Genomic DNA, 112,757 nt, shown 5'->3' on the forward strand with positions numbered 1-112,757 from the left:
CATGCGTTCGACCACGCCGTCGAGGCCATAGCCGCGTCTGCGCGCGAATTGCTGGACAGCCTCGAGACGACACAGCATCCGCGCAATCGCGACGAGGTGGCGGCCAAGGCGAAAGCCAGGTCTGCACTCCGCTTCGCCTGAGGAAGACCGCATGAGCTTCTTTCCCGGAAACGACCCTCTGCCCGGTGACGCCTTCGCCAGCGACCAGATCGAACTGATGGTTATTCCGAACGCCAAGGACATTGGCGGCTTTCAGGTTCGCCGTGCCTTGCCGACCGCCAGGCGTCGGCTGGTCGGTCCGTTCATCTTCTTCGATCGCATGGGACCGGCGATTTTGCGGGCCGGCCAGGCGCTTGATGTCCGCCCGCATCCCCATATCGGCCTGTCGACGGTCACTTACCTGTTCGACGGCAAGATCAGGCATCGCGATTCGCTCGGCACCGAAATGGTCATCCAGCCCGGCGACGTGAATTTGATGACCGCCGGTCGCGGCATCGTCCATTCCGAGCGTACGCCGCAGGAGCTGCGCGGTGCGCCGATGTCGGTTTCCGGCCTGCAGACATGGCTGGCGCTGCCGGACGATAAAGAGGAGGTCGACCCGATCTTCGAGAATACCGCGGCCATGCGTCTGCCCGAAATCGACGCTGAAGGCGTCAGCGGGCGCGTTGTCATTGGCGCGTTTGCCGGGCTGCGGTCACCGGTCGTGACCGCTTCGGACACGCTCTATGCAGACCTCAGCCTGGCGCCCGGCGCCAGCGTGAAAATCCCTGCCGATGCCGAGGAGCGCGCCATCTACACGTTGAAAGGCGAGGTTTCGATCTCCGGTGACCGCTTCCCGGCAGAGCGGCTGCTGGTGTTCCGGCCCGGCGACGAGATCGTCGTGTCGTCGGAGGGTGGAGCGCATTTCATGCTATTCGGCGGCGCCTCGCTCGGCTCCAAGCGCTATATCTGGTGGAATTTCGTGTCATCGTCGAAGGAACGCATCGAACAGGCGAAAGAAGAGTGGAAGACAGGCCGTTTCGATATCGTTCCGGGGGATGAAGAAGAGTTCATTCCGCTGCCGGACAACTAGAGCGCCGCGCGTCCTTTTTGACGCGTAAACGAAACCCTAACAGTTTGAAGCTATGCCGCGTCACTCGCACGCATTTACATTCGCCGGCCAGCAGCCTATTTCGCAGATGAATAAAAAGCAGGCCACAGCACCAGTGAACGCAAAGCTCCATACGCCACTTCTCGACAAGGTCCGCATCCCGGCCGACCTCAGGACGCTTGACGAACGTCATCTGCCGCAATTGGCATCGGAGCTTCGCACCGAGTTGATCGATGCCGTGTCGCATACCGGCGGACATCTCGGTGCCGGGCTTGGCGTGGTCGAACTGACGGTGGCATTGCACTATGTCTTCAACACGCCAGACGACCGGCTGATCTGGGATGTCGGTCACCAGGCCTATCCGCACAAGATCCTGACCGGCCGCCGCGACCGTATCCGCACGCTGCGGCAAGAGGGCGGCCTGTCCGGTTTCACCCAGCGCGCCGAGAGCGAATACGATCCGTTCGGCGCCGCCCACTCCTCGACCTCGATTTCCGCCGGCCTCGGCATGGCAATGGCACGCGATCTCTCCGGGGGCCGCAACAATGTCATTGCCGTTATCGGCGACGGCGCCATGTCGGCCGGCATGGCCTATGAGGCGATGAACAATGCCGGCGCGCTCGATGCCCGGCTGATCGTCATCCTCAACGACAACGACATGTCGATCGCTCCGCCGACCGGGGCGATGAGCGCCTATCTGGCCCGCCTGGCGTCGGGCAAGGCCTATCTGGGCTTGCGCGATTTCGGAAAGAAGCTGACCTCCTATCTCGGCGAGCGCGCCGATCGCGCCATCAAGCGGGCGGTCGAGCATGCGCGCGGTTACGTCACCGGCGGCACGCTGTTCGAGGAAATGGGTTTTTATCACATCGGCCCGATCGACGGTCACAATCTCGAGCACCTGATCCCGGTGCTGAAGAACGTCCGCGACAATGCCGACGGTCCGGTGCTGATCCACGTCGTGACCCAGAAGGGCAAGGGCTATGGACCGGCCGAGGCGGCCGCCGACAAATATCATGGCGTCAACAAATTCGACGTCATCACCGGTGCGCAGGCCAAGGCGCCGGCCAACGCGCCGAGCTACACGAAAGTCTTTGCCGACAGCCTGATCCAGGAAGGCCGCGAAGATGATCGCATCGTCGCCATCACCGCCGCCATGCCGAACGGCACCGGCCTCGACCTCTTCGGCGAGGCGTTCCCGGCGAGGACTTTTGATGTCGGTATCGCCGAGCAACATGCGGTGACTTTTGCCGCCGGCCTTGCCACCGAAGGCTTCAAGCCTTTCGCGGCGATCTATTCGACCTTCCTGCAGCGTGCCTACGACCAGGTCGTCCACGACGTGGCGATCCAGAAACTGCCGGTGCGCTTCCCGATCGATCGCGCCGGCTTCGTCGGGGCCGACGGGGCGACCCATTGCGGCGCCTTCGACACGACTTTTTTGGCGACGCTGCCCGGTTTCGTCGTCATGGCCGCGGCAGATGAGGCGGAACTCAGACACATGGTGCGCACGGCGGCAAGCTACGATGACGGCCCCATCGCCTTCCGCTACCCGCGGGGCAACGGCGTCGGCGTCGACCTGCCGGAGCGTGGCTCGGTTCTCGAAATCGGCAAAGGCCGTATCGTCAGGGAGGGCACCAAGGTTGCGCTGCTTTCCTTCGGCACGCGGCTGCAGGATTGCCTGGCTGCGGCCGAGGAACTCGGCGCGGCAGGGCTTTCCACCACGGTCGCCGATGCTCGTTTCGCCAAGCCGCTCGACGAGGACCTGATCCGGCGGCTGGCGCGCTCGCACGAAGTGCTGGTAACAGTCGAAGAGGGCGCGGTCGGTGGCTTCGCCAGCCATGTGCTGCAATTCCTCGCCCATGAAGGGCTGCTGGAAAACGGCCTGAAGGTACGCCCGCTTGTGTTGCCCGACACTTTTGTCGATCACGCCAAGCCCGAAAAGATGTATGCCGACGCCGGGCTTGATGCCGCCGGTATCGTGCGCACCGTCTTCGCGGCGCTGGGACACACCGCCAGCGCGCAAAGCGCCTGAATCAAAGTCTCAACGGCTTGCATCAATTTGCCGACCGACGGTCGTAGACTGTTTGCGTTGTCATTTGGCATTCGCCTACGCAAGCGTTGGTGCGAGTTCAGGATCCGCCGGCGTGCCTTCGAGGAACGGCGTTCATGATGGCCTCCGCCAGTTCTTCGAGGACGGGAGTATCGCCTTTCGACGCGGCAAATAGCCTGAACTGCGCTTCGGGCAACTCTGGCAGGCCGTAGCTTTCGGGTACCCTGACCAGGCCGTTTCTCAGCTGACTGACTGTCATCGGCGCTACAGCGAAGCCTGAGATGGCAGCCGCCCTCAGGCTGGCGTTGCTGGTGCAGATCATCACCATGCGCTGGCTGATCCCGGCCTTGGCAAGCCGTTCAAGAGCAACTTCCCTGTAGGGGCAAGGTTCCGGCAACACGGCCAATGGCAGCGGGTCCAGAAGTTCCACGCCGGTATGATCCGCCCATGCCCAGACAAGAGGCTCGCGCCACAGGAGGCGCCCCATCTCCTCACCCTCACACTGGGATCCGAGCACCAGTTCGATATTGCCCTCCTTCATCTTCGAGAGCAGCGCACCCGGAATCCCGACTTGCACCTCGATCTGCAATCCGCGGCGATCGGCGCCGAATGCCTGCAAGGCGCGAAGGATGGGGACCTGTGCGAAGTCTTCCGAGAGGCCGACGCGAACTCTGCCGTGAAAGGGTGCCTGCGCCAGATCGGCCAAAGCATCCCGGTTAAGGGCGAGCATCGCCCGGGCATAGGCGAGCAGGCGCTCGCCATCTTGTGTCATCTCCAGCGAGCGCGTCGTCCTTTTGAGTAACGGCTTTCCGACCTGCTCTTCGAGACGACGCAGGTGCCCACTGACGGCCGACTGCGTAAGGTTCAGTCGCGCCGCTGCCCGACTGAAGCCGCCTTCGTCGAACACGGCGACGAACGTCCTGAGCAGGACCAATTCCAGCATATATTCTGATCCATGATGAATATTGTCGATAATCTCAATTTTTATATCGAATTAAAATATGACGCAATACGGTTCGTCACAATGAGCAAGGATGATCCATGACCAAGCTGCTGCATATCGTTTCCTCGCCCCGCAAAGAGCGTTCCGCCTCGCGTGAGGTCGCCGAGGCCTTTGTTCAAAGCTGTCGTGCTCGGCGACCCGACTTGGCGATTTCAACGCTCGACCTATGGGATGTCGACCTCCCCGAATTCGGTGAGGACGCGATGTTGGCCAAATATGCCGGGCTCAGCGGCACGCCGCTTACCCCTTCTCAACAGCAGGCATGGGCCACATTGCAAGAATTGGCGCAACAACTGCACTGGGCGGATATTGTCCTGCTGTCGACGCCCCTGTGGAATTTCAGCATTCCCTACAAACTCAAGCACTTCATCGACCTGGTATCGCAGAAGGAAATCCTTTTCTCGTTCGACCCTGAACACGGGTTCGCAGGACTGCTCCGGGATAAGACCGCCGTGGTCGTCCATGCGCGAGGTCTCGACTATGCGGCGCAATCCATCACGCCGGCGCAGCGCTTCGACTTTCAAAAACCCTATGTAGAAGCGTGGTTGCGCTTCATCGGTATCGAAGATGTCCGCAGTCTAATCGTCCAGAAAACCCTCTTTGGACCCGATATTGACCATGCGGCTCGCCAGGATGCACGGGAGGCCGCGTTACAGCTGGCGGAAGATCTGCTGTCGCAGACAACAGAGGCGATTGCATGATTACGAAGCGCCCGCTGCGGACAAGAAGGGCGGCTCTGGAGACTGGCCGGGAAGGTCGCCTTATGGTGCGACGGAGCACCCTCGGTTCAGGCCCGAGGGCATGTTTTTGCGCGACATGCATCAGAACCACATATCGCGCACGCAGCGACCATCGCGCGGCAGGTCCTCGAACGTGAGGAGGCCATCGAAATGGTCGATTGGCAGGTCGGCGACGGTGTCGGGCGGCGCGAGCCTCACATTGACGGCGATCCGAGTGCGACCGGCGGCGCTGGCGCGCAAACCACGCCAGGCCAGCACACAGGCGCATGTCGGACAGAACAGAATCTCGAGTGACGGGCCATCCTTTCCGGAGCGCCTATAAGCACTTGTCGGTCCCGCAAGACGGATGCGTTCGTCGACATAATCGTAAGCCCACAGCGCGCCATAGCGGCGGCAAAGCGTGCAGTTGCAGGCTGTGATCGAGCCGGGATCGCCCTTCAAAGTCCAGCGGGCCGCGCCACAATGGCAGGTTCCGGTCAGCATTCGTCCTCCTAACCTTTTGGCAGCAACACGAGCATTGTTCCCAACATTGTGCCGGACCCGGTGCGATATTCAACAAATTGTGGGCGTGGCCTGATGCGCTCGCCGCTTTCGCAAGATGTTCGTTGTCCCGAACATCCTTGCCTTCGTGACAGGCTTTCGCCATGAAGGCCGATGACTTTACCAGCCAGCACACGCCAGCGGCTCGACGAACTCCTCGTCGCGCGCGGCCTGTTCCCCAGCCGCTCTCGCTCCCGCGACGCGATCGAGCGCGGCACCGTGAAGGTTGACGGCGTCATCGCCCGCAAGCCCGGCCAGACCGTCCGGGCTGATTGCCTCATAGAAGTCGATGATCCGGCGCAGGGCTATGTGTCGCGTGCTGCGCTGAAGCTGATCGCCGGGCTCGACTATTTCGGCCTCGATCCAGCCGGCAGTGAAGCGCTCGACGTCGGCGCCTCGACCGGAGGCTTCACTCAGGTCTTACTCGGGCGCGGCGCGGCGCATGTCACGGCGATCGATGTCGGGCATGGCCAGATACATCCGGACATCGCTGGCGATCCGCGTGTGACGGTCATCGAGGGATTGAACGCGCGTGATCTTTCCACCGCCGATCTTGCCGATCGCATTCCGGATTTTATCGTCTCCGATGTCAGCTTCATCTCGCTGAAACTGGCGCTGCCGCCGGCGCTCGCGATTGCCAGTAGCGGCGCTAAAGCAATATTTCTGGTCAAGCCGCAGTTCGAGGCGGGCCGCGAGGCGATCGGCAAGGGCGGCTTGCTGAAAGACCCATACGATGCCGCGCGGATTGCCGGCCTGCTGCAGGATTGGCTGGACGGCGTCCCCGGCTGGCGTTCGCTCGGACTGCACCTGTCGCCGATCGAAGGCGGCGACGGCAACCGCGAGTTCCTGCTCGCCGGGATCAAGGACGCCGGTATCGAGAACAGGGGGATCGGAGGCCGATGACCGCTCGCTTCACGATCACACGGCTGGGCTCCCAGGGCGACGGCGTCGCCGAGACCGAAACCGGCGAGCTTTTCATTCCGTTCACGCTGCCCGGTGAAACCGTCGCCGCCGCGCGTGAAAGGGATCGCGCCACGCTGATATCGGTGCTGGAGGCTTCGCCGCTTCGCATCGACCCTGCCTGTCGGCATTTCACCGAATGCGGCGGCTGCGCCATCCAGCATCTTGAGGCCGAAGCCTATCATCGGTGGAAGCGCGACAAGGTTGCGCATGCGCTCAACAGCAAGGGCATCACTTGCGACATTGACGCGCTGGTGCCGTGCGCGCCGCAGACGCGTCGGCGCGTCGTGTTCACCGCCCAGCGCAGCGAGGCTGGCATGCTGCTCGGCTTCGTTCGGGCGCTGTCGTCCGAGATCATTTCCATCGAGGAATGCCCGATCTCGCTGCCCGAGATCGTCGCAAAGCTCGACGCTCTGAGAGCACTTGCCGAATTGGTTTGCGCAACGACGAAATCGTTCCGCATGACGGTCACGGTGACCGCTTCCGGCCTCGATGTCGCGGTTCACGAGTCCGGCAAGCTCGGCGAGAACCAGCGCCGCGTCGCCTCGAATTTCGTCATCGCTCAGGGGTTGGCCAGGCTTTCGATCGATGGCGAGATCATCATCGAGCCCAAAAAGCCGGTTGTCACGTTCGGCAGCGTCGCTGTCGCAGTGCCGCCGGGCGCCTTCCTGCAGGCTACCGCGGCCGCCGAGCAGGCGATGGCCGACATCGTCGGCCGGCACCTCGCGCGCGCCAAAAAAGTCGCCGATCTCTTCGCCGGCTGCGGCAGCTTTGCGCTGCGTCTCGCCGCCAAGTCGGAAGTCCATGCGGTGGAGGGGGATGCGGCGGCGCTTTCGGCGCTCGACCGGGCATTCCGTTTCGCCAGCGGTCTGAAGCGCGTTGCCAGCGAACGCCGCGACCTGTTTCGGCGGCCGCTCACATTCAAGGAGTTGAATGCCTTCGATGGCGTTGTGTTCGATCCGCCCCGCGCCGGCGCCGAAGACCAGTCGAAACAGATTGCCCGTTCCGACGTGCCGCTGGTCGCCGCGGTTTCCTGCAATCCGGTTACGCTGGCGCGCGACTTGCGCATCCTCGTTGACGGCGGCTACGCCCTGAAAAGCGTGACGCCGATCGACCAGTTCCTGTGGTCGCCGCATGTCGAGGCCGTCGCGCTTCTTGAGAAGCCGAAGCGACGGCGGTAACGGTCCGCATTTGTTGAGCTTGAATTTCGCGTAAAATGAGCATATTTTGAGCATGTTCTGTTCAAAATGTGCTAGGATTCTGTTATGAATACCGCAGCTCTCGATATCAGAGCATCGCGCTTTGGCGACGAGCGGACGCCATTTCTTTCGGCAAGACGGGTGGCTGAACTGCTGGGCGTCAATCTGACCGAACTGGCGGGCCTGATCGGCGTCGCGCGCAACACGCTTGCCGCCAAGACCGGCGCGCGCAAGGTCGACGCCGCATTGAGTCCGATTGTCCGTATCCTTGCGATGGCAGGCGAGATGGCCGGCGATGAACAGCGTGCGGCGATCTGGTTCAAGCATCAGCCGATCCCCGGCTGGGCGGGAAAGACCGCCTACGATCTCGTTCGAGAGGGCAAGACGGACAAGGTGCTTGCCTATCTGGAGGCAGTCCGCTCCGGCATCTATGCCTGAAAACAGACTGAGCCTATGGCGCGCCTTCGTGCCGCGTTGGGCGCATCTGCCGCTTTCCGGCGAAGGAGCAGCCCGCTTTGGCGGTCGCTGGAATCCAGTGGGCGCCACGACGATCTATGCCGCGGGCGAGTTGTCCACTGCTTGGGCGGAGTACAATCAGGGCTTTGTCCAGCATCCGGCGCTGATTGCGAAGCTCGAACTTTCAGGCGCGCGGCTGGCCGACCTGACGGACGCTGATGTGCTGATCAAGCTCGGCGTCACTGCAGACATTCACCGATGTGAATGGCGCGACATCATGGATCAAGGCCTGGTGCCTGAGACGCACACGCTGAGAGATCGCCTGCTTGCCGATGGGCAGCATGGCGTGATCTACCCCTCCTTCATGTCGCCCGGCGGCACATGCGTGGCGCTGTGGCAATGGAACGAGAGCAACGCACCCCGCCTGAAGGTCAGCGATCCCGACCATCGCTTGCCGAAAACGCCGGCTTCATGGCTTTAATGCATGTCGCGCAAAAGTGTGCAGCGGTTTTGCGGTAACGACATGCATAAAACAACAACCTAAAGCGCGTCGCATGAGGCCGGTCAGACGCGACGCGCTTTAGGGCAGTTCGAACCGGCCGCGCCGCCGCGCTTCGGCCAGCACGCCCACGTCCATTTCTTCCAACGTCTTCGGCCTGTCCCTACGGGGCAGGGATCCAAACACGTCTTCTGGCCGTGTCTCGGCGAAGACTGGTGCAGGCTTCAGGAGCACGCCCTCTGGAGTATCTTCGACCAGAAGACGTGTGCCGGCGTCCCATTCCCTCCGCTTGCGGATCGCGCTGGGCAGGGTGACCTGCCCCTTGGTCGAGACGGTGATTACGAGTCTTTTCGGGTTGGCCATCGCGGCGCATCCTCTGAATGTAAGACAAAAACCGCAGCTTCCATCAAACCCTTGTGCCGCCAACCGTCATCTGATTCATCCTGAGGTGCGGCTGGCCGACGCCGACCGGCACGCCCTGGCCGGCCTTGCCGCACATGCCGATGCCGGTGTCGAGCTTCATGTCGTTGCCGATCATCGCAACCCGATGCATGGCATCCGGCCCATTGCCGATCAGCATGGCGCCCTTGATCGGCTGCGTCACCTTGCCGTTCTCGATCATGTAGGCCTCGGTGCAGCCGAACACGAATTTTCCCGAGGTGATGTCGACTTGGCCGCCGCCGAAGGAGACGGCATAGATGCCGTTCTTGACCGAGGCGATGATTTCGTCCGGCTCCATGTCTCCTGAAGTCATATAGGTGTTGGTCATGCGCGGCATCGGCTGGTGCGCGTAGCCTTCGCGCCGTCCGTTGCCGGTGGCGTTCATGCCCATCAGCCGGGCGTTCTGGCGATCCTGCATATAGCCGACAAGCTTGCCGTCGTCGATCAGCACATTGCGGGCCGACGGCGTGCCTTCATCGTCGACGGTCAGCGAGCCGCGCCGCTCGGCCATGGTGCCGTCGTCGACGACGGTGACACCTTTTGCTGCCACCTGCTGGCCCATCAGCCCGGCGAAGGCCGATGTCTTCTTGCGGTTGAAGTCGCCTTCCAGCCCGTGGCCGACGGCCTCGTGCAGCATGACGCCCGGCCAGCCGCTGGACAGCACGATGTCAAAGGTGCCGGCGGGGGCCGGAATGGCCTCGAGGTTGACCAGCGCTTGCCGCAGCGCCTCCTTGGCGGCGTGTTTCCAGCTGTCCTCGACCAGGAATTCGCCAAACCCTTTGCGTCCGCCCATGCCGAAGGAGCCGCTCTCCTGGCGGTCGCCGTTGCCGACCACCACCGACACGTTGATCCTGACCAGCGGGCGGATGTCGCGCACCATCTGGCCGTCGGCACGCACGATCTCGACATGCTGCCAGGAGGCGGCGAGCGACGCCGTCACCTGCCGCACGCGCGGATCCTCGGCTCGCAGCCACGCATCGATTTCCTGAAGGAGCTTGGCCTTGGCCTCGAAGGAGGGCGAGGGGATCGGGTTGTCGTCGCCATAGAGATGGCGGTTGGTGCGGGCGGGAGCCGCAGCAAGCGTGCCGGAATAGCCGCTCTTGACGGTTGACACAGCGTCGGCCGCGCGCAGCAGCGATGCTTCCGAAAGATCGCTGGAATGCGCGTAGCCGCTCGCTTCGCCGGCGACCGCGCGCAGGCCAAAGCCTTGGTCTGTGTTGAAATTGGCGGTCTTCAGCCGGCCATTGTCAAACATCAGCGCTTCGCTCTCGCTGTATTCGAGGAACAGCTCGCCGTCGTCGGCGCCGTTGATGGTCTCGGCGACGATCTGCTTGATGCGATCGTCGGAAATGTCGAATTGGCCGATCAGGCTGTTCATGGCGCGGTCCGTCCGTGGAAAGAGATTGTCCTCACGATGTAGGCGCGAAGGTGCGCCCAGACAATCGGCAATGACCATTGTCTGTACATGACCCCGAAAATCGGAATCGATTTTCGGAAAGGATCATGCGCAAAATCGAAGCGCTACAGCGTTCTTTGCGCGTCCTTGGATGCGCGGCGCTGTAGCCAAAGGCGGTCACAATCCCATTTTCGTCAGCAGGGTTTTGGGCCTCTCGCGCCGTCTCAAGGCAGCGCGGCGAAACCGTCGGCGAAACCCTTGAGCTCGACCGGGATGCCAATGCCTTCCTCCGGCGTCTGGAAGACGATGAAGGTGGCTGACGTTCCGGTCTTCAGCGTATCGAGCAGTGGCTTTTCGAGAATGACCTCGGCATAGCAGCCGTCCTGGAAGCAGCGCACGAAATAGGCCCGGCCGATATCTTTGCCGTCGACATTGAGGCCGAGCCCGTTGGGCAGCAGCACGCCGAGCGGCGCCAGCACGCGCAGGATTTCGGCCTTGTTGTCGGCGGTGCGCAGCACGACGACGGAAAGCCCCATCTCGGGACGGTCTTCGGCGACGACGTTCTGCATCATCACGCATTGTTCCGATGTGGCGCCAGCCGGCGTGTCGCAGATGATCGACCATGCGCCATGCGTCGTCCGCACCTTGCCGCTTGGCTGCGCGGCATTGGCCTGGCTGAGGCCAAACGAGCCAACATAGGACAGGCCGATCCCAGCAAGGCCAACGCAAGACACGGCAGCGAGAAGGATGACGTTCGACAAGCTTCTCGAAAGCCCAAGTCTCGAAAGCCCAAGTCCCCAAAGCCAAGAGTTCATGACGGCTCCATTGCGAATCACGGCACTTTAAGCCGCGCCAAGGGCAAGTAAAGGATGAGACCACTGCCGGCCTGCCTCGACCAAGGCAATTGTGCGCTTTTCCGTGCCAAATTCGCCCGAATTGCGACGGCCCGTCGCATTTTGCCGGGACACTCCGCCGCTCGGGCGTTCGCGGGTCCGACACCGCCGCGGCCGCCGCCACAAGGCGCAGCCGCGCTTGCGCGCAAAAATGCCGCACGGTTTCCCCCGCTCCTTTCTTGCAGAGGCAAATAGAGTATGGTTTGAACCAGCCTCGGGACTATCCGGGATTCCCGTCCCGGCGTTGTTCGATATTCTTGCGGTCCGATCGCGAGGAACTGGGAGATGATGACGGCAATGAGAAAATTCCTAGCAGGCGCCAAACTCCTGGCAAGCGCTGCCGCCACACTGTTCACCGGTGCATCCGCCCATGCGGCCCAGCCTGCGCCGTGGGAGATGACCTTCCAGCCCGCAGCCACCGACATGATGCGGCAGATCGCCCGGTTCGAGCACTATACGCTGTGGTTCATCGTGCCGATCACCCTCTTCGTGCTCTTTCTCATCGCCTATTGCATCCTGAAGTTTCGCGCGAGCGTCAACCCGACCCCGTCGCGCACCAGCCACAACACGCTGATTGAGGTAATCTGGACGGTCGGGCCGGTCGTCGTCCTGCTCTTGCTCGCCATCCCCTCGTTCCAGCTCTTGACTGCGCAATACACGCCGCCGGAGGAAGCCAAGCTGACCGTCAAGGCGACGGGAAACCAGTGGAACTGGGATTACGAATACCAGACCGAAAACACGCTTTCCTTCAACTCGGCGATCCTGGCGGATTCTGACCGCGCCGCGGCCGGCAAGGAGGACCGCGGCGCTTATCCGCGCCTGCTCGCCGTCGACAACGAGATGGTGGTGCCGGTCAACACCATGACCCGGGTGCTGGTGACGGCGGCAGACGTGATCCACGCCTTTGCCATGCCGTCCTTCGGCATCAAGACCGACGCGGTTCCGGGTCGCATCAACGAGGTCTGGTTCAAGGCGGAAAAGGAAGGCCTCTATTACGGCCAGTGCTCGGAGCTCTGCGGTAAGGACCACGCCTTCATGCCGATCGCGATCCGCGTCGTCTCCGACGCCCAGTACAAGACCTGGCTGGCAGCAGCCGGCACCGACCTTCCCGGCGCCAACAAGGCGCTGATGGCCGAGGTCGACGGCAAAGACAAGGTAGCGGCCGCCGGCAACTGATGCCGCGACCAGAAAAGATCAGGGAACGGAGCCGAACATGGCAGACGCTGCAGCTCACGACCACGACCACAAGCCGTATCATGGCTGGGTGCGGTGGGTGTATTCGACCAACCACAAGGATATCGGCACACTCTACCTGATCTTCGCGATCATGGCGGGCTGCGTCGGCGGTGCCCTTTCGGTCGTCATGCGTATGGAACTGCAGGAGCCTGGGATCCAGATTTTCACCGGCCTGGCGCAGATGGTCTACGGCTTGAACGCCGACGCTGCGCTCGACGGCGGCAAGAACATGTACAATGCCTTCACCACCGCCCATGCGCTGATCATGATCTTCTTCATGGTCATGCCGGCGTTGATCGGCGGCTTCGCCAACTGGATGGTGCCGATCATGATCGGCGCGCCGGACATGGCATTCCCGCGCATGAATAACGTCTCGTTCTGGTTGCTGCCACCGGCTTTCATCCTTCTGATCATCTCGGCCTTCGTGCCGAGCGCGCCTGGCGCCTACGGCGTCGGCGGCGGCTGGACGATCTATCCGCCGCTATCGACCTCGGGCCAGCCCGGACCGGCGATGGATCTTGCGATCCTGTCGCTGCACATCGCCGGCGCCTCATCGATCCTCGGCGCCATCAATTTCATCACCACCATCTTCAACATGCGCGCGCCTGGCATGACGCTGCACAAGATGCCGCTGTTCGCCTGGTCGGTGCTGATCACCGCTTTCCTGCTGCTGCTGTCGCTTCCGGTTCTGGCCGGCGGCATCACCATGCTTTTGACCGATCGCAATTTTGGCACCACCTTCTTCGCGCCCGACGGCGGCGGCGACCCGATCCTGTTCCAGCACCTGTTCTGGTTTTTCGGGCACCCGGAAGTCTACATCCTGATCCTGCCGGGCTTCGGCATCGTCAGCCACATCGTCTCGACCTTCTCCAGGAAGCCTATCTTCGGCTATCTCGGCATGGCCTATGCCATGGTCGCGATCGGGGCGGTCGGCTTCATCGTCTGGGCGCACCACATGTACACGACCGGCCTGTCGCTCGACACGCAGCGCTATTTCGTCTTCGCCACGATGGTTATCGCGGTGCCGACGGGCGTGAAGATATTCTCGTGGATCGCCACCATGTGGGGCGGGTCGATTTCGCTCAAGACCCCGATGCTGTGGGCGATTGGCTTCATCTTCCTGTTCACCGTCGGCGGCGTTACCGGCGTCCAGCTTGCCAATGCCGGTCTCGACCGCCCGCTGCACGACACCTATTACGTGGTCGCGCATTTCCATTATGTGCTGTCGCTGGGCGCGGTCTTTGCCATCTTCGCCGGCTGGTACTACTGGTTCCCGAAGATGACCGGCTACATGTATTCGCCTGTCATCGCCAATACCCACTTCTGGGTTACCTTCGTCGGCGTCAACCTCGTCTTCTTCCCGCAGCATTTCCTCGGACTTTCAGGCATGCCGCGCCGCTACATCGACTATCCGGATGCGTTTGCCGGCTGGAACATGGTGTCGTCCTACGGCTCGTATATTTCGGCCGTCGGCGTGGTCATCTTCCTCTATGGCGTGTTCGAGGCCTTCCAGAAGAAGCGGGTGGCCGGCGCCAATCCATGGGGCGAGGGTGCGACGACGCTTGAATGGCAGCTGCCTTCGCCGCCGCCCTTCCACCAGTGGGAACAGCTGCCGAAGATCAAATAGGCTTCTGCCTGGGCGAATACTGAATCGCCGGTTCGCCCGGCGGTTTTGGCCAACGGAATGATGGACTTTAAGTACGCATGGCGCTTGTCGACGACACCTTGACTGACGAACCGGGCTTTCGCATGTCGGAAGCGACGGCGGGCGATTTCTTCGCACTGTTGAAGCCGCGCGTCATGTCGCTGGTGGTGTTCACCGCCTTTGTCGGCCTGGTCGCGGCACCTGTGGCCATCAATCCGCTTCTGGCGGTGATCGCGATCCTGGCTATTGCCATTGGTGCTGGCGCGTCCGGCGCGCTCAACATGTGGTATGACGCCGATATCGATGCGGTGATGACCAGGACCGCCAGCCGTCCGGTGCCGGCCGGCCGCATCCGGCCAGGCGAGGCGCTGAGTTTCGGCCTGGTGCTGGCGGTGCTGTCGGTGATGACGCTCGGCGTGCTGGTCAATTGGTTGTCGGCGACGCTCCTGGCCTTCACCATCTTCTTCTATGCCGTCGTCTACACGATGTGGCTGAAGCGCTGGACCCCGCAGAACATCGTCATCGGCGGTGCTGCCGGCGCCATTCCGCCGGTGATCGGCTGGGCCGCGGTGACCGGAACCGTCAGCCTGGAAAGCGTCGTCCTGTTCCTGATCATCTTCCTGTGGACGCCGCCGCATTTCTGGGCGCTCGCCCTCTTCAAGTCCGAGGACTATGCCAGGGCCGGCATCCCGATGATGCCGAATGTCGCCGGCCAGGCTTCGACCCGACGCCAGATCTTCGCCTATGCGCTGATCCTTGCGCCGGTTGGCGTGCTGCCATGGGCGCTCGGCTTCACCACACCCGTCTATGGCGTCCTTGCGGTGCTGCTTGGCGCCGGCTTCGTCTGGTATGCGTGGCAGGTGCTGCGGATGGCGGATGACGACCATGTGATGAAGCCAGCCAAGGCATTGTTCGGCTACTCGCTGCTCTACCTCTTCGCCATCTTCGCCATCTACCTTGCCGACTGCGTTGTCGGGCGCGCGCTGGCCACGGGCGGAGCATGACCATGGCCGACAAGAAGCTTGAACTCGTCACGCTGACGGAGCGCCAACAGAAGGCCCGGCGCAACCGCTCGGTAGCCATCGGCCTGGCGCTGGCGGTGCTTGTCGTCATCTTCTACATCGCGACCGTCGTGAAATTCGGTCACAACCTCACCGGAACGATGTGAGGCTCAAGATGAACCGCCAAACAGTGACCAATCCTCAAAAGAAGAACACCAACCGCGTCGTCGCCGGCGTCTGCATCGCCTTTTTCGGCGGCATGATCGGGATGGCCTATGCCGCGGTGCCGCTCTACGCGATGTTCTGCCAGGCGACCGGTTACGGCGGCACTGTGAAACGCGCAACGCAGCAATATGCCGACCGGGTGCTCGACCGCGATATCACCATCCGTTTCGACGCCAACACGGCCGGCGTGCCCTGGCAGTTCGAGCCGGTCGCCCGCTCCGTCACCATCAAGATAGGCGAGACGGCGCAGGCGCATTATAGCGCGACCAACAAGTTCGTCCGCGCCACGACGGCCCGCGCGACCTTTAATGTGCAGCCGGAATTTGCGGGGTCTTACTTCAACAAGGTTGAGTGTTTCTGCTTTACCGATACGACGCTGAAGCCTGGCGAGACGCTGGACATGCCGGTCGTGTTCTATGTAGATCCCGACATCGTCAATGCGCCGGAATTGAAGGACCTGAAGACGATTACCCTGTCCTACACGATGTTCCCGGTCGAGAAGAACGAGAAGACCAAGCCGGTGGCGTCGACAGTGCCGGCCGAAGGCACAAGCAACAAAGTTTCACATACCGAACGAAGCCTCGGGGGTTGATATGGCAGACGCGCACGCAAAACCACAACATGACTACCACCTCGTCGACCCGAGCCCGTGGCCATTCCTCGGCTCGGTCGGCGCGTTGGTCACCGCGATCGGCGGCGTCTGTTACATGCAGTATCTCAAGGGCGGCGATTTCCCGATCTTCGGCTTCAACATCGCCAATCCGTGGCTGTTCTTCATCGGCCTCTTGATCGTCATCTACACCATGTACGCCTGGTGGTCGGATACCATCAGGGAAGCGCATGAAGGCCACCACACGCGTGTTGTGTCGCTGCATCTGCGCTACGGCATGATGATGTTCATCGCTTCCGAGGTGATGTTCTTCGTCGCCTGGTTCTGGGCTTTCTTCGACGCCAGCCTGTTTCCCGGCGAGGCACAGCAATATGCCCGCGCCACCTTCACCGGCGGTGTCTGGCCGCCGAAGGGCGTTGAGGTCCTCGACCCCTTCCACCTGCCGCTCTACAACACCGTCATCCTGCTTCTGTCGGGCACTACGGTGACCTGGGCGCACCACGCGCTGCTTCATGGCGACCGCAAGGGGCTCATCAACGGCCTGGTGCTGACCGTCGGTCTCGGCATCCTGTTCACCATGGTGCAGGCTTACGAATACATGCACGCGCCGTTCGGCTTCAGGGATTCGATCTACGGCGCCACTTTCTTCATGGCGACCGGCTTCCACGGCTTCCACGTCATCATCGGCACCATCTTCCTGCTGGTCTGCCTGGTCCGCGCGATGAAGGGCGACTTCACGCCCAAGCACCATTTCGGCTTCGAGGCCGCCGCCTGGTACTGGCACTTCGTCGACGTAGTCTGGCTGTTCCTGTTCGCGTCGATCTATGTCTGGGCCTCGAGCGGCGCGGTCATCGAAGGCCACTGAAATCTTCCTGAGGAAATCGATGAGGCGGCTGCGGCGACGTGGCCGCCTTACCTTTTGGAGTGAAGGGCACTAAAGTATCGCAATGAGCGACGACAAGGCGATCTGGCCAGCAATCGATCCGATTTCGGCTGGCCTGCACGGCCGCTGCCCGCGCTGCGGCGAGGGCCGGCTGTTTTCCGGCTTCCTCACCGTCGGCGGACGCTGCGCCAATTGCGGCCTCGACTATTCCTACGCCGATGCCGGCGACGGTCCGGCGGTGTTCGTCATCCTGATCATCGGCTTCATCGTCGTCGGGCTGGCGCTGTGGATGGAGGTGACGCTCAGCCCGCCGCTCTGGCTGCATTTCCTGCTGTGGATACCGCTGACGCTGGTGCTTTGCCTGGGCGCGCTCAGGCTGATCAAGGGCGTGCTCCTGACGCTGCAATACCGCAACAAGGCGGCAGAGGGCAGGCTGGACCTCGGCGAATGAGCACGACATCCGCTTCGATTGCGGGCCGTTCGCGGCCGAAGACGGCATTGCTGCTTGGGCTTGGCCTCGTGCTGTTCTTCATCCTGCTGGCGCTCGGCACCTGGCAGCTCCAGCGCCTGTACTGGAAAGAGGGTCTTCTCCAGACCATCGACCAGCGCACGCACTCAGCGCCCGTGCCGTTGGCCGAGGTCGAAAAGCGGTTTGCCGCCAGCGGCGATGTGGATTACACGCCGGTGACGGCATCAGGCACCTTCCTGCATCAAGGCGAGCGACATTTCTTCGCGACCTGGGAAGGCCAGTCCGGTTTCGATGTCTTCACGCCCTTGCATCTGGAGGACGGGCGCTTCGTTCTGATCAATCGCGGCTTCGTGCCGTACGATCTCAAGGACGCAGCCAAGCGTCCGCAAAGCCAGGGTGCGGGCCAGGTGACGGTGACGGGGCTCGCCCGCAATCCGCTGCCGGCAAAGCCCTCGATGATGCTTCCCGACAATGATCCGCAGAAAAACATCTTCTACTGGAAGGATCGCGACGCCATGGCGGCCAGCGCCGGTCTGCCGGCAGGTGCGGGGCTGGTGCCATTCTTTATCGACGCGGACGCCACGCCGAACCCGGGCGGGCTGCCGGTCGGCGGCGTTACAATCATCGAGCTGCCGAACAGCCATCTGCAATACGCCGTAACCTGGTACGGCCTTGCCGCTGCCCTTGCCGGCGTCCTCATCTTCAGGCTTCGCCGCCCGGCGAAAGAATGATCAGCACTGGTGCCCTTGACAGGGCAGGGGTGCGCACCTCATTTCGCGCCTTGAGTTCAAGACTTCAGTTCACGCTACGACCAACCGGCCGGGAATCATGCTTCACACGACGACAAAGCCACCGCTGACGATAAGGCTCTGCCAGCCGCGCGGCTTCTGCGCCGGCGTCGACCGCGCCATCCAGATCGTCGTCCTGGCGCTGAAGAAATACGGCGCGCCGGTCTATGTTCGCCACGAGATCGTGCATAATCGCTACGTCGTCGAGGGGCTGCAAAGCCTCGGTGCGGTGTTCATCGAGGAGCTCTCCGAGATACCGGCTGAGCATCGCCAGAGCCCGGTCGTCTTTTCGGCGCATGGCGTGCCGAAGTCGGTGCCGGCGGACGCCCAGGCGCGCAACCTCTTCTATCTCGACGCCACCTGCCCGCTGGTGTCGAAGGTCCACAAGCAGGCAATGCGCCATCAGCGGCTCGGCCGTCACGTGCTTCTGATCGGCCATGCCGGCCACCCGGAAGTGATCGGCACGATGGGGCAGTTGCCGGACGGCGCCGTCACCTTGATCGAGACCGAAGCCGATGCCGCGAATTTGGTGCCCGCCGACCCGCAGGCGCTCGGGTTCGTCACCCAGACGACGCTGTCGGTCGAGGACACCGCCGGCATCATTCGGGTGCTTAAGGATCGTTTTCCCGATTTGCATGCGGCGGCAGCGGAATCGATTTGCTATGCCACCACCAATCGCCAGGAAGCGGTAAAGGAGACCGCCGCGGGTGCCGATCTCTTCCTGATCGTCGGTGCTCCCAACTCCTCAAATTCGCGGCGTCTCGTCGAAGTGGCCGAACGCGCTGGCGCCTCGATGTCGCTTTTGGTGCAGCGCGCCTCCGAGATTCCATGGACCGAGATTGCCGGCATCTCGACGCTCGGCCTGTCGGCAGGTGCATCGGCGCCGGAAATCATCGTCGACGAGATCATCGATGCGTTCCGGCAGCGCTTCGACGTAACCATCGAGCTGGCGGTGACGGCGACGGAAACCGAGGATTTTCCGGTGATGCGGGTGCTGCGCGACGTCGAGCTGACGGCCGCCGACATGGCTTTCGTCAACGGGGCCGCGTAAGGTTCATGGCGGTCTACACCGACGTCAACGAAGGCGAGCTCGGCGCGTTCCTGAAGGCCTATCCAGTCGGCGATCTCCTGTCCTACAAGGGCATAGCCGAAGGCACCGAGAACTCGAACTTCCTGCTGCACACGACCAGCGGCTCCTACATCCTGACGCTCTACGAAAAGCGCGTCGACAAGGCCGACCTGCCGTTCTTCCTCGGCCTCATGAGCCATCTCGCCAGGAAGGGCATTTCCTGCCCGCTTCCGGTGACCGCGCATGATGGCGACGTCATCGGAACGCTTGCCGGCCGGCCGGCGGTCATCATCACCTTCCTCGAAGGCGTTTCGCTGCGGCGGCCGACATCAGCGCACTGCGGCGAGGTCGGCAAGGCGCTGGCGGCGCTGCATCTGGCCGGCGCCGACTTTCCGATGACCCGTCCGAATGCCCTTGCCATCGATGGCTGGCGCAAGCTGTGGAGCGCCTCTCGCCCTCGCGCCGACGAGGTCGAGCCGGGACTGGCGGCCGAGGTCGATGCCGACTTCGCTGATTTCGAGAGGAACTGGCCGAACGGCCTGCCGGAAGGCATCATCCATGCCGATCTTTTCCCCGACAACGTCTTCTTCCTCGGCGAGAAACTGTCGGGGCTGATCGACTTCTATTTCGCCTGCAACGATCTCTACGCCTATGATGTCGCTACCTGCCTCAATGCCTGGTGCTTCGAGAAGGATTTTTCCTTCAACCTGACCAAGGGCACGGCGCTGCTTGCCGGCTACCAAAGCGTGCGGTCCTTGAGCGGCGAAGAGAAAACTGCGCTGCCGATGCTGGCGCGCGGCTCGGCACTGCGCTTCATGCTGACCCGGCTTTACGACTGGCTGATCATTGCCAACGGCGGGCTGGTCGTGAAACGCGATCCGACCGAATATATCAGGCGTATGCGTTTCCACCGGGCGATCAAATCTCCTTCCGAATACGGACTGACATGACCAAGCGTGTCGAAATCTTTACCGATGGTGCCTGTTCGGGCAATCCGGGGCCTGGCGGCTGGGGGGCTGTCCTGCGCTTCAAGGGCGTCACGAAGGAACTGTCGGGCGGCGAGGCTGCTACCACCAACAACCGCATGGAACTTTTGGCCGCCATCTCGGCGCTCAATGCGCTGAAAGAACCCTGTGCGGTCGATCTTTATACCGACAGCAACTATGTCAAGGACGGCATTTTCAGCTGGATCGACGGCTGGAAGCGCAACGGCTGGAAGACCGCTGCCAGGCAACCGGTGAAGAATGCCGAACTGTGGCAGGCGCTCGACGAGGCGCGCAACCGTCATCAGGTGATCTGGCATTGGGTCAAGGGCCATGCCGGCCATCCGGAGAACGAGCGTGCCGACGAATTGGCGCGGCTCGGCATGGCGCCGTTCAAGAACAAGACGGCCAGGCCCGCGCCCGTTTCGGCTGGGGAAAACACCCAAGCCAAACAGCCGGCAGCCAGGAAATTGCGCCGCTCGACCCAAAGCTACTGACCAGTCTGGGCTACTGACCAGTCTGGACTACTGACCAGTCTGGTCCGCCATATTCAGCGGATCAGCAGCGCTGTGCCGAAAAGTCCGAGCGCGAACACAGAATGCGATACGAGGTTGAGGGCGCGGATCTGCATCGGGTTGGGGCGCTTTGACGCGGCCCAGCCGGCGCCCATGCCGGGCGCCAGCAGGAACCAGCCGGCGCCTACGGTGACGATGCCGAGGATGAAGGCCGGCAGGAAGGTCGGCGCGGCCAGCCACGCCGCTCCCGCCAAAACGGCCAGAACGATGCCGTAGACGATGCCCACAAAATAGTGGAAGGCCCAGCCCAGCGCCGATTCATGTGCATAGGGTGCTGCCTCGCCGATATCGTCATGGAAGACCTTGCCGTCCCTCAGGTGCCAGACCCAGCGACCAACCAGTCCCCAGTTCGGCCGTGGCTGAGCAAACACCGTGTTCAGGAAAATCGCCCAGAGGTCCATGAGCGCCGTGGCGCCGATGCCGATCGCCACAGCGCGCCAGAAGTGGTCAAACATCATTGAGGTCCCCTAAAAGCAGGCAATTCCCGAACAGCGTTCTTTGCACGCCCAATTGGACGCGCGGCTGCCGAAACGAGCGCGATCGTCAGGCCAAGGACCGCGGCAACCTCGGCCTATGCTGTCGCCAAAACGGAAAGCTGTCCGAGAATGTGAGCAGCACCGGATTCATCAACGCCAGGCTTTGTCTCGACATTGAGCGCGGCGACCTTGCCGTCGTCGACGATCATCGAAAACCGCTTCGAGCGCAGCCCCATGCCACCGCCGGAAAGGTCGGCGTCGAGACCGATCGACTTGACGAAATCGCCATTGCCGTCGGCAAGATAGAGGATCTTGCCTTCACCGCCGCTGAAGCGGGCCCAGGCGCCCATTACGTGAACATCGTTGACGGCGACGACGGCGATGGTGTCGACGCCGCGCGCCAGGATGGCGTCGTAATTATCCAGAAAGCCGGGCAGATGGTTGTTGGAGCAGGTCGGCGTGAAAGCGCCGGGAACAGCGAACAGCACCACCTTCTTTCCCGAGAAAATCTCGGCCGTCGTGATCGCTTTTGCGCTGTCGGCAGTCATCGTCTTGAAGGTCGCTTGGGGCAGCTTGTCGCCAACGGCAATCATCATCGTGGTCCTCGTTTTGACAAATGGAAGGGAGTGTCCTTGCGATAGCGAATTCAGCCGTTTCCCGCAACTGTCGGGGTGGCCGGAGCAAGGGATGTTCGATCTGAACATCCCTTGCTGGGGATCAAGGGAACGGCAGCAGGCCTTCGACGGCGCCGGCCGCAGTTGTCAGCGTGTAGTAAAGTCCGCCATCCGTCGGCGTCGTCGTCGGTCTGTCGAGGATCGGCACGGTAAACACCAGCTTGCCGTCCTTTTCGCTGCGGGCCGGCACGCCGAACATGTAGTCCCGCTCGCCGGCGACGAAGAAATCCGCTGCTCTGGGATTGCCCGGAAAGCTCGCCTCGACAATCAGTGTCGCGCGGTCGCCCGGCAGGATATTGACGCCGAAATCGGGTCTTGCGGGAGCAGGCAGCGTTGCAAGCGCCGCCTTCACCAAAGCGGCGTCTTCGACATTGTCCGGATCGGAGCCCGGATCGATGGTCAGCTTTGTTTGCACCGGGATGCAGATCGTCTCACAAATTCCGAGAAAGATATCGGCAACGATGACGGCCGGCTCGTTCGGCGCCGACAGCGTGAACGTTACCGGCAGCGAAACCGGATGGTCGTAGCCGGCCCATTTGCCGGAGCCGTCGTCGTGGCGCTGGGGTGGTGGAAACGAAAACGTCGCGTTGGCAATGTTGGTGCTGGCCGAGATATCGATTTGCGGCGGCACGCCCGCGTCGCCCGGATCGCGCCAGTAGGTTTTCCAGCCAGGCTTGAGCGAAATATCGAGGACGCCATGGATGCGTCCGGCTGTGTCGGGCTTGCCGCTGGTCACAAGGCGTACTTTGCCGCCTTCGCTTTCATACCAGATCGACGAGGAGGCTGCGGCGGGAAGACCGGTTCCACATCCGACAGCGGCGCTGAGCAACAGGACCTTCAAGCTTTGCATGGCGGTGATTTGAGCGTCCGTTCATGGCTGCGCAATGACTTCATGGCGTCGCTGCTATCATATTTGCGTGACCTCGGGCACAGCTTTGCGTGCCTTGGATGCACATCTGCGACCAAATCGCGCGCGGCGCATCTTTTCGGCGCTCCAGAAACGCGTTACGCTCCCCTCATGGACTTGTTGCGCCACAAGAAGATGGCTGCGGGACGCGGCTTTCTCGACGACCAGTTCCTGATTGCCATGCCCGGCATGAAGGACGACCGCTTCACGCGCTCCGTCATCTATATTTGCGCGCACAGCGACGAAGGCGCGATGGGCCTGGTCATCAACCAGACACAGCAGATGCTGTTTCCGGATCTGCTCGTGCAACTCGGCATCATGAACGAACAGGAGGCGATCCGCTTGCCCGCGCAGGCCCGCGACTTCGTCGTCCGCAACGGCGGACCGGTGGACCGCAGCCGCGGCTTCGTCCTGCATTCGGGCGACTACCGGGTGGAATCGTCGCTGGCCGTCTCCGACGACATTTGCCTGACCGCGACCGTCGACATATTGCGCGCCATTTCGTCGGGCCGCGGGCCTCGGCACGCGCTGATGGCGCTCGGCTATTCGGGCTGGGGCGCCGGTCAGCTGGAAAGCGAAATCGCCGAGAACGGTTGGCTGACCTGCCCGGCAAATGCGGAGCTTCTGTTCGATACTGACATCGAGCGCAAATACGACCGGATACTCGCTTCGATCGGTATCGACCTCGCGCATCTCAGCCTGGCCGCCGGTCACGCCTAATGCATGTCGCGCAAAAGTGTGTAGCGGTTTTGCGATAGCGACATGCATAAAACGACAACCTAAAGCGCGTCGCGTGAGGCCGATCAACGCGACGCGCTTTAGAAGTGAAAACCCGATACCTGGCTGGTTACCGCCGCATTGCCATCGCCAGCCGTTTGCCCAGATCGTAGACGAGATTCTCGAAACCCGACGTCCAGGACAGGTCAGCCTGTTTCACGCGCGTTTCGACATCGCTGTATTTGCCGATGCGGGCTTCCAGGAAGGAGCGCAGGCGCTGGTGAAACTGGCCGACGGTGAGCTGTTTTCCCTCGGCCTTGAAGATCGCAATATTGAAGCGTGCCGCCTTGGGGAAGATTGTGCTGGCCGTGGCATTGGGCTTCTCATCGGCATTCGACAGGAGCGCTGCTGCCCCGTTGGTGCCAAGGAAATGGGGGAGGTAGAGATCCCTTTCATCCATGGCCTTCTCAAGACGAGCTTCGATGCGTTGCTTGGCCGCAAGAAGGTTCTTGGCCGCAAGTGCCGCCGACAGATAGGGATCGCGCCTGAATTCAAGGATGCGCTGTTCTTCGGCCTTGTCCTCGACGAAATGGTATTCGCGTTTGCCCTCGGGGCGGGTCCGTATCAGTTCCGCTTCGTCGCCCAGGCCGAATTCTGCACCGTGCTTCTTCACCGCCTCGAGCCATGTCTGGTCGAGGAATTGCATAAGACCAAGCGCCGACCCTTTAGACGGGCGATTGTTGATGTCGAAGGAGGATTCCTTTTCGGCGATCGCAAAAAGCGTATCGGCAGGAAATTGGGTGTCCTTGGCTGCACGAAGGATTTCGCTGGCGATGTGCTGCGACACCTTATACTCGCCGAACTCGTGGATCGACATGCCGATGACGATCTGTTCCGCGCCTTCGGAAAGGATGGAGACGGTGCCCTTCAATGCCTCGGCCAGCGTGCGTTCTCCCTCGCGTCCAGAGGTCGATATGGTGTCTGGATCGATGATGTCGAACTCGGGCGCGGCCGAGGGGAAACTCAGAGCCGAGAACGGAACAGCAGTGGCAACCGCGGCTTCGGTCACGCCGTTGACCAGGACTCCCGAATAGACCGGCCATGGCATGGCTGCCACGGTCGCCGCCAGGCCAAGCCCCGCCATCCTTTTCGAGAAAGGCCGTCCGCCCGAAAGGACGAAGGCTCCGCAAGCAAAGAATTCAAATCTTCTTTGGAGTGACGCCAGGTCCCCCTCCGTTCCTTGTCTAGCCGCCCAGATATTTTGGGGCAGGTCTATTTCCAACGTTGAGCCGTCAACGTCGAAAAAGACAAGAAGAACGGTCAGTGCTTCATTCAACTAGTCATGGATAATGGCGGCACAATGGCCACAGTGCGGCAAAATAATTCGAAATGTAAAACAAGCTGGTTTAATCGAGGGCTGCGTAGCCGATGCGTTGCTTGTGAAGCCCCTCGATTGGCGAGCAGAAATTTCCCTGAGGTGGTCTGCCCTCGACCGCAGCCGGGCAATCCTTTCGGTTCTCGAACGGCAGATTGTGAATGAGCAGCCATTCTCGTCACAATACTCGATCGAACCAGATCTCCGTTGGTGAGAGATCATTTAGCCTTTGGCTGTCGCCAGATTGGTGCTGAGCTCGAAGGCCAGTCCCGACCCGATGGTGTATGGTTGCAGCACGGGCGCACTCTCGCTCACGATCGCCTCCACGACGCGCTTGCGTTCCTGATCACCCAAATCCTTGGCTAAGGAACTCATCCCGACCAGCGCCATCGTATTCAAATGCAGGAAAGGCACGCCTTCCCCGAAATGGATGGTGCGCGAAACAATCCTCGATCGGACCTCGTGGAAGCCGGCGTCTCGCAGCAGTACCGTTGATCGGCGATGGCGCCCAGATGGCGCTCCGCGACGCGGCGCAGTTCGCGAAAGAACGGGATTTCGTCGTCCGGGCGCCACGTGGCGATCGCCAGCCTGCCGCCCTTCGTCAGCGCGCGACGCATCTGCGCCGCCGCCGCGGGTTTGTCAGGAAAGAACTGCAGTCCTTGCTGGCAGACGACCACGTCGAACGTCTCACCACTACGCAGAGGCAACTCGCCGGCATTGCCCTGGCGCCAGTCGATGGCTAGTTCTACAGCCCGCGCCACGGCAAGCATGTCCGCGCTGACGTCGATACCGACGATAAATCCGGCTCCACCGAGCCGCTCTCTTGCAACGCGCGCCACTATTCCCGTTCCACAAGCGATATCGAGTACGCGATCGCCCGAAGACAATTCCAACTCGTCAAGAGCCATCTCGGCCCATGGACGGAAGAGAGGGCCGACGAGCCACCGCTCGTACATCTCCGGGAAACTTACCTGGTTCATTGCGTAGCTGGGCAAGGTCATGATCGTCCTCCCTCAAATTTCCATCCGACCATTGTGACCCTTCACCCGCGCTAGATCCAACAGGACAACTACCCATCGCACGTGAACAATCTATGCGGCTTTCGGGCAGTCAGGCTCGCATAGGTGAAGCGGCCGGAGAATGAGAGTCCGCGCCTGGCGTTTCGAGGATCCGCAAGGCGCGATCAGGCTCGGCAACGTGGCCCTGACTTCAGGCGTTGCTTTCAGCCGTTTTCAACCGTCTGTAGCGAGCAGGGCGCATGACTGTGGCAGATCTACTTCACCGGCACCAGCAGGTGCCCGCAAGGCGCGTCGGGCCACATTTGGCGCCATAGAATGACGTTTTGCATCGACGAGAAGCGAAAACCTTCAGCGGGCTTTGGACCAGCAGCCAGAGCGCTCCGTCGGGATGGCAACACTCTTCGCATCACGCGGCTTCGCCGCGTGCAAGGGCCGCCGCCTGCTCCAGGCTCACGCCCTTGACCAGGGGGTCAGCGTGCCGATGCACCAAGCGCCATTCCGCCTCTTCGCGGCGATAGACCAAGGTAACCCGCAGCGGCCAATCCTGGGCTGGCAGACCGCCGACCTCGACATGCGGGCGTTCAATGATCGCGAGGACCACCATGTCGGCGGAACCATAGGCTTGAAGAAGTTCGTGCTCGAAGGTGCCGTTCTTGAAAAAGCGGCCCATCGCCTCGATCCGCTCCGCAGTCAGTTCAGCAGCCCGCGTGGGCTTTCCGCCGAATGGAGACATCAGCAGGAAGTCCCCGGTATGTGGGGTCACCTCGTAGTACTTCGTTATCTCCCCGCGCATCAGCGCCGAATTTGCTTCCGCAGACCGCTCGACGAGATCGGCAACCGTCTGGTCCATGGCAGGCTCCGCAAGAGCCTGTGCCGAGGCGTTCGTTAATCTTGCAGTTTGTGACAATGCCACGCCAGCGCTTGCTGCGGCGAGAAGGGAACGTCGTGATACTGGCATGCGGGTGCTCCTGCAGCTGTTTCCGATGCGAAGCGCGCCTTGCGCTGCTCCGCTTGCTCAGGAGATCGCACTTCGATGATGCTGAATCCAGTGATACGATTTCATCGACATGCTGAACAGAATTGATCTCAACCTCCTCGTTCTGTTTGAGATCGTGCCCGACGAGTGCCACGTGGGCCGAGCGGCCGAGAGGTTGAATCTGACGCATCTCAAATCAGCAAAGCTCACGCCTCAGCAATAATCACCTAGCCTGGCCAATCGAACGTCTGGGCAGCTCGGACCATTGCCGCCGTCGCCGGGCTATAGGGCCGGCCCGGAACGCTAGCCAGGGACACCGTGCGTGCCACCGCGGGTTCGATCAGCGGACGCTGCAAAAGTTCAGGCGATGTCACCGAATATTCAGGCATGAAGGCGAAGCCGATCCGCGCCAGCACCATTGATTGGATCCAATCCTCGCGTTCGGAACGAAAACGGGCATAAAGGCTGACGTTTCTTTCCCGGCACGCACCCATCACCAGGTCCCGCATTTCGCAGGACAGACGATCGACATACGGTTCTTGAGAGAGATCGACCAACTTGATTGCATTGAGGCTCGCAAGCCGGTGATCCGGCGCGAATACGACGACGTAACGCTCACTGTAGAGATCATGGACGCGGAACGCCGCTCCCAATCCCTCCAGCGGATTGAGAACGGCAAGATCGAGATCGCCTTGCTCAAGCCTGTTTTTCAGTTCCTGAACGCTCGCCTCGCTCACTTCAAGCTCGACGCCATGATAGTCGCGCTGGAACTTTGCGAGGAACCGGGCGAGTTTCACATGGCCGATGGTCGACATGACGCCGAGGCGGATCGGCACCTGGTTGAGCAGCCTGAAATTGTCGGCAAGCGTTCTGGTTGCGTGGGCCTCCTGCATGATCTGCTGAAGATGCGGCAGAATGGAGCGTCCGAACTCACTCAGGAGGACGCGCCTTCCTTCGCGGTGGAACAAGGGCGCGCCAAGCTCATCCTCGAGCGTCTTGACCGCTTTGGTGAGCGCCGGCTGAGACACGTTGCAATCAGTGGCGGCCTTGGTGAAGTTCAGCATCTTCGCGGCGGCAAGCACGTAGCGGACCTGAAACATCTCCATGGCGAGCCCTCCCGAGGCGGTTCCACGAAACGACATTGTAATCCTTTCATCGATAACTGTCGGCTATCGATCGATAGAAAAAATGTCGTTCTCTTTCGCCCGCCGCTGCATTCAACTCTTGGGGTCACTGTTCACAGGAGGAGAAGGAAATGACTGTCTACATGGTGGAACGCGATCTCAAGGGCATCAGCATGGAAGCGCTGGGAGATGCGCAGAAGGCGGCAATCAGCAAAGCCGCCGAGATGGCCTCCAACGGGACCGACATCAGCTACCTGCGCTCGACCTTCGCACCGGAGGACGGGCGCTGCATGTGCCTGTTTGACGCTGCCTCCGATGTCGACGTGAAGCGTCTAAACGACGAGGCGGGGCTGCCCTATCACAGAATCGTGCCGGCGCTCGATCTCACCCCATAGGGCCGGCGCGATCGGGCTCGTGATGACTGTCCGGGCGGTGTTCTTGCGGAGTTATGCAGCGCGCCAGTTTGAATCTTTGGAACGACGGAAGGGCCAAGTCGTTCGTGCTGCATCGCCAGCCACACGCGTTGCCAGGAGAGTCGGAGCATGTTTGGCAATTCGGGCACCCTTCCTCTGCCTCGCCTGCTTGAGCGTCGTGTGGACACCCTTGCGCAGTCGTTCATGCGCCAGCGGCTCGGATCGCAGATGGACTTCTCGACCCCGCAGGGCGAGCCGGCGCTGTTGCCGCCCAGCTCGGTGTCGTGGCGTATTTTCAAGAACCCGGTTGCGCTGTTCATCGGCGGGGTTACGGCGGTGCTGCTCGAATTGGCAGAGCCGCGGGTTCGCGACGCCATTTGGCAGCACAGCACATTCCGCTCCGACGCGCTCCGACGATTACGGCGCACCGGCCTCGCCGCCTTGGTCACGGTCTACGGTCCCCGGACCAAGGCCAAGGCCATGATTGAAGGTGTCGTCAGGAGGCATGGGCGCGTTTCAGGCCGAACCAGCGAAGGTGAGCCATACCACGCCACCGACCCGGAGTTGCTGGACTGGGTGCAAGCGACGGCCGGGTTTGGCTTCATGGAGGCCTATCACGTCTATGTGCATCGACTGCGTTTTTTCGAACGGGATGCGATGTTTGCCGAGGCTCGCCCCGTCGCGCTTCTCTATGGTGCGGTTGACGCGCCCACGTCGCAGGCCGAGCTTTACGCGCTGTTCGACGTGATGAGGCAAAGACTCGTCGCATCGCCGATCGTCCTGGAATTCCTGCAGATCATGGAAGACGTTCCCGTCTTGCCGGGGGTGGCTCAACCGCTTCAGCGGCCATTTCTGAAGGCGGCTGTCGAGATCCTGCCCCGCTGGGTCCGCAAGCGGTTGGCACTCGGCGACCACTGGACGTTGAATCCGTGGGAGCGTGCTTTTGTGAAGACGACGGCTGCAATCTGCGAGCGCATCGTGCTCCCTTCATCTCCGGCCGTCCAGTCGAGCCGTCGCCTCGGTCTTCCCGAGAACTATCTCTATCGCCGACAGAAGGCACCTAGACACGAGCAGCACGGTCGCGATCATGCGGGATTTGATGCCCGCATAAGGGAAAGCGACGGGTTAAAAGTGCGGCAAGGGCCGCCCTAAGGGCGCGTATCTCGTGTTGGGGAATGTCCAGCGAAGGGCCCGAAAGCGACGATCAGCGGAGCCGGAACTTCCTATCATTTCGACCTGGCAGGCTGTCGGACATGCTCCGCTGGTAGCCGCCCAGCAAGTTCCCTCGCGATCCTGTTCAGGGCGTCGCGAGGCCGGTCCCGCGACGGGCCGCATCGACGCTCCACGCGCCGCCTCCCGCGAAAAAGAAGTACAGGAAAATGAAGCAGTAGAGGATCGACGAGTCGCCCTCGTTGACAACCGGAAAGAAGTTTTGCGGCGCATGCGCCATGAAATAGGCGACCGCCATGTTGCCGGACAGAATGAACGCGACGGGCCGGCTGAAGAGTCCGAGGGCAAGCAGCGCGCCTCCGATCAGCTCGATCAATGCCTGGATCACAATAAGCCCCGACAGTTGCATCGGCTCGGGAGCGGGCGGAAAATTGAAGAGCTTTTGAGTTCCGTGCTCCAGAAACAGCAGCGCTGACATGATCCTCACGACGCTTAACCACACCGGAGCCCAGGCAGAAATCTTGTCGAAATTCATCAGTTGGGCCTCCATCATGACCCGGTGATTCCGGGCAGCAGGCTGAATTATCAGCGGGTCAGCTCTTCGCACCGATTTCGCGAAGTCGGTATGATGCACAGCGCGAGCCGTAAACCAATACTCCCAGTTCACAGTCGCGTGACCGCCGGTCGTACTTTTGATGGAGTGCCGAGCCGCGGGAGCTGAGACCTTGCCGATGCGCTCCAGCGGGTGCCAATCGCCAGGCTCATGCCGCCCAAAAAGGGCAGCGGTTTTGGGACAACGACATGAACAAGATCAAGCCCGGGTCAGCGGATACTGTTCCTTCAGCGTCCTCAGCACCTGATCGCCGGGCATCGGCGCGCCGAACATGAAGCTCTGCACATATTCGCAGCCCATCTGGCGCAGCTCGAGCGCATCGCTTTCGTCCGAAATGCCCTCGGCCACGACCGAAAGGCCGAGTTCATGCGCCATGTTGACCATCGATTTGAGCAGCACCGCGCGCTTCGGTGTGGTGTCGTCGACAAAGCTCTTGTCGATCTTGATCGTGTCGAAGGGAAAGCGCGTCAGATAGGCCAGCGATGAGTAGCCGGTGCCGAAATCGTCCAGCGACAGGCCGATGCCAAGCTTCTTCAGCTTGTTCAGCACATGGGCTGTCTGCTCGGGATTGTCCATCACCAGCGATTCGGTGAGCTCGAGCCGGAAACAGCGCGGCTTCAGATTGGCCCGCGCGATCACCGACCGGACGTCGCTGACCAGATCGCGGCGGATGAGCTGTCGGCTGGACAGGTTGACCGAAACCGACAGCGGCGCGTCGCCGATCTGCTTTTGCCATCCCGCCAGATCTTCGGCGGCCTGTTGCATGGCGAACAAGCCAAGCTGCACGATCAGGCCGCAGCTCTCGGCGACCGGGATGAAATCGCCTGGCGGGATCATGCCGCGACGCGGATGATCCCAGCGCAAAAGCGCCTCGAAGCCGGCAACACTGCCGTCTTCCAGCCGCACGATGGGCTGGTAGGCGAGTGTGAATTCGCGCCGTTCGATGGCGCGGCGCAGGTCGGACTCGAACTGCAGCCGGTCGGTGCCGACGGTCCGAAAGGCGGGTCGGAACGGTTCGATCCTGTCGCCGCCAAAACGCTTGGCCTGGTGCATGGCAAGCTCGGCGTCCTTGACCATGTCCTCGGCCGAACTCTGCGCCGAGGTCCAGGTGACCAGACCGATCGAGGCGGTCAGCACGATCTCGCGTTTGGCAAAGGTAATCGGATTGTTGATCGCATGCTTGATGGCATCGGCAACGGCTGCAATGCGGGCCGGGTCCTGCTCGGAAAGCAGCATCAGCGCGAACTGGTCGCCGGCAAAGCGCGACAGCGAATCCTTCGGCTTGAGCAGCCGGTGCAACCGGCGCGCAACAGTGAGCAGGATGGTATCGCCGGCCGAGATGCCGAGCCCGTCATTGACCTGCTTGAACCGGTCGATGTCGATGACGAAGACGGTGGGACGGACCTTCTCTTCGGTGCGCGCGATCGAGATGATCGCCTCCAGCCGGTTCATAAGCAATTCGCGGTTCGGCAGGCCGGTCAGATTGTCGTGCACGGCATCGTGCAACAGCCTCTCCTCGGACTTCTTCTGCTCCGTCACGTCGACCATGGTGCCGACGCAGCGGATGACCTCGCCGTCCGATCCGATCACCGGCCGGGCGCGCAGCGAAAACCAGTGATAGTGCCCGTCGGCGCCGCGCAGGCGGAAACTCTGCGACACCCGGCCGCGCCGGTGTTCGAGCACCACGTCGAGCGTCGTACGGAAGGTGTCGCGGTCGTCGGCATGGAGTACCGGCAGCCAGTTGCGGGCAGCGCCGCCCAGGCTGTCGGGCGCAAGGCCAAGCTGGATGCTGACATCCGGCCTGGTGACGACGCGGTCGCGCATCACGTCCCAGTCCCACACCGTGTCGCCCGATCCGGCCACGGCCAGCGCCTGCCGTTCGAGATCGGAGAACAGGCCCTGATGCAGCGCACCGCCGGCAAAGGCGTGCTGCATGACGGTGAAGCCAATAAGCAGGATGATGAGGATCAGCCCGCCGCCCAGTGCCGGCTGGGCGATGTCGTTGTCGAGCATGCCGGTGATCGCCATCCACGACCCGCATAGCCACAACAGGACCATGACCCAACTGGGCACCAGCATGATGGCACGGTCGTAGCCGCGTATGCCGAGGAAGATGATCAGGCCGAGGCCGGTCAGCGCGGTGGCGGCGAAGGACAGCCTGGCGATGCCGGCGGCGACCGCCGGGTCGACGATTGCGACGCCGGCGATCAGCAGCAGCCCCAGAATCCAGACCAGAGCGCCGTAGCTGAAATGGCCGTGCCATCGGTTAAGGTTGAGATAGGCGAACAGGAACACCACGAACGTCGCCGCAAGCGCCACCTCCGTTCCTGCCCGCCACATCTGCTCGTTGCCGGGAGATATTTCCAGGACCTTGTTGAGAAAGCCGAAATCGATGCAGATATAGGCGAGCACCGCCCAGGCGAGCGCTGCGGTTGCCGGGAACATCGAGGTCCCCTTGACGACGAAAAGGATGGTCAGGAACAGCGCCAGGAGGCCGGCGATGCCGATGACGATGCCGCGAAACAGCGTGTAGGAATTGACCGAATCCTTGTAGGATTCCGGCTCCCAAAGATAGACCTGCGGCAGTTTGGGCGACGCCAGTTCGGCAATGAAGGTGATCACCGTTCCGGGGTTCAGCGTCACCCGGAACACATCAGCGTCGGGGCTGCTCTGGCGGTCGAGCGCGAAGCCCTCGCTGGGCGTGATCGCGGCAATGCGGGTCGAGCCGAGATCCGGCCAGAAGATACCGGAATTCACCAGCCGGAAATGCGGTGCGACGATCAGCCTGTCGAGCTGCTGGTCGGTGGTGTTGGCAAGCGCGAACACCGCCCAGTCGCCGGTCGAGCGCGCATCATTGGCCTCGACCTCGATGCGCCGCACGATGCCGTCCGGTCCCGGAGCCGTCGACACCTGAAAATTCTCGCCCTGGTTGCGGTATATTTCGACGGCGCCCGAAAGGTCGAGCGCCACATCGTCGCGGGCAATCTTGATCGGTTCGACGGCGAAGGCCGAGGACGCCGCGCAGAGCACGACGATTGCCGTCAGCACAAAGGCGAACAACGACCCGATTCGCAGGAAATTCGTCAAAATCAGTCCTTCGTTTCCGCGCCCGGCGGATCGTCCTCGATCCGGGCGTAGAGGTAGTGGTCCTGCCAGATGCCGTTGATCCTGAGATAGGATCGGAGAAGTCCTTCGCGCCGGAATCCGGCTTTTTCAAGCACGCGGATCGACCGGGCGTTGTCGGGAATACAGGCAGCTTCGATCCGGTGCAACCTCAGCGTATCGAAGGCGAAGCGCGTCACCACCTTGACCGCGTCGGTCATCAGGCCACGGCCGCTGTAGCGCTCGCCGATCCAGTAGCCGATATGGCCGCTTTGCGCGACGCCGTGGCGGATATTGCCGAGGGTGATTCCACCGACAAGCTTGGCGTTGCTTTTGTCGAAGATGAAGAAGGCTATGGCCGTTCCCTGCGCATAGTCTTCGCGATAGCGGCTGAGGCGATGCCGCCAGGCCGTGCGGTCGAGCTCGTCGGGGTTCCAGCGCGGCTCCCACGGCTCCAGGAAGGCGCGGCTTTCCCCGCGCAGCACCGACCATTCACGATAGTCGTTGGTCAGCGGCACGCGCAGCGTGACCCGGTCACCCTTCAGTGCCGGCAGGTCACGGCGAAAGAAAGGGAGCGCGAACATGACGCTTTGATGGACTTAGCCGGCGAGCTTTCGGGCCGTGGTCTGCGTGCCCGAAAGCGACTCGAGGACCGCCTCATAGGGAGCGAGCGTGCCCACCGGTCCGACGGCAGTCAGCGTCGGCTTGGTCGAAAACAGCCGTGACGACAGGTCCGTCAACCGCTCGACCGTCAACGCCGACAGCCGTTCCATCAGCTCTTCCTTGGCGATCGGCCGGCCGAACAGAAGCATTTGCCGGGCGATCTGCGAGGCGCGGCTGGCTGGGCTTTCGGCAGACATGATCAGTCCTGCACGGTACTGGGCGCGTGCCCGGTCGAGTTCCTCCTGCAGGATGGTCTCGCCGACCTTCTGCAACTCGCCGATGACCACCGGCACCAATTCGGCGATATCGCTCTGCCCGGTCGCGGCATGGACGCCGAATATGCCGGTATCGGAAAAACCCCAGTGGAAGGCATAGACCGAATAGCACAGCCCGCGCTTTTCGCGGACCTCCTGGAAAAGACGCGACGACATCCCGCCGCCAAGGATCATCGACAGGACCTGCGAGGCGTAGAAGTCGCGTACATGATAGGCGCGGCCCTCGAACCCCAGCACGATCTGCGCGTCCATCAGGTCGCGGTCCTCGCGGAAATCGCCGCCGACATATTGCGCATATTGCGGCATGGTGTTGTCGGACTTGCTGCGGAAACCGCCGAGATGCTTCTCGACCTCGCGCACGAAGTTGTCGTGCTTGATGTCGCCGGCGGCAACGACCACCATGCGCTCGGCGCCATATTGCCGTTCGATGAATTTGTGCAATTGCTTCGAGGTGAAGGATTTGACGGTTTCCGGCGTGCCGAGGATGGAGCGGCCGATCGTCTGGTGGCGGAAGGCCGTCTCGGTGAAGTGGTCGAAGACGACGTCGTCGGGTGTATCGTGTGCGGCGCCGATCTCCTGCAGGATCACATGCTGCTCGCGCTCCAGCTCCTGGGGGTCGAACTCGGATTCCTGCAGGATGTCGGACAGGATATCGACGGCCAGGGGCACGTCGTCGCTCAGCACCCTGGCATAATAGGAGGTGGTCTCGACACTGGTGGCGGCATTGATCTCGCCGCCGACATCCTCGATTTCGGAGGCGATCTCGAAGGCGCTGCGCCTTCTGGTTCCCTTGAACGCCATGTGTTCAAGCAGGTGGGCCATCCCGTGCTCTTCGCTACGCTCATTGCGGGCGCCTGATTTGATCCAGGCGCCAAGAGCGACGGATTCGAGGCTTGGAAGGGTTTCGGTGGCGACTGTCAGGCCGTTCGACAGACGGCTTACCTCAACACCCATATAGCTGATACTCCCTAATTTGCCGCCCGCGTGTGGCGGCTAACATAATCTTCCACCATTTTCAGGTCGGATGGAAGTACCGTGTATTTTTCCTCTGAAGTCATCAACCCGCCTAGCCATGCGGGCAGGGCAGGCGACACGCCGCTGGACGCTTCGACGGCGGCCGGGAACTTTGCCGGATGGGCGGTGCCCAGCACCACCATGGGCACGGCATTGGTGGCTCTTGCAACCGCAACGTGCATGGCCGCGGCCGTGTGCGGGTCGAGCAGATAGTTGCTGGCTGCGAGCGTCGAGCGGATCGTGGCGGCGACTTCGTCCATGGTCGAGCGGCCGGCGTCGAATTCGGAGCGGATCCTGGCGATCTCGCCCGCTTCGATGGTGAAGGCGCCGGACTGCTTGAGGCCGCTCATGTAGCGCCGCACGGTCGAGGCGTCGCGGCCGGCCGCCTCGAACAGCAAGCGCTCGAAATTCGAAGAGACCTGGATGTCCATCGACGGCGACGTGGTCGAAAAGACGCCTTTCGTGCGGTACTCGCCGCTCGACAGCGTGCGCGCCAGAATGTCGTTGTCGTTGGTTGCGATGATCAGCCGCTCGATCGGCAGCCCCATCCTCTTGGCGGCGTAGCCGGCGAAGATGTCGCCGAAATTGCCGGTCGGCACGGTGAACGAAATCGGCCGGTCGGGCGCGCCGAGCGACAGCGCCGATGAGAAGTAATAGACGATCTGGGCCATGATGCGGGCCCAGTTGATCGAATTGACGCCGGACAGCGATACTCGGTCGCGAAAACCGTGATCGTTGAACATGTCCTTCACCAGGCCCTGACAATCGTCGAAATTGCCGTCGACCGCCAGTGCATGGACATTTGCGGCGATGGACGTCGTCATCTGCCGCTGCTGCACCGGCGAGACCCGGCCGTGCGGGAAAAGAACGAAGATGTCGGTGCGGTTGCGCCCGGCGAAGGCATCGATGGCGGCCCCGCCGGTATCGCCGGAGGTGGCGCCGACAATGCTGGCGCGCTGGCCGCGTTCGGCAAGCACATGGTCCATCAGCCGGGCGAGAAGCTGCATGGCGACGTCCTTGAAGGCAAGCGTCGGGCCATGGAAGAGTTCCAGAACGAACATGTTCGAGCCGGTCTGCACCAGCGGGCAGACCGCCTCGTGACGGAACGTCGCATAGGCTTCGCGCACCAGGCGTTCGAACACCGGCATCGCGATCTCGCCGCCGAGAAACGGCGACAGCACGCGGATGGCGAGGTCGGGATAGGCAAGGCCGCGCATCGCGCGGATCTCAGCTGCCGAAAACTGCGGCCAGATATCAGGCACATAAAGTCCGCCATCACGCGCCAAGCCCGCCAGCACAGCGTCGGAAAATCCAAGCACGGGCGCTTCCCCGCGGGTGCTCACATATCGCATCGTCATGTTCCATTGCTGCCGGGCGGTACTGTCCGCGGCAAAGTGGTTAATTTCCGTACTTGCTCAGTCGCATTTTTGCCGCGCGGTTGATATACGTCACCCGCTTTGCGAGAGGGAAGTGCAGTTCATGGCGTTTCATACATTTAACGGTCGTTTTGTCGCGGGTCTGGCGCTCGCCGGCTTTATGCTTACCGCCGCCGGCTGCCAATCAGGCGGCAGCAGCATGCTGGGCTTCGGAAAGAAGGACACGACACCGCCACCACCGCCGGACCCCAAGGTTCTCGCCAGCCAATTGCTGGCCTATTGTCCGAAAGTGACGCTGCGCGACGGCACCGCCTTCTTCAACACCTATGCCAAGGGCAGTCAAAAGCCCAAGAAAAAAGCCGCCACCCTGGATGCAGAAGCTGCCGCGCTTGACGCGAGCAGCCGCCAGCAAGACGATTCCGCCAAGATCATCTATCAGGCCTCGATCACCGATGTGACCCGCGACTGCATCCGCGCCAACGGCTCGCTGACGATGAAGATCGCCGTCGCCGGCAAGGTCGTCCCGGGACCGATGTTCAGCCCTGGCACCATCACCATGCCGATCCGTATCGCTGTGATGCATGGCAAGGAGGTCCTTTACTCGCAGCTTCACCAACATCAGGTCCAGGTTACCAATCCCTCGAGTGCCACCCAGTTCGTCTTCACCGATTCGAACGTTGTCGTTCCCGAGCCCACCGCGCGAGACTATCAGGTGTTCGCCGGCTATGACGAAGGCCCGCCGAAGAAGACCGACAAGAAGGTTGCCGCGGCCGAATAGCCGCGGCTTTGGATCTGCGCGTCCATTTGGACGACTGCTTCACGCATCCGCCGACCACTCCGACAGGGCGGAGATCACGCTTTTCAGTTCCGCCCAGCGGCGGATGACCGTTTCGGCGCCGGCCTCGGTCAGCGCGTCGGCATGCCCGGGATAGCTGTGCGCCGCTCCGGTGAAGCCGATCACACGCATGCCGGCTGTCCTGGCGCCGGTCACGCCATGCACGGAATCCTCGATGACGAAGGTGTTCGCCGGATCGGCCTGGAGCTTTGCCGCGGCAAAGAGAAACACGTCGGGCGCCGGCTTGGACTTCCCGCTTGGTGTTTCCAGCGAGGAAAAAATCCGGCCGCTGAAAAACGGCAGCAGATGCACCTTCTCCAGCATGAATTCGATCCGCTCGGTGCGCGAATTCGAGCAGATGCAGCGCGGCGCCGTCACCGCGGCGACCGCCTCGTGCACCCCGTCGACGGCGCGCACGTCGCTGCGCAGGCGGCGGTCGACCAGGTCTTCGGCGCGATCGATCAGCGAGGCCTGGAATGGGACGCGGGATTTTTCCTCGACCCGCATCATGATGTCCTTGAAGGTCAGCCCGGCATAGGTTTCGGAAATCTCCTCAGCCGAAATCTCGTAACCGGCCGACGTCAACAGCTCGGCTTCGATGCGCGCGGCGATGATCTCGGAATCGACGAGCACGCCGTCGCAATCGAAGATGACAAGGTCTGGCTGGGGCATAGCGATCCGAAAAGCGGGAGGGAGGAGGCTGGGACGGTTCAGGCGGCGCGGCATACACCACCAGGCCGATCTTCGCAAATTACCCGGGGTCCGCACCCCAGGCCTTCACCGAATATTTACGCTGATCGGTAACCATAACAGGGAGTAAACAGTAACGCGTGCTTTGGGTGTAACAATGTCTGCCGTGCGTCTTCTCGACGAGCTTTCCCATGCTCCCCAGCAATCCGAATGGCTCGATACGATCCTGAAGGGCGATTGCGTCGCCGCGCTCGACCGGCTGCCCGAAAAATCCATCGACGTGATCTTTGCCGATCCGCCCTACAATCTGCAGCTCGACGGCGATCTGCACCGGCCCGACCAGTCCAAGGTCGATGCCGTCGACGACGACTGGGACCAGTTCGCAAGTTTTGAGGTCTACGACGCCTTCACCCGGGCCTGGCTGCTGGCGGCGCGCCGCGTGTTGAAGCCCAACGGCACCATCTGGGTCATTGGCTCCTACCACAACATTTTCAGGGTCGGCGCCAAGATGCAGGATCTGGGGTACTGGATCCTCAATGATGTCGTCTGGCGCAAGACCAATCCGATGCCGAATTTCCGCGGCCGCCGCTTCCAGAACGCCCATGAGACGATGATCTGGGCCTCGCGCGATCAGAAGGGGAAGGGTTACACCTTCAACTACGAAGCGCTGAAGGCGTCGAACGACGACATCCAGATGCGGTCCGACTGGCTGTTTCCGATCTGCACCGGCGCTGAGCGCCTCAAGAACGAAAATGGCGACAAGCTGCACCCGACGCAGAAGCCCGAAGCGCTGCTCGCCCGCATCATGATGGCCTCGACGAAGCCCGGCGATATCGTGCTCGATCCCTTCTTCGGCTCCGGCACCACCGGCGCCGTGGCCAAGCGCCTCGGCCGCCATTTCGTCGGCATCGAGCGCGAGCAGGCCTATATCGACGCCGCCAACGAGCGCATCGATGCAGTCCGGCCGCTGGACGGCGCTGCTCTTACTGTGCTTACCGGCAAGCGCGCCGAGCCGCGCGTTGCTTTCGTCAGCCTCATCGACACCGGGCTGATGCTGCCGGGCGCCACGCTCTACGACGCCAAGAAGCGCTGGGCGGCCAGGGTGCGCGCCGACGGCACTGTGGCGGTCGGCGGCAGCGCCGGATCGATCCACAAGATCGGCGCGGAAGTGCAGGGGCTGGATGCCTGCAACGGCTGGACCTTCTGGCACTATGAGCGCAGCGGCGGCCTGACCCCGATCGACGAGCTTCGCCGCATCGCCCGCCTCGGCATGGAGCGGGCAGGGGCCTGACGATAACCGCTACAGAGGTCTCGTTGCACATCGTTCTCATGCGGCGCGCAGGCCGAGGTAACGAACCATCGGGTCGAAGTCTCGGTCATCATGCAACAGCGCGTGTCCGCCCAGGATGCAGAATGTGCCGATAATCATATCGACTGTCCTGCGGATGGTGATGCCCCGCTGCCGGAGCATGCGGTAGTTTCGGGCAGCTTCGACTGCCGTCGCCGGATCCAGCATCGGCACGATGGCGAATTGTCGGAGGTTTCGCTCGATCAGTTGGGCATGCGGTTCGTTGAGCGCGCCTTGCAGCACGTCCAGCAGGATCAAGTCTCCGACCAGAATCTCCTGTGTGTCATCGAGATGCCTGAGCTTGCCGACCGAGACGCTGTCCGTATTGCGGAGATGGGCGATCCACACGGAACTGTCGACGACGATCATCGCTGCCGATCGGGCGAACGGCCTTCCCGCATGGCGTCGAGATCGCCCTCCCAGCCGGCGCCAGCAAGGGCGGCGATAGCCATATCCTGCCTGTGCCGGCGCACCAGAGTGCGCAGCGCCGCCTCAATCGTCGCTTTCTTGGTCTTGAGGCCGGAGGCGGCCATGGCCTCCGCGATCAATTCGTCGTCAAGTTCGACGTTGGTTCGCATGGTGCTTCTCGATGTGTATAGATTGGACTAAATATACACATTTTGCTCCTGACCAACAAGCCGTCACGACGAAAGAGAGGACATCTTCGACACCTAGTGGTCAGAATCTGACACTTGGTACCCGGTTGGGAGGTCGGTTCAGGGGTTCAGGGCGGTTAGCGAATCCTGAGTGGAGCGCGGAGCAACGCGACTTCGCGACGGAGTGCGGAGCTAACCGAAGTGGACCGTGCCCGGAACGGGTCTTCGGCTTACGCGTTGCAACGTGGAGGTGCCGGCTGGCGTGCATCACGACGCGCTGTTGGGTTCCCATCCAATTGTTGCCGCGATCGGACATGCGAAGCGCGCCGCAGTCATCGAAGAAAACGCCCATACATTCGTCATGTCCGCGGCGATGGGAGTGCTGGCACGACGTCAATCCAGAGGAAAGTAGATGAGTGCGTTCTCTCTTTCATCGGACGGGAAACTTGCGATAACGGCGAGCGAGACGTCGTCCAAAAATGATTTCGACTATTTGGTGGGCAACTGGAACATCAGGAATCGTACGTTGAAGGAACCACTGGCCGGCAGCGACGAGTGGGAGGAATTCGACGCGACCCAGGAGTTCCGCCAAATCCTAGTGGGTTTGGGCAACTTCGACATTTTTCATACGGAGTTGGGAGGAAAACCGTTCGAGGGCCTCACCGTGCGATTGTTCGATCCAAAGACGCGTCTCTGGACGATCTATTGGGCCGACAGCAACGCGGGCAAACTCGACGACGGAAAGGTGGGCTCGTTCAATGGCGACGAAGGCGAATTCTTCGGCCGTGAGGTTGTGGCCGGCAAGGACGTTATCGTGAAATTCCACTGGGATAAGCGCAACCCGAAAACCCCGATTTACAGCCGTGCGTTCTCCGCTGATGCAGGCAGTACGTGGGAATGGAATTGGTACTCGAAGTTTTCACGACGGTGACAGACTGAGTGGCCCAAACTAAATGCCGCTCCTTCGCGTGCAGCCAAGAGGAATCCCGAGCCGGACTCTTATGTCAGGTGGGTACCACTAGCGCGGGTAGCCGGTTCGGGTTTTCGGCGCCGCCGGAGGATCACGGTGAGCGATTCCCCAGGAAGAGTTATTGACCTTTGCCCACCGTTTCTCGAATGCTCGATTCTCTTATCCATCGGAGACCAGATCCATGAAAGCTCTTGCCTCGCCGTTTGTCGCGGCCCTCGTCATGGGTTTGTTGGCCTCTCCGGCGATTGCGCAGAACACCGGCGCAGAAAACCAGCTTGATGCGGTTATCAAGAACGGCAAGCTGCGCGTCTGTACGACCGGCGACTACAAGCCCTTCACCTTTCATGACAAGCCCGCGAACAACTACCAGGGCATCGATATCGATCTCGCAAAATCTCTGGCAAGTTCACTAGGGGTCGAGGCGGACTTCGTGGCGACTACCTGGAAAAAATTGCTTGCCGATTTTACGACCGGCAAGTGTGACATCGCGATGGGCGGTATTTCGGTGACCTTGGAACGCCAGAAGCAGGTGTTCTTCAGCGAGCCCTATCTCGTCAATGGCAAGGCACCGATTGCGCGCTGCGAGGACGAGGCAAAATTCCAACCGATTGCCGACATCAACAAGCCGGATGTGACTGTGATTGTTAATCCCGGCGGGACCAATGAGAAATTCGTGCGTGAAAAACTCAGTGACGCTAAAATTGAGATCTACCCGGACAACGTCACGATCTTCCGCCAAATCCTTGACGGCAAAGCCGATATCATGATCGCCGAATCGGTCGAAACCGAGTTGCAGGAGAAACTTCACCCCGGCCTTTGCGCGATCAACCCCGAGAAGCCGCTCCAATATGGCGAAATGGGTTATATGCTTCCTGAGGGTGCCGTTGTCTTCAAGGCCTATGTCGACCAATGGTTGCATCTTGCCAAGGCGACGGGTGAGTTCGATCGCATCTACGCTTCTCACGTCAAGTAGCGCCCGAGACGGATCCAATGGCAGCGCCATGGACCGCGCGTCTCAGCGACTGCGGTCAGGCCCGTCACAGTGATCACACTCTGACCCCCAGGCGATCGAGGTCCGCCTCGAGTGTCTTTGCGTCGGTGAACAGCACCGACTGCCAGCCGGCCGCCTTGGCGCCGTCGACATTCTTTTGGCTGTCGTCGATAAACAGCGTGGCCGCGGGCTCGAGGCCGAATGCAGTCGCGTGATGGTCGTAAATGCCCCGATCCGGCTTGATCATGCCGATCTCGCCCGAAATGGTCACACCGCGCGGGCGGTTGAGGAAGTCGAAACGCTGCCGGGCTTCGGCAAGCGTGTCGGACGCAAAATTGGTCAGCATGGTGACGTCGTGGCCGCTCTCGATCAGCTTGTCCATGAGTTGGACGCTGTCATCGTAAGCGTGCGGAACCATCTCGTGCCAGAGGCGGCGGAAGTTGCGGATGTTTTCGGCGTGGTCCGGGTATTCGGCGATCAGCAACGCCTCGGCCTCTTCCCAGGTGCGGCCGCGGTCCTGCTCGATGTTCCAGTCATGCGTGCAGACATTGTCGAAAAACCACTTTCTCTCCTCGGCATCCGGAATGATACGGCTGAACGGCAGGTTCGGATCGTAGTGGATCAGCACTCTGCCGATGTCGAAAACGATGTGGCGGATTTCGGTCATTCTTGTCCTCGTTCAACGCAGTTCAAATGGGGCGACGTGGGCGATTCAATGTGCGCGCTGCTTCTTCGTTGCGCCCGGTATCGCTGCTTCGATTACCTTTTTCATGACGGTGGGCAGTGCTTCGCCGGAAATTTCATGGGCCAGCGACCAGAAATGCCCCGCTGGGGCGGCGACATCGGCCATCGCTTTGAAGATTTCGAGTTCGAGCGCAAAATGGGTGAAGACATGGCCAATCTTCCCGGCTGGGCGCCAGTTGCCGGGGAAGGGCGCCGCCGCCGCTGTGGTGCCGCCGTCGATCCGCGCGGTCCAGCCGGTCGTCGGCACTTCGGTCATGCCGCCGAGCAGGCCCTTATCCCCACGTTTGCGCAAAAGGATGGCGCCATCGCCGCGTACGGCAACGAAAGCAGCCCCGCGCCGCAATGGTTTCTCGCCCTTCGGCAGGCGGACAGGGAAGCGTTCGGCATCGCCGGAAATAATGGCGCTGCAATCCTCGCGCAGCGGGCAGAGCCCGCAGCGCGGCCGCCGCGGCGTGCAGATCATCGCGCCGAGATCCATCATCGCCTGGGCGAAGTCGCCCGGCCTGGTCGCTGGAACCATGCGCTCGACATAGGTGCGTATGTCGCCCTTGGCCTCGCTCAGCGGCGTGACGATCGAAAACAGCCGGGAAACCACCCGCTCGACATTGCCGTCGACGACCGCGGCGGGCTGGTCGAAGGCGATCGCGGCGATCGCCGCCGCCGTGTAGGCGCCGATGCCGGGCAGCTCTCTCAAGCCAGCTTGCGTATCCGGAAACCTGCCGCCTTGCCGCGCGACGAGATTGGCGCAGGCCTTGAGATTGCGCGCGCGGGAATAATAGCCGAGTCCGGCCCAGGCCTTCATGACATCTTCGGTCGCTGAAGCGGCCAACGCCTCGATATCGGGCCATTTCTCGACAAAGGCCCGGAAATAGGATTTTACGGATTCGACCGTGGTCTGCTGCAGCATGACTTCGGAAAGCCAGACCCGGTAGGGATCGGGTCGTATGCCGCGTGCCAACTCGCGCGGCGCAATGCGCCACGGCAAGTCGCGATGATGCGCGTCGTACCAGGCGAGCAGGCGGGACGCGATCTCGCCACTTTCTCCGGATGCGGCTTTGCCGCTGTCTCCGGATGCGGTCTTGCGGGTCTGGTCGTGCAGTGCCATTGATCGAGGACTGGCCTAACCGATGCATGGTGAAGGTCGTGACTGGAGAACGCACATGGCAGGGAAAAGGCCCTTCGGCAATCCCGTTCCGGTGAGTGATCTCGCAACCCAGATCCTCGATCCGGTGCTGCGCAAGCGAGCCGGCATGTCGATCGGGCTCGTCCAGTCATGGGAGGAGATTGCCGGGCCGCGGCTTGCCAGCCGTTCGCGCCCTGAAAAGATCCAGTGGCCGCGCCGAATGCATGAAGATGATCCGTTCGAGCCGGCGGTGCTGGTCATCGCCTGCGAAGGCATGGCGGCGCTCCATCTGCAGCACGAGACCGGCGAGATCATCAACCGGGTCAACGCCTTCCTCGGCTTCAACGCTATCGGCCGGATCAGAATCGTGCAAAAGCCGGTCACGGTTGACAAAGGGCGGCTTAAACCAAGCATCCGGCCGCTGACCGCGGCCGAGAAGGTGAAGCTATCAGGCACTGTCGGAATGATCGAGGATGATCGGCTGCGCGCCTCGCTGGAGCGGCTCGGCGCCACCATTCTCGGTCAAAAGAAAACATAATCTCGCGCTTTCGTGATCGCATAGCCAAGTTTGGCGATTGGAATGGGGACGGCGATGCCTTAATTCGCGCCAACTCTCGCCTTTTCTAGCCTTTGCATTGCAAAATCCAACCATTGTCAGGTGATTCGTATGCCCCGTCTTTTGTCCCGCAGAAACCTCCTGTCGTCACTGGCCGCCATTCCGGCGGTGGCTCTGCTCGCCGCCTGCAGCGACTCGGGCGAGAAAGCCGTGGCGGAGGATGTGAAGCCTGCGGCCCCCGCCGATGCGATGAAGCCGGCCGATCCGGCAAAGCCGGCCGCTCCTGCCGCGGCCAAGGCGCCTGAGGCCCAGGGCACGGTGGACATGGCTGCGTTGCTGAAGCCCGGCGCACTGCCCGACATGCAGCTCGGCAAGGACGACGCGAAGGTCGCCATCGTCGAATATGCCTCGATGACCTGCCCGCACTGCGCGCATTTCCATGAAACCACGCTCCCGGCGCTGAAGACGAAATACATCGATACCGGCAAGGCCCGCCTTATCCTGCGCGAGTTCCCCTTCGATCCCAGCGCCGAGGCCGGTTTCATGCTGGCGCGCTGCTCCAAGGACAATTATTTCCCAATGGTGGACGTTCTGTTCAAGCAGCAGGCGAACTGGGCAGGTGTCGCCAATACCAAGGACGCCCTGCTGCAAATCTCCAAGATGGCCGGTTTTACACAGGAGTCGTTCGCGGCCTGCTTGACGGACCAGAAACTTCTGGACGATGTGAGGTCGGTCCAGAAGCGCGGCGCCGATGAATTCAAGGTCGACTCGACGCCGACCTTCTTTATCAACGGGAAGACCTACAAGGGGGCGCTGTCGATTGAGGAAATCTCGGCCATTATCGACCCTCTGCTCTGACGTCTCGGCAGCGCCGAAGCGGCTGCGCTTCGGCGTGCGCAACTTTTTGTTGCGCCGCGAGTTCTTGTCGCCAAACCGCGGAACACTTTTGCAGAACCCGCTTTTGGGGCGGCGCGAATGAAATTCTCGCGCCTTCGCCTGCTCGGTTTCAAGTCGTTCGTCGAACCCGGTGAGTTCGTCATCGAACGCGGCCTGACCGGCATCGTCGGCCCCAACGGCTGCGGCAAGTCGAACCTTGTCGAGGCGCTGCGCTGGGTGATGGGCGAAAGCTCGTACAAGAACATGCGCGCCTCCGGCATGGACGACGTCATCTTTTCCGGTTCCGGAACGCGTCCGGCCCGCAACACCGCCGAAGTCACGCTTTTCCTCGACAACAGCGACCGTAGCGCGCCCTCGGCCTTCAACGACGCGGACGAGTTGCAGGTTTCGCGTCGCATCGAGCGCGAGGCGGGTTCGCTCTACCGCATCAACGGCAAGGAAGCCCGCGCCAAGGACGTGCAGCTGCTTTTCGCCGACCAGTCGACCGGCGCCCGTTCGCCCTCGATGGTCGGGCAGGGCCGCATCGGCGAGCTGATCCAGGCCAAGCCGCAGGCGCGTCGCGCGCTGCTGGAAGAGGCGGCCGGCATTTCGGGTCTGCACACACGTCGCCACGAGGCGGAACTGCGTCTGAAAGCGGCCGAACAGAATCTGGAACGGCTGGACGATGTCGTCGGCGAGCTGGAAAGCCAGATCGAAAGTCTGAAGCGCCAGGCTCGCCAGGCCTCGCGCTTCAAGAACCTGTCGGCCGATATCCGCAAGGCTGAAGCGACGCTGCTGCATCTGCGCTGGACGCTGGCCAAGACGCAGGAAGGCGAGGCGCGCTCGGCGCTGGCGATCGCCACGGCACTGGTCGGCGACCGCGCCGCCGCCCAGATGGCTGCCGCCAGGGAGCAAGGGATCGGCGCCCATCGGTTGCCGGACCTGCGCGACGCGGAAGCCGCCGCCGCTGCCGCCTTCCAGCGCCTGTCGATCGCCAAGACGCAGATCGAGGAAGAAGCGGGCCGCATCCGCGCCCGCCAACTGGAGCTCGACCGCCGGCTCCAGCAGCTCGACGGCGACATCGTCCGCGAGGAGCGGATGGTCCGCGACAATGCGGATATTCTTGAGCGTCTCTCCGCCGAAGAAACTGCGCTCAACACCGAGAACGCCGGCGCCGCCGACCGCGAGGCCAGCACCCGCGCGGCGGTCGAACAGGCTGCGTCGACGCTTGCCGCCAGTGAAGCCAAACTCGCCGGGCTGACCGCCGAACGGGCGGAGGCCGCCGCTTCCCGCAACCAGATCGAACGAACGCTGCGCGACACCGCGGAGCGCCGCGACCGTTTCGCCCGCCAACTCGCCGATGTCGACCGGGAATTGTCCGATATCGCCTCCAGGGTCGCCGGCCTGGCCGATCCTGCCGAGAAGCAACTTCTGGTTGAACAGGCGCTGGCGCTGCTGGAGGAAACCGAAGCCGCGGCGATTGCCGCCGAACAGGCTGTCGCCGAGGCGCGCGTGGCGGAGAGCGCCGCCCGCCCGCCGGTTCAGGATGCAAAGGCCGAGCTGGCGCGAATCGAAACCGAGGCCCGCACGCTGGCCAAGATCCTGAATGCCGCGAGCGGCGACCTCTTCCCGTCCGTGCTGGAGCAGATCAGCGTCGAGCGCGGCTACGAGACGGCGCTGGGCGCCGCCCTTGGCGAAGATCTCGACGTGCCGCTCGACCGCAGCGCGCCGGTGCATTGGGGCCAAAGCGAGGTCCAGCCCGGCGACGCCGCTCTGCCCGAAGGCATCAAGAGCCTTGCCAGCGTCGTCCGCGCGCCGGCGCAACTCGCCCGCCGATTGGCGCAGATTGGCATCGTCGACACTGCTGAGGGAAGACGGTTGCAGGCGCAGCTTGCTCCCGGGCAGCGGTTGGTCAGCCGCGAAGGGGCGCTCTGGCGTTGGGACGGATTCACCGCCAGCGCCGACGCGCCGACCGCCGCCGCGCAGCGGCTGGCGCAGAAAAACCGGCTGTCCGAGCTCGACGCCGAGGCGGTCCACGCGAACCGCATCCTGCGCCAGGCCGAAGAGGCCCTTGCCGATGCCGAGCAGGCGCTTGCCCAGGCGAGCGAGGCCGAGCGCAACGCCCGTCAGGCCGGGCGTGATGCCCAGCATGGGCTGGACGCCGCCCGCAACGCGCTGGCCGAGGCCGAGAAGGCCGGCGGCGAGCTGTCGAGCCGGCGCGCCGCACTTGACGAGGCGCGCGCGCGCATCGTCGACAGCCATGAAGAGACGGCCGCGGCTTTCGTCGAGGCCGAGATGCTGCTGCAAAGCGCTCCCGATCTCGGTGATCTGCAGGTGCAGCTCGATCAGTCGGCCGCCAACGTCGCTCGCGACCGCGCCACCCTCGCCGATGCCCGCGCCGTCCATGAAGGCTTGAGGCGGGAGGCGGAAGCGCGCACGCGCCGACTCGACGCCATCGGCGCGGAGCGCCGCAACTGGCTGGAGCGCGCCGAAAACGCCTCGACGCAGATCGCCGCACTCGGCGAACGCAAGGCCGAGGCCGAAGCCGAACGCGAAAGGCTGGCCGACGCACCCGACGAGATCGACGCCAAGCGGCGCGCCTTGCTGTCGCAGCTTGCCGAGGCCGAAAGCCTGCGCCAGGCCGCCGGCGACCGGTTGCAGGAAGCGGAAAACAGGCAGTCCGAACTGGACAAGGCCGCGACATCAGCGATCCAGTCGCTGGCCGAGGCGCGCGAAACCCGCGTCCGCGCCGAAGAGCGGCTGACCGCTGCCGATGAAAGACGGCTCGAGGTCGAGGCGCGCATCCAGGAAACGCTGAACACGCCGCCGCATCTGGTCATCCGCCACACCGGCCTGGAGGCCGACAGCCCGATGCCGGAGATGACTGAGATCGAGCGTCAGCTCGACCGGCTGAAGATCGAGCGCGAGCGGCTCGGCGCCGTCAATCTGCGCGCCGAGGAAGAGCAGAAGGAGCTGTCCGACCGGCTGGAGACCATCGTTTCAGAACGCGAGGACATCATCGAGGCCATCCGCAAGCTGCGGCAGGCGATCCAGAGCCTGAACCGCGAAGGCCGCGAACGGCTGCTGGCTGCCTTCGACGTGGTCAATGGCCATTTCCAGCGGCTGTTTTCGCATCTGTTCGGCGGCGGCACAGCGGAACTGCAACTGATCGAGTCCGACGATCCGCTCGAGGCCGGTCTCGAAATCCTCGCGCGGCCACCCGGCAAGAAGCCGCAGACGATGACGCTGCTTTCCGGCGGCGAGCAGGCGTTGACGGCGATGTCGCTGATTTTTGCCGTGTTCCTGACCAATCCCGCGCCGATCTGCGTCCTCGACGAAGTCGACGCACCGCTCGACGATCACAATGTCGAGCGTTTCTGCAATCTGATGGACGAAATGGCGGCCACCACCGAGACGCGCTTCGTCATCATCACGCACAACCCGATCACCATGGCCCGCATGAACCGGCTGTTCGGGGTGACCATGGCCGAGCAGGGCGTCAGCCAACTCGTGTCGGTCGACCTGCAGGCGGCCGAGGCCCTGCGCGAGGCGAGCTGACGCGTCGACGCACAGCTTGTCGGTAGCGCCTATTGGGGCTTTCGGCTAAAACACGAATTGGACTGGGTCGGTTCCGTTCATTCTGATGAGCGTTTTGATGTTGCCATGATCCTCTCCGAAATCGATCTCGATTTCGCGATCATGTGCCAGCATATGCATGGAGAACCTTGTTGCCTGTACTTGTCACCGGAGCCGCAGGATTCATCGGCAGCCATGTTTGCCATCATCTCCTGAGCAGGGGGGAAGCGGTCGTCGGCGTCGACAACATGAACGACTATTACGACCTGGCGCTCAAAAAGGGGCGCCTCGCCCGCTTGCAGCCTTACAAGGATTTTTCATTTCACCAGATCGACATCGCCGAACAGGGCGCTCTTGCCGACGCTTTGGCCGGGCAAGGCATAGTCAGGATCGTCCATCTCGCCGCTCAGGCGGGTGTGCGCTATTCACTCGACAATCCGAGGCTCTATGTCCGTTCCAATGTTGTCGGCCATCTCGAAGTGCTCGAATTCTGTCGCGCGCAGCCCGCATTCGAGCATCTGGTCTATGCCTCGTCTAGCTCGGTCTATGGCGGCAACCGCAAGGTGCCGTTCAGCGAGACCGATCAGGTCGACAAGCCCGTCTCGCTCTACGCCGCCACCAAGAAGTCCGATGAATTGATGAGCCACACCTACGCCCATCTCTTCGGGGTGCCGCAGACCGGTTTGCGATTTTTCACCGTCTACGGTCCCTGGGGCCGGCCCGACATGGCCTATTGGATATTCACCAAGGCAATGCTCGAAGGCAAGCCGATCCGGGTGTTCAACAATGGCGAGATGTGGCGCGATTTCACGTATGTCGAGGATGTGGTGAGAGCTGTCGTTGCCGTGCTCGACAAGCCGCCATCGGCTGAAGTTCCGCCGAGCAGGCTCTACAATGTCGGCAACAACCGGCCGGTGCGGCTCGGCGATTTCATCGCCACTCTGGAAAAACTGCTCGGCGTAAAAGCGATCCGCGACAGCGAGCCGATGCAAAGCAGCGATGTCGAGCGGACCTATGCCGACATGACTGCGCTGGAGCGCGATTTCGGCTTCAAGCCGAGCGTTTCGACAGAAGACGGACTGAAAAAATTCGTCGACTGGTACCGGTCGGAATGGGCTGGATCAACGACAAGGTGACTGCGGCCTGCGGGTCGTCGCGGTGCGCGCCTTTCTTCCTACGACCCCAAGGCCTCGAATCGTCACGGCCATCACTGTCATCCTCAAATAGAAATGGATGATTCCTGAAATTCCACTCACCTGAAAGACAAGTGACGGTGGTTCTGGGACATCGACTTCGGCATCGGTGAAGAGATTGGGAAACAGCCGTTCCCTGAAATCGAGAGGAAAAGCGATCCGGACCGGTGCCTTCGGAGTATCAGATTTCAGGAAACCGCGGTCGACGAGTTCCGACAACGTGTTCCGTGCCGTGCGCTCGGATGTCTTCAGCACCAAATTGGCCTCGCCACGCGGCAGCCTGCCGTGCCGCAATACCGCCGCCACCAGATCAGGCGCCCGTTTGTCGTCAACGATATCCTTCACCAAGGCGCGATAGCGGGCCTCAAGCCGTCTGAGGTCGAACATGGTGATCGAGAACCGCACCTGGTCGAGCGCGACTGTCAGGAACCATTCGACGAAATCCTTGAGTGCTGATTCCGAAAGATTTCCTCGGCCGTCGCGGTCGCCCCGTCTGGGACTGTCTGCGTAATCCATCATGCTCTTGTATTCGCCGCGATCTTTCAACCCACGAGCGAGTCCACGAGATATCGACCATAGGCCATTGCCGCCGATTCCGGCCTTGAGCGCCATAGCGTGAGAGGCGACTGACGCGGCCGTTGCCGTCTGGAAAAGGGTGGATATAGTTGAGGCGGTGATGAGCTGACGCAATCGCGATGATGCGCAGGCTGGCCTGCTTTTCGGTCATCGCGTACCGTTTCTCGAAGTGCTCCATAAAGGCCAACACCCAGTCAGACGATGGCGGCTGATGGCGGCCAACAACAACATCATGCTCTGGAGTCGACCGGAACTCGCCAGGCACGATCTCGGCCCTGGTGCCGTCGGGTTTGTCGACGAACCGGAATTCCTCCGGCATCTCGTCGTAGAAGACGCGATGAACCCGCCGGATGAAATCGATCGAAGTCGGGCTCGGCAACTCCCCACGCAAACCGAGGCCGTCAATCATCCTCTGAACTTCGACATGCGCCTTGGCCTCCAAGGGAGAGATCGGCGTTCAGGGTCAATCTCGGCTCCGGCCAATGCACTCTCGATGTCCCGAGGTCGGGCGTTGTGACCTTCGATCAAATTCGAATAGTAAGAATTCATGACGCGCACGAGATCGGCCAGTTCGGCAGCCGATTCCGGATGCAGGGCTCGTCCGAGTTCATCGGCCGCCTTTTGCGTCTCGATCGCGAGATCGGCCAGGACGGTCGGTACGCGTCGTCAAAAACAGCCGCTCAATGCGGGTAGGTGTTTCAAGCATTCTTGCCGATCTCAATCGTCTCTCAATCACCTGCAATGTAAGGCATTTGAGGCCATAAGTCAGCACAATTGCCGATATCGGTTGCCGATCTCAGGCCGGCGATCAAGCCGCGAACCCGAAATGTCCCAAGTGGGCGGCCGGGCAGGGCGCGACTGGCTCCTGGAAATCATAAGTTGCCGAGCGGCGCCAGACGGTCGCGCCATCGCAGACGAACCGCTTGCCCGGGCGAGTTGTCCGCGTGTCTTCGTCGACGGTTCTCGATTGATTCCTCCAGCCGTTTGCGGCGAACCGGTCGTCGCCTCCATTCGAAGCCCCGCAGCTTCGAGCAGCCGGATGGGCTCTGCAGGTCAGCCCTTCCGTAAACCAAGCCCAAGGGCGCGAAGCGATAGATTCAATTCACGCGTGTCTCAATGGCTTGTTATCGCCTCAGCCCACTCATGAAGGTCTTTACACGGGCAGGGTCGACCTGGTTCCACCAGACGCCGTCATGCTTCAGCGCGCTGGCGATGATGATCCCATCGACGATGCCTAGGATATCGTTGGCATTGTCGGGCGTCACGCCGCTGCCGACCAACGTCGGCAGGCCGGCGGCCTCTTTGATCATGCTGATATAGCTCAGATCCGCAGTGTGCCCGGTGCGTTGACCGGTCGCAATGATGGCGTCGGCGTCGAAGAAGACCAGATCCTTGACCAGTTCCTCCACCGGGCGGTCGGCAACGATCGCGTGCGCGCCGTGCTTGACATGAGCATCGGCGAAGACGCGGATGCCGTTGGCGCGCAGCCTGGCGCGGTAGCGTGCTGCGCGACCGGACTCCCCCTCGACAAAACCCTCATTGGCGACATAGGCATTCGCCCATTGATTGACGCGGATAAAGCCCGCGCCGGAGGCGCTGGCGATCGCAAGGGCAGGGATCGCGGCGTTAGCGAGCACATTGATGCCGATCGGCTTGCCGAACTCGCGGCGGATACGGTCGGAAATAACCGCCATATAGGCCGCTGTCTCCGGTCCGATATTGTCAGGTTTGGCAAACGGGATGTCGCCATGATTCTCGACGATCACGCCGTCGCATCCGCCATCGAGATAAGATCTCGCATCGTCCAGACCGCGCTGATAGATCGCCTCGACCGCCTCGCCGTCATAGCGCGGCGCGCCGGGAAGCGGCGACAGGTGAACGACGCCGATCACCACCTTGGTGCGGCCGAAAAGTTCTACGAGCGCGTCGCCGCCTGATTGACCGAGTTGGGTCATGAGAGCTCCGTTTGATCGATGAGCGCCGCCATTTCAGACGCGGAAGGACAGGATATCAATGTGCCCGGGCGAGTCACCGCAATTGCGGCAGCCGCGAGCGCGAACTTCAGCGCTGGGGCAACCGACATTCCCTTGGCAAACCCGCCGGCCAGACAGCCGCAAAACACATCGCCGGCGCCGCTGGTGTCGAGCGCCTCGACACGTGGTGCCGGCAAACGAAACGATCCTCCCTGGTCCGGGCCAAGGGCGAGACAGCCTTCCGCACCGAGCGTGATCACGACTGTCTCGGCGCCTTTGGCCGCCAGCGCGTCGGCGGCGGCTGCCATGTCATCCTGGCCGGTCAGCGCTTTCGCCTCGGATTGATTCACCACCAACACCTGCGCCAGGCCGAAGTCAGGCAGAGCCGCCGCATCGATAGGGCTGGCATTCAGGACGGTGCGCGCGCCATTTTCCTGTGCTGCCCGCATGCAGGCATCTATCGCGGGGCCTCGCAGGTTTCCTTGGCAGACAACGATGTCGCCAGACGCGATTCGGCCCGCAAGTGCGGTTTGTGCGATCGGATCGAACGCCTCGCTGCAGGCGACGCCGCTGACGATGAAGTTCTCGCCGCCGGCCCCAATGACGATGGTCGAGCGGTCGCTTGGCAGGTCGAATTCAATCGCCTCGAGGTCAGACAACTCCCTGTCGAGGCGGCTCCTGATCCATGCGCCTGCGCGGTCCTTGCCGAGCGCCGTCCAAAACGTTACCGCAGCACCCGTGCGCGCGGCGGCAACCGCCTGGTTTGCTCCCTTGCCGCCGAGGCCGTCGGCGTAGCTGCTGGCATTCAAAGTCTCGCCGGCGGCAGGGAAGCGGCCGACGCGAAAAATCGTGTCGACGCAGGCATTGCCGACGACAATGGACATGCATCGCTCAGCTCTCACCGATCGCCCAGCTCAGCATCTGCTCGAACAGGGTTTTGTAGCCTTTCCAGGCGATGAACTCCGGTGGCAGCCAATGCGGCCCGACATCGGACGTCCAGGCCACAGTGCGGCCCTTGCCATAGTGGCCGGTGACGAGCAGCGGCAGCGAGTCATAATCCGACGACACGGTTGCCAGGACTTCCGCCCCGTCTTTCAGCGTCACCTCGTTGAAGCCGAGCAGGACTGGCCAGTCCGAACCGAGACCCCTGAGGATCGGATGGTCCGAGGAGGCTTTCAGGACAGGCGAAAACCCTTCCGGCACCTCGACGCGGTCGTCGAAGGCGAGGCAGTTCACCGGCAGCGCCTCCTCGACCGGCGTCTTGCGGTAGCGCGCGCCGCCATTGATGCCCTGGAAACTGTAGTAGCCGCCGAACATCAAAAGCCCGCCGCCGTCGCGCACATAATCGCGCAGCAGCCGCAGGCGGTTCGGCGTCGGCTTGGAGTGAACCCAGGTGTCGGGATGCAGAAGCAGCGTGTTGGCGCCGATGTCGGAGAGCACCACCGCGTCATAGGCCGAAAGCGCCTCCATTGTTTGCGGAAAGCTGCGCTGTGCCTCATGCGCCGGCATGAAGGTCACGTCGAAGTCGGTCGCCTTTAGCGCCGTCAGCAATTCGTCGGCGCCGGTGTGATAGGTGACCGTCGGAAACTGGTCGAAGCCCTTGATATGGGTCGCGGTCGACACCCAGGATTCACCGGCCAGCAGGATTTTTTTCTTGGACATTTGAACTCCGTCGTAAGTCTCAGCCGTAAGTCTGGGCTTGATTCTGCCGCGAGAACACGGCTTTCGGATTGGCGATCAGCATGCGGTCGATGGCTGGCTGCTCGACGCCATGCCGTTTCAGGCGCGGTATGAAATGCTTGAGGACGTAGACGTAAGCGGACCAGTTTCCGCTGTTTACAGGGAATTTACAGAGAATCTACGTGTTCTTGAGTACGACGAAGGGGCGAAAAAGGTCAGTTTTATTATAAAATTCAGTTAGTTAGAGTTTCCGATGCCGGTTTTCATTGCAGGGAATTGCAACAAGCAATTAATTCGGCGAAACCCGCCGGGTTTCCTACAAAACTGAATTCAATCGGAAGACGAGAGTTTCAAACCTCTCTCTCAGCACCAGACTATCCCGTTGACTGGGAACAATTATCTGATTTTCTTGGTCTTTTTGCCGCCTGTCTGGTGCACAGGCCGTCGGAATGATGAACTGTGCGCAGAGAGCCGGGGGAGGCACCGCATTAGCACAAGTGCGGATTGGCAACCTGACGCGAAAATCGTCGCATCGCTCTTTTTTTGGTCGGCCAATCTATGGTGGGAATTTGCGGGTGTTTTTTGCTGTGAAAAACGGGGTTGGAGTTCTTTACGAAACCGTCGATCGCCATTTTGATAGAAATGGAAATAGCCTCCGAGTCGCGCTCTTTATCAGGCGACCGATAGGTCTTAATTACCCCATTTCCGGGAACCAAAAACAGCGGACCAGAAAAGAAAGATCGAGGTCTAGTTGTCGTGCTGGAGCAGGTTGGTCGTCGAGGCATAGTACGAGGAAAATATGAGCCGGTTCAGAGAGTTGGACCCAAAGAGCTTTTCCGATTACCCCGTTGAAGCGCCCATCCGGCTCGTCCTTGCGGCCAGGATCGCGTTTCCCGATGGATCAATGGGAGTCAAAGGTCTTCGAAAGGAGCGCGACGCTGGTCGCCTTACCACAGAAGTAATCGCCAACAAGGAATATACCACCTTGGCCGCGATCGAGCGCATGAGAGAGCTATGCCGCGTCCAAGCAAAGGTGCCCACCTTGTCTGGCACAATGAGGCCCGCAAGGGAGACGGTTCGATCAGGGAACGGGCCGGATGGTTCATTCACGACGGAAGAATTCGACGTAGCACTGGCTGCGTTCGACCTGACTTTGTCGAAGCTGAAAAAAAGCTCACGGCCTACCTCGCGGAAAAGCACCAACCGGCCCGACAGCGGAACCGTGACCCCGATCAGGTAAAAATTATCGATGTTCTTGGCGTGTATGCGGCCGAGATCGCGCCTAATCATGCCGCGCCGAGCGAGACGGCCGCACGCCTGAAGGCTATCGCTAAGTTCTTCGGCCGCCTGATGGTGGCCGACATCAATGGTCAACTCTGCCGCGATTACGTCAAGCAATCGCCTAGCGTTCCGGCGGCGCGTCGACAGCTAGAAGACCTCCGCGCCGCCCTGAAGCACTATTATGCCGAAGGCTATGTGACTTCCATCCCGGCAATCGTCATGCCGGAGAAGTCCGTGGGGCGCCAGCGCTGGCTCACGCGGAGCGAAGCCGCGCGATTGATCCTCGCGGCATGGCGAATGCGGCAGACATGGAAAGGCAACGCCAGCGACCGCCGGACAGGCCAACACGTCGCCCGGTTCATTCTTGTGGCGCTCTACACCGGAACGCGCTCCGGCGCGGTCTGCGGCGCCGCTATCCGGCCGACGGAAGGTCAAGGCTACATCGACCTCAATCGGGGCGTGTTCTATCGCCGCGCCGACGGCCAGCGTGAGACCAAGAAGCGACAGCCGCCCGTCCGGCTCCCCGATCGCCTGCTATCGCATATCCGCCGATGGGCGACGACGCCTGTCAACATCAAGACGAAAAAGCGAGGCAAGAGCCTTACGATCGGCCGGATGATCGCGCACGACTTCGTCGTCGAGTGGCAGGGCCGACCCGTCGGCTCCATCAAGAAATCATTCAATAGCGCGTGCGAGGCGGCCGGGCTTGGCTGGTATGACAAAGACGGCAAGTTCGAAACCGACGTGACGCCCCACGTTCTTCGCCACACCGCCGCGACGTGGTTGATGCAGAACGGGACGGAGCTATCTCTGGCCGCCGACTTTCTTGGCATGACGGAGGCGGTTCTCCGCTCGACCTATTATCATCATCACCCCGACTTCCAAGCCGAGGCGGCCGAGCGGATCACGGCGAAGGCTCCGGCCCTGAAGGTGAAAAGACCCTGCGTGGGTTGCCGAGGACGTTGGACGCTCAACGGTATTGGCACATCTATGCACGAGATGAAGACCGACTAGATTTGCACTTCCCCGATCTTCGCCACACAGCGGCGACGAAGTTCCACCTTGGCGGCAGCCAAAAACCGCGCGAAAAGGATTTGAAGTGCACACCAGAGCAAATGTTTTGGCATGCTCAGGATAGGACGGCGGTGACGAGATTTCTTAACGACGAATTGTAGGAATGGAGCGGCGGTCGCTAGCCGGCGATTTTCTCAAGTGCCGCGCCCCTTGGCGACCGTTGGCCCGCTTGTTTAACGACGTTGCCAACTTGCACCAAAGGATTCAGAGACGTCTACGCCGCTCTGGCGTGCGAGAGCGGAATTTATGGCTTTGTCTTTTCTTGGAGCATCGTGCGGGCTCGCCACACAGGATCGGGCGGCGACGAAATTGTCCTGTCCTTGATGGACTCTGTGACGAACTGTGGAAGCCTCTGCAGGCCCTGGATTCACTTGTAGCCCACGATTTGGCATCTCGGCTCGAATCACTTTGACGGCTGTCAAGCGAAATCAGCCTGATCCCCTTCATCCCCACTATCCACCACCTGCCCAAGTCGGTGGACAGAAATTCGACGACGCGGGTGAACGAATCACCACATTTTAGGTCAGTTGCCCCGCGTTCGGCGCTGTCCGCGCTTCGCGTATGTTGTGGTCTACAGCGATGTGCCGGCGCTCAGTTCCAACTGAGGGCTTGCCGCAGATACGAACAAAAGGATTACACATGACGAACAAAAATAGAATATCTAAATCGGCCCAGGATGGTGGTGAGGGAAAGTCGCCCCATAGCGGCCGAGGCCACGGCGAGGATCTGCAGATCGAGTATCGCCAGGTCGCCACTCTGAAGCCTTATGCACGCAACGCCCGAACCCACTCGCGCAAGCAGGTCAAGCAGATTGCCGAAAGCATCAAGACATTCGGTTTCGCCAATCCGGTCCTGCTCGATCAGGAAGGCACCATTCTGGCCGGCCATGGCCGGGTGGAGGCGGGCAAGCTGCTGGGCATGAACCGGATTCCTTGCGTTCGGTTAGATACGATGACCCCGCAACAGAAGCGGGCCTTCGTGCTGGCGGACAACAAGCTGGCACTCAATGCGGGCTGGGACCAAGACCTGCTTGCTGAAGAGCTGCAGGCATTGCTCGACGTTGATGTCGACCTCGGCTTCAGCGCCGAGATCACTGGTTTCTCCGTCGCCGAGATCCACCATCTTGTCGAAGGATTGGTTCCCGAGGAGGAAGGCAACCCAAAAGACGATGCCTTGCCGCCGCCCGAAGAAGCCACGCCGCGATGCAAGGCCGGCGACGTCTGGCAACTTGGCCGGCACCGGCTGATCTGCGGCAACGCACTCGACGCCGAGGTTATCGCCACGGTGATGGATGGCGAAATCGCAAGGATGGTATTTTCCAATCCGCCCTACAAAGTGGAGATCCAGGGGCCGATCGGCGGCTCGGGAGTGACCAGGCACCGCGAGTTCGCCATCGGCTCGGACGAGATGACCTCTTCCGAGTACACCGATTTCCTGGCCGCCTCGTTTCGCAATCTCGTGCGTCACTCGTGTGACGGCTCCATACATTTCATCTGCATGGACTGGCACCATATGGGCGAAATGCTCAAAGCCGGCGACGGTGTCTATTCCGACCTAAAAGATCTGATCGTCTGGGCAAAGGACAATGGTGGGACGGGCAAATTCTACCGCTCCCGCCACGAACTGATCTTCGCATTCAAGAATGGCGAGGCGCCACATATCAACACCTTCGAAGTTGGCCAGCATGGGCACCACCGCACCAACGTTTGGCAGCACAAGAGCGTCAACACCTCGAAGGCCGGCCGAATGGGCGAGCTTTCTCTCCATCCGAGGGTCAAACCGGTTCAGATGATCGCCGACGCCATCAACGATTGCTCTGCCCGCGGCGACATCATCCTCGATATCTTCGGTGGCTCAGGCTCAACCCTCATCGCTGCGGAAAAAACAGGGCGTCGTGGCTTCCTGTGTGAACTCGACCCGATCTATTGCGATCGCATCATCCGACGCTGGGAGACGTACGCCAGGGACGAAGCGAACCGCATCGTTGAAGGCATCACTTCGAAATTCCAGGAGGCAGCACAATGAGTAAATCACGCAGTGGAGGTAGTGAACCGCCTTCGGACAAGCCGGAGCGGAATTATGAGGTCGGCTATGGAAAGCCGCCTGCCGAGAGAAAGTTCAGGCCCGGCCGTTCCGGCAATCCTGCCGGTCGCCCGCGTGGCTCCAAAAACAAGATCAAGGACAGCGATCTCATTTCGCTCGTCTTGAGCGAGGCTCAACGCGTCATCAAGATCAACGACGGCGAACGCTCTATCAAGACACCAGTCGCCCAGGCCGTGGTGCGCTCCATCGGCATCAATGCGATGAAGGGCGATCCGCGGTCTCAGCGCCAGTTCACGGAGATTCTATTCACCGCTGAAAGGGAACGGGCGCGCATCGAACGGGAAAACATTTCAGCACTGATGGACTACAAGATTCGCGCGGAGAAAGAGCTCGAGCGGCGCGCTCGGCTGGGCATAACTGGGCTGCCTGAAATCATTCCGCATCCGGATCAAATTATCCTCGACCTGCGAAATGAGCGGAATGGGGAGGTCTGGATTGTGGGTCCGTTGACTAAGGAAGAGAAGGACAGTTCGATAGCCTTTTATGAGGAATTCCGAGACGATTGTCGCCAAATGCTCCAAGTCTTCAAAAACAGACTTGCCGTATCGGAGCAAGCGCTTGCGGAGGAAACCAGGCCTTCGGTGGTGAGACGCCTCAAGAAGGCTATTGAAAGGGACAGAGATGTAATCAAATCGCACAAGAGCAAGTCCGAAGAAATGTGTGAGAAATTTCGGCCGTGGGGTTTCATAGAAACGCGCGATCTTTGGGAGGAGCCGATAGAGCTCAAGTTTCCGTGGGCACCGTGACTCCTGCCTTCGAGCTGGGCGCCCGCAACGCGCCGAAGCGGTGCGGCTGGAGGCAAATACACGGCCACGGCCGAATAGTGCTTACGCGATAGAGATGAAAATGCCGTCGATCGCCGGGTCGTCGTCGGTGCTTACCAGGCCGCGGGCCACCAGGTCCTCGAGATGGGCAAGCACCGACAGCCCGGCAGCGCCGTGCAGGCGCGGATCGGTATCGTGATAGATCGCCGCGACCATCTCCCTGATCGTCCGGTCGCCGCTTCTGATCCGCTCCAGGATCGCTTGCTCGCGCATCCTGCGATGCGACTTCAACTCGCGCATGAAGCTGCGCGGCGCGGTCACCGGCCCGCCATGGCCGGGCAGCAGCAGGCGGTCGTCGCGCCCGACCAGCCGATCCAGCGAGGCCATATAGTCGGCCATGGCGCCGTCCGGCGGCGCGACGATGGAGGTCGCCCAGGCCATGACATGATCGGCCGAGAACAGGATACCGGTTCCTTCCAGCGCAAAGGCTGCATGATTGGCGGTATGGCCCGGCGTCAGCACCGTTCTGATCGCCCAGCCGTCGCCGTCGACCACCATATCGTCGGGAAGCGCGGCATCGGGATTGAAGGCGGTGTCGGCGCTGGCGTCGAGCGGATTGATTTCGCCTATGCGCAGCGGCCTCGCCGGCCGATGCGGACCCTCGGCCAGGACAATCGCACCGGTGTGCTGCTTCAACCGCGCTGCCAGCGGAGAATGGTCGCGATGCGTGTGGCTGACGAAAATGTGGCTGACCGGCCTGTCTGCGATCACCTCGAGCAGTGTCTTGAGATGCGCCTCGTCATCCGGCCCGGGATCGACCACCGCCAGCGTCTCGCGCCCGACGATGTAGCTGTTGGTGCCGTAGAATGTGAACGGGCTGGGATTTTTCGCGGTGATCCGAACCACGTCAGGCGCAACCTTCACGCCCTGGCCGTAGGCCGGGTCGAAGTCTGTGTCGAATTTCAGCGCCATGGCAGTTCAGCCCTGTTCCAGAGGCGGCAAAACCGATGTCGGCAAAACCGATTGCCGCATAACACGGAAGCCAATATAGGAAAACGCAAGGCCGCGATCTGCGGCAGTCCGCAATGAGGAAGACCATGGCAATTGCAACGACGCCGCTTGTTTCTCTCGCTCTGCCTGAAAAGGGCGCGGCCCGCCTGGCGACGCAGCTTTCGCTGGCGATCGTTGGAACACTGGTGCTGACCTTGTCGGCCAAGACCAGGGTCTTGCTCGGACCGGTCGACATCTCGATGCAGACCCTGGCCGTGTTCCTGATATCAGCTGCATTCGGCATGCGCCTCGGCGTCGCCACGCTGCTTCTCTACATGGCGGAGGGCGCGATGGGCTTGCCGGTCTTCCAGGGCACGCCGGAAAAGGGCATCGGCCTTGCCTACATGCTCGGCTCGACCGGCGGCTATCTTGCCGGCTTCGTGGTCATGGCGGCGATCGTTGGCTGGGCCGCCGATCGTGGCTGGGATCGCCATCCGGTCAAGCTTTTCAACGCGATGCTGGTTGCCGAAATCGTCATGATGGCGATGGGCTTTGCCTGGCTGGCGCTGCTCATCGGCCCGGAAAAGTCATGGCAGTTCGGCGTCGTGCCGTTCATCGTCGGCGATCTGATCAAGGTCGGCCTGGCGGCGAGCCTTGTGCCGGCCGTCTGGTCGCTGCTCAAACGCTCCTGAACTCTGGTCGACAGATCGGGCGCGGCACTGATCGAGCACGCAACCACAGATCGTGGAATGGGTGCCGTTTCAGCGACGGCCTGCCTCGAGTTCTCGTCAAAGCAAGCCGCCGCCAAGCGGTCGGTAACACTTTGCTAACGACACCGTCACACAATGTTCAAATCGACTGATTAAGGACCAGAAGAGCCAGCGGTTCGTCGCGAGTCAGCGTAACCAGGCAGCTACATATCGACACAATTGCTCGATACCGCTGCTGGATAGCTAAAAAAGAAAGCGGCGCGATGACTTTAGCTGCAGCTAAAGTAGTGGACAATTAACAGGATTTTTTCGACCAAGCTTGATTCTCGCGAGATGGTTGCTTGCTGGTATCTTCGCGCTGTCGTAACCCTTGCCGTCAACCATGCCGAAAACCGCCGAGAGCGAGTCGCGTGACCAGCCCGGAAAAAACAACAGGGAAGAGGACTGTATCGTTGCAACGGCCCGCAACCGGCACCGCAGCACGCTGGTATGCCGCCAGCGTATTTCCGGGAAAAGAAGACGTCGCCGAACGGCATCTCCGGATACAGGGGTTTCACCCGTTTACGCCTCGTTGCGAGAAGACCACACGTCATGCCCGGCGCATCGAGACGAGACCGGCGGCCTATTTTCCAGGTTACATGTTCATCGCCCTCGATGTGGCGCTGCAGCGGTGGCGCTCGGTCAATGGAACGTTCGGTGTGCGCTCCCTCATCATGCAGGGCGAGCGGCCATTCCCGGTCCCGTCGGGGCTGGTGGAGCGGTTCATTGCGCTGACCGGCAAGGACGGCCTGCTTGATTTCAGAGGAGGCCTTGCTGCGGGCGCCTCGGTTCGGATTCTCTCGGGCCCTTTCGCGGAGATGATCGGCCGACTTGACCGGCTCGACCCGGCTGGAAGGGCCCGGGTTCTGGTTGCCATCATGAATGGCGAGATCCCTGTTGACATGGATTCAAGGGAACTCGTCGCGATCGCGTAGCGTAGCGCCACCATCAAGGCGCCGTGATGTAATTGTTGTGGTATCCGCTCTCGGGGATTCACCCTGGAGTGCGGTAGCCGTCGGTTGGTAAGACTTGCGCTCTGCGAGATCGCCTCATCCGCGCCGATTGGGAGTATGTGGCATGCGAATAACAATGATTGGTGCCGGTTATGTTGGGCTTGTCTCGGGCGCCTGTTTCGCCGACTTTGGCCATCAGGTCTGCTGCATCGATCGCGATCCAGAAAAGCTTGCCATGCTCAAGGGTGGCAAGATACCAATCTATGAGCCAGGGCTCGAAGAGCTCGTCACGACCAACACTTTGCAAGGTCGCTTGCGTTTCGACGACAATCTGGCGGACGCGGTTTCTCAATCGGATGCCGTCTTCATTGCCGTGGGCACGCCGTCGCGACGTGGCGACGGTTTTGCCGATCTATCCTTTGTTTATGACGCGGCGGCCGAAGTAGGCCGGGCGCTGAAGGGATTTACGGTCGTTGTGACAAAATCGACGGTGCCTGTTGGTACTGGTGACGACGTCGAGCGAATTATCCGCGAGCAGAATCCAACGGCCGATTTTGCGGTGGTCTCCAATCCGGAATTTCTTCGCGAGGGATCGGCGATCGACGATTTCAAGCGACCTGATCGCATCATTGTGGGGACCGACGCCACAGGGGCCAAGGCAGTGATGGGCGAGGTCTACCGTCCGCTCTCGCTGAATGCAGCGCCGATTTTCTATACGAGCCGACGTACGGCGGAGCTTACCAAATATGCAGGGAATGCATTTCTGGCGATGAAGATCACCTTCATCAACGAAATTGCCGATCTCTGCGAGCGGTTGGGAGCCGATGTGCAGGACGTCGCGCGGGGCATCGGCATGGACAATCGCATCGGCGCAAAGTTTCTTCACGCGGGGCCGGGCTACGGCGGCTCCTGTTTCCCGAAAGATACGCTGGCGCTGGTCAAGACCGCGCAGGACGCGGCAAGTCCCATCCGGCTTATTGAAACGACGGTCTCGATAAACGACCAGCGTAAACGGGCGATGGCGCGCAAAGTGGTCGATGCCTGCGGGGGCTCGGTTCGCGGCAAGACCATTGGTGTCCTCGGCCTTACGTTCAAGCCAAACACCGACGATATGCGCGACGCCCCCTCATTAGCCATCATTCAGGCGCTGAAGGACGCGGGCGCTTCGATCAAGGCGTATGATCCGGTCGGCATGGAGCAGGCGAGCAAGTTGATCGAGGGCATTGAATTCGGGGACAGCGCCTACGCGGTAGCCGACGGCTCCCATGCGATAGTGATCGTCACCGAGTGGAATGCCTTTCGGTCATTGGATCTCAAGCGGCTCCGTGCACTCATGGCGATGCCAGTGATGGTTGACCTTCGAAACGTTTACCGAGGTGAGGATGTCGTGAAGGAAGGCATAGCCTATTCGAGCGTTGGCCGAGAGCGGCATCTTGTTAAGTGAACGTCAGGTTTTCGCGGGACCCGACTCGCGAGTGGCAATTTGAACACCACCACTATCAACCTGCCCAGGCAGAGGCATCTTCTGCTTCGGATGCGCTTTCAGTTGTTGGGCGGATTGACGTTCGCTATCCTGATTCCTGCGCTTATTCGGATGTCGTTTGGTTACGGCGTGATCTACTCTTCCAACATGCAGGTCACGATTGTGGCGGCATTTATCGCTCACACAGCAGGCTATTTGTTTTATAAGCGGATCGGCAATTTTCCTGGCGTGGCAGCGACGGGTTACATCCTGCCCACCTTCGCGCTGACCTATGGCCTCGTATTCATGGCCATCTTCTTTTTCAGGTTCGACTATAGCCGCTTCCAGGCCGCGGCGAGTCTCTTTCAGTCGACATTGTGGTATTTTGGTCTGAGCTTGGCCACGCGTCGGCTCGACCCATACCGGCTGGCAGTAATCCCCGGTGGAGATGTCGATAGGCTGCAAAGCATACCAGGCGTTCGTTGGCACCGGATTCAGTCGCCCGAGACGATTGTCGAACATGCCAGCGGTGTGGTGGCCGATCTTCGAGCCGATCTTTCGGATGAATGGGAGCGGTATATTGCCGATCGCGCGCTCTCGGGAACGCCGGTCTACCACGTCAAACAAATCAGCGAATCGCTTACAGGCCGAGTGGAAATACAACACCTTTCCGAAAATACCTTGGGATCTCTGAACCCTAACCAGGCATATTTAAAGATCAAACAGGCGGCTGACTGGATTGCGGCACTAGTTATTCTGGTGGGTTTTTCGCCATTGCTCTTGTTCGTAGCGGCAGCGATAAAATTTGACTCAGCTGGTCCGGCCTTATTCAAGCAAAAAAGAATGGGGTACAGAGGAAATATCTACGAGGTTTACAAATTTCGGACGATGAAACTCGGCGCCGCGGTTGTCGATAAAAAGGAAGAGGCCATCACAAAGCCCGGCGATGCGCGCATTACACGCCTTGGGCAATTCTTGAGAAAATCCAGGATCGATGAATTGCCGCAAGCCTTCAACATCCTGCGCGGCGAGATGAGCTGGATCGGACCGCGGCCGGAAGCACTCGTACTCTCTAAGTGGTACGAGGCCGAGCTGCCATTCTATCGATACCGGCACATCGTTCGGCCTGGCATTACGGGGTGGGCGCAAGTCAATCAGGGCCACGTTGCGGCCGTGGACGATGTTCTGGAAAAACTTCACTACGACTTCTACTACATCAAGAATTTCTCCCCTTGGCTCGACGTGCTGATTGTGTTTCGTACCATCCGAACCATGCTGACAGGTTTTGGCGCGCGTTGACAACGCGGCAAAGATCGGTAGCCGGTGTAGCTGAGCCGCCGCGCTCGAATCTCACAACGTTGGGATAGCCACCAGCTTTTTGAAATGGGAATTTGTAATGTCTAAAGCCACGCTGACTAGCGTTGAGAAATATCGTCGTATCGACCTCGGAGAAGCACTATGACCAGGAAGACCGCCCTCATTACCGGCATCACCGGGCAGGATGGCGCCTATCTGGCGGAACTTCTTCTGGCAAAGGGTTATGATGTCCATGGCATCAAGCGGCGTTCCTCGTCGTTCAACACCGGTCGCATCGATAATCTCTACCAGGATCCGCACGAGAAGGACGTAAGGCTGTCGCTGCATTATGGAGACATGACCGACGCCACCAACCTGATCCGTATCGTCCAGGAAGTGCAGCCGGACGAGATCTACAATCTCGCCGCACAATCGCATGTCCAGGTTAGCTTCGAGACCGCGGAATATACCGCGAACGCCGACGCGATCGGCACATTGCGTCTCCTCGAAGCCATCCGGCTGCTTGGCCTGACGAAAAAGACGCGTTTTTATCAGGCGTCGACTTCCGAGCTCTACGGCAAGGTGCAGGAGATCCCGCAACGGGAGACGACGCCTTTCTATCCTCGGTCGCCATATGCGGCGGCAAAGATCTACGCCTACTGGATCACCGTGAATTACCGCGAAGCTTACGATATCCATGCTTCCAACGGCATCCTGTTCAATCACGAAAGCCCGATGCGCGGCGAGACGTTCGTTACCCGCAAGATCACGCGCGCGGCTGCTGCAATCAGGCTCGGCCTCCAGGACAAGCTCTACCTCGGCAATCTGTCGGCTGAACGGGATTGGGGCCATGCCCGCGATTACGTCGAAGGCATGTGGAGAATCCTTCAGCATGAAGTACCGGACGACTACGTCCTTGCAACCGGCGTAAAGAATTCGGTCCGCCGCTTTGTCGAGCTTGCATTCAGCGAGGTCGGGATCGAGATCGAGTGGGTTGGTTCCGGTATTGACGAAAAAGGCGTCGATGCAAAATCAGGCGCTGTCTTGATCGAGGTGGATCCGCGCTATTTCAGGCCGACCGAAGTTGAGCTGCTGATCGGCGATCCTTCGAAAGCGGAGCGCGTTCTCGGGTGGAAGGCAACAACCTCGCTCGATGCGATGGTCCAGGAAATGGTTCAGTCCGACCTCGAAACGGTAGGACGGGAATCCGAACACCGGCGCCTGGACGAGGATCGCATTCGCGTTGCGGCACAGTAAGCGACGTTGGGCCGGGTCGACATGAAAATCTCGGTCTTGACGGTCTGTTGGAACTCTGCGGCGACGATCCGGCATACGATCGATAGCTTCCTGGCCCAGGATCATCGCGACAAGGAACTGGTGGTCATCGACGGCAATTCGTCGGACGAGACGTTGTCAATAGTCCGGTCCTACCCACCGGACCAGATCCGGCTGATCAGCGAGCCCGACAGCGGAATGTATGATGCACTCAACAAGGGGCTGCGTCTCTATACCGGAGACGCGGTAGGCGTGCTGAATTCAGACGATTGCTTTCACGATCGCACAGTGCTGGGACGGATATCGGCAGGGCTCGAGACAGCCGACATCGTGCATGGTGATCTGGATTTTGTTGAAGACCATCTGGGCAAGCGGGTCGTACGCCGTTGGCGTGCTGCGGCCCGACCCGCCAAGGGCTTTCGGACCGGATGGATGCCGGCCCATCCAACGTTCTACGTCAAGCGGAAGGTTGCGGACGCGGTCGGTGCATTCGATCTCGGCCTCAAAGTGGCATCGGATTATGATTGGATGTTGAGAGCTGTTGAACTCCACGGATTCGAGACCACTGCAACCAGCCACGTGTTGGTGGACATGATGGTTGGCGGGGCCAGCACAAGGAGCTTCCGTTCGCACATCGGGCACAATCTGGAAGCGCTGCGGTCTCGACGCCGTTGGCTTGGGTCCGGGCCCCTCGACTACGCGCTGGTCGCGAAGCCGGCTCGCAAGGTCGGCCAGTTCATTGCAGCACGAATTGGATCGTAGCTTGCGTTGCGCTGACTTCTTTTCGGCGGTGATGGATATAGTGACGCCGACTGCCGGTTTCTGCATGCCAGGAATTTGGATGGACAGTACATTGGCAGTTGGTCCTTCAGCGGCGTCAACGCGCAACATGGTTTTATCTGCCAGACACAATGGGCGGACCGAGCTGAGCCGGATTGCTTCAGCATCATCTTAACCTCAGCGAGTAGGCACAAATGGCCCGTATTTATGATAGCCGCAAACGCATTCTAGTGACTGGTGGCGCCGGTTTTCTGGGGTCTCATTTGATAGACAAGCTGTTGTCCCAAGGTCACGAGATCATTTGCGTGGACAATCTGTTTACCGGCACAAAGCGAAACATCGACCACCTTCACAATCACCCACGTTTTGAATTTATGCGCCACGACGTATGTTTCCCGTTATATGTCGAAGTGGATGAAATTTATAATCTGGCCTGCCCTGCGTCGCCAATTCACTATCAGCACGATCCGGTGCAAACGACGAAGACCTCCGTACACGGGGCGATCAACATGCTGGGCCTGGCTAAGCGCTTGAAGTGCAAAATCATGCAGGCTTCAACCAGCGAAGTGTATGGAGATCCGGTCGTGCATCCGCAAACCGAGGCATATTGGGGAAACGTTAATCCGATCGGCCCGCGTTCTTGCTACGACGAGGGAAAGCGGTGTGCCGAGACGTTATTTTTCGACTATCACAGGCAACATAGCGTAGACATCAAAGTTGCGCGAATATTCAACACCTATGGTCCCCGCATGCACCTAAGGGACGGCAGGGTCGTCTCAAACTTCATATCGCAAGCCTTGGCCGGTGAAGACATTACCCTGTACGGCGACGGGAGCCAAACTCGCTCATTTTGCTATGTCGACGACCTTATCGAAGCATTTGTCCGGTTGATGGATACGGATGCCACGGTTACCGGGCCGATCAACCTGGGTAATCCAGTTGAATATACGATGGTGGAGCTTGCAGAAGCTGTCCTGGAAATCACCGGCTCTCGTTCAAAATTAGTTCGTCAGCCTCTTCCTGCCGATGATCCGACGCGCCGACGCCCGGACATCACTCTGGCCAGGGAGAATCTTAAATGGGAGCCTAAGGTAAAATTGGATGAAGGCTTAAGAAAAACAACAGAGTACTTCAAGTCTATTTCGTAGATTTTAATGTAAAAGTGCGTTTATGAGGCGTCAAGTCGCGTAGTAATGCCTACATGCCGCGAGGCCATTTTGCGCGCAAGGTAATTCCTCGGGAAAGGCGCAGGATCGCGCACAAAATGCTAATGGTTCGATGCTCCCTAGGTGCGTCCGAAGGCCGCGCAGGACTTATGGAGAGCGGGTAACGTCATAGGTTGACAGCGCAGGTGTTTCCTGCGGTAGGTTTTCTCAGGTTCGATCTAGGGCTGTTCACATGCTGCAATCTCTGAGTAACAAAACGAAGGTACAGTTGCGCGACGTTGGGCGGCGGTTCGGGCTTGAAGTCCGTCTGAATGGCGTCAATTCGCGCGATGATTTGCGTTTGGTGCATTTCCTTCGCATGCATGAAGTCGATCTCGTTATCGATGTCGGCGCCAACAAAGGCCAGTTTGGTACAATGCTGTTTGCGGCGGGGTTCCAAGGCTCGATGATTTCGTTTGAACCACTGCCAGACGCACATTCCGAACTCATGCGCACGACTAAGGCGTCAGGCCGGCGCTGGATAGTGGGACCGGCTGTTGCGCTGAGCGACACCACCGGGTCGGCTACGTTCCATGTTACGGAAGCATCGACGAGCAGCTCGCTGCACGAGCCGCGCGAGTCGTTCGTGGAACATACCCCTCAGGTGGCCGTCGCCAAACGGATCGAGGTCAAGACAGAGCGGCTCGATTCCTTCGCAAATATGATCGATCTTGCTGGCAAGCGAGCGTTCTTAAAACTTGACGTGCAGGGCGGCGAAGCTGCTGTTCTTGCAGGTGCCTCCGCGGTATTGCCGCAACTGCGAGGCATCCTAACCGAACTGTCGCTGGTCGAGCTCTATACAGGTCAGGCGACGGCGCAGGAGGTGCATCAACTCATTGGCGGCAGTGGGTTCGAACTGTGGGACGTCTGGCAAGGGTATAGAAATCCGCAGACGCAGCGACTAACACAGATTGATGCGTTGTATTTTCGTCCAAGCCAGGCTTGAGACTTTGAACAATGAGCCGGCTGGTTCGAGAGTGAACCCAGCTCCAATCAGGAACTTTCCGACGATCCAAGCAACGAATGGAACGGGCCGCACGGATTGTTCGAATACCATGAACGTCGTTCAGATTGTTGGCTGCGCGCTCAACACTGGTGCGGGTCGAGGAATCCGCGCCGTGCACGAAGCCTTATTGGATGCAGGAATCCGTTCACGCATCCTAGGGAGGGTTGAGCGGGACCTTCCAGAGGACTTGTTCGCCAGAAGAGTTCCTTTGCTGCAACGCCTGCCTGTCGGCGTTAAGAACCGTGTCTACATGTGGCATTTGATGCGGCAATTCGGCGTGATCCCGCCGAATTTTCATCCCATCTCTCACGGCCTCCGCCTGCACAATTCGCCGGAATATCGAAGGGCTGATGTTATCCATGTCCAGTGGGCCCACGCGCCCACGCTTGGGCCGGCATTCTGGCGCGCAATTGGGCGCGAAAAACGTCCGGTGGTCTGGACGCTTCGCGACATGTGGCCGTTCACCGGCGGCTGTCATTTCTCTGGTCCGTGCGAGAAATATGCCAGTGGTTGCGGCCAATGCCCACTCCTGGGTGGAGGGGACGAAAAGATTACATCTGACGATATTGCCTTTAAGGCCGAGCACTACGGCCCACAATCGGTATTCGTCGCGATCAGCAACACGATTGCCGAGCAGGCGCGTAGGAGTGTGGCCCTGAGCGAGCGACAAATACATGTAATCCCAAACAGTGTTCAAATGAGCCAGCTTCGCGCAATGGACAAGGCGCAGGCGCGTAGCGCATTGGGACTCCCGGCGAAGAAATTCGTTATCGCCACTGGTGCTTTGAATTTGGCCGATCCGCGCAAAGGCGCGGATATCATGCGGCACCTGCTCAATATATATCGAGAAGACAAAAACGTTCATTGGTGTCTGTTTGGAAATGGCCTTGCAGAACTCGTCGATCCGGTGCCTGAAAACTGCACCAGTTTTGGCCTCCTCCGCGACGATGTCATTCTAAACCAGATATATTCGGCGGCCGACGTGTTTGTAATGCCCTCACTTCAGGAGTCGTTCGGCAAGGTCACGGTCGAGGCAATGGCATGCGGAACTCCCGTCATCGGGCTCGTAAAAACGCCAGCCGAGGAGATTATCAGTCACGGGCAGACCGGATGGCTGGCAAAGCACGGTGACGCTGACGCAGTAGTGGCCGCTGTTGAGACGGCACGAGCCCTGCCAGTTCCATTGTTACAGAATTTTGGACTGAGAGCACGCGCCACCGTAATCGACAGATACTCACCAGAGGCTATCGCTCGTCTCTATATTGACCTGTATGAATCTTTGTTGAGTGGCAATCAAGCATGACCCGCGGCGACCGTCCTGAGGGGGTGAGGATTGGCGCGCGCTCCATAATCGCGGCGCGGAGCGTCCTCGACATTCCGCCGGATTGCCTGGCTGGCAGCGCGCCCTCCAAGGTCACACGTTTTCTTGCATCGACGCATGCCGCTTCGATTGTATGAAGAGCTATTTCTTCAACAGCGCGTGGATGATGGCCGACAGCCTCGTTGCGCGGATCCTGGGCCTTCTGGTCACAGTCGTCGTCGCGCGATATCTGGGGCCCGAAGATTTTGGAATGTACGCCTATGTCATGTCCATGGTCGCCTTGTTCGGGATCATTGGCCATATGGGGCTGGACGGACTTCTGATTCGTGAACTGCTCGATTCGCGCCGGATGCAATCCGAAACGCTTGGCATTGCGTTCGTCATGAAGGGCGCCGGCTTCGCTGTGGCCGTCCTGGGGCTCCTGACGTTCGGGCTGCTGATGCCCGGTAATCTTCCCGAGGAACGCTGGCTGTTCGTGCTGGCAAGCCTTGCCGTTGCCATGCAGCCCATCAGCGCGGTGCTGGGCAATTGGTTCCGCTCGCGAGTCGAGGCGCGCTATGCCGTGGTTTCCAACCTCGCCGGCGTGGTGGCGGGGGGAGCATTCAAGGTGGGCGCCGTTCTCGCCGGTGCGGGAGTGGTCGCCGTGGGAGTGGGCCAGACCCTAGGCGCGGCGATCGGAGCCATACTGCTGATCGTAATGTTCCTGCGGCATGGAGGTCCGGCGCCAGGCAGCTGGTCCTTCTCGCGGAAGCGGGCCAGGACTATGCTTGGCGAGGGCGTGATGATCTTCGTAGGATCCATGTTCGCAGTCATCTATCTTAAGATAGATCAGGTGATGCTGCGGGCCATGCAAGGCCCCGAAACGGTCGGCATATACTCAATTGCATCGCTCCTCTCCGAGGCGCTTTATTTCATCCCGGCGGCGATCGTCGGCACGGCTTTTCCAAAACTTGTGCAGATAAATGCCGGGGATCCCGCGGCATTCGCGGAACGCCTGCAGGATTTGTTCGACATTCTCGCGACCTCGGCGCTGATCGTGCTGGTCGGCCTGTTCGCTCTAGGCCCGCTAACGATCAATCTTGCCATGGGTCCATCCTACTCCCCCGCTGTCCCGATCTTTCTGGTTCACGTATTGTCGTTGCCGTTCATATTCCTACGCCAAGGCTTTAGTCGTTGGGTGATTATCAAGAACATGGCCAAGTTCTCTATGATGACCCAGGGCGCCGGGGCGCTGCTCAACGTTGGGCTGAACCTAGTGCTCATTCCCCAATTTGGGGGCATAGGAGCGGCAGCTGCGACCCTTTTCTCCTACGCGGCCGCATCCTACTTCGCCTTGCTCTTGTCCTCCGACACACAGCCGATCTTCCGCATGATGACCAGATCGTTGTTTCAACCGTGGCGCGGCATCCGAAAACTAATGACACTCTACCGAAAATTGAGGAATGGCTGAAGATGACCGAGTTCATCGACAAAGCGGCACGTTTCCAGAGGTTCGCAAGGCGTTCTCCCCGCCAGGCGGCTCGGGCACTTTTCGTGGTCATGCTCGACCGCCTGCGCGCCGGATTGATCCGGCCCGCGAGTCGCAGCGGGTTCCTTGCGTCGGTCTATTTCACGTTTTTCAGCAGTCGCTTCTATCGGGAGCATCGCGCCGTCCTGTCCGGGATCGTTGCCAATCTGAACAGCGACATCGCCGTCCAGAGGAGCTCGTCGCAGCTGCGCCGCAACATACATCGCCTTGAGAAGGGGCTGATCATGCGCCCGAGGAGGGCCGTATTTGCGGAGGATTACATCGAGGCCACCGTATCTCTGTTTCTGCGCGGCGCGGCTGGAGCGGCGCTCGACCGCGATGAGCTGAAATGGGCGGCAGACGTGCTGACGACCTATTTCTCGGTGGTTTCCGAGACACCGAGGATCAGGAAGGCAAAGGAGCGTTTCTTGGCATGGCCCGGTCAGGCGCTGACGCCAAGCTTCGTGCCTTATCCAAGCTCCAGCCGTGCATGCAGCGACATCAGCTTCGATCAGCTCTACGCACTGTTTTCGGAGCGGCGTTCGGTTCGATGGTATTCTCCCACGCCCGTCCCACAGGATCTTGTCGAGAAGGCCGTTTCGGCCGCCTCTCTCGCTTCCTCCGCCTGCAACCGCCAACCCTATTCGTTCTTGCTGTTCCGGGATCCGGAAAAGGCAGCCCGCATCGCCTCCCTCGCCGGCGGGACAGGCGGTTTTTCGAAAAACATCCCATGCCTGATTCTGATTGTGGGAGACCTCTCCTACTATGTACATGAACGCGACAGGCACCTGGTCTATATCGACGCGTCCCTTGCTTCGGCTCAGTTGATGCTCGCTTTCCAGACCTTGGGCCTGTCGACCTGCGCCATCAACTGGCCCGATGTCGAGGAAAATGAAAAGGCCCTCCAAGCAGCCGTCGGATTGAAGGCCTATGAGCGGGTGATCATGTTCATTGCGGTAGGCTACGCCGATCAGAATGGCCAGATACCATACTCTCAGAAAAAAGGGGCGGATCTCTTGCTTCAGGCGCTATGACACTGACATTTGAAATAAGAAAAGCCGGATTCGAGAACAAGGGGGCGGCGATGATGCTCATCGCAGCCTCACAGGAAGTGAAAGCGCGGTACCCAACTGCTCGGGTTGCGGTGGCTCCCGATGCGACCAGCCCATATGAACTTCGGGCGCGGTATGGTCTTTGGCACAGGGCCGAGCTAGTCCGCCGCGGCGTTGACCTCGGCAAGATCGTCCAGTTCGCCCCGGGCAAGCTGCGTCACCGTTTCGGATTCGTAACGGAATCGGAGGTGGATATTATCCTCGACGCTGCCGGTCTAGCCTATTCGGACCAGTGGGGAGCGCAGCATACCGAGGACTTGGCCCGCCGTGCCGTCGCGTGGAAGCGCGCGGGCAAGCGCCTCATTCTGCTGCCTCAGGCACTTGGTCCGTTTGGTACGGATCGCATTCGCCGCGCAATAAATGTCGTTGCCGACCACGCGGACCTGATTTTCGCGCGCGATAAATACTCGATGGAAAATCTTGTCGGTGCCGTAGGCGGCCGTGCATCGATCCGGCTTGCGCCCGACTTCACCAATCTGCTGATAGCTCGTCCGCCCGCCAATCCTCCGCGAGGCGAGAAACTGGTGGCGATCGTGCCGAACGCGCGGATGGTCGACAAAACCAGCGGTGACGTAAGCGGCAATTATGCGGGTTTTCTGCGGCAAGTGGCGAGTATGTTTCAGTCGGCGGGTATGACCCCGTTCTTCCTGATTCATGAGGGCGCCGGGGATCGAGTGTTGGCCGAGCATGTCAACGCACAGCTCTCCGAACCCATTCAGATATGGACGGCAGGGGATCCTCTCGAGGCAAAAGGCCTGATTGGCAAATGCAGCGGACTGGTCGGCAGCCGCTACCATGCCCTGATCAGCGCCTTGTCCCAGGGAGTGCCAGCGGTTGGCACGGGCTGGAGCCATAAATACCGAGCCCTGTTCGAGGATTATGGCTGCGAGAATATGCTGGCCGATGTGTCGGCTAGCGAGGAAGGTCTCGAGGCCAGGCTTCGCTCCCTCATCGACGGTAGTCAACGCGCCGCGCTCTCAGATGAACTCGCAGAGCCCAGGGCGCGAATCAAGGACGGTGTGCAGCAGATGTGGAAGGACGTGTTCCAGCTTCTTGACAAGGCTGCCTGACTTGCGTCTGTGCTGGCATTTCAACTGGGCATCCGCGCCTTCGGCGACTAGTATTTGGCTGTTAGATCGGAGCTAGGCTTTTGCAAACTGTCGAGAGAGTGGTATATGTGAAAACCTGTGGCGGTCACAGGAAATCATACCTGATTACGCTGAGTGATATCTTTGGAATGGAAAGAGCCTTTGGGCGTATTACTGCTAAGATGGCTTATAAGTTGATATCTTGCAGGAAATTATTGTTTGCTACGCTCGACGAACATATATTTTCATTCGTCTGTTTCTCCTTAGTAAGAAGCCTTCTTGGAAAGAATACTGTTGCGTTGTTTCTGCGGCCGGAGCAATGTTTCTTACCAGGCAAGCTTAAATACCGTCTAAAATGGCTGCTTTTCAGAGCTTTGCGACACCTTCCCGGTCTCACAGTTGTAGCCATAACCCCGTTCGATGTAGTGGCCAGCTACGCTCAGGTGGCCACTGCAGGTGTGCGCGATCCTGAGTATTGGGACTTGCATGACGGTGTATCCGTTCTATCTCCGAAGGAGACCAGCCTATCTGCCCAACTTCGCTCGATGGCAGGTCGCAAGCGCCTGTGCACTGCGGTCGGCATTCTGAATGCCGGGAAGGGCTTGGAGTTCCTTGCCAACGCTCTGGAGCAGTTTCCGGAAATCAAGGAACACACTCAGATTGTGGTGGCGGGCTCAGCAAACCCGCACACCCGCGACGTGTTAAAAAAACTTTCTGCTACAGGAGCGGTCGTGATAGACCGATTTCTTTCTGACGCCGAACTGCTGAGTTTGATAAGTACCTCAGAGCTAATCTGGGCATGTTATAATCCCGCATATGACCAGGCCTCCGGCATTTTTGGTCGTGCAGTACAACTGGGCTCGGTACCTATCACTCGTGAGGGGGCAGTGGTTTCTCGGCTGGCGTTCGAGTCCGGAATCCCCTTTATTCCAGTGAGATATGGGGTCACGGAGCAGTTGGCGGAGGTCTTGATCGCAGGACGGTCAATTGTCAGTGACCAGATAGGTCCAGACCACGGCGAGATTGGTGAATGGCGTCGGACTTTTATCGAGGTTATAAATGCAGGTCTGGCAGGAAGGAGTTGATTATTGTCAATGTCCTTCTGACCAATTGAGGTATTTTCCAAGTATCAGACGGACTGTACATAATTATACAGACTCGTATTCGGAACAAGGATTCTTATGGTAAATGGAAGGAAAGGCCGTTCCTCCCGGGGTGCGCGCTCGGTTGTCGCGGCTACTTCTGGTATGGCTCTCTGGTTTGCGACTTTTGCGAAGGCGCAAGACTTCCACGGTCAGCTATACCCCCCTATGAATGCTCCGCTTGAAGTTCTTTTTGCGCAGGGGCGTAATCTGTCACTTGGAGCCATGTTGATAGCGGTTGTTGTGACGTTAATGTTGGGGAAGGGGATTCGCCGTATAGACTGGCGCAATGCATCAATGTACATAGCAGCAGTTAACGTGTTCATTATTTTTAAGTTATTTCTCTATGGTAACTCGGAGATTTTTATCTTAGGGTCATTTGCGATAGCTATTCAAATATTAGTGTTTGTAGTATGTGCATCACGCTACGAGCGAGAGAGCTTTGATGGATCAAACCTCATGCCTCACGTAGTAAAGGTTATCTACATATTTTCGATTCTGTTTTTGTCATGCAATGTGTATGCATACATCTATTTTCCCGGTAGCTCGGCTGTCAAGTTTAGTGGGAGATTTTTCGGTGTAACCGCAAACCCGCAGCACTTGGCGATGGTGTGCGCTTTGTGCGTACCGGCGCTATTGTATTGTGTCGTTCATTACGGAGTAAAAAGCATTGTTGGAGTGTCGGCGGGGGCCATGTTGGCGTGTGTCCTTTTTCTCGAGTATCAATCAGGATCTCGGTTAGGGTTTTTTGGGACGCTGCTGTGTATTATTATCGGTTGTCGGGTTTTTTTGGACCGGCGCCGTATCGTTTACGTGTTGATTTTATCCATTTTGGCGTTACCCTTGGTCTATTTCTCATTTTATGATTCAATATTAGACTTAATTCGATCGCGTTTCGTGGAAGGGCGTTCCGATACTCGGTCTGAGTATTGGGTCGCGGGATGGAATCAGTTTCTTCAAAGTCCCTTGATTGGGAGCGAGCCAAGCGGAGAACCGGCCAAGTATTATTTTACTGTAAGTTCTTGGATATCTGCAGCATCCAGCGGGGGAGTGATAGCGTTGGTATTTCTGCTAATGTTTCTTATGTCTTCTATCGGATATGTTTTTAATGTTAATAGATTAAGGAATCGTCGTGTGGATACGGAACACGTGGACCTATATTTATCGGCCATTGTGTTGATTCTCGCGATAAGCGTCTTTGAGGCCGTGTTCCTTGGTGTATTTTCCTCTCATACAATGATGGTCTATTTGTATATTGCTGGTGCTGGTTCTCTAGTCGGCGCAAAAAGATTCCTGAACGCGCCGCATCGCAAGTTTTATGGTGCAAGCGGACTTGGTGTTAGGCCACCTGCGATGAACACAAAATAGACGGAAATAGCTATGACGACACGTAACATCGAATCGATTGCGTTCGCTTGGTCCGGTCTGCCAGACTACGCCGCTAGATGCATTCGTGTCGTAATTGACCGATTTCCTGGACGCGTGACAGTGATTGGAACCCGGCCGATTGTGCCGATTGCAGGCATGGAACGTTCTCTCGGTCAGGCTGTACACTGGATTGATGGTCGGGACGCCAATGCGGACTGGACGCGCTTGGGCATACGCCGGCCCGACTTATTTTTCCAAGGAGGATTTCACTGGCCCGCCTTCAATTCGCTCGCTGTCCACTGCCGGTCGAACGGCGGAAAAGTGATCTTGCAAACCGATTCGAATTGGCAAGGAACCCTGCGGCAGCACCTGCTTGATCCGATACGACATAGCGCTCTTTTGAGACGGCGCTTCGATGGCGTGTTTGTGCCAGGCGTTTCGGGAACAATATACGCCGAGCGCATGGGTTATCGGCCAGGCACGGTGCTCCAGGGAATGTACGGCGCCGATCCAGCGTTGTTCAACGGGGGTGCACCCCTCCATTCTCGCCCCAAGCGCTTTTTGTTCGTTGGAAGACTGGTGCAGGTGAAGTTCGTTGTTGCCCTGGCGCAGGCGTTTGTGGACTTCGCTGCTGATAATCCGGATTGGTCGCTTCAGATCTGTGGGGCCGGGCCATTGCGGGACCAACTGCCTCGTCATCCCTTGATCGAGGTCTCCGATTTTCTTCAGCCGGCGCAACTTGCTGATGTGTTCCGGAATGCGCGCTGTCTGGTCCTTCCATCCCTGTCCGAGCCCTGGGGCTTGGTGGCGCATGAAGCTGTACTCAGCGGATGCGCTCTTGCCTTGTCACAAGTTGTTGGCGCGGCATCGGACCTCGCAACGAAAAGCAACTCGGTTTTGTTTCGTCCCGGTGATGTGAATGCCATCACTGACGCCCTGCGGTCCATCGCTTCCTGGGATACGCACCACTGGCAGGAAGCAGAAAGCGCGTCTCGATCGGTGGCCACGAAATTTGGGCCGGAGCCATTCGCCAATGCTGTTGCTCGGTTTATCGACAAAATGCACAGCGAGATGTGAGTCGAGTGACGGACGGAGAATTCGGTGTCGTGTTTCTTGAGGTGGCTGGATCGATCTGGTTGCAGAGATGGTCGGTCATATGAAGGTCGTGCAGGTTGTGGCATCAGTTGCTGCGGAAGCCTCAGGTCCAAGCTATTCGGTTCGGCGGCTGTCCGATTCTCTGTGTGAACGGGGGATCGAATCGCAGCTGTGGAGCACGATAACGAGAGGGCAATCGGACCCCAACGTTGCGCGCTCCCGTGTTTTTCCCTGTGATTTTGGCCAAGTACCGGTCGCCAAGAGACTGTGTTTTTCAAGGAGGCTTCACGAGGCGTTGGATCGATCAGCCAGCTCCGGGGCGATTTTTCACTCGCATGGGCTCTGGCTGATGCCGAATGTCTACCCCGGCTGGAGCGCGGCGCGATATGGGCGACCATTGATTGTATCTCCCAGAGGGATGCTGGGTGAAGCTGCGCTTCAATTCTCTTACTATAAAAAGCGGGCTTTTTGGGCAATGGCACAGAAGCGCGCGCTCCACCCCACATCCTGCTTCCACGCTACCAGTCTGCAGGAATGTCTGGAACTACGTGCTTTTGGACTGACCGCGCCGGTGGCAATTATTCCGAATGGCATCGATTTGCCTTTGTTGGCCGAGAGGCCAAAAGAGGGTGAACGAATGCGAACTGTACTTTGCCTGAGTAGGATACATCCCAAGAAAGGAATTGATCGTCTTATTGAAGCATGGGCGCGTATAGAAGCGGAGCATGGCAATTGGCAACTTCGGATTGTCGGTCCTTCCGAGAAAGGGACCAGGGAGGCGTTGGAGCGACGTTGCAGGGCACTCGGTTTGGCCAGAGTGGTTTTTGAAGATGCCGTCTTTGGCGAGGCCAAGCAAGAAGCGTATCAGGATGCCGACTTGTTCGTTTTGCCTACTTTGAATGAAAATTTTGGTATGGTGGTGGCCGAAGCCCTGGCGAATGCGACACCGGTAGTCTGTACCGTTGGCGCACCATGGAAGGGGCTCGCCGAACATCGATGCGGTTGGTGGATAGATCATGGAATAGAGCCACTTTCCGCGGCCTTGAAAACCGCCATGGCGATGCCGCGAACGTCCCTGGATGCAATGGGATCGCGTGGCCGGGCATGGATGGAACGCGATTTCTCATGGCAGAGGATCGCTGCCAACATGGTCCATGTCTATCGCTGGTGCGTCAAAAGCGATGAGCAGCCGGACTTTGTGCTCACTGATACATGATCGATGCTTCGAGCCAAACTCTCGCTCGCGCCAGGCTCGCAGCCCGCAGTCACAAAAAGGAGGCCATCACCGGCCTCTGGATGATTGGACAAGATGGATCCCGCTAATTTAGCCTCGCATGTAGCCGCCAATCGGGCGTCACGGAAGTGGTCCAGGAAGGAAAAGCTGGGTCGCTCCCTTTGGGCTCTTACGGGGCCACTGTTCTCGCTGAGCCCAAGGCTTCTGTGGGGATGGCGGCGGTTTTTGCTCAGGCGGTTCGGCGCGACTGTCGGCAAGGACGCGCATGTCTATCCCTCTGTGCGGATCGCCATTCCATGGAATCTTGTCATCGGTGACTCCGCTGCCGTTGGCGACAGAGCTGTGCTCTACGCCTTGGGAAAGATCAGTATCGGGGAGGCCGCCACAATTTCGCAGGGTGCACATCTATGTGCGGGTTCGCATGACCACAGGGATCCTCGAATGCCGCTCACGAAACCGCCGATCTCCATTGGTGCCGGGGCATGGATCTGCGCCGATGCATTCATCGGTCCGGGAGTCACAATTGGTGAACGAGCCGTGGTCGGAGCCAGGGCTGTCGTCGTACGTGACGTCGGTCCCAATCTGGTTGTTGTTGGGAACCCGGCCAGGAGCATCGGTACACGCTGATATCAGAGTCAAAGATTGCCATCACCGTCGTTTTCCCCGTCAAGAATGAAGAGGCGAACCTCGGAAAATGCCTTTCTCGTCTGAGCCGGTTTTCCGAAGTAATTGTAGTCGACTCTTCCAGCACCGATTGCACTCCAGTTATTGCAAAACGAATACGGTGCGAACATCGTTAAATTCAGTTGGGACGGTTTCGAACGTGGATGAAGGTACTGTCGTGGTCGGAAATTTAGCACGGGTTGTGGGTAAACATGAAATGCCATCAGTCTTGATTCTGACCTACAACGAGGCAGTCAACATTGCAGATTGCATAGCATCAATACCTTGGCGGGAGCAAATCTATGTACTTGATTCGGAGAGTACCGACGGTACTGCCAAGATAGCAGAGGAGATGGGAGCGGTTGTTGTAACGCGACCTTTTACTGACTACGCAGATCAACGCAATTTTGGTCTAACGTTGCCGGGCCTCGATGAGTGGATTGTTATGCTTGACGCGGATGAAAGGATGACGCGTGAGCTAGCAGCGGAGATCGAACATCACATTGAGACAGCAGATGCAAGCGTCGCTATGTTTCGGGTTCGGAGAAAGGACCTGTTTCTGGATCGCTGGCTTCGACGCTCCTCGGGATATCCTACTTGGTTCCCTCGGGTATTTCGCCGCGGAAAGGTTCTGGTAGAGCGCAAGGTAAACGAGAGTTACCGTGCCGACGGTTCTGCCAAGGAGCTTGAGGGCCATATTCTCCATTTTCCGTTTAATAAGGGCTTGGACTGGTGGCTGGAAAGGCACAATCGCTACTCAACGATGGAAGCGAGACTGATTAGGGGAACGCCAATTACGTTGGGTACAGTAAAATGTTTAGTGTCTAGAGATCCCGGTGCCAGGCGCGCGGCACAGAAGAACTTAGCTTACAGGATTCCTGGACGCCCGTTCTTAGTATTTATTTATCTTTATATTATTCGCCTTGGAATATTGGACGGTGCTGCAGGGTACCAATTTGCCTGCCTTAGACTGGCTTACGAAATTATGATAGATGCAAAAGCCGCTCACTCTTCGCATTATGACGCGTCGCCAAAGACTTAAGTATGAAAGTTTGGCTAGATGGTGGTATCCTTGGGCCTATTTCTTATTCACATACTTTCTTAAATTCGGGTTTCTCGATGGGTCAGGTGGATTTCAGTACGCTTTCTACAAAACATGGTATTTTCAAACGATTCGGTTGTTAATTTCTGAGCGGAAAGGAACGTAAATGAGAACTTCTCTGCGTGTGGGCCCGGTATTCTGATGCGCCAACTTAGAATTTTTTTGGAACGGATGATGCGTGATCAGGTACGCCGTCGCCGAATGCCTCAGGAAGTTGGCGGTTTGCCGATTATGGTCTCTACGGCCGGAGGGTTGCGATATTTCTTCAAGCCAATTTCCCAAATCGACCCGGACCTTCTTTCAGCGGCGAGAATGTTGATAAGGAAAGGCGATACCGTTTGGGACATTGGCGCCAACATTGGGCTTTTCACCGTCGCCGCGGCTGGTTTGGCCGGTTCGAAAGGGTGCGTTGTTGCGTTCGAACCAGATACTTCCCTGGTCGCTTTGCTGCGCCGCACCGCCAGCCTTCAGCCTAGTGAAGCCGCAGAACTGCTGATCATCCCCGCGGGAATGGCGGGCGTAATGGGCTTCAGGTCGTTTGCCATTGCCAGCCGCGCACGAGCCTCGAATGCGCTGGCCGAATACGGAAATTCGCAGACGGGCGGTGTCCGTGAGCTGCAAACCATCGTGTGTCTGTCTTTCGATGACTGTCTTAAGTTGCTGCCATCGCCGGATGTCGTGAAAATCGATGTCGAAGGGGCCGAGGCGGAATTGCTTGGTGGGAGTTCTCGCCTCTTGAAAGAGGCGCGTCCGGCCCTGGCTATCGAGGTTTCCCCTCGTAACTCCGTTGAAATTGGTCGTATCCTGGTCGGGAGCGGTTATCGGTTATTCGACGGTGCCAAACCGCTCCTGCCAAATTCCGATATCGAGAGTCCTGCGTGGAATACAATTGCTATCCCTGCCGAGAAGGTTGGTAGGTTTATTCAGAGTTGAAGGGGGGCGTAACATCACCTGGCCGGCTGATTAACGGTCGCGGCCTTTGCCTACATCAAGAACTCCAGGCTGTTGGGGTCCCGACCTGGGATTTACGCATGAACGCAAAAAGCGCCGTGCTCATGCCGCTCGGAACCAGTGAGCTCCAGGCTCTCACCAGGTGAAAGATGGCGGCCTTGCCGGCATGATAGGCCGGCTCGGCCTCCCAGGAATGCAAGGCGATCTCATATCCGGAAAAGTGACGCCGCAACGCCGATCTGGTGTTCAGGCGATAATGGGCTTCGAAGACATCCTCGTTCTTGCGACCTGGCTGGGCGAAATGCAGGATTGCCGATTTGGCGTTCTCCGGCAGCAGTTGGTTGACCAGCGCCACATAGCCGAACTTGTTTGGCGTCCGCACGCAAATCCAGCCACCTGGCGCCAATATCCGGTCGAGTTCCGCTGCTGTATTGGCAGGGTCGGGCAGATGCTCGAAAACGTGATCGGCGATGATGATATCAACCGAGGCATCGGTTAGCGGTATATGAGACCCATCGAAGACTACAGCTTCGTCTATGGAGGGGTTCTCCGATACGGCCGGATCGACGTCGACACCAATTACCCTTCTCACCTTGCCTTTGAGATTCCGGAGCGAACGGCGGTAAGGCAGCTTCTCGTCGGTGTACCATCCTCCGCGCCCGGATCCAAAATCCATGGCAACCATGTTCTCTGAAAGAAGGGCATTCACTCTCGTGTAGAACTGGATTGTTCCGTCAACGCGACTGAAGCCGCCAGCGAGCATTTCTGGATAAGTCCTGGATTCAAAACCGTGGCTCATGTCCGACTTTCTGGGTTGTCATTCCTGGCTGGCGGGTATCAAATCCATAATCAAATGAACAGGGTTACCCGTCAACCAAACTTTGGAAATCTGCCGCCTAAGTGCTTGATCCCATGCTGTGGTGGCATGTTTTCCTGGGAATGAAAGAAGACGCGGTTGGTTAGGTTCTTCCCGGCGACGCCACGCCAGGTAGCCAAAATGAACAACGCGACCCGGACCTCGGATGGAGGAATTGTGAAAAGAGCAGAGATCAAACGTCGCTTCGCAGTGTTGACCTCTGCGGGGATTGTTGCGGGCTTTGCCCTTCTTGCCTTTTGCGGAAGAAGCAGCCTTGCGCAGTCGCCGCAAGACTTCGGCTGGGGCAACATTCCTGAGCTCTCCATGGCTGGCAATCTCAAGGCGTACTGGAACGTGATCGACGGCTCGAAGGGTAAAGCAGCGAAGAACGCCTACGCCCGGGGCTTCGAGCCTGTGACAATTTTGAACACTTACGCGGACTTTCCCGGCGGGCAACGCGAGAACATCACCAGCGCAATAGGTAGTCACCATGTCAATCCGTGGCAGAGACCGCCATTCTTCGAACGCATCATCCGGCGCAATATCCAACGGGCTCCCCCAAAGGGGATCTATGTCCAGGACATAGAATTCCCCTTTGAGGAAGACACCAAGCTCGCTTGGCAAAACCAGACGGCACGGCAAGCTTCTGGCGCGAAGTCGAGGGAAGCCTTCGACGAAGCCTATTTCAAACAGTGGGCGCAATGGTTCTGGCTGCCGCTGAAATGGACAAAGGAAAGCTATCCCACGGCTCGCGTTGGGCTATACGGTGTGCAGCCATTCCACCGCAGCATTTCCCCGGATGCGGCTCAAAACGACGGCACGCACAAGTCGGATTGGCGACTGTGGAAGTATATCGAGCCTTATGTCGATTTCTACGTGGCTAGCATTTACATTTTTTATGATCGGCCTGACGCTGTCTTATACATGGCGGCCAATGTCGAGGAGAATTATCTGCGCACCCGGTCCGTAGGTGAGAAGCCGCTCTACGCCTATGAGTGGCTGCGATTTCACGGCGCAAACAGTGCATTGAAGGGAAAGGAGTTACCATCCTATCTGGTCGAGGCGATGGCGATTGTCCCCTATTTCAGCGGCGCCAAGGGCGTCGTTCTGTGGGGCTATGAGCCTCAGGTGAAAACCGGCACGCAACAGCCTTACGAGCAGCTTCCGCTTTTTGTCCGGTCACTGAGCAGGGTCAGCGCGCTTTCCGAGAAATTAGACCGCGGCCGGCTGCTGATCGACCGACCTGCCCATGAAGTATGGAAAGCACGCGGACCGTTGATCCGCAAAGTGATGGTGGACGAAGACGAATGCATCGTGATGGCGATCAACCCGTGGCAGAGTTACGACAAGCGCACGACATACCCCGTCCAGTGCGGCCAACTCAACGCCCAGATAAGTATCGACGGTCGGCACACAACGCTGGCGGTCCTGAACAGGCGAGGGCTGCAGATCTATTGACCCGAGGCACACAGCCGATTGCGCGCGGCATGGCCAGCAGCGCGAATTTGTCTCGGCGCGTCATCATGGGCCGCATGCTCACGTCAGCGATCGTCCGCCAGTGGAAAGCCAAGAGGCTTGTGAACCGCGGCCATGACCACGGCAGACTGGCCTCTCTGGGGGATCCTCCGTGCCTCTCCTTGACATTGGTCCGCGTATAGCTTTCCCAAGCATCTGGATCGTCCCGCCGCAGGGGCGGCAACAAGATGCACCGCCAATAGTATGTGGCGGCATTCCTTGCGTCGTTTTGAAAATGTCAAAAAGTTAAAGGTGTCACCCAATGACCGAGCGGATCGTGAGTTTTGTCATGAGTGGTGGCATCGGCTCACGACTGTGGCCGCTGTCGCGCGAGGACAATCCCAAGCAGTTCCATGATTTTTCCGGCGATGGCTCGATGCTGGTCAAGACGTTGCGCCGGCTGACGGCGCGGTCGAAGGGCGAAACGCCGGTCTTCCTGATTGCATCGGAGCGGCACGCCGACCGCGTCCATGCCGATCTCGCCGGCCTCGACCTTTCCGGCGGCGGCCCGTTGTTCGAACCGACCGGCCGCAATACTGCCGCCGCCGTTGCCTTGGCGACGCTGCGCACCTTGTCCGAATTTGGCGACAGCCTGGTGCTGGTGGTGCCGTCCGATCATGAGATCACGACCGCACGGCAATTCTGGCAGAGCGTGGAAAACGGCACCGGCGCGGCGCGTGCCGGCCGGCTGGTAGTGTTCGGCATCAAGCCTGGCCAGCCGGAGACCGGCTACGGCTATATCGAGGTCGCCGACGAGAAGGATGGCATCTACGATGTCTCGCGTTTCGTCGAGAAGCCAGACCTCGCAACCGCGCAGAGCTATTTGGCGGCCGGCAATTTCTACTGGAACACCGGCATCTTCCTGTTTCGCGCCAGCGCCATGCGCGACGCCTTCACGGCTTTCGAGCCCGAGATCTGGAAGGCCACCGAACTTGCCTATCAGGCGGCGACGTCAGATCTTTCCGGTCTCTACATGCCTCTGGAACTCTACGCCGCCATTCCGTCGACGTCGATCGACTATGCGATCATGGAGCGCGCCAGCCACATCGCCATGGTGCCGGCCGGCTTCCGCTGGAACGATCTCGGTTCATGGCAATCACTGCTCGATGTCGGTCCGTCCGACAATGACGGCAACGTCATCGTCGGCGATGTCGTCGCCATCGACTGCGAGAACTCCTATATCCGCAGCGACAGTCGCTTGCTCTCTGCCATCGGCTTGAAGGACGTTGCCATCGTCTCGACCGCCGATGCCACCTTCGTCGCCCCGGTCAGCCGCAGTCAAAACGTCAAGAAGATCGTTGAGCAGCTCGAAAAGAGCGGCCGGCTGGAAACCAGGTTCACGCCCGCCGACGACCGTGTGATCGAAAGCGGCGCCTGGCGGCGCCGTGTTCATCACTGGCTGTTCGAAGAGACGATGCCGCTGTGGTCCACGGTCGGGGTCGATGAGCGCCACGGCGGCTTCCACGAGGTACTCGGTTTTGACGCCACACCGCTGAAGAAGCCCAAGCGCATGCGCACCATGGCCAGGCAAGTCTACGCCTTCGCTGTCGCCAAGGCGCGCGGCTGGGACGGGCCCGCCGACCGGTTGATCAGCCACGGCCTCGAATTCATGAACAGGAACGGCCGCACCGACAATGGCGGCTGGGTGCGCACGCTCAATGTCGACGGCACGGTCGCCGACGCAGCCGAGGATGCCTACGATCATTCTTGCGTGCTCCTGGCGCTGGCGCATGCCCATATGGTCGGCAATCCTGACGCATTGCGGCTTGCCGAAGAAACCTTTTCGTTTCTCGACGCGCATCTCGAGGATCACCGCATGACCGGCTTTCTCGAAACGTCGAGCGGCGCGGGCGAACGCCGTTCCAACCCGCACATGCATCTGCTCGAGGCATTTCTGGCCTGGCATCAAGCGACCGGCGAGCTCGCCTATCTTCGCCGCGCCGCGCGCATCGTCGATCTGTTTCGCAGCCATTTCTTCGATCCGGAAAGCTGGACGCTGGGCGAATATTTCGATGCCGAGTGGAGGCCGGCGGAGGGCGAGAAAGGTACATGGACGGAACCCGGCCACCATTTCGAATGGGCCTCGCTGCTGGTCGACTTCACCGGGCGCAGCGGCCAAAGTGACCTGACCGGCTTTGCCAGAAAGCTCTATGCCTCGGCCATCGCCAATGGCCTCAATCGCGCCACTGGCCTTGCCTATGGCGCCGTCTCGCGGCAAGGCCTGCCGCTCGACCGTGTCTCGCGCAGTTGGCCGCAGGCCGAAGCAATCAAGGCGGCGATTGCACTGGACGGTTCAGGCGGCCCCGACCTCAAGCCCGAGATCGAAGCGCGTGTCGGTCGCCTGTTCCGTTGGCACATCAATCCGGCACCACTCGGCCTGTGGATAGACCGGATCGACGAGCGCGGCCGCTCGCTGGCGACCGATGTGCCGGCAAGTATCTTCTATCACCTGGTCTGCGCGCTGACCCAATATCTCGACAGCACCGTAGACGAGCCTCGGTAGAGCGCCCCGTTTGGACACGCAAAGACGCTCTAACATTTGGCTCTGCGCATGACCCTTTCTGGAAAACCGATTCCGATTTCCGGGCGGTAAGGCGGAATAGAAAATCTCTTGATTGAAATAGGCCTTTTTTTTCGTGCCAAACATAGACCAGGCGACGGTGCGGTCGTGCGGATGTTCCGCTAGAGGCAAAAAGACGCGTGCCTGGACGCGGGGGGAGTGAGGATTTTTGTCGTTCAAGAAGATAAGCTTGCTGGCACTCGTTGCCTTGGCGTTTGCGGTTGGCTTCTTTGTCATTGTCGTGAAAAAAGGGACGCCTGTTCGACCGCCACCCCCCAGGCCGCAAGCGGCACTTGAGCCGTTTGACGGCAAGCTTTCCATCCAGGCAGTCGATGATCTTCGCGTCGCCGGCCGCAAGATTGTGTTGTGCGGCGTGGCGTTTACCAAGCCGCAATCCATGCGTGCCATGGTAACGGAGGCGGCGCGCCGGGACTACCAAGGGCTCGCCCTGACCTGCAAGCCGGTCGGCAAGGGGACGCCTTGCGACGGCAATGTCGCCTCAAAGTTTGGTGATGCCATCGTTGTGCAATGCCTCACGTCCGATGGCACGGATTTGGCCGCGAAACTTGCCGAGAATGGCATCTTGTGCGGACAGCCCGCGCAGGCGGGTTCGACCTACAAATCTTGCTTGTCGGGTTCGTAGCTCACGGCTTCGCCAACGGCTCTCGCGTCCGTCATTCCCTCGAATCGCGTGTCATAAAACGAAAGGCAGGATGAGCGATAACGTCAAACAGAGTCGGCCATAATCCCTGTACGAAGCACGGCGCGATCGCGGCCATCAAAGGCCTCGAAATAGACCTGACTTTCCGACAATTTCCAGGAGGGGCCGGCAGCGAAAATGCTAAATCAAAAATCTGCCAAGGTGAGTGTGTCCAATGAAACACAGAGGAAGCCAAAAAGTCATCTCGCAAATGCCAAAGAGGTTGGAATCAAAGCAAAAAGCTGTTACGCGCTTGGTCAATACCTTGGTACTTGGGCGGGGCCGAGGTGCGGCGGGACAAAAAGGATCGAAACGAATGAACGTTATAGTTAAAAGTGCGTTAGCCGGATTTGTCGCCTCGATCGGCTTCGGTCCGGTTTCGTCTTTCGCCCAGGACGCGCCATGCACATGTACGACAGCCTATCAGGCAGCAACGAATTCGATTGGTTCCATCGGGCACGCCAAGGGCGACGTTATGGTTTCGCAAGCCGCCGGCTATGGCCCGGCCAAAGCGGGAAATGCCCTGGATTTCGGCAGCCGCGTAGTGGTCGGTGCTAAGGGATCGGCTTCGGTCAATGTCGGTAGCTGCAACCTGGATGTGCCTGCGAATTCAAGCCTCGACATTTCCCGTGTCGAGAACAATATCTGCCTGAAGGTTGTGGGCTCCGAGCAGGCGGCTGCCGCCGTTAGCTCTGAGCATACGGGTCAGATTCCCCCGGGCGGCAACCGGTCCAACACCCCGCTCTTTATTTTTGGGGGCATGGCTGGTGCGGCCGGTATTCTTGCTGCAACGCAGGATGATGGCGACGCTGTCAGCCGTTAGGCGCAGTTAAGAATACGGCAGAGGCCACGTGACTGCCTCTGCCGTATTGTATTGCCGGCGCCTCTGTGCCTTGGCTTGGCGCGCAGGCTGGAGTCGGGATATTGATGGAATTCGTCAACCATACCGCTCTATTATTTGAGTTGAAGCTGGGTGCGCTTCGTCCTGGTCGGATTCGTCTCGCCCGGCTGGGTGGCGTTGTGACAGGTGGCGCGGCAACGCTGATCGTTAGCTTGCACGCGGTCAGCGAATAGCTTGATTCTGGCATCTACCGCATTGCGTCGACTTGGTAAATGCGTCATTCGCTATCGCGCGGGTGATGCACTTGCCTGTTATCCGGGAGAAGTTGCTACGTTGCTTCAATGCGGCCACAAACGTCAATGATCGACCTGCATTCCCATATCTTGCCCGGTCTTGACGACGGCTCGTCCAGCCTTGCTGAATCGCTGGAAATGGCGCGGCTGGCGGTGGCAGATGGAACGACCCATATGGCGTGTACGCCGCATATCGTGCCAGGCATGTACGAAAACCGATCGGCAAATATTGCCCGCGCGGTTCAAGGGTTGGAGCAGGCGCTACGCCGCGCCGCAATACCGCTTGCTCTTTACGTTGGCGCCGACGTGCATATAGCGCCGGATCTTCCGGAGCAGTTGGCACTGGGTAGCGTGCCGACCTTGAACAGGTCGCGTTATTTTCTATTCGAACCGCCACATCACGTTCTGCCGCCAAGACTGGAAGATCTTGCTCTGCGCCTCATAAACGCCGGGTTCATTCCGATTCTTACCCATCCTGAGCGACTGACCTGGATCAAGACGAATTACGATGTTGTCGAGAGGTTGAGTGCAATCGGCTGCCTTGTTCAGCTTACGGCAGACTCGATTGTCGGTGCTTTTGGACGCACGGCGCTTTACTATTCGGAAAAGCTGATTGACGAGGGTAGGGTGGATATTATCGCATCGGACACCCATGGCGCCACCCGCCGGCGTCCTGGGCTTACGCAGGCCGTCGCCGCGGCGGCGAAGCGATGTGGGGAAGACGAGGCCCGCAACATGGTGTTGAAACGTCCAGGCGAAATATTAGCGAATCGGACTCTCGAGCCGGTCGGAAAGGCACGCTCGAAAAAGCCAAGCCCCGGCAACGTCGGTCGCTTCGCAGGATTGGGTCGCTTGTTGAAGGGTGGGACCGCGTAATGGGCGTTTTTCATTTCGCAAAAAGCTGTACCGGCACGATCTGTCTCTTGCTCGCTTCGCTCTTGATCTCCGCCTGCACGAGCACCTCGTCAACGACATCGTCTTCGCCGACTTCGGTCGATGCGCTGCAACTGACGTCATCGTCGGCGCCGCTCTCGGGCGGCGGTGCGCTGCAGGTCGTAAAGGACCTGCCTGCGCCGCAGAACACCCGGAACGGCAACGAGCAGCCTTTGTCGCCGAACGATGTGCTCGAGGTGAATGTGTTCCAGGTCGACAATCTGAACAGAATCGTTCAAGTCGATGCTGGCGGGCAAATTTCGCTTCCACTTATCGGGACCGTCACCGCGGCAGGGAAGACCGTCCGTCAGCTGGAGCAGGAAATCGAAACGGCCTACGGCGCTAACTATCTGCAGTCGCCCGACGTATCGGTCTACGTCAAGGAATCGATCGGACAGCGCATTACCGTCGACGGCGAAGTCACCAGGGCCGGTATTTTTCCGGTGTCGGCCAATTCTTCCCTTATCGACGCGATAGCCCTTGCTGGAGGGTTCAAGCCCGTTGCCGACGCGGGAAAAGTCTTTGTCTATCGCAACATCGGTCAAAATACGTTGGTCGCAAATTACAATGTGGAGCAGATTCGCGCCGGCAAGAGCCGCAATCCACGCATCTATGGTGGCGACAAGATTGTCGTCTTCGCCTCAAAATCAAAAATTGCGCTGAGCAATCTCAAGGACGCCCTCGGTGTCGCCTCGAGTGCAGCCCGAATTGCGGTGATCCCGGGAATATAACGATGGCCCGTCATAATTCAGGATACAGATAAACCTAGGAACACTTCGCACTATGCTCGATCGTAACAGACAGCATCAAATTGCAGGCCCAGGACATGGCCAGGCCTTGTCCCCCGACCTGTATTATGACGGTGCGCAAAACTATAGTGCGTACGGTCGCGATTATTCGGAGCAGGACGAGGGGTTCAATCCACTCAGGCTGTTTTTTTACGCTGTCCAGTATCGGTGGCTGATCGTCATGATGGTAGCGGGCGGACTTGTCGCCGGCGTCATCGTTACCATGATGCAGACGCCAAAATATCGGGCAACAGCGCAATTGGAAGTGCTGGTTCCTTCGGCCAAGGTCTTCCAGGACATTGAGGTGGTTTCTGAAACCAACGACTGGGCCTTTGAAACCGCCCGGGAAAAGCTGAAAAGCCGGGCTTTGGCGCAGCGCGTGGTGTTCCAACTAGGGCTTAGTGAAAAGCCGGATTTCCTGTTTCCGACGCCGGACTTCTCGCTTAGCAATATTTTCTATCGTGCGTTCGGAATTTCCAAATCGCCTTCCATTGAAGAGACAACCCCGGAGGAACGTGAGGCGATTGCAATCGGTCGCGTTCGAGGTGACCTCACGGTCAATTTGGTCCCCAACACCAGCCTGCTGTCGATTGCGTTTGCCGACCAGAAACCGAAGTATGCAAGCGATATAGCCAACCAGGTCGCGCAAAGTTTTATCGACCAGCGCCTCGATCAGACCAGCGAAACCTCAGACCTGGCACGGCAGTTCATCCAGGAACAGGTTTTGCAGGTAAAGCAAAAGCTGCAGAAGTCCGAGGAGGAACTCGTCGCTTACGCAAAAGATGTAGGCATCACGATAACCGGCGACGAGAAATCGCTGATAGGGTCGAATATCGAGGCCCTGAACGCCGCGCTCGCGACAGCAATCCAGGAACGTCTCGATGCCGGACGGATGGTGGACCAGATAGACAAAGGTCGCGGAGCGAGTCTCGGCCCGGTCTTGGAAAGCGGAGGTCTGCAGAAGATCACTGACAAACTGGCGGATTTGACCAGCCAGTATCAGCAGAAGCTGGGCATATTGAAGCCTGGCTTTCCAGAAATGCAGCAGCTCCAGGCGCAAATCAAGGAGCTGCAACGGCTATATGACAATGGCGTTTTGACTATAACCGATTCCCTGCGGCAGAAATACCAGGAAGCTCAAAACAAGGAGGCCGACCTCAAGTCAAAACTTGCCGAGATGGAGAAGCAGCAGGTCATCTTCAACGATAAAAACATCAAATACACGATCCTGAAGCGCGAGGTTGATTCCAATAGGTCGCAGTATGACAGCCTCATCGCCAAATTGAACGAGGTCGGCGTCAGCTCCGAGCTCAAGACACAAAGCGCGGCAATCGTGGATTTCGCGACGCAGCCTGGCAATCCTTATTCGCCGCGCCTGAGCATTAATCTTGCGGTCGCTCTGGCTCTTTTCTTGGCTCTGAGCGCATCAATTATTTACGTCATAGAGTTGTTGAACAACACCTTCACCAATCCTGAGCAGGTCGAAAAGGAATTGGGATTGGCGATGCTCGGCATCTTGCCGCTTGTCGATGACCGGGAACTCATAGCCAGCATCACGGACCAGAAATCAGGACTGTCCGAAGCCTATCGTTCGCTTCGAACGTCGTTGCAGTTCTCCGGCGCCGAAGGCGCGCCGCGATCGCTGCTGGTCACGAGTTCGGAACCCTCGGAAGGCAAGTCGACCACCTCGTTCAAGCTCGGGCAGGATTTTGCCGCACTCGGTGCAAGGGTTCTCATTGTCGACGGCGATCTGCGAAAGCCAAATCTTCACCGGCTGTTTGGCCTCGACAACACAATCGGACTGAGCAATCTGCTGACGAACACCGTCCGCAAGGAGGATCTGGCAAGCATCTTCAGGGCGACGAAATACCCAAATGTGACCGTCCTGACTTCCGGAACGATCCCACCTAACCCCGCTGACCTGCTCTCTTCACCGAAGATGGCGCTGATCATTACCAATCTCGGCAAGCGCTTCGACCTAGTCATAATCGATGCCCCGCCGATCGTTGGCCTTTCAGATGCGCCCATCCTCAGCCGGCTTGCCGAGGGCACATTGATGGTCATCTCTACCAACCAGGTGACACGCAAGTCGGCGAAGACGGCGTTGAAGCGCCTGCGAGCTGCCGGCGCGAACGTGGTCGGAGCCGCGATGTCGAAGTTTGCAGTGAACAAGTTCGACTACAACTACGCCTACAAATATATGAACTACCAATATTACGACTACGGCACCCCGAAAATTGAGGGCAAAGTCGATGACGGAGCAGACCAGCCCGCTTATGCAAAATCTCCGGCGTTCAGGCGTTTGGTTCGTCGCATCCGTGCTAGCGTTGGCGGCTTCGTCGATCGGGCTAAGTCGATTTCTTGAAACCGAAACGCCAACCGTTTCCCTCGCGCTGGATCCGTTGAACGTCAATGCCTTGACGGGCGAGATTGCAGACGACCTGAACGATACAAGCAACGCTCCCGATCTCGACGCATTGCTTGCCAAGGCCGAAAGCGCGCTTCGCTTTGATCTTGCGGATGCACGTCTCTACAGCCTGATCGGCGAGATCAAGTACCGACAGGGTGAAAAAAACCAGGCCTATGAATTCTTCGATCAAGCTCGAAAATTATCCAAGACTGAAATCCACGCGCTCCAGAGGTCGATAGGCCGCTCGATCGGAACAGGCGATCTTTCAAAGGCTGTCGGCGAGATCGATACTTTGCTGCGACGATGGCCAGATCAATTTCCTGAAATCGCCGAGGGGCTGCCGACAATCCTCTCGAACCCAGATGGATACCAGGCTGTTCTGGTAGCCATCAAGGCGGATGCGCCCTGGAGAACCAATCTGTTCGCCACTCTTCGCAGAACTCCCGAAGGGCTCGATTCCGCAACCCGGCTGTTGCTCGATTTGAAAGAGTCGGACGCACCACCAAAATCGAACGAATTGTCGGCAGTTATCGGCGGATATATTCTTCAGAAGGAGTATGAATCGGCATATCGGTTGTTTCTCTTCAGCCTGACTGACGAACAACGGAAGCTGGGCGGCTACATTTTCAACAGCACATTTGAACCGGTGTACAGCGGCAAGCATTTCGATTGGCAACTCCGCGATCAGTCTGGCCTGGAAGTTACCTTTGCAACATCTCAAGGCGCGATCGAAGGTGAGGGGGGGGCGACGGTCCGCTTCCTGAATACGCCGGTCAAAGGGACAGCGCTTCAACAGTATATTGAGCTGCCCCCCGGTTCCTACAAGATTTCTCTGATTGCCTCTGCAAGGAACCTGAAGCTTCCAAAGGAATTGTTCTGGTCGATCAAGTGCGTGGGGCAGGCCAGCGAAACAGCGCGGTTCAAAATTCCGGAGGGTACATACAATCGTCAGGCCCTGAGTCTGGGTTTTTCGATTGGACCGGCTGGGTGTCCCATGCAATTATTGAAGCTGGAAACTGCCGCCATTGCCGAGAGCTGGCGCTTTCGCTATGTCGGCACGTTGGTAATGCACAAATTGAGCATCGAGAGACTTTCATCTTGAGCGACCGGCCATCGGAATGGGATAAATATCTCCTCGGATCAGTTCTGTTTATAGCGCTGCTGATCGGCGGAGGCACTGCAAGCGGCCTCTATACGGATACGCTGATTGAGGTCGCGGCAATTGTCTCGGCAGCGGCGGTCTTTTCACAGACCTCTGGCCAAAGAATCCCCCATTCTGTTCTGTGGCTGCTTATCTTCGCTGTGGCGTTAGTGATTTTGCAAATTGTCCCGCTGCCTGCGGCTATATTCAGCGGATTGCGACCCGAGCCGTTGCTCGCAGATTCCGGGCTGGTTGGAGAAACCCGATTTCGTTTCGTCAGTGTCGGAGTTGGACGGACGATCGAATCTCTATTGTATCTGGTGGCGTTGGCGGCGTTTTTTTTGAGTGTGCTGCGTTTGCGTGCCGAGCAGGTCCGTGCGCTTCTGCCGTTCTTTTTTTTGGGTGTTATCTGCAACGGCTTGGCAGGCGCGATTCAATATTCGCTCTCGGATGACGTCGCCATAAAGGGATTGTTGCCTTTCACGATCAATGCCGGGCTTTTTGCCAACCAGAATCATTTTGCGGCATTGCTTTTTGTTTCTATCCCCTTTGTCGCTTATTACGGTCTGTTCCGAGGACATCTCTTGTCCGGATCGCTCGGCCTGGCCACGCTTTTGCTGCTCCTTTTGGCCGCCGGTTCGCGTGCCGGCGTTCTGATCGGGTTGGCGATCACCGTACTGTCCATAGTCTTTCTTTCAGCGCGTTCCAGGGTGAGTGGGTTCAGCATCCTTGCCGTTTTCATAGGACTTTCGGCCTATACGATAGGCGCTTGGACGAAGATCGATGCCGAGGCGATTGATCCAGCTTTCGGGCGAGGCGAGTTTGCTCGTACCACCATCGAGGGAATCAAAGAGAATTGGGCAACCGGCGTTGGGTTTGGAAATTTTCAAAAGGCCTACCAGATATATGAAAGGGAAGAGATGATTTTCAAGCAATATGTAAATCATGCTCACAATGAATATCTTGAAATAGCTTTCGAAGGCGGAGCTCTTGCTGTTCTGTTAATGACGCTTTATTTCGCAATGCTTTTCATGGCGCTTACTAAAGTTCGCCGCGATCCCCTTCAAAAGGCGGCGTTTCTCTCGGTGTCTTTTCTTCTCATCCATTCACTCGTCGATTATCCATTGCGGACCGAGGCGCTTGCAATGACGTTCGCCTTTATGAACGCCATTATCTTCCACAAAGGATTTGCAGGCCGTTCGGCCCAGAAGAACGAATTGATCGAGATCGACCACAACGGTGGCAAGTTGTTTGTTCCGATCGGAGCTTCGTCGTAGCGCCTCTTGGCGACGGCTCCGCTCTTCCATCAGGGTATCGTCCTGACCCACGATATGTCTCGGAAACCAGCAAGATCATCAGGACTGCGTCCAGAAAAGGATTGCGATTGTCCCAGCGCCGCATAGGCTGATCTCGGCCCTTCAGGAATATTTTTCTTGGGCCGCCAAGCCCATCGCCGCTGAGCAGGAATTTCCGGGTTCTGGTCGCCGCGTGGAAAATTCATTCCCGAACCACTCCAGCGCCGGCCTGTCCCGCATTGTTATAAACGATGGCGATCTGCTAGAACGCCTGCACGAAAATGAGATCGTCCAGAAGTGAAGCTTGAACCGGGCCGCTGAAAATTGCGCCTGATGCATCGACGCAAGGTCTGGATTGGCACGAGAGAACGCTTACAGTCCATGAACATCGCGCTTACGCACCTTCAGCGGCTCGAGGCTGAATCCATCCATATCTTTCGCGAGGTAGCGGCGGCCTTCGCCAAGCCGGTTATGCTCTATTCGGTCGGCAAGGATTCCTCCGTGCTGATGCATCTTGCGATGAAGGCGTTTTATCCGGCCAAGCCGCCCTTTCCCTTTCTCCACGTCGACACGACCTGGAAATTCCGCGAAATGATCGCGTTTCGCGATCAGATGGCGCAGAAGCTCGGCTTCGATCTCCTTGTCCACGTCAACGCCGATGGTGTGCGCGACAACATCAATCCCTTCGACCATGGCTCGAACACCCATACGCATGTGATGAAGACCGTGGCGCTGCGGCAGGCGCTCGACAAATACGGCTTCGATGCAGCCTTCGGCGGGGCGCGGCGCGACGAGGAGAAATCGCGTGCCAAGGAGCGGATATTCTCCTTCCGCAACGCCCAGCACGTCTGGGATCCGAAGAACCAGCGGCCGGAGATGTGGAAGATATTCAACACCCGCATCGCGACCGGTGAGTCGATCCGGGTGTTTCCGTTGTCGAACTGGACCGAACTCGATATCTGGCAGTATATTCTCCAGGAAGACATCCCGATCGTGCCGCTCTATTTCGCCAAGGAGCGACCGGTCGTCGAACGCGACGGCATGCTCATTCTGAAGGATGACGACCGGATGGAACTGCGTCCCGGCGAGAGGGTTGAGAACCGGCTGGTGCGGTTCCGCACGCTCGGCTGCTATCCGCTGACCGGCGCGATCGAATCCGACGCCGATACGCTGGAGGCCATTGTCGGCGAAATGCTGACGGCGCGCACCTCCGAACGGCAGGGCCGCCTGATCGACCGTGATGAAGCCGGTTCGATGGAAAAGAAGAAGCGCGAGGGGTATTTCTGAGCATGCGCCACATCACGGCCGAGAGCCTCGCCCCCACCGACGGCATTCGCGACTATCTGGCGGTGCAGGAACAAAAATCGCTGCTGCGCTTCCTGACCTGTGGTTCGGTGGACGACGGCAAGTCGACGTTGATCGGGCGCCTGCTTTCGGATACCAGGCAGATTTTCGAGGACCAGCTTGCCGCGCTCGAGCGTGATTCGCGCAAGCACGGGACGACGGGCGACGACGTCGATTTCGCGCTGCTGGTCGATGGCCTCGAGGCCGAGCGCGAGCAGGGCATCACCATCGATGTCGCCTATCGCTTTTTCGCCACGCCGAAACGCAAATTCATCGTTGCCGATACGCCTGGCCACGAACAATACACGCGCAACATGGCGACGGGCGCGTCGACCGCCGATCTGGCCATCGTTCTGATCGACGCCCGGCAGGGCGTGCTGCGCCAGACACGGCGCCACTCGATCATCGCGTCGCTGCTGGGCATCCGGCACATCGTGCTCGCCGTCAACAAGATCGATCTCGTCGGCTTCGACAAGGCGGTGTTCGAACGGATCACCGAGGATTTCAGGCAATTTTCGCACAAGCTTGGCTTCGAGACGATCGTGCCCATCCCGATGTCTGCCCGTTACGGTGACAACGTCACCAGCCGCTCGGATAAGACGACGTGGTATTCCGGGCCGACGCTGATCGAACATCTGGAAGCCGTGTCAGTCGATGAAGCCGTTGTCGAACTGCCGTTCCGTTTTCCGGTGCAGTATGTGAACCGCCCCAATCTCGATTTTCGCGGTTTTGCCGGCACGATTGCGTCCGGCTCCATCTCACCAGGCGACGAGGTCGTTGTCGCCAAATCCGGCAAGTCCGCTCATGTCAGGCGCATTGTCTCGCATGGCGGCGATCTGAGCCAGGCGGTGGCCGGCCAGGCCATCACCCTAGTTCTCGACGACGAGGTCGAGGTCTCGCGCGGTAACATGCTGGTGTCGCCGGCGGCGCGGCCGCAGGTCGCCGACCAGTTCGCCGCCAACATCGTCTGGTTCGACGAGCACGCGCTGCTGCCGGGCCGCTCCTATATCCTGCGGACCGAGACCGATCAGACCAGCGCTACCGTCACCGACCTGAAATACCGCGTCAACGTCAACGATTTTGCCCATGAGGCGGCCAAGTCGCTCGAGATGAACGAGGTCGGCATTTGCAACATCTCGACGCGGGCGCCGATTGCCTTCGATACGTTCGCCGAGAACCGCACGACCGGCGCCTTCATCCTGATCGACCGCATCACCAACGCCACGGTCGGCGCCGGCATGATCCTGCATTCGCTGCGCCGCGCCGAAAACATCCACTGGCAATCGCTCGATGTCGGCAAGCACGGCCGCGCCGATCTGAAGAACCAGCGGCCTGCCGTGTTCTGGTTCACCGGGCTCTCGGGGTCGGGCAAGTCGACCATCGCCAACCTTTTCGAGAAGAAGCTGTTCGCCACCGGCCGCCACACCTACATCCTGGACGGCGATAATGTCCGCCACGGGCTCAATCGCGATCTTGGCTTCACCGACGCCGATCGCGTCGAAAACATTCGCCGCGTGGCCGAAGTGGCGCGCCTGATGGCCGATGCCGGGCTGATCGTCATTGTTTCCTTCATTTCGCCATTCAGCGCCGAAAGGCGCATGGCCAGGGAATTGATGGCCAGCGGTGAATTCGTCGAGGTGTTTATCGACACACCCTTTGAGGAATGCGCCAGACGCGATCCGAAGGGCCTCTATGCGCGGGCATTGAATGGCGAAATCAAGAATTTCACCGGCGTCGATTCACCGTATGAAGCCCCGGAGAATCCCGAAATCCATCTCAAGACACTCGGCAAGTCTGCCGAGGAGATGGTAGAGGCCCTGGAACTCTGGCTGAACGAGCGCGACATTGCCGAAAACCAATACGATAGCGGCGGCGGCATCTGACTACGAATCGATGCTCGGGGTGTTCGAGCGCCTTGCCCTGGCGGCGGGGCGAGAGGTGATGCGTGTTTTTGATGCCGGCTGCGCGGTCGACCAGAAGTCAGACGCCTCGCCAGTGACCGAAGCCGATCGCGAGAGCGAAAAGATCATTCTCGCCGGGCTGCGCGCGGCGTTCCCTGATATCCCTTGCGTGGCTGAGGAAGAGGCATCGGCCAGCATCGTGCCGCCGGACCTCGACGGCGCCTTCTTCCTGGTGGACCCACTGGACGGCACCAAGGAATTCGTCAACCGCAGGACCGACTTCACCGTCAACATCGCGCTCGTTCGCCACGGCGTGCCGGAGATCGGTGTGGTCTTTGCGCCATGCACCGGACGCTTCTTTTCCGGCCGGCCGGGCAGGGCGGAAGCAATCGATGTCAATGGCGATTACCAGATCATCGGCCGTCGGCCGATTTCGGCCAGAACGGGCGTGGCGCCACTGACCGTCGTCGCCAGCCGGTCCCACAATACGCCCGAGACCGAAGCCTATATCCGCACAGTGGGCGCTGCCGAGATCGTCTCGGTCGGCTCGTCGCTGAAATTCTGTCTTGTCGCCAGCGCCGAGGCCGACGTCTATCCGCGCTTCGGCCGCACCATGGAATGGGACACTGCGGCGGGTGACGCGGTGCTGCGCGCCGCAGGCGGGATGACGCGCTCGCTCGATGGTCAGCCGCTGGCCTACGGCAAGCGCAACCAGAGCGATGACGTGGATTTTGCCAATCCGCATTTCATCGCCAGCGGGAAGAGCGCGGGCCAGTAATCTCCCCCTTGAGGGGGAGATGTCGCCGAAGGCGACAGAGGGGTCGCCTCAGCAGGTGCGACGCATATGGAAACGAAAGAGGGAAAGTCGGCGCTTCACGCGTGGCGACCCCCTCTGGCCTGCCGGCCATCTCCCCTCAAGGGTGCGCGCCTACGCGGCGGCGATTTGCGCCGAATTCGAGCCGATATAGTTCCGAATGGTCTCGATGATCCGGTCCTGGTCGGCCTCGCTCAGATAGGGATGCATGGGCAGGCACAGGATGCGCTTCGGCAGCTCCTCAGAAACGGCAAGACCTGTCGGCGTGCGCGGATAGTCGCGGTAGGCGATCTGGCTGTGCAGCGGCTTCACATAATAGATCACCGACGGGATGCCTTTTTCCCCGAGATGCGCCTTCAGCCCGTCGCGCTTCGGCGTCTCGATGGCATATTGCGCCCAGGCCGAACGGCCGCCGTCCAGATTGCGCGCCGCCTTGACGATATCGCTGAGGCCTTCGGCATACCGATTGGCGACCGCTTGCCGGGCAACCATCTCGTCTTCGAGAATGGCCAGCTTCTCGATCAGGATCGCCGCCTGCAGAGTGTCGAGCCGCGAATTGATGCCGACGCGGACATTGTCGTATTGGGTTTCGCCCTTGCCGTGGAAGGCGAACGAGCGGAGCTGTTCGGCCAGCGCATCGTCATTGGTGAACATCGCGCCGCCGTCGCCATAACAGCCGAGCGGTTTTGCCGGGTAGAAGCTGGTCGAGCCGACCGCGCCGAACGAACCCAGCATCTTGCCGTCGCTCGAGCCGCCGATCGCCTGGGCGGCATCTTCGATCACCATCAGCCCTTCGCGGTTGGCGATGGCCATGATCGCCTCGTAATCGGCGGCGAGCCCGAACAGGTCGACGGGTATGATCGCCCTTGGCTTCAGCCGGCCTTCCGCCTTGATCATGACAATGGCCGCCTCGAGACTGGCGATGTCGATATTGTAGGTCTGCGGATCGACATCGACAAAAACCGGCTCGGCCTTGGCGAGCGCCACCACTTCCGCTGTGGCGGCGAAGGTGAAGCTCGGCACGAACACCGCGTCACCTGGACCGATGCCGGCCGCAAACAGCGGCAGCAGCAGTGCGTCAGTGCCGTTGGCGCAGGCGACGACATGCTTGGTGCCGACATAGGCGGCGAGCTTATTTTCGAATTCGGTTACCTCAGGTCCGAGAATATAGCGCCCCTCGTCGACGACGCGGTCGATGGCGGCTTTCAGCCTGTCGCGGATTCGTTCGCGCTGCGCGCCAAGATCGATGAACTGCATGTCGGCCTCAAAACGGGACTAGCCAGGTAACCGGCCGCTGGTATCAGAGTTGGCGCGGCCGAGAAAGCTGCACGGACCAATCGACGAATTGCTGAAATGTCGCAGCCTGTTACCTCTCAGTCCGACAGGTTCCCATCAGACGCCGGAAATCCGGGGCTTTGTTGCGCACGACACGGCCTTGGTGTCGCATGCGCTCGGCTGGGCGAAACATAAAGTGATGATGTTTTAGCGCATCTTCAGCGCATCGCCGTCCAATCAGGCGATTTCATGCCGCCAGGGCGGATTGGCGCCGGCGCGCGACACGGTTACCGCCGCAGCCTTGGCGCCAAGCGCCAGCACCTTGTGGATGGCGTCTTCCGACAGATTGGCGATCGCCTCCTTCGACAGCAGGCCTTGCTCGTGCAGCGAGGCCAGGATGCCGGCGTTGAACGTGTCGCCGGCGCCGACCGTATCGACCACCTCGACCTTGTCCGGCACGACCGTGACCTTGTGATCCCTGGTGTAGCCGATGGCGCCTTCGCTGCCATGGGTGACGACGATCAGCGTCGGGCCGCGCTCCAGCCAGTTGCGGACGACGTCCTCGTGCGAGCCGGCTTCGCCGAACCAGTTGAGGTCCTCGTCCGACAGTTTCACGATGTCGGCCATGGCCATCATCGAGCGGATGCGCCTGAGATGCCTGGCCTTGTCCGCTATGAAATTCGGCCGGATGTTGGGGTCGAGCATCATGACGCGGCGGCTGTGCTCGCGCCGCATGAATTCCTCGTAGGCGGATCCGGCCGGCTCCGAGATCAGGCTGATGGCACCGAACAGCATGGCTTCGATCTCGCTGCCGAGTTTCGGCAGATCGTCGATGGTCAGCATCCGTCCGGCTGTGTTTTCATCGTAGAACGTGTAGGTCGCCTGGCCGTTGTCCAGCCGCACGAAGGCGAGTGTGGTCGGCCGGGGCGATGGGTGCGCATAGGTGGAACTGACTTGGCTTGCCCTCAGCGCGTCCTTGAACTGGCTGCCGAACAGATCCGTCGACAGGCCGGAAAAGAAACCGGCGGGCGCTCCCAGCCGGCCGAGCGCTATTGCCGTGTTGAACACCGCGCCGCCGACATAAGGGGCAAAGGCCGGCTCGCCCTCAGTCGTGGTGCGTGGCAGCATGTCGATCAGGGCTTCGCCGCAACAGAGGATCATGATTTCCTGGTCTCCGGCGGATAGATCACACCCTTGCGGATGATGATGTTGGCGTAGAGCCGCGGCTCGCTTGTCGCGACGATCGCGTGTGCGGACCTGACCCGTTGATAGAAGTCGGCGCCGGCAAGCGCAACCACCTTGCGGCCCGGAGCACGCTCGGCGCAGATCGCCTCCATCTCGTGATGAACGGGATCGGCAAGCAGGGGATCACCTTTGACCGAGGCGCGAAACAGCGCCTCCGGCACTGCGTCGTCGACAGGCAATACGCTGAGGATGGCGTCGAGCATCGGAACGAGATGATGGCCGTCGGCGCGGATGAGCCGGTGTGCCTGCTCTTTCGCCGGGTAGTTTCCGTCGACAAGGGCGATCTCGTCGCCATGCCCCATGGCACGCAGCGTCGCCAGCAGCTGTGGACCGAGCAGCACCGGAATCCCGATCAGCATTGCTCAGGCACTCCTGGAAATCGTGGTCGAGCCGATGAGGAAGCGCTCGGAAAGCGGCAGACTGGCACCGCCCAGGGCACGTGCATGAATGCCGACAGTCCCCTCGCGCACGGCCGGAAGCTTCAGGCCTTCACCGTCGATCTTGCCGATAGCATCGATAACGGCATCGACGAGCCGGCGCCGCACGGCCTTCGGCATCCATCCGTCGATCACCGCCGCCTCGAAATCAATAACCGATGACGCCGCCACGATGGCATAGGCGAGCGCCTGCGAGGCGCAGGCGATCCAATCGTCGAGCTCGACGCCGATTTCGCCCCAATCCTCCGGTGACGTCCACAGATGTGAGGCTTCGACGCCGCGCGCGTTGAGTGCCTTTTCCAGCATGGCGATCGACGCCACGCCGATCAATTGGGTCGGCTTGCCGTCCGGTCCAGGCACCGGCATCGAACCCAGCGCGCCGGCATTGCCGGTCGGCCCGCCGAAAAGGTGACCGTTCAGCACGATGCCGCCGCCGGCAAAGGCGCCGATGTAGAAATAGACGAAGTCGCGTGCCGTGCCCGCCTTGCCGAACACCAGTTCGGCGCCGCAGGCAGAGGTGGCGTCATTTTGCAGGTAGACCGGGAATTCGCACTGCGCCTGGATGTCGGCGCGGATGTCTCGGTGGCGCCATTCGTCCATGACGTCGCGCGGCGCACCTGCCGTATCGGCCCAGCTCCACAATTCGAACGGCATCGCGATCCCAAGGCCGGCAATGCGCTTGTCCTGCGCCGGGGTGAGTTCGCCGCGCATCGTTTTCATGCCGGAGGTGACGAACTCGACCGTCTCGCGCGGTGCCGGATAGCGGTAGGAATGCTGCAGCATCGAACGCACATTGCCGAGAAAATCGATCAGAACGAGTTCGGCGCTACGACGGCCGATCTTCAGGCCGATGAAATAGGCGCCATCGGGATTGAGCGCCATCGGAATGGAAGGTTGGCCGATCTTGCCGCGCAGCGGCGCCTGGCGGACAAGAAGGTTGTCCTCCTCGAGCTCGCGCATGATGACTGAAACGGTCTGGGCCGAAAGTCCGGTCATGCGCGCAATGTCGGACTTCGCCAGGCTGCTGTGCTGACGCACCAGCGACAGCACCAGCCGCTCATTGTGGTCCCGCATGCCGCTCTGGTTGGTGCCGCGGTGAATGCGGCTTTTAGCTGCCTCGGGCGAACCGTGCCTTGGTATGCCGGTCTCCACCCCTTCTCCTCCCGTCGTTTCCCTTAATGCTTTTGGCCAGAATGAGTGACCGACGCCACGCTGTCAATAATAAATAAGAGTGATTTAATTATTGACAGGACCCTCGGTCTGGTATTCTCTTGGGCAAGCGTCCACGCTGGGAGAAGTCGCTGGATGCTCATGCGATGCCGGTTGGCCGGCATCCGAACTGGTCCCACTGGGAGGAAAATCGTGACCAAGACAGCACTGCTAAGATCCACCGTTTTTGCCGCGGCCGGACTGGGTCTGATGGCATTCACCTCGGCTGCGTCCGCCGCCGATGTCGGCGCCTGCCTGATCACCAAGACCGACACCAACCCGTTCTTCGTCAAGATGAAGGAAGGCGCGAGCGCCAAGGCCAAGGAACTCGGCGTCGAACTCAAAGCCTACGCCGGCAAGATCGATGGCGACAGCGAGAGCCAGGTGGCGGCGATCGAAAGCTGCATCGCCGACGGCGCCAAGGGCATCCTGATCACCGCGTCGGATACCAAGGGCATCGTTCCGGCGGTGAAGAAGGCACGTGACGCCGGTCTGCTGGTGATCGCGCTGGACACGCCGCTTGATCCGCTCGACGCCGCCGACGCGACCTTTGCGACCGACAATCTGGAGGCCGGCAAGCTGATTGGTGCCTGGGCCGCAGCGACGCTCGGCGACAAGGCGAAGGATGCCAGGATCGGCTTCCTCGACCTGACGCCCTCGCAGCCGACGGTCGACGTCCTGCGCGACCAGGGCTTCATGATGGGCTACGGTATCGACGTGAAGGACCCCAACAAGATCGGCGATGAGGATGATCCGCGTATCGTCGGCCACGACGTCACCAACGGCAACGAGGAAGGCGGCCGCAAGGCGATGGAGAACCTCCTCCAGAAGGATCCTGGCATCAACGTCATCCACACCATCAACGAGCCAGCAGCCGTCGGCGCCTACCAGGCGCTCAAGGCCGTGGGTCTCGAAGGCAATGTGCTGATCGTGTCGGTCGATGGCGGCTGCCCCGGCGTGAAGTCGGTCGCCGAGGGCGTGATCGGTGCGACCTCACAGCAATATCCGCTGCAGATGGCGGCACTCGGCATCGAAGCGATCGCCGCTTACGCCAAGGACGGGACGAAGCCCAAGCCGACCGAAGGCAAGGATTTCTTCGACACCGGCGTCAACCTCGTGACCGACAAGCCCGCGGAGGGCGTGAAGTCCATCGACACCAAGGAAGGCCTCGCCAAGTGCTGGGGCTGATGCCGGTCTGACAGGCAACAGACCGAAGCGGCCAGGGGCTTGATCCCCGGCCGCTTCGGGTGGACGATGCGGAAATCGCAAGCGCGAACAATTCCGGCGGCAGATCGGGAACGGTTGACGGGCGTCGGCGCGTAGCTGAAGCCTCATGGGAGGAAACATGTCTCAGGTTCAGGAATTCGAAAAGGCTCTCGCGAACAGCGAGACAAGCGTTGCTGCTTTTGACGAGCATGGCACGTCGCTCGTCAAGCGCATCCAGCATTTCCTGCATTCCACTCCGGCTGCGGTGCCGCTGATCGTGCTGGTCCTGTCGATCGCTGTCTTTGGCGTCACGATCGGAGGACGGTTCTTTTCGTCCTACACGCTGACGCTGATCCTGCAGCAGATCGCCATCGTCGGTATTCTCGGCGCCGCGCAGACGCTGGTCATCCTGACAGCCGGCATCGACCTGTCAATCGGCGTGATCATGGTGATTTCGGCCGTGATCATGGGCAATTGCGCGGTCACCTATGGCCTGCCGACCTTGCTTGCCGTGGTGATCGGGCTTGCCGCCGGCGCGGCCTGCGGGCTGCTCAACGGGCTGCTGGTCGCCTACATGAAGCTGCCGCCCTTCATCGTCACGCTCGGCACCTGGAACATCGTCATGGCCACGAACTTCATCTATTCGGCCAATGAGACGATCCGTGACGCCGACGTCGACGCCCAGGCCCCGCTGCTGCATCTGTTTGGCCTGAACTTCAAGGTCGGCACGGCGGTGCTGACGTTCGGCGTCATTGCCATGGTCGTGCTGGTGCTGTTCTTGTGGTACGTGCTCAATCACACGGCATGGGGCCGTCATGTCTACGCTGTCGGCGACGATCCGGAGGCAGCGAAGCTGTCGGGCATCCAGACCAAGAAGGTGCTGATCTCGGTCTACACGCTTGCGGGGCTGATCGCCGCTTTCGCTGCCTGGGTCTCCATCGGCCGCAACGGCTCGATCTCGCCGTCCGCTGCCGTCACCGACTACAATTTGCAGGCGATCACCGCGACGGTGATCGGCGGCATTTCCCTCTTCGGCGGGCGCGGCTCTATTCTGGGCACGCTGTTCGGCGCGATGATCGTCGGCGTCGTTTCGATGGGCCTCAACATGCTGGGCGCCGATCCGCAATGGAAAGTGCTGCTCACCGGTGTGCTGATCATCGGCGCCGTGGCGATCGACCAGTGGATCAGAAAGGTTTCGGTGTAACCATGACCCAGGAGCCCATCCTCACCGCGCGCGGCCTCGTCAAGCGCTACGGCCGCGTCACCGCACTGAACAGCTGCGACTTCGATCTCTATCCGGGAGAGATCCTGGCCGTGATCGGCGACAATGGAGCCGGCAAGTCGACGCTGATCAAGGCGATCTCGGGCGCCGTTGTCCCGGACGAGGGGATCATCGAGTTGGACGGCAAGCAGGTGCTCTTCAAGTCGCCCATCGAAGCCCGCGAAGCCGGCATCGAAACCGTCTACCAGAACCTGGCGCTGTCGCCGGCGCTGTCGATCGCCGACAACATGTTCCTCGGTCGCGAGATCCGCAAACCGGGTTTTCTGGGCGACTGGCTGCGCATGCTCGACCGCCCGGCAATGGAAAAGCGCGCCCGCGACAAGCTCACTGAACTTGGCCTGATGACCATCCAGAACATCAGCCAGGCCGTGGAAACGCTCTCGGGCGGCCAACGCCAGGGCGTGGCGGTGGCGCGCGCCGCCGCCTTCGGCTCGAAGATGGTCATCATGGATGAGCCGACGGCGGCGTTAGGCGTCAAGGAGAGCCGCCGCGTGCTCGAACTGATCCTCGACGTGAAGAAGCGCGGCCTGCCGATCGTGCTAATTTCCCACAACATGCCGCATGTCTTCGAGGTGGCCGACCGCATTCACATCCATCGGCTGGGCCGTCGCCTCTGTGTCATCGATCCCAAGCAATATACGATGTCCGACGCCGTCGCCTTCATGACCGGAGCGAAGCTTCCGCCGGAGGCGGCACTGGCGGCCTGATGCATGTCGCCCAAAGCAAGGTGCCTCGCAGAGGCCCAAACGCGACGCACTTTAAGTTGCTAAACTGCCGCAGGGTAAGCTTCCCCGCGGCAACCTAACTCGATTGAACGCTTAACAATATGAGCTAGCATGGGCTGGGAGGAATGGTGAAAGCCGGTATGATCTTGGCAACCGCACAAGAGGCAGCATGACGCACGCGATAACGACCGAAGCTCCCATTCTCGAAAACTCCGATCCCAAGGCGCTTGCCGAGGAAGTCTTGAAGGCCCTCAAATACAGGCTCGGCAAGGGGACCAGCGTCGCGACGCAATACGACTGGCTCACCGCCTCGATCAAGGTCGTGCGCGACCATATCGTCGATCATTGGATGCAGGCGACGCAAGAGGCCTACGCCCATCAGGAAAAGCGCGTCTATTACCTCTCCCTGGAATTCCTCATCGGTCGCCTGATGCGCGACGCCTTCTCCAATCTCGGGCTGATGGACAATATGCGCGAAGCGCTGCGGTCTCTCGGCGTCGACCTTGACCTCATCGCCGCCCTTGAACCAGATGCAGCGCTTGGCAATGGTGGTCTCGGCCGGCTCGCCGCCTGCTTCATGGAAAGCATGGCAACCGTCGGCATCCCCGCGCATGGCTATGGCATTCGCTACGCCAACGGCATGTTTCGTCAGGAAATCCATGACGGCTGGCAGGTTGAGCTGCCCGAGACCTGGCTCGATCACGGCAACCCCTGGGAGTTCGAGCGGCGCGAACGCGCCTTCGAGGTCGGATTCGGCGGCTCGGTGGATTCGATCACCTCAAAGGACGACAGGCTTGAGCGCCACGTCTGGAAACCGATCGAACACGTTTTGGCGGTTGCCTACGATACGCCGGTGGTTGGCTGGCGGGCCAACCGCGTCAACACGCTGCGGCTCTGGTCCGGCATGCCGATCGATCCGATACTGCTCGACAAGTTCAACGCCGGCGATCACATCGGTGCGCTCGCCGAAAGCAACAAGGCCGATGCCTTGTCGCGCGTCCTTTACCCTGCTGATTCCCACAAGGCCGGTCAGGAGCTGCGGCTCAGGCAAGAGTATTTCTTTTCTACCGCATCGTTGCAGGACATCATTCAGCGTCATCTCAGCCAGTATGGCGACCTGCAGTCGCTGCCCGACAAAGCGGCGATCCATCTGAACGATACCCATCCGGCCATTGCGGTGGCCGAGCTGCTGCGCCTGTTGATGGATGTCCACGGCATGGATTTCGACCAGGCCTGGAGTATCACCAAGCGGACCTTCGGCTATACCAATCATACGCTGCTCCCCGAAGCGCTCGAAAGCTGGCCGGTGCCGCTGTTCGAGCGGCTGTTGCCGCGCCACATGCAGATCGTCTACGCCATCAACGCCGAAGTGCTGCTGGAGGCGCGCGCCTCCGAGCAGTTTTCTGACGAGCAGATCAGCCAGATCTCGCTGATACAGGAAAACGGCGAGCGCCGGGTGCGCATGGGCAATCTGGCCTTTGTCGGCTCGCACTCGATCAACGGCGTCTCTGCCCTTCACACCGAGCTGATGAAGGAAACGGTGTTTGCCGAGCTCCACCGGCTCTACCCCGACCGCATCAACAACAAGACCAACGGCATCACGCCGCGGCGCTGGCTGATCCAGTGCAATCCCGGTCTCACCGCGCTTACCCGCGAAGCGATCGGCGACCGCTTCCTCGACGATATAGACGCGATCAAGGAGCTCGATGCCTTTGCTGACGACGCCGCCTTCCGCGACAAGTTCGCCGCAGTCAAGCGGGCGAACAAGGCCAAGCTTGCCAATCTCGTCGCCGACCGCCTCGGCATCAGGATTGATCCCTCGGCGTTGTTCGACATCCAGATCAAGCGCATCCACGAATACAAGCGCCAGCTCCTGAACATCCTCGAAACAGTCGCGCTCTACGACCAGATCCGCTCCCATCCCGAGCGAAATTGGATGCCGCGCGTCAAGTTCTTCGGCGGCAAGGCGGCGCCCAGCTATCACAATGCCAAGCTGATCATCAAGCTCGCCAACGACGTCGCCAAAGTCATCAACCGCGACCCGGCCGTTCGCGGCTTGCTCAAAGTGGTGTTCGTGCCGAACTACAATGTCAGCCTGGCCGAGATCATGATGCCGGCCGCCGATCTTTCGGAGCAGATATCGACCGCCGGGATGGAAGCCTCCGGCACCGGCAACATGAAGTTCGCGCTGAACGGTGCGCTGACCATCGGCACGCTCGACGGCGCCAATGTCGAGATCAAGGAATGCGTCGGCGACGACAACATTTTCATTTTCGGCCTGACCACCGAAGAGGTCGCCGAGCGGCGCAGCAACGGCTACGATCCGCGAACGGTGATCGAAGCCTCTCCCGAACTGGCGCAGGCCGTGGCCGCCGTTTCGACGGGCGTCTTTTCGCCTGACGATCCGGAACGTTATCGCGACCTGATGAACGGCCTCTATCAGAGCGACTGGTTCATGGTCGCTGCGGATTTCGATGCCTACGCGTCAACCCAGCGCGATGTCGACGCCGTCTGGCGCGACAGCCCGGATTGGTACGCCAAGGCAATTCGCAATGTCGCCCGCGTCGGCTGGTTCTCGTCCGATCGCACGATCCGCCAATATGCGAAAGAAATCTGGAACGTGCCCGTCTGATATGATTGCATGAGGCCACGAACAACGTGGTCCGGGGAGGGTCACTGCCTGATGAGGAAGCCGCGCGCGACCGCTGCGACAAGCGGGCCGGATGGACTGGCGTCAGCCGGCGATGTCGCGGCAATTGTCGCCGGCACGCATGGTGATCCTTTCGCTGTCCTCGGTGTGCACGAGGTCGACAAGGGCTTTGTCGCCCGCTGCTTCGTCCCTCATGCCGAGTTCGTCACTGCCTACACGCTGACCGGCAAGAAAGCCGGCGAACTCGCCAGGCGCGACGAAGCCGGCTTCTTCGAGGGCAGCCTGTCGCTCAGAAAGCGACTGCCGCTGCGCTATCACGCACGCAATGCCGGCGGCGACTGGTGGCTGACCGATCCCTATTCGTTCGGTCCGGTGCTGGGTCCGCTGGACGACTATTACATCGCCGAAGGTTCGCACCTCAGACTGTTCGACAAGCTCGGTGCGCATCTCATCGATCACGAGGGTGCGTCCGGCGTGCATTTCGCCGTCTGGGCGCCCAATGCAAGGCGCGTTTCGGTGGTCGGCGACTTCAACGAATGGGACGGGCGCAGGCATACGATGCGCGTCCGCCGCGACACCGGCATCTGGGAGTTGTTCATCCCCGACATCGGCGCCGGACGGCCATACAAATACGAGATCATCGGGCCCGATGGCGTGAGGCTGCCGCTGAAGGCCGATCCGTTCGCTTTCAAGTCCGAACTGCGACCGGCCACCGCTTCGGTGACGGCGCTTCCGCCGGCGCATCAATGGGGTGACGAGGCGCACCGCAATTTCTGGCGCAACGCCGACGCCCGCCGCGAGGCGGTGTCGATCTATGAGGTCCATGCCGGCTCCTGGCAGCTTCACGACGACGGCAGCTTCCTGTCATGGGACGAGCTTGCCGACCGGCTGATCCCGTATGTCGTCGACACGGGTTTCACCCATATCGAATTCATGCCGATCTCCGAACATCCCTATGATCCGTCCTGGGGCTATCAGACGACGGGCCTCTATGCGCCGTCGGCCCGCTTCGGCGATCCGGACGGTTTTGCCCGGTTCGTCGACGGCGCCCACCGCGCCGGCATCGGCGTCATCCTGGACTGGGTGCCGGCGCATTTTCCGGTGGACGCGCATGGCCTGGCCAATTTCGACGGCACCGCGCTCTATGAGCATGCCGACCCGCGCAAGGGCTTCCATCCCGACTGGAACACCGCGATCTACAATTTCGGACGGCGCGAGGTGGTCTCGTTCCTGGTCAACAATGCGCTGTTTTGGGGCGAGAAATACCATGTCGACGGTTTGCGCGTCGATGCCGTCGCCTCGATGCTCTACCTCGACTATTCGCGCAAGGCCGGCGAATGGATTCCCAACGAAAAAGGCGGGCGCGAAAACCTCGAGGCGGTCAGCTTCCTCCAGAGGATGAACAAGGAAGTCTATGGTCATCATCCGGGTGTGATGACGATCGCCGAGGAATCGACCTCATGGCCAAAAGTTTCGCAGCCGGTGCATGAGGGCGGGCTGGGTTTCGGCTTCAAGTGGAACATGGGTTTCATGCACGACACGCTGGAGTATTTCTCCAAAGAGCCGATTTTCCGCAAGCATCACCACGGCGACATCACCTTCGGTCTGGTCTACGCCTTCTCAGAGAATTTCGTGCTGCCGCTCTCCCATGACGAGGTCGTGCACGGCAAGGGGACGCTGCTTGGCAAGATGGCCGGCGACGACTGGCAGAAATTCGCGACGCTGCGCGCCTACTACGCCTTTATGTGGGGCTACCCCGGCAAGAAGCTGTTGTTCATGGGGCAGGAATTCGCCCAGCGCCGCGAGTGGAGCGAGGCGCGCGCACTCGACTGGAACCTGCTCGATTTCCGGGCCCACCGCGGCGTCTGGCAGACGGTGCGCGATCTCAACTATCTCTACCGCTCACGGCCGGCGTTGCATGCGCGCGATTGCGAACCGGAGGGGTTTTCCTGGCTGATCGTCGACGACAGCGCCAACTCGGTCTTTGCCTGGCTGCGCAGCGCGCCGGGCGGAAACCCGGTCGCCGTCATCTCCAATTTTACGCCAGTGCCGCGCGACAATTACCGCGTGCCGTTGCCAATGGCTGGAAGATGGCGCGAGATCATCAACACGGACGCCTCCGACTATGGCGGTTCCGGCAAGGGCAATGACGGTGCCGTCGAGGCTCGGAAGGAAGCAGGAGGCATCTCGGCGACGATGCTGTTGGCGCCGCTGTCGACGATCATGCTCGAATTTGCTCCGGACTAGGCGATGTCTCGCAGCGCGTAACTTGGGAGGATAAGAATGGCAGAGATAAAACGGACCCAGCCGCTGGCGCGCGATGCCATGGCGTATGTTCTGGCCGGCGGCCGTGGCAGCCGCCTCAAGGAATTGACCGACCGGCGCGCCAAACCGGCGGTCTATTTCGGCGGCAAGACGCGCATCATCGATTTTGCGCTCTCCAATGCGCTCAATTCCGGTATTCGCCGCCTCGGCGTGGCCACCCAGTACAAGGCGCACTCGCTGATCCGCCACCTGCAGCGCGGCTGGAACTTCCTTCGGCCCGAGCGCAACGAGAGCTTCGACATCCTGCCGGCCAGTCAGCGCGTATCGGAGACGCAATGGTATGAGGGCACGGCCGATGCCGTCTACCAGAACATCGACATCATCGAGGCCTACGGGCCCGAATACATGGTCATCCTGGCCGGCGATCACGTCTACAAGATGGACTATGAGCTGATGCTTCGCCAGCATGTCGACGCCGGCGCCGACGTCACCGTCGGCTGCCTCGAAGTGCCGCGCATGGAGGCGACCGGCTTCGGCGTCATGCATGTCGACAAGAAGGACACCATCATCTCCTTCATCGAGAAGCCCGCCGATCCGCCCGGCATTCCCGACAAGCCGGATTTTGCCCTGGCCTCGATGGGCATCTACGTGTTCAAGACCAAGTTCCTGATGGAGCAGCTGCGCCGCGACGCGGCCGAACCGGGCTCAAGCCGTGACTTCGGCAAGGACATCATCCCCTATGTCGTCGAGCACGGCAAGGCGATCGCCCATCGCTTCGCCAAATCCTGCGTGCGCTCGACCGCCGAGAACGAAGCCTACTGGCGCGATGTCGGGACCGTCGACGCCTATTGGGAAGCCAATATCGACCTCACCGACATCACGCCCGAGCTCGATCTCTACGACCGCGACTGGCCGATCTGGACCTATGCCGAGCTGAAGCCGCCGGCGAAGTTCGTGCATGACGAGGATGGTCGCCGTGGCTCGGCGGTATCCTCGCTGGTCTCGGGCGATTGCATCGTCTCAGGCGCGTCGCTGAAGCGAAGCCTGATCTTCACCGGCGCGCGCATCAACTCCTATTCGACGCTCGAGGACGTCGTCATGCTGCCCGACTGCCAGGTCGGCCGCAGCGCGAGATTGAAGCGCGTGGTGATCGATCATGGCGTCAGGATTCCCGAAGGGCTC

At 60.0% G+C, this 112,757-nt stretch carries 109 protein-coding genes and 1 pseudogene (2 of these 110 running past the window's edge); 74 read left to right on the forward strand and 36 right to left on the reverse strand.

Annotated features, from left to right (window positions below; all coding sequences use genetic code 11):
- The 3 genes from AC0L2Z_RS01755 to dxs form a co-directional block, all read left to right on the forward strand.
- Positions 1-141 carry the 3' portion of a DUF2277 domain-containing protein gene (locus tag AC0L2Z_RS01755; protein ID WP_023799339.1) on the forward strand. Its footprint begins 126 nt before the window's first position, so only the last 141 of its 267 coding nucleotides appear in the window; the start codon falls outside the window, past its left edge; its stop codon occupies positions 139-141.
- Between the two features lie 10 nt (positions 142-151).
- Entirely contained in the window at positions 152-1,072 is a 921-nt protein-coding gene (locus tag AC0L2Z_RS01760) for a pirin family protein (RefSeq protein ID WP_128167677.1), read from the forward strand.
- 106 nt (positions 1,073-1,178) lie between these two features.
- Positions 1,179-3,119: a 1-deoxy-D-xylulose-5-phosphate synthase gene (gene dxs / locus AC0L2Z_RS01765; protein WP_287225951.1), complete on the forward strand. Its 1,941-nt coding sequence runs from the start codon at positions 1,179-1,181 to the stop codon at positions 3,117-3,119.
- A 97-nt stretch (positions 3,120-3,216) separates the two neighbouring features.
- On the opposite strand, the gene AC0L2Z_RS01770 is transcribed toward dxs, so the two are convergent.
- Positions 3,217-4,080: a LysR family transcriptional regulator gene (locus AC0L2Z_RS01770; RefSeq protein WP_287225949.1), complete on the reverse strand. Its 864-nt coding sequence runs from the start codon at positions 4,078-4,080 to the stop codon at positions 3,217-3,219.
- A 98-nt stretch (positions 4,081-4,178) separates the two neighbouring features.
- Between AC0L2Z_RS01770 and AC0L2Z_RS01775 the strand changes: the two genes are divergently transcribed.
- A complete protein-coding gene (locus AC0L2Z_RS01775) occupies positions 4,179-4,841 on the forward strand; it encodes an FMN-dependent NADH-azoreductase (RefSeq protein WP_128167674.1) in 663 nt (220 codons plus the stop codon).
- A 120-nt stretch (positions 4,842-4,961) separates the two neighbouring features.
- Here AC0L2Z_RS01775 and AC0L2Z_RS01780 read toward each other — a convergent pair whose 3' ends face one another.
- Positions 4,962-5,363, reverse strand: a complete 402-nt coding sequence (locus AC0L2Z_RS01780) for a GFA family protein (RefSeq protein WP_473626406.1) — start codon at positions 5,361-5,363, stop codon at positions 4,962-4,964.
- Positions 5,364-5,534: 171 nt separating this feature from the next.
- Between AC0L2Z_RS01780 and AC0L2Z_RS01785 the strand changes: the two genes are divergently transcribed.
- From AC0L2Z_RS01785 to AC0L2Z_RS01800, 4 genes are all read left to right on the forward strand, one after another.
- Positions 5,535-6,323: a TlyA family RNA methyltransferase gene (locus AC0L2Z_RS01785; RefSeq protein WP_473626408.1), complete on the forward strand. Its 789-nt coding sequence runs from the start codon at positions 5,535-5,537 to the stop codon at positions 6,321-6,323.
- The gene (locus tag AC0L2Z_RS01790) at positions 6,320-7,561 is read left to right on the forward strand and encodes a class I SAM-dependent RNA methyltransferase (protein ID WP_128167671.1); all 1,242 of its coding nucleotides are present in this window, start codon (positions 6,320-6,322) and stop codon (positions 7,559-7,561) included. Before AC0L2Z_RS01785 ends, AC0L2Z_RS01790 begins: the two co-directional genes overlap by 4 nt.
- An 84-nt stretch (positions 7,562-7,645) precedes the next feature.
- On the forward strand, positions 7,646-8,017 hold the full coding sequence (locus AC0L2Z_RS01795) for an antitoxin Xre/MbcA/ParS toxin-binding domain-containing protein (protein WP_027152353.1): 372 nt from the start codon (positions 7,646-7,648) through the stop codon (positions 8,015-8,017).
- Positions 8,010-8,516, forward strand: coding sequence for an RES family NAD+ phosphorylase (locus AC0L2Z_RS01800; protein ID WP_128167670.1), 507 nt, complete (start codon positions 8,010-8,012; stop codon positions 8,514-8,516). The genes AC0L2Z_RS01795 and AC0L2Z_RS01800 overlap by 8 nt, the downstream gene beginning before the upstream one ends.
- Positions 8,517-8,615: 99 nt before the next feature.
- On the opposite strand, the gene AC0L2Z_RS01805 is transcribed toward AC0L2Z_RS01800, so the two are convergent.
- From AC0L2Z_RS01805 to AC0L2Z_RS01815, 3 genes are all read right to left on the reverse strand, one after another.
- Entirely contained in the window at positions 8,616-8,897 is a 282-nt protein-coding gene (locus tag AC0L2Z_RS01805) for an AbrB/MazE/SpoVT family DNA-binding domain-containing protein (protein ID WP_128167669.1), read from the reverse strand.
- Positions 8,898-8,940: 43 nt separating this feature from the next.
- Positions 8,941-10,353 carry a metalloprotease TldD gene (gene tldD / locus AC0L2Z_RS01810; protein ID WP_473519708.1) on the reverse strand — a complete coding sequence of 471 codons (1,413 nt, stop codon included), beginning with the start codon at positions 10,351-10,353 and terminating at the stop codon, positions 8,941-8,943.
- 242 nt (positions 10,354-10,595) lie between these two features.
- The gene (locus tag AC0L2Z_RS01815; protein WP_473533882.1) at positions 10,596-11,186 is read right to left on the reverse strand and encodes an invasion associated locus B family protein; all 591 of its coding nucleotides are present in this window, start codon (positions 11,184-11,186) and stop codon (positions 10,596-10,598) included.
- Between the two features lie 375 nt (positions 11,187-11,561).
- Here AC0L2Z_RS01815 and coxB point away from each other — a divergent pair, with 375 nt between their 5' ends.
- The 11 genes from coxB to rnhA all read left to right on the forward strand — a co-directional run bounded on the left by coxB (position 11,562) and on the right by rnhA (position 20,670).
- Positions 11,562-12,440: a cytochrome c oxidase subunit II gene (gene coxB, locus AC0L2Z_RS01820; protein WP_236387989.1), complete on the forward strand. Its 879-nt coding sequence runs from the start codon at positions 11,562-11,564 to the stop codon at positions 12,438-12,440.
- A gap of 37 nt (positions 12,441-12,477) precedes the next feature.
- Positions 12,478-14,127, forward strand: coding sequence for a cytochrome c oxidase subunit I (gene ctaD, locus AC0L2Z_RS01825; protein WP_023799325.1), 1,650 nt, complete (start codon positions 12,478-12,480; stop codon positions 14,125-14,127).
- A gap of 77 nt (positions 14,128-14,204) precedes the next feature.
- On the forward strand, positions 14,205-15,149 hold the full coding sequence (locus AC0L2Z_RS01830) for a heme o synthase (protein WP_473626409.1): 945 nt from the start codon (positions 14,205-14,207) through the stop codon (positions 15,147-15,149).
- Between the two features lie 2 nt (positions 15,150-15,151).
- Positions 15,152-15,313: a hypothetical protein gene (locus tag AC0L2Z_RS01835; protein ID WP_077381685.1), complete on the forward strand. Its 162-nt coding sequence runs from the start codon at positions 15,152-15,154 to the stop codon at positions 15,311-15,313.
- Positions 15,314-15,321: 8 nt separating this feature from the next.
- Positions 15,322-15,963 carry a cytochrome c oxidase assembly protein gene (locus tag AC0L2Z_RS01840; RefSeq protein WP_031254967.1) on the forward strand — a complete coding sequence of 214 codons (642 nt, stop codon included), beginning with the start codon at positions 15,322-15,324 and terminating at the stop codon, positions 15,961-15,963.
- Position 15,964: 1 nt separating this feature from the next.
- Complete coding sequence (locus AC0L2Z_RS01845) at positions 15,965-16,846, forward strand: cytochrome c oxidase subunit 3 (protein ID WP_473626411.1); 882 nt, start codon at positions 15,965-15,967, stop codon at positions 16,844-16,846.
- Positions 16,847-16,928: 82 nt separating this feature from the next.
- The gene (locus AC0L2Z_RS01850; protein WP_473626412.1) at positions 16,929-17,315 is read left to right on the forward strand and encodes a DUF983 domain-containing protein; all 387 of its coding nucleotides are present in this window, start codon (positions 16,929-16,931) and stop codon (positions 17,313-17,315) included.
- On the forward strand, positions 17,312-18,064 hold the full coding sequence (locus tag AC0L2Z_RS01855) for an SURF1 family protein (protein ID WP_473626414.1): 753 nt from the start codon (positions 17,312-17,314) through the stop codon (positions 18,062-18,064). The genes AC0L2Z_RS01850 and AC0L2Z_RS01855 overlap by 4 nt, the downstream gene beginning before the upstream one ends.
- Positions 18,065-18,161: 97 nt before the next feature.
- Positions 18,162-19,172 (forward strand): 4-hydroxy-3-methylbut-2-enyl diphosphate reductase, encoded by a 1,011-nt coding sequence (gene ispH / locus AC0L2Z_RS01860; RefSeq protein WP_027152363.1) that lies wholly within the window; start codon positions 18,162-18,164, stop codon positions 19,170-19,172.
- 5 nt (positions 19,173-19,177) lie between these two features.
- Positions 19,178-20,140, forward strand: a complete 963-nt coding sequence (locus AC0L2Z_RS01865; protein ID WP_473626415.1) for a homoserine kinase — start codon at positions 19,178-19,180, stop codon at positions 20,138-20,140.
- Positions 20,137-20,670: a ribonuclease HI gene (gene rnhA, locus AC0L2Z_RS01870; protein WP_023799316.1), complete on the forward strand. Its 534-nt coding sequence runs from the start codon at positions 20,137-20,139 to the stop codon at positions 20,668-20,670. The genes AC0L2Z_RS01865 and rnhA overlap by 4 nt, the downstream gene beginning before the upstream one ends.
- A 53-nt stretch (positions 20,671-20,723) precedes the next feature.
- Here the strand turns inward: rnhA and AC0L2Z_RS01875 are convergent, their stop codons facing one another.
- From AC0L2Z_RS01875 to AC0L2Z_RS01885, 3 genes are all read right to left on the reverse strand, one after another.
- Positions 20,724-21,203: a DUF2938 domain-containing protein gene (locus AC0L2Z_RS01875; protein WP_473626620.1), complete on the reverse strand. Its 480-nt coding sequence runs from the start codon at positions 21,201-21,203 to the stop codon at positions 20,724-20,726.
- A 116-nt stretch (positions 21,204-21,319) separates the two neighbouring features.
- Positions 21,320-21,820, reverse strand: coding sequence for a peroxiredoxin (locus tag AC0L2Z_RS01880; RefSeq protein WP_027152367.1), 501 nt, complete (start codon positions 21,818-21,820; stop codon positions 21,320-21,322).
- A 121-nt stretch (positions 21,821-21,941) separates the two neighbouring features.
- Positions 21,942-22,748 carry a protein-disulfide reductase DsbD domain-containing protein gene (locus AC0L2Z_RS01885; RefSeq protein WP_473626416.1) on the reverse strand — a complete coding sequence of 269 codons (807 nt, stop codon included), beginning with the start codon at positions 22,746-22,748 and terminating at the stop codon, positions 21,942-21,944.
- A gap of 168 nt (positions 22,749-22,916) precedes the next feature.
- Between AC0L2Z_RS01885 and AC0L2Z_RS01890 the strand changes: the two genes are divergently transcribed.
- Positions 22,917-23,525 (forward strand): YqgE/AlgH family protein, encoded by a 609-nt coding sequence (locus AC0L2Z_RS01890; protein ID WP_023799312.1) that lies wholly within the window; start codon positions 22,917-22,919, stop codon positions 23,523-23,525.
- Between the two features lie 127 nt (positions 23,526-23,652).
- On the opposite strand, the gene AC0L2Z_RS01895 is transcribed toward AC0L2Z_RS01890, so the two are convergent.
- From AC0L2Z_RS01895 to AC0L2Z_RS01910, 4 genes are all read right to left on the reverse strand, one after another.
- The gene (locus AC0L2Z_RS01895; RefSeq protein WP_473626622.1) at positions 23,653-24,630 is read right to left on the reverse strand and encodes a transglycosylase SLT domain-containing protein; all 978 of its coding nucleotides are present in this window, start codon (positions 24,628-24,630) and stop codon (positions 23,653-23,655) included.
- Between the two features lie 489 nt (positions 24,631-25,119).
- Entirely contained in the window at positions 25,120-25,311 is a 192-nt protein-coding gene (locus AC0L2Z_RS01900) for a hypothetical protein (protein WP_473626418.1), read from the reverse strand.
- Complete coding sequence (locus AC0L2Z_RS01905; RefSeq protein ID WP_473626419.1) at positions 25,293-25,898, reverse strand: class I SAM-dependent methyltransferase; 606 nt, start codon at positions 25,896-25,898, stop codon at positions 25,293-25,295. The genes AC0L2Z_RS01900 and AC0L2Z_RS01905 overlap by 19 nt, the downstream gene beginning before the upstream one ends.
- A gap of 424 nt (positions 25,899-26,322) precedes the next feature.
- Positions 26,323-26,766 carry a nuclear transport factor 2 family protein gene (locus tag AC0L2Z_RS01910; RefSeq protein WP_473626421.1) on the reverse strand — a complete coding sequence of 148 codons (444 nt, stop codon included), beginning with the start codon at positions 26,764-26,766 and terminating at the stop codon, positions 26,323-26,325.
- 217 nt (positions 26,767-26,983) lie between these two features.
- Here AC0L2Z_RS01910 and AC0L2Z_RS01915 point away from each other — a divergent pair.
- Positions 26,984-27,079 (forward strand): annotated as a pseudogene (locus AC0L2Z_RS01915) (LysR family transcriptional regulator); the annotation flags it as partial.
- Between the two features lie 40 nt (positions 27,080-27,119).
- Here AC0L2Z_RS01915 and AC0L2Z_RS01920 read toward each other — a convergent pair.
- Positions 27,120-28,034 (reverse strand): LysR family transcriptional regulator, encoded by a 915-nt coding sequence (locus tag AC0L2Z_RS01920; RefSeq protein WP_128167658.1) that lies wholly within the window; start codon positions 28,032-28,034, stop codon positions 27,120-27,122.
- A gap of 113 nt (positions 28,035-28,147) precedes the next feature.
- On the opposite strand from AC0L2Z_RS01920, the gene AC0L2Z_RS01925 reads away from it, so the two are divergent.
- The gene (locus tag AC0L2Z_RS01925; RefSeq protein WP_128245646.1) at positions 28,148-28,411 is read left to right on the forward strand and encodes a DUF4242 domain-containing protein; all 264 of its coding nucleotides are present in this window, start codon (positions 28,148-28,150) and stop codon (positions 28,409-28,411) included.
- Between the two features lie 147 nt (positions 28,412-28,558).
- Positions 28,559-29,581: an oxygenase MpaB family protein gene (locus AC0L2Z_RS01930; RefSeq protein WP_473626422.1), complete on the forward strand. Its 1,023-nt coding sequence runs from the start codon at positions 28,559-28,561 to the stop codon at positions 29,579-29,581.
- Positions 29,582-29,726: 145 nt separating this feature from the next.
- Here AC0L2Z_RS01930 and AC0L2Z_RS01935 read toward each other — a convergent pair whose 3' ends face one another.
- The 5 genes from AC0L2Z_RS01935 to thrC all read right to left on the reverse strand — a co-directional run bounded on the left by AC0L2Z_RS01935 (position 29,727) and on the right by thrC (position 36,618).
- On the reverse strand, positions 29,727-30,134 hold the full coding sequence (locus AC0L2Z_RS01935) for a DoxX family protein (protein WP_473626424.1): 408 nt from the start codon (positions 30,132-30,134) through the stop codon (positions 29,727-29,729).
- Between the two features lie 276 nt (positions 30,135-30,410).
- Positions 30,411-33,299: an EAL domain-containing protein gene (locus AC0L2Z_RS01940; RefSeq protein ID WP_419696267.1), complete on the reverse strand. Its 2,889-nt coding sequence runs from the start codon at positions 33,297-33,299 to the stop codon at positions 30,411-30,413.
- Between the two features lie 2 nt (positions 33,300-33,301).
- Positions 33,302-33,898 (reverse strand): GNAT family N-acetyltransferase, encoded by a 597-nt coding sequence (locus tag AC0L2Z_RS01945; RefSeq protein ID WP_027152377.1) that lies wholly within the window; start codon positions 33,896-33,898, stop codon positions 33,302-33,304.
- 15 nt (positions 33,899-33,913) lie between these two features.
- On the reverse strand, positions 33,914-35,206 hold the full coding sequence (locus AC0L2Z_RS01950; RefSeq protein ID WP_027152378.1) for a M16 family metallopeptidase: 1,293 nt from the start codon (positions 35,204-35,206) through the stop codon (positions 33,914-33,916).
- Between the two features lie 14 nt (positions 35,207-35,220).
- The gene (gene thrC / locus AC0L2Z_RS01955; RefSeq protein WP_473626623.1) at positions 35,221-36,618 is read right to left on the reverse strand and encodes a threonine synthase; all 1,398 of its coding nucleotides are present in this window, start codon (positions 36,616-36,618) and stop codon (positions 35,221-35,223) included.
- A gap of 127 nt (positions 36,619-36,745) precedes the next feature.
- On the opposite strand from thrC, the gene AC0L2Z_RS01960 reads away from it, so the two are divergent.
- A complete protein-coding gene (locus AC0L2Z_RS01960; RefSeq protein WP_473626625.1) occupies positions 36,746-37,420 on the forward strand; it encodes a hypothetical protein in 675 nt (224 codons plus the stop codon).
- 39 nt (positions 37,421-37,459) lie between these two features.
- Here AC0L2Z_RS01960 and AC0L2Z_RS01965 read toward each other — a convergent pair whose 3' ends face one another.
- On the reverse strand, positions 37,460-38,149 hold the full coding sequence (locus AC0L2Z_RS01965; protein WP_027152381.1) for an HAD family hydrolase: 690 nt from the start codon (positions 38,147-38,149) through the stop codon (positions 37,460-37,462).
- Between the two features lie 175 nt (positions 38,150-38,324).
- Here AC0L2Z_RS01965 and AC0L2Z_RS01970 point away from each other — a divergent pair, with 175 nt between their 5' ends.
- The gene (locus AC0L2Z_RS01970) at positions 38,325-39,458 is read left to right on the forward strand and encodes a site-specific DNA-methyltransferase (protein ID WP_023799298.1); all 1,134 of its coding nucleotides are present in this window, start codon (positions 38,325-38,327) and stop codon (positions 39,456-39,458) included.
- Positions 39,459-39,494: 36 nt separating this feature from the next.
- Here AC0L2Z_RS01970 and vapC read toward each other — a convergent pair whose 3' ends face one another.
- On the reverse strand, positions 39,495-39,884 hold the full coding sequence (vapC, locus tag AC0L2Z_RS01975) for a type II toxin-antitoxin system VapC family toxin (RefSeq protein WP_473626425.1): 390 nt from the start codon (positions 39,882-39,884) through the stop codon (positions 39,495-39,497).
- Positions 39,881-40,093, reverse strand: a complete 213-nt coding sequence (locus tag AC0L2Z_RS01980; RefSeq protein WP_473626427.1) for a type II toxin-antitoxin system VapB family antitoxin — start codon at positions 40,091-40,093, stop codon at positions 39,881-39,883. The genes vapC and AC0L2Z_RS01980 overlap by 4 nt, the downstream gene beginning before the upstream one ends.
- A gap of 430 nt (positions 40,094-40,523) precedes the next feature.
- On the opposite strand from AC0L2Z_RS01980, the gene AC0L2Z_RS01985 reads away from it, so the two are divergent.
- A complete protein-coding gene (locus AC0L2Z_RS01985) occupies positions 40,524-41,042 on the forward strand; it encodes a hypothetical protein (protein ID WP_473626428.1) in 519 nt (172 codons plus the stop codon).
- Between the two features lie 220 nt (positions 41,043-41,262).
- Positions 41,263-42,054, forward strand: coding sequence for a transporter substrate-binding domain-containing protein (locus tag AC0L2Z_RS01990; RefSeq protein WP_473626429.1), 792 nt, complete (start codon positions 41,263-41,265; stop codon positions 42,052-42,054).
- A gap of 73 nt (positions 42,055-42,127) precedes the next feature.
- Here AC0L2Z_RS01990 and AC0L2Z_RS01995 read toward each other — a convergent pair whose 3' ends face one another.
- Together AC0L2Z_RS01995 and mutY are read right to left on the reverse strand one after the other, a co-directional pair.
- Positions 42,128-42,739 carry an HAD family hydrolase gene (locus AC0L2Z_RS01995; protein ID WP_473626431.1) on the reverse strand — a complete coding sequence of 204 codons (612 nt, stop codon included), beginning with the start codon at positions 42,737-42,739 and terminating at the stop codon, positions 42,128-42,130.
- 45 nt (positions 42,740-42,784) lie between these two features.
- Positions 42,785-43,921, reverse strand: a complete 1,137-nt coding sequence (gene mutY / locus AC0L2Z_RS02000; protein ID WP_473626432.1) for an A/G-specific adenine glycosylase — start codon at positions 43,919-43,921, stop codon at positions 42,785-42,787.
- 55 nt (positions 43,922-43,976) lie between these two features.
- Here mutY and AC0L2Z_RS02005 point away from each other — a divergent pair, with 55 nt between their 5' ends.
- The 4 genes from AC0L2Z_RS02005 (at position 43,977) to AC0L2Z_RS02020 (ending at position 50,083) form a co-directional block, all read left to right on the forward strand.
- The gene (locus tag AC0L2Z_RS02005; protein ID WP_473626433.1) at positions 43,977-44,477 is read left to right on the forward strand and encodes a DUF721 domain-containing protein; all 501 of its coding nucleotides are present in this window, start codon (positions 43,977-43,979) and stop codon (positions 44,475-44,477) included.
- A 129-nt stretch (positions 44,478-44,606) separates the two neighbouring features.
- Complete coding sequence (locus AC0L2Z_RS02010) at positions 44,607-45,353, forward strand: DsbA family protein (protein ID WP_473626435.1); 747 nt, start codon at positions 44,607-44,609, stop codon at positions 45,351-45,353.
- Positions 45,354-45,470: 117 nt separating this feature from the next.
- Positions 45,471-48,929, forward strand: coding sequence for a chromosome segregation protein SMC (gene smc / locus AC0L2Z_RS02015; RefSeq protein WP_128167651.1), 3,459 nt, complete (start codon positions 45,471-45,473; stop codon positions 48,927-48,929).
- A gap of 170 nt (positions 48,930-49,099) precedes the next feature.
- On the forward strand, positions 49,100-50,083 hold the full coding sequence (locus AC0L2Z_RS02020) for an NAD-dependent epimerase/dehydratase family protein (protein WP_473475035.1): 984 nt from the start codon (positions 49,100-49,102) through the stop codon (positions 50,081-50,083).
- On the opposite strand, the gene AC0L2Z_RS02025 is transcribed toward AC0L2Z_RS02020, so the two are convergent.
- Positions 50,069-50,488, reverse strand: coding sequence for a hypothetical protein (locus tag AC0L2Z_RS02025; RefSeq protein ID WP_473626436.1), 420 nt, complete (start codon positions 50,486-50,488; stop codon positions 50,069-50,071). The genes AC0L2Z_RS02020 and AC0L2Z_RS02025 overlap by 15 nt on opposite strands.
- 16 nt (positions 50,489-50,504) lie before the next feature.
- Entirely contained in the window at positions 50,505-51,035 is a 531-nt protein-coding gene (locus AC0L2Z_RS02030) for a Fic family protein (RefSeq protein WP_473626626.1), read from the reverse strand.
- Here AC0L2Z_RS02030 and AC0L2Z_RS02035 point away from each other — a divergent pair.
- Positions 50,928-51,233, forward strand: coding sequence for a hypothetical protein (locus AC0L2Z_RS02035; protein ID WP_473626640.1), 306 nt, complete (start codon positions 50,928-50,930; stop codon positions 51,231-51,233). The two genes, AC0L2Z_RS02030 and AC0L2Z_RS02035, sit on opposite strands and share 108 nt — an antisense overlap.
- Before the next feature lie 607 nt (positions 51,234-51,840).
- Here the strand turns inward: AC0L2Z_RS02035 and AC0L2Z_RS02040 are convergent.
- The 4 genes from AC0L2Z_RS02040 to AC0L2Z_RS02055 are packed head-to-tail and all read right to left on the reverse strand — an operon-like array spanning position 51,841 to position 54,547.
- Positions 51,841-52,671, reverse strand: coding sequence for a BtpA/SgcQ family protein (locus tag AC0L2Z_RS02040; RefSeq protein ID WP_473475039.1), 831 nt, complete (start codon positions 52,669-52,671; stop codon positions 51,841-51,843).
- Positions 52,668-53,573, reverse strand: coding sequence for a PfkB family carbohydrate kinase (locus AC0L2Z_RS02045; RefSeq protein WP_473626437.1), 906 nt, complete (start codon positions 53,571-53,573; stop codon positions 52,668-52,670). Before AC0L2Z_RS02045 ends, AC0L2Z_RS02040 begins: the two co-directional genes overlap by 4 nt.
- Positions 53,574-53,580: 7 nt before the next feature.
- Positions 53,581-54,351 carry a glutamine amidotransferase gene (locus AC0L2Z_RS02050; protein ID WP_236388019.1) on the reverse strand — a complete coding sequence of 257 codons (771 nt, stop codon included), beginning with the start codon at positions 54,349-54,351 and terminating at the stop codon, positions 53,581-53,583.
- A 19-nt stretch (positions 54,352-54,370) separates the two neighbouring features.
- Positions 54,371-54,547, reverse strand: a complete 177-nt coding sequence (locus AC0L2Z_RS02055) for a phosphotriesterase family protein (protein WP_473475387.1) — start codon at positions 54,545-54,547, stop codon at positions 54,371-54,373.
- Between the two features lie 836 nt (positions 54,548-55,383).
- Between AC0L2Z_RS02055 and AC0L2Z_RS02060 the strand changes: the two genes are divergently transcribed.
- The 3 genes from AC0L2Z_RS02060 (at position 55,384) to AC0L2Z_RS02070 (ending at position 59,573) form a co-directional block, all read left to right on the forward strand.
- A complete protein-coding gene (locus AC0L2Z_RS02060; RefSeq protein ID WP_473626439.1) occupies positions 55,384-56,664 on the forward strand; it encodes a tyrosine-type recombinase/integrase in 1,281 nt (426 codons plus the stop codon).
- 699 nt (positions 56,665-57,363) lie between these two features.
- On the forward strand, positions 57,364-58,749 hold the full coding sequence (locus AC0L2Z_RS02065) for a site-specific DNA-methyltransferase (protein WP_473626440.1): 1,386 nt from the start codon (positions 57,364-57,366) through the stop codon (positions 58,747-58,749).
- Complete coding sequence (locus AC0L2Z_RS02070; protein ID WP_473626441.1) at positions 58,746-59,573, forward strand: DUF5681 domain-containing protein; 828 nt, start codon at positions 58,746-58,748, stop codon at positions 59,571-59,573. Before AC0L2Z_RS02065 ends, AC0L2Z_RS02070 begins: the two co-directional genes overlap by 4 nt.
- An 81-nt stretch (positions 59,574-59,654) precedes the next feature.
- Here AC0L2Z_RS02070 and AC0L2Z_RS02075 read toward each other — a convergent pair whose 3' ends face one another.
- Positions 59,655-60,563: an MBL fold metallo-hydrolase gene (locus AC0L2Z_RS02075; protein ID WP_473626442.1), complete on the reverse strand. Its 909-nt coding sequence runs from the start codon at positions 60,561-60,563 to the stop codon at positions 59,655-59,657.
- Positions 60,564-60,688: 125 nt separating this feature from the next.
- Between AC0L2Z_RS02075 and AC0L2Z_RS02080 the strand changes: the two genes are divergently transcribed.
- The 20 genes from AC0L2Z_RS02080 (at position 60,689) to AC0L2Z_RS02175 (ending at position 81,872) form a co-directional block, all read left to right on the forward strand.
- Positions 60,689-61,273 (forward strand): biotin transporter BioY, encoded by a 585-nt coding sequence (locus AC0L2Z_RS02080; RefSeq protein WP_473626443.1) that lies wholly within the window; start codon positions 60,689-60,691, stop codon positions 61,271-61,273.
- Positions 61,274-61,701: 428 nt separating this feature from the next.
- Positions 61,702-62,265, forward strand: a complete 564-nt coding sequence (gene nusG, locus AC0L2Z_RS02085; RefSeq protein WP_473626445.1) for a transcription termination/antitermination protein NusG — start codon at positions 61,702-61,704, stop codon at positions 62,263-62,265.
- A 142-nt stretch (positions 62,266-62,407) separates the two neighbouring features.
- On the forward strand, positions 62,408-63,727 hold the full coding sequence (locus AC0L2Z_RS02090; protein WP_473626446.1) for a UDP-glucose dehydrogenase family protein: 1,320 nt from the start codon (positions 62,408-62,410) through the stop codon (positions 63,725-63,727).
- A 39-nt stretch (positions 63,728-63,766) separates the two neighbouring features.
- Positions 63,767-65,044, forward strand: a complete 1,278-nt coding sequence (locus AC0L2Z_RS02095; RefSeq protein WP_473626447.1) for a sugar transferase — start codon at positions 63,767-63,769, stop codon at positions 65,042-65,044.
- 159 nt (positions 65,045-65,203) lie between these two features.
- A complete protein-coding gene (gene gmd / locus AC0L2Z_RS02100; protein ID WP_473626448.1) occupies positions 65,204-66,298 on the forward strand; it encodes a GDP-mannose 4,6-dehydratase in 1,095 nt (364 codons plus the stop codon).
- Between the two features lie 21 nt (positions 66,299-66,319).
- On the forward strand, positions 66,320-67,078 hold the full coding sequence (locus AC0L2Z_RS02105) for a glycosyltransferase family 2 protein (RefSeq protein WP_473626449.1): 759 nt from the start codon (positions 66,320-66,322) through the stop codon (positions 67,076-67,078).
- 212 nt (positions 67,079-67,290) lie between these two features.
- Positions 67,291-68,244, forward strand: a complete 954-nt coding sequence (locus tag AC0L2Z_RS02110) for a UDP-glucuronic acid decarboxylase family protein (protein WP_473626450.1) — start codon at positions 67,291-67,293, stop codon at positions 68,242-68,244.
- A 250-nt stretch (positions 68,245-68,494) separates the two neighbouring features.
- Positions 68,495-69,247 (forward strand): FkbM family methyltransferase, encoded by a 753-nt coding sequence (locus tag AC0L2Z_RS02115; protein WP_473626451.1) that lies wholly within the window; start codon positions 68,495-68,497, stop codon positions 69,245-69,247.
- Positions 69,248-69,356: 109 nt separating this feature from the next.
- Positions 69,357-70,610, forward strand: coding sequence for a glycosyltransferase (locus AC0L2Z_RS02120; protein WP_473626452.1), 1,254 nt, complete (start codon positions 69,357-69,359; stop codon positions 70,608-70,610).
- Positions 70,611-70,761: 151 nt separating this feature from the next.
- A complete protein-coding gene (locus AC0L2Z_RS02125) occupies positions 70,762-72,078 on the forward strand; it encodes a flippase (protein ID WP_473626454.1) in 1,317 nt (438 codons plus the stop codon).
- Between the two features lie 2 nt (positions 72,079-72,080).
- Positions 72,081-73,169, forward strand: coding sequence for a nitroreductase family protein (locus AC0L2Z_RS02130; RefSeq protein ID WP_473626455.1), 1,089 nt, complete (start codon positions 72,081-72,083; stop codon positions 73,167-73,169).
- Positions 73,166-74,317, forward strand: a complete 1,152-nt coding sequence (locus AC0L2Z_RS02135; RefSeq protein WP_473626456.1) for a polysaccharide pyruvyl transferase family protein — start codon at positions 73,166-73,168, stop codon at positions 74,315-74,317. Before AC0L2Z_RS02130 ends, AC0L2Z_RS02135 begins: the two co-directional genes overlap by 4 nt.
- 167 nt (positions 74,318-74,484) lie before the next feature.
- Positions 74,485-75,420 carry a glycosyltransferase family protein gene (locus AC0L2Z_RS02140; RefSeq protein WP_473626458.1) on the forward strand — a complete coding sequence of 312 codons (936 nt, stop codon included), beginning with the start codon at positions 74,485-74,487 and terminating at the stop codon, positions 75,418-75,420.
- 162 nt (positions 75,421-75,582) lie between these two features.
- On the forward strand, positions 75,583-76,845 hold the full coding sequence (locus AC0L2Z_RS02145; protein WP_473626459.1) for an O-antigen ligase family protein: 1,263 nt from the start codon (positions 75,583-75,585) through the stop codon (positions 76,843-76,845).
- Positions 76,846-76,857: 12 nt separating this feature from the next.
- Positions 76,858-77,922, forward strand: coding sequence for a glycosyltransferase family 4 protein (locus AC0L2Z_RS02150; protein ID WP_473626461.1), 1,065 nt, complete (start codon positions 76,858-76,860; stop codon positions 77,920-77,922).
- A gap of 79 nt (positions 77,923-78,001) precedes the next feature.
- Entirely contained in the window at positions 78,002-79,156 is a 1,155-nt protein-coding gene (locus AC0L2Z_RS02155; protein ID WP_473626463.1) for a glycosyltransferase, read from the forward strand.
- A gap of 459 nt (positions 79,157-79,615) precedes the next feature.
- Positions 79,616-79,801, forward strand: a complete 186-nt coding sequence (locus AC0L2Z_RS02160; protein WP_366664858.1) for an LbetaH domain-containing protein — start codon at positions 79,616-79,618, stop codon at positions 79,799-79,801.
- Positions 79,802-79,821: 20 nt separating this feature from the next.
- Entirely contained in the window at positions 79,822-79,974 is a 153-nt protein-coding gene (locus AC0L2Z_RS02165; protein ID WP_473626627.1) for a glycosyltransferase, read from the forward strand.
- 23 nt (positions 79,975-79,997) lie between these two features.
- On the forward strand, positions 79,998-80,879 hold the full coding sequence (locus AC0L2Z_RS02170; protein ID WP_473626464.1) for a glycosyltransferase family 2 protein: 882 nt from the start codon (positions 79,998-80,000) through the stop codon (positions 80,877-80,879).
- 234 nt (positions 80,880-81,113) lie between these two features.
- On the forward strand, positions 81,114-81,872 hold the full coding sequence (locus AC0L2Z_RS02175) for an FkbM family methyltransferase (RefSeq protein ID WP_473626466.1): 759 nt from the start codon (positions 81,114-81,116) through the stop codon (positions 81,870-81,872).
- Between the two features lie 55 nt (positions 81,873-81,927).
- On the opposite strand, the gene AC0L2Z_RS02180 is transcribed toward AC0L2Z_RS02175, so the two are convergent.
- On the reverse strand, positions 81,928-82,689 hold the full coding sequence (locus AC0L2Z_RS02180; protein WP_473626467.1) for a class I SAM-dependent methyltransferase: 762 nt from the start codon (positions 82,687-82,689) through the stop codon (positions 81,928-81,930).
- A 198-nt stretch (positions 82,690-82,887) separates the two neighbouring features.
- Between AC0L2Z_RS02180 and AC0L2Z_RS02185 the strand changes: the two genes are divergently transcribed.
- The 6 genes from AC0L2Z_RS02185 to AC0L2Z_RS02210 all read left to right on the forward strand — a co-directional run bounded on the left by AC0L2Z_RS02185 (position 82,888) and on the right by AC0L2Z_RS02210 (position 89,531).
- Entirely contained in the window at positions 82,888-84,204 is a 1,317-nt protein-coding gene (locus AC0L2Z_RS02185; protein WP_473626469.1) for a hypothetical protein, read from the forward strand.
- A 319-nt stretch (positions 84,205-84,523) separates the two neighbouring features.
- Positions 84,524-86,764, forward strand: a complete 2,241-nt coding sequence (locus AC0L2Z_RS02190) for a mannose-1-phosphate guanylyltransferase/mannose-6-phosphate isomerase (RefSeq protein ID WP_473626470.1) — start codon at positions 84,524-84,526, stop codon at positions 86,762-86,764.
- A 226-nt stretch (positions 86,765-86,990) separates the two neighbouring features.
- A complete protein-coding gene (locus AC0L2Z_RS02195) occupies positions 86,991-87,464 on the forward strand; it encodes a hypothetical protein (protein WP_473626471.1) in 474 nt (157 codons plus the stop codon).
- Between the two features lie 232 nt (positions 87,465-87,696).
- Positions 87,697-88,344 (forward strand): hypothetical protein, encoded by a 648-nt coding sequence (locus AC0L2Z_RS02200; RefSeq protein ID WP_473626473.1) that lies wholly within the window; start codon positions 87,697-87,699, stop codon positions 88,342-88,344.
- A 104-nt stretch (positions 88,345-88,448) separates the two neighbouring features.
- Positions 88,449-88,595 carry a hypothetical protein gene (locus tag AC0L2Z_RS02205; RefSeq protein WP_473626474.1) on the forward strand — a complete coding sequence of 49 codons (147 nt, stop codon included), beginning with the start codon at positions 88,449-88,451 and terminating at the stop codon, positions 88,593-88,595.
- Positions 88,596-88,721: 126 nt separating this feature from the next.
- On the forward strand, positions 88,722-89,531 hold the full coding sequence (locus AC0L2Z_RS02210; RefSeq protein WP_473626476.1) for a tyrosine-protein phosphatase: 810 nt from the start codon (positions 88,722-88,724) through the stop codon (positions 89,529-89,531).
- 10 nt (positions 89,532-89,541) lie between these two features.
- Here AC0L2Z_RS02210 and AC0L2Z_RS02215 read toward each other — a convergent pair whose 3' ends face one another.
- A complete protein-coding gene (locus tag AC0L2Z_RS02215) occupies positions 89,542-89,751 on the reverse strand; it encodes a hypothetical protein (RefSeq protein WP_473626477.1) in 210 nt (69 codons plus the stop codon).
- Positions 89,752-89,761: 10 nt separating this feature from the next.
- On the opposite strand from AC0L2Z_RS02215, the gene AC0L2Z_RS02220 reads away from it, so the two are divergent.
- The 7 genes from AC0L2Z_RS02220 (at position 89,762) to cysQ (ending at position 99,245) form a co-directional block, all read left to right on the forward strand.
- Entirely contained in the window at positions 89,762-90,319 is a 558-nt protein-coding gene (locus tag AC0L2Z_RS02220) for a polysaccharide biosynthesis/export family protein (RefSeq protein WP_473626478.1), read from the forward strand.
- A 52-nt stretch (positions 90,320-90,371) separates the two neighbouring features.
- The gene (locus tag AC0L2Z_RS02225) at positions 90,372-92,741 is read left to right on the forward strand and encodes a GumC family protein (protein WP_473626479.1); all 2,370 of its coding nucleotides are present in this window, start codon (positions 90,372-90,374) and stop codon (positions 92,739-92,741) included.
- Positions 92,629-93,888 carry a tetratricopeptide repeat protein gene (locus AC0L2Z_RS02230; protein WP_473626481.1) on the forward strand — a complete coding sequence of 420 codons (1,260 nt, stop codon included), beginning with the start codon at positions 92,629-92,631 and terminating at the stop codon, positions 93,886-93,888. The genes AC0L2Z_RS02225 and AC0L2Z_RS02230 overlap by 113 nt, the downstream gene beginning before the upstream one ends.
- Positions 93,885-95,204: an O-antigen ligase family protein gene (locus AC0L2Z_RS02235; protein ID WP_473626482.1), complete on the forward strand. Its 1,320-nt coding sequence runs from the start codon at positions 93,885-93,887 to the stop codon at positions 95,202-95,204. The genes AC0L2Z_RS02230 and AC0L2Z_RS02235 overlap by 4 nt, the downstream gene beginning before the upstream one ends.
- 399 nt (positions 95,205-95,603) lie before the next feature.
- Positions 95,604-96,509 carry a sulfate adenylyltransferase subunit CysD gene (cysD, locus tag AC0L2Z_RS02240; RefSeq protein WP_473626483.1) on the forward strand — a complete coding sequence of 302 codons (906 nt, stop codon included), beginning with the start codon at positions 95,604-95,606 and terminating at the stop codon, positions 96,507-96,509.
- 2 nt (positions 96,510-96,511) lie between these two features.
- Entirely contained in the window at positions 96,512-98,449 is a 1,938-nt protein-coding gene (cysN, locus tag AC0L2Z_RS02245) for a sulfate adenylyltransferase subunit CysN (RefSeq protein ID WP_473626484.1), read from the forward strand.
- Positions 98,450-98,459: 10 nt separating this feature from the next.
- Positions 98,460-99,245: a 3'(2'),5'-bisphosphate nucleotidase CysQ gene (gene cysQ / locus AC0L2Z_RS02250; protein WP_473626628.1), complete on the forward strand. Its 786-nt coding sequence runs from the start codon at positions 98,460-98,462 to the stop codon at positions 99,243-99,245.
- A gap of 150 nt (positions 99,246-99,395) precedes the next feature.
- On the opposite strand, the gene AC0L2Z_RS02255 is transcribed toward cysQ, so the two are convergent.
- From AC0L2Z_RS02255 to AC0L2Z_RS02270, 4 genes are all read right to left on the reverse strand, one after another.
- Positions 99,396-100,538, reverse strand: coding sequence for a DegT/DnrJ/EryC1/StrS family aminotransferase (locus tag AC0L2Z_RS02255; RefSeq protein WP_473626485.1), 1,143 nt, complete (start codon positions 100,536-100,538; stop codon positions 99,396-99,398).
- A 255-nt stretch (positions 100,539-100,793) separates the two neighbouring features.
- Positions 100,794-101,717, reverse strand: a complete 924-nt coding sequence (locus AC0L2Z_RS02260) for a carbohydrate kinase family protein (RefSeq protein ID WP_473626487.1) — start codon at positions 101,715-101,717, stop codon at positions 100,794-100,796.
- On the reverse strand, positions 101,714-102,160 hold the full coding sequence (locus tag AC0L2Z_RS02265) for an RbsD/FucU family protein (protein ID WP_473626488.1): 447 nt from the start codon (positions 102,158-102,160) through the stop codon (positions 101,714-101,716). Before AC0L2Z_RS02265 ends, AC0L2Z_RS02260 begins: the two co-directional genes overlap by 4 nt.
- Before the next feature lie 3 nt (positions 102,161-102,163).
- Complete coding sequence (locus AC0L2Z_RS02270) at positions 102,164-103,390, reverse strand: ROK family transcriptional regulator (RefSeq protein WP_473626489.1); 1,227 nt, start codon at positions 103,388-103,390, stop codon at positions 102,164-102,166.
- A 267-nt stretch (positions 103,391-103,657) separates the two neighbouring features.
- Between AC0L2Z_RS02270 and AC0L2Z_RS02275 the strand changes: the two genes are divergently transcribed.
- The 6 genes from AC0L2Z_RS02275 to glgC form a co-directional block, all read left to right on the forward strand.
- Positions 103,658-104,635: a sugar ABC transporter substrate-binding protein gene (locus AC0L2Z_RS02275; protein WP_236388945.1), complete on the forward strand. Its 978-nt coding sequence runs from the start codon at positions 103,658-103,660 to the stop codon at positions 104,633-104,635.
- A 157-nt stretch (positions 104,636-104,792) separates the two neighbouring features.
- Entirely contained in the window at positions 104,793-105,857 is a 1,065-nt protein-coding gene (locus AC0L2Z_RS02280; RefSeq protein ID WP_128167623.1) for an ABC transporter permease, read from the forward strand.
- Between the two features lie 2 nt (positions 105,858-105,859).
- Positions 105,860-106,642 (forward strand): ATP-binding cassette domain-containing protein, encoded by a 783-nt coding sequence (locus AC0L2Z_RS02285; RefSeq protein ID WP_023802796.1) that lies wholly within the window; start codon positions 105,860-105,862, stop codon positions 106,640-106,642.
- Between the two features lie 187 nt (positions 106,643-106,829).
- Positions 106,830-109,292 carry a glycogen/starch/alpha-glucan phosphorylase gene (locus AC0L2Z_RS02290; protein ID WP_473626491.1) on the forward strand — a complete coding sequence of 821 codons (2,463 nt, stop codon included), beginning with the start codon at positions 106,830-106,832 and terminating at the stop codon, positions 109,290-109,292.
- Positions 109,293-109,343: 51 nt separating this feature from the next.
- A complete protein-coding gene (glgB, locus tag AC0L2Z_RS02295; protein ID WP_473626492.1) occupies positions 109,344-111,557 on the forward strand; it encodes a 1,4-alpha-glucan branching protein GlgB in 2,214 nt (737 codons plus the stop codon).
- A gap of 36 nt (positions 111,558-111,593) precedes the next feature.
- Positions 111,594-112,757, forward strand: the 5' portion of a protein-coding gene (glgC, locus tag AC0L2Z_RS02300) for a glucose-1-phosphate adenylyltransferase (protein WP_077381220.1). The gene runs 105 nt beyond the window's last position; 1,164 of the gene's 1,269 nt are visible here — the first part of the coding sequence; the start codon lies at positions 111,594-111,596; its stop codon lies beyond the right edge, outside the window.

The sequence above is a fragment of the Mesorhizobium sp. WSM4850 genome (assembly GCF_055811735.1).

Coding starts and splice junctions, on each gene's coding strand:
- AC0L2Z_RS01760 (WP_128167677.1), top strand. CDS start 152: ATGAGCTTCTTTCCCGGAAACGACCCTCTGCCCGGTGACGCCTTCGCC.
- dxs (WP_287225951.1), top strand. CDS start 1,179: ATGAATAAAAAGCAGGCCACAGCACCAGTGAACGCAAAGCTCCATACG.
- AC0L2Z_RS01770 (WP_287225949.1), bottom strand. CDS start 4,080: ATGCTGGAATTGGTCCTGCTCAGGACGTTCGTCGCCGTGTTCGACGAA.
- AC0L2Z_RS01775 (WP_128167674.1), top strand. CDS start 4,179: ATGACCAAGCTGCTGCATATCGTTTCCTCGCCCCGCAAAGAGCGTTCC.
- AC0L2Z_RS01780 (WP_473626406.1), bottom strand. CDS start 5,363: ATGCTGACCGGAACCTGCCATTGTGGCGCGGCCCGCTGGACTTTGAAG.
- AC0L2Z_RS01785 (WP_473626408.1), top strand. CDS start 5,535: ATGACTTTACCAGCCAGCACACGCCAGCGGCTCGACGAACTCCTCGTC.
- AC0L2Z_RS01790 (WP_128167671.1), top strand. CDS start 6,320: ATGACCGCTCGCTTCACGATCACACGGCTGGGCTCCCAGGGCGACGGC.
- AC0L2Z_RS01795 (WP_027152353.1), top strand. CDS start 7,646: ATGAATACCGCAGCTCTCGATATCAGAGCATCGCGCTTTGGCGACGAG.
- AC0L2Z_RS01800 (WP_128167670.1), top strand. CDS start 8,010: ATGCCTGAAAACAGACTGAGCCTATGGCGCGCCTTCGTGCCGCGTTGG.
- AC0L2Z_RS01805 (WP_128167669.1), bottom strand. CDS start 8,897: ATGGCCAACCCGAAAAGACTCGTAATCACCGTCTCGACCAAGGGGCAG.
- tldD (WP_473519708.1), bottom strand. CDS start 10,353: ATGAACAGCCTGATCGGCCAATTCGACATTTCCGACGATCGCATCAAG.
- AC0L2Z_RS01815 (WP_473533882.1), bottom strand. CDS start 11,186: ATGAACTCTTGGCTTTGGGGACTTGGGCTTTCGAGACTTGGGCTTTCG.
- coxB (WP_236387989.1), top strand. CDS start 11,562: ATGAGAAAATTCCTAGCAGGCGCCAAACTCCTGGCAAGCGCTGCCGCC.
- ctaD (WP_023799325.1), top strand. CDS start 12,478: ATGGCAGACGCTGCAGCTCACGACCACGACCACAAGCCGTATCATGGC.
- AC0L2Z_RS01830 (WP_473626409.1), top strand. CDS start 14,205: ATGGCGCTTGTCGACGACACCTTGACTGACGAACCGGGCTTTCGCATG.
- AC0L2Z_RS01835 (WP_077381685.1), top strand. CDS start 15,152: ATGGCCGACAAGAAGCTTGAACTCGTCACGCTGACGGAGCGCCAACAG.
- AC0L2Z_RS01840 (WP_031254967.1), top strand. CDS start 15,322: ATGAACCGCCAAACAGTGACCAATCCTCAAAAGAAGAACACCAACCGC.
- AC0L2Z_RS01845 (WP_473626411.1), top strand. CDS start 15,965: ATGGCAGACGCGCACGCAAAACCACAACATGACTACCACCTCGTCGAC.
- AC0L2Z_RS01850 (WP_473626412.1), top strand. CDS start 16,929: ATGAGCGACGACAAGGCGATCTGGCCAGCAATCGATCCGATTTCGGCT.
- AC0L2Z_RS01855 (WP_473626414.1), top strand. CDS start 17,312: ATGAGCACGACATCCGCTTCGATTGCGGGCCGTTCGCGGCCGAAGACG.
- ispH (WP_027152363.1), top strand. CDS start 18,162: ATGCTTCACACGACGACAAAGCCACCGCTGACGATAAGGCTCTGCCAG.
- AC0L2Z_RS01865 (WP_473626415.1), top strand. CDS start 19,178: ATGGCGGTCTACACCGACGTCAACGAAGGCGAGCTCGGCGCGTTCCTG.
- rnhA (WP_023799316.1), top strand. CDS start 20,137: ATGACCAAGCGTGTCGAAATCTTTACCGATGGTGCCTGTTCGGGCAAT.
- AC0L2Z_RS01875 (WP_473626620.1), bottom strand. CDS start 21,203: ATGTTTGACCACTTCTGGCGCGCTGTGGCGATCGGCATCGGCGCCACG.
- AC0L2Z_RS01880 (WP_027152367.1), bottom strand. CDS start 21,820: ATGATGATTGCCGTTGGCGACAAGCTGCCCCAAGCGACCTTCAAGACG.
- AC0L2Z_RS01885 (WP_473626416.1), bottom strand. CDS start 22,748: ATGCAAAGCTTGAAGGTCCTGTTGCTCAGCGCCGCTGTCGGATGTGGA.
- AC0L2Z_RS01890 (WP_023799312.1), top strand. CDS start 22,917: ATGGACTTGTTGCGCCACAAGAAGATGGCTGCGGGACGCGGCTTTCTC.
- AC0L2Z_RS01895 (WP_473626622.1), bottom strand. CDS start 24,630: ATGCCATGGCCGGTCTATTCGGGAGTCCTGGTCAACGGCGTGACCGAA.
- AC0L2Z_RS01905 (WP_473626419.1), bottom strand. CDS start 25,898: ATGACCTTGCCCAGCTACGCAATGAACCAGGTAAGTTTCCCGGAGATG.
- AC0L2Z_RS01910 (WP_473626421.1), bottom strand. CDS start 26,766: ATGGACCAGACGGTTGCCGATCTCGTCGAGCGGTCTGCGGAAGCAAAT.
- AC0L2Z_RS01920 (WP_128167658.1), bottom strand. CDS start 28,034: ATGTCGTTTCGTGGAACCGCCTCGGGAGGGCTCGCCATGGAGATGTTT.
- AC0L2Z_RS01925 (WP_128245646.1), top strand. CDS start 28,148: ATGACTGTCTACATGGTGGAACGCGATCTCAAGGGCATCAGCATGGAA.
- AC0L2Z_RS01930 (WP_473626422.1), top strand. CDS start 28,559: ATGTTTGGCAATTCGGGCACCCTTCCTCTGCCTCGCCTGCTTGAGCGT.
- AC0L2Z_RS01935 (WP_473626424.1), bottom strand. CDS start 30,134: ATGAATTTCGACAAGATTTCTGCCTGGGCTCCGGTGTGGTTAAGCGTC.
- AC0L2Z_RS01945 (WP_027152377.1), bottom strand. CDS start 33,898: ATGTTCGCGCTCCCTTTCTTTCGCCGTGACCTGCCGGCACTGAAGGGT.
- AC0L2Z_RS01950 (WP_027152378.1), bottom strand. CDS start 35,206: ATGGGTGTTGAGGTAAGCCGTCTGTCGAACGGCCTGACAGTCGCCACC.
- thrC (WP_473626623.1), bottom strand. CDS start 36,618: ATGCGATATGTGAGCACCCGCGGGGAAGCGCCCGTGCTTGGATTTTCC.
- AC0L2Z_RS01960 (WP_473626625.1), top strand. CDS start 36,746: ATGGCGTTTCATACATTTAACGGTCGTTTTGTCGCGGGTCTGGCGCTC.
- AC0L2Z_RS01965 (WP_027152381.1), bottom strand. CDS start 38,149: ATGCCCCAGCCAGACCTTGTCATCTTCGATTGCGACGGCGTGCTCGTC.
- AC0L2Z_RS01970 (WP_023799298.1), top strand. CDS start 38,325: ATGTCTGCCGTGCGTCTTCTCGACGAGCTTTCCCATGCTCCCCAGCAA.
- vapC (WP_473626425.1), bottom strand. CDS start 39,884: ATGATCGTCGTCGACAGTTCCGTGTGGATCGCCCATCTCCGCAATACG.
- AC0L2Z_RS01980 (WP_473626427.1), bottom strand. CDS start 40,093: ATGCGAACCAACGTCGAACTTGACGACGAATTGATCGCGGAGGCCATG.
- AC0L2Z_RS01985 (WP_473626428.1), top strand. CDS start 40,524: ATGAGTGCGTTCTCTCTTTCATCGGACGGGAAACTTGCGATAACGGCG.
- AC0L2Z_RS01990 (WP_473626429.1), top strand. CDS start 41,263: ATGAAAGCTCTTGCCTCGCCGTTTGTCGCGGCCCTCGTCATGGGTTTG.
- AC0L2Z_RS01995 (WP_473626431.1), bottom strand. CDS start 42,739: ATGACCGAAATCCGCCACATCGTTTTCGACATCGGCAGAGTGCTGATC.
- mutY (WP_473626432.1), bottom strand. CDS start 43,921: ATGGCACTGCACGACCAGACCCGCAAGACCGCATCCGGAGACAGCGGC.
- AC0L2Z_RS02005 (WP_473626433.1), top strand. CDS start 43,977: ATGGCAGGGAAAAGGCCCTTCGGCAATCCCGTTCCGGTGAGTGATCTC.
- AC0L2Z_RS02010 (WP_473626435.1), top strand. CDS start 44,607: ATGCCCCGTCTTTTGTCCCGCAGAAACCTCCTGTCGTCACTGGCCGCC.
- smc (WP_128167651.1), top strand. CDS start 45,471: ATGAAATTCTCGCGCCTTCGCCTGCTCGGTTTCAAGTCGTTCGTCGAA.
- AC0L2Z_RS02035 (WP_473626640.1), top strand. CDS start 50,928: ATGGCGGCCAACAACAACATCATGCTCTGGAGTCGACCGGAACTCGCC.
- AC0L2Z_RS02030 (WP_473626626.1), bottom strand. CDS start 51,035: ATGCCGGAGGAATTCCGGTTCGTCGACAAACCCGACGGCACCAGGGCC.
- AC0L2Z_RS02040 (WP_473475039.1), bottom strand. CDS start 52,671: ATGACCCAACTCGGTCAATCAGGCGGCGACGCGCTCGTAGAACTTTTC.
- AC0L2Z_RS02045 (WP_473626437.1), bottom strand. CDS start 53,573: ATGTCCATTGTCGTCGGCAATGCCTGCGTCGACACGATTTTTCGCGTC.
- AC0L2Z_RS02050 (WP_236388019.1), bottom strand. CDS start 54,351: ATGTCCAAGAAAAAAATCCTGCTGGCCGGTGAATCCTGGGTGTCGACC.
- AC0L2Z_RS02060 (WP_473626439.1), top strand. CDS start 55,384: ATGCCGCGTCCAAGCAAAGGTGCCCACCTTGTCTGGCACAATGAGGCC.
- AC0L2Z_RS02065 (WP_473626440.1), top strand. CDS start 57,364: ATGACGAACAAAAATAGAATATCTAAATCGGCCCAGGATGGTGGTGAG.
- AC0L2Z_RS02070 (WP_473626441.1), top strand. CDS start 58,746: ATGAGTAAATCACGCAGTGGAGGTAGTGAACCGCCTTCGGACAAGCCG.
- AC0L2Z_RS02075 (WP_473626442.1), bottom strand. CDS start 60,563: ATGGCGCTGAAATTCGACACAGACTTCGACCCGGCCTACGGCCAGGGC.
- AC0L2Z_RS02080 (WP_473626443.1), top strand. CDS start 60,689: ATGGCAATTGCAACGACGCCGCTTGTTTCTCTCGCTCTGCCTGAAAAG.
- AC0L2Z_RS02090 (WP_473626446.1), top strand. CDS start 62,408: ATGCGAATAACAATGATTGGTGCCGGTTATGTTGGGCTTGTCTCGGGC.
- gmd (WP_473626448.1), top strand. CDS start 65,204: ATGACCAGGAAGACCGCCCTCATTACCGGCATCACCGGGCAGGATGGC.
- AC0L2Z_RS02105 (WP_473626449.1), top strand. CDS start 66,320: ATGAAAATCTCGGTCTTGACGGTCTGTTGGAACTCTGCGGCGACGATC.
- AC0L2Z_RS02110 (WP_473626450.1), top strand. CDS start 67,291: ATGGCCCGTATTTATGATAGCCGCAAACGCATTCTAGTGACTGGTGGC.
- AC0L2Z_RS02115 (WP_473626451.1), top strand. CDS start 68,495: ATGCTGCAATCTCTGAGTAACAAAACGAAGGTACAGTTGCGCGACGTT.
- AC0L2Z_RS02120 (WP_473626452.1), top strand. CDS start 69,357: ATGAACGTCGTTCAGATTGTTGGCTGCGCGCTCAACACTGGTGCGGGT.
- AC0L2Z_RS02125 (WP_473626454.1), top strand. CDS start 70,762: ATGAAGAGCTATTTCTTCAACAGCGCGTGGATGATGGCCGACAGCCTC.
- AC0L2Z_RS02130 (WP_473626455.1), top strand. CDS start 72,081: ATGACCGAGTTCATCGACAAAGCGGCACGTTTCCAGAGGTTCGCAAGG.
- AC0L2Z_RS02135 (WP_473626456.1), top strand. CDS start 73,166: ATGACACTGACATTTGAAATAAGAAAAGCCGGATTCGAGAACAAGGGG.
- AC0L2Z_RS02140 (WP_473626458.1), top strand. CDS start 74,485: ATGGAAAGAGCCTTTGGGCGTATTACTGCTAAGATGGCTTATAAGTTG.
- AC0L2Z_RS02145 (WP_473626459.1), top strand. CDS start 75,583: ATGGCTCTCTGGTTTGCGACTTTTGCGAAGGCGCAAGACTTCCACGGT.
- AC0L2Z_RS02150 (WP_473626461.1), top strand. CDS start 76,858: ATGACGACACGTAACATCGAATCGATTGCGTTCGCTTGGTCCGGTCTG.
- AC0L2Z_RS02155 (WP_473626463.1), top strand. CDS start 78,002: ATGAAGGTCGTGCAGGTTGTGGCATCAGTTGCTGCGGAAGCCTCAGGT.
- AC0L2Z_RS02160 (WP_366664858.1), top strand. CDS start 79,616: ATGCCGCTCACGAAACCGCCGATCTCCATTGGTGCCGGGGCATGGATC.
- AC0L2Z_RS02175 (WP_473626466.1), top strand. CDS start 81,114: ATGCGTGATCAGGTACGCCGTCGCCGAATGCCTCAGGAAGTTGGCGGT.
- AC0L2Z_RS02180 (WP_473626467.1), bottom strand. CDS start 82,689: ATGAGCCACGGTTTTGAATCCAGGACTTATCCAGAAATGCTCGCTGGC.
- AC0L2Z_RS02185 (WP_473626469.1), top strand. CDS start 82,888: ATGAACAACGCGACCCGGACCTCGGATGGAGGAATTGTGAAAAGAGCA.
- AC0L2Z_RS02190 (WP_473626470.1), top strand. CDS start 84,524: ATGACCGAGCGGATCGTGAGTTTTGTCATGAGTGGTGGCATCGGCTCA.
- AC0L2Z_RS02200 (WP_473626473.1), top strand. CDS start 87,697: ATGAAACACAGAGGAAGCCAAAAAGTCATCTCGCAAATGCCAAAGAGG.
- AC0L2Z_RS02205 (WP_473626474.1), top strand. CDS start 88,449: ATGGAATTCGTCAACCATACCGCTCTATTATTTGAGTTGAAGCTGGGT.
- AC0L2Z_RS02210 (WP_473626476.1), top strand. CDS start 88,722: ATGATCGACCTGCATTCCCATATCTTGCCCGGTCTTGACGACGGCTCG.
- AC0L2Z_RS02225 (WP_473626479.1), top strand. CDS start 90,372: ATGCTCGATCGTAACAGACAGCATCAAATTGCAGGCCCAGGACATGGC.
- AC0L2Z_RS02230 (WP_473626481.1), top strand. CDS start 92,629: ATGACGGAGCAGACCAGCCCGCTTATGCAAAATCTCCGGCGTTCAGGC.
- cysD (WP_473626483.1), top strand. CDS start 95,604: ATGAACATCGCGCTTACGCACCTTCAGCGGCTCGAGGCTGAATCCATC.
- cysN (WP_473626484.1), top strand. CDS start 96,512: ATGCGCCACATCACGGCCGAGAGCCTCGCCCCCACCGACGGCATTCGC.
- cysQ (WP_473626628.1), top strand. CDS start 98,460: ATGCTCGGGGTGTTCGAGCGCCTTGCCCTGGCGGCGGGGCGAGAGGTG.
- AC0L2Z_RS02255 (WP_473626485.1), bottom strand. CDS start 100,538: ATGCAGTTCATCGATCTTGGCGCGCAGCGCGAACGAATCCGCGACAGG.
- AC0L2Z_RS02260 (WP_473626487.1), bottom strand. CDS start 101,717: ATGATCCTCTGTTGCGGCGAAGCCCTGATCGACATGCTGCCACGCACC.
- AC0L2Z_RS02265 (WP_473626488.1), bottom strand. CDS start 102,160: ATGCTGATCGGGATTCCGGTGCTGCTCGGTCCACAGCTGCTGGCGACG.
- AC0L2Z_RS02275 (WP_236388945.1), top strand. CDS start 103,658: ATGGCATTCACCTCGGCTGCGTCCGCCGCCGATGTCGGCGCCTGCCTG.
- AC0L2Z_RS02280 (WP_128167623.1), top strand. CDS start 104,793: ATGTCTCAGGTTCAGGAATTCGAAAAGGCTCTCGCGAACAGCGAGACA.
- AC0L2Z_RS02285 (WP_023802796.1), top strand. CDS start 105,860: ATGACCCAGGAGCCCATCCTCACCGCGCGCGGCCTCGTCAAGCGCTAC.
- AC0L2Z_RS02290 (WP_473626491.1), top strand. CDS start 106,830: ATGACGCACGCGATAACGACCGAAGCTCCCATTCTCGAAAACTCCGAT.
- glgB (WP_473626492.1), top strand. CDS start 109,344: ATGAGGAAGCCGCGCGCGACCGCTGCGACAAGCGGGCCGGATGGACTG.